This is a genomic window from Candidatus Accumulibacter sp. ACC005, from assembly GCF_907163215.1.
In the GTDB taxonomy this organism is placed as follows: Bacteria; Pseudomonadota; Gammaproteobacteria; order Burkholderiales; family Rhodocyclaceae; genus Accumulibacter; species Accumulibacter regalis.
On record NZ_CAJQUB010000001.1, the window covers coordinates 226,727 to 325,000 of the forward strand.

General features: G+C 64.9%; 87 protein-coding genes and 1 pseudogene (2 of these 88 only partly in view). 33 read left to right on the plus strand and 55 right to left on the minus strand.

Features of this window, described 5'->3' with window-relative positions; all coding sequences use genetic code 11:
* The 10 genes from QZ613_RS01085 to hyfB form a co-directional block, all read right to left on the minus strand.
* Positions 1-680 carry the 5' portion of an NADH-quinone oxidoreductase subunit M gene (locus tag QZ613_RS01085; protein ID WP_043565302.1) on the minus strand. 829 nt of this gene lie to the left of the window's left edge, so the window shows 680 of its 1,509 coding nt (coding positions 1-680); its start codon is at positions 678-680; its stop codon lies beyond the left edge, outside the window.
* Positions 677-2,221: a proton-conducting transporter membrane subunit gene (locus QZ613_RS01090; protein WP_043565301.1), complete on the minus strand. Its 1,545-nt coding sequence runs from the start codon at positions 2,219-2,221 to the stop codon at positions 677-679. The genes QZ613_RS01085 and QZ613_RS01090 overlap by 4 nt, the downstream gene beginning before the upstream one ends.
* The gene (locus tag QZ613_RS01095) at positions 2,218-5,493 is read right to left on the minus strand and encodes a DUF2309 domain-containing protein (protein WP_043565300.1); all 3,276 of its coding nucleotides are present in this window, start codon (positions 5,491-5,493) and stop codon (positions 2,218-2,220) included. Before QZ613_RS01095 ends, QZ613_RS01090 begins: the two co-directional genes overlap by 4 nt.
* 7 nt (positions 5,494-5,500) lie before the next feature.
* The gene (locus QZ613_RS01100) at positions 5,501-6,973 is read right to left on the minus strand and encodes an NADH-quinone oxidoreductase subunit M (protein ID WP_043565299.1); all 1,473 of its coding nucleotides are present in this window, start codon (positions 6,971-6,973) and stop codon (positions 5,501-5,503) included.
* A 201-nt stretch (positions 6,974-7,174) separates the two neighbouring features.
* On the minus strand, positions 7,175-7,696 hold the full coding sequence (locus QZ613_RS01105) for a formate hydrogenlyase (RefSeq protein ID WP_043565297.1): 522 nt from the start codon (positions 7,694-7,696) through the stop codon (positions 7,175-7,177).
* The gene (locus QZ613_RS01110; protein WP_043565296.1) at positions 7,696-9,258 is read right to left on the minus strand and encodes an NADH-quinone oxidoreductase subunit C; all 1,563 of its coding nucleotides are present in this window, start codon (positions 9,256-9,258) and stop codon (positions 7,696-7,698) included. The genes QZ613_RS01105 and QZ613_RS01110 overlap by 1 nt, the downstream gene beginning before the upstream one ends.
* A gap of 4 nt (positions 9,259-9,262) precedes the next feature.
* Positions 9,263-10,720 carry a hydrogenase 4 subunit F gene (locus QZ613_RS01115; RefSeq protein WP_043565295.1) on the minus strand — a complete coding sequence of 486 codons (1,458 nt, stop codon included), beginning with the start codon at positions 10,718-10,720 and terminating at the stop codon, positions 9,263-9,265.
* Between the two features lies 1 nt (position 10,721).
* Positions 10,722-11,381, minus strand: a complete 660-nt coding sequence (locus QZ613_RS01120) for a formate hydrogenlyase (protein ID WP_043565294.1) — start codon at positions 11,379-11,381, stop codon at positions 10,722-10,724.
* A gap of 1 nt (position 11,382) precedes the next feature.
* Entirely contained in the window at positions 11,383-12,330 is a 948-nt protein-coding gene (locus QZ613_RS01125; RefSeq protein ID WP_043565292.1) for an NADH-quinone oxidoreductase subunit H, read from the minus strand.
* The gene (gene hyfB, locus QZ613_RS01130; protein WP_291981269.1) at positions 12,327-14,375 is read right to left on the minus strand and encodes a hydrogenase 4 subunit B; all 2,049 of its coding nucleotides are present in this window, start codon (positions 14,373-14,375) and stop codon (positions 12,327-12,329) included. The genes QZ613_RS01125 and hyfB overlap by 4 nt, the downstream gene beginning before the upstream one ends.
* A gap of 289 nt (positions 14,376-14,664) precedes the next feature.
* On the opposite strand from hyfB, the gene QZ613_RS01135 reads away from it, so the two are divergent.
* Positions 14,665-14,865: a hypothetical protein gene (locus QZ613_RS01135; protein ID WP_043565289.1), complete on the plus strand. Its 201-nt coding sequence runs from the start codon at positions 14,665-14,667 to the stop codon at positions 14,863-14,865.
* 4 nt (positions 14,866-14,869) lie between these two features.
* Complete coding sequence (locus QZ613_RS01140) at positions 14,870-15,163, plus strand: acylphosphatase (RefSeq protein ID WP_043565287.1); 294 nt, start codon at positions 14,870-14,872, stop codon at positions 15,161-15,163.
* Between the two features lie 18 nt (positions 15,164-15,181).
* Here QZ613_RS01140 and pbpC read toward each other — a convergent pair whose 3' ends face one another.
* The 6 genes from pbpC to QZ613_RS01170 all read right to left on the minus strand — a co-directional run bounded on the left by pbpC (position 15,182) and on the right by QZ613_RS01170 (position 26,277).
* Positions 15,182-17,479, minus strand: a complete 2,298-nt coding sequence (pbpC, locus tag QZ613_RS01145) for a penicillin-binding protein 1C (RefSeq protein ID WP_043565286.1) — start codon at positions 17,477-17,479, stop codon at positions 15,182-15,184.
* Positions 17,476-22,653 carry an alpha-2-macroglobulin gene (locus QZ613_RS01150; RefSeq protein WP_291981272.1) on the minus strand — a complete coding sequence of 1,726 codons (5,178 nt, stop codon included), beginning with the start codon at positions 22,651-22,653 and terminating at the stop codon, positions 17,476-17,478. Before QZ613_RS01150 ends, pbpC begins: the two co-directional genes overlap by 4 nt.
* Before the next feature lie 125 nt (positions 22,654-22,778).
* Positions 22,779-23,597, minus strand: a complete 819-nt coding sequence (locus tag QZ613_RS01155) for a symmetrical bis(5'-nucleosyl)-tetraphosphatase (protein ID WP_043565284.1) — start codon at positions 23,595-23,597, stop codon at positions 22,779-22,781.
* A 9-nt stretch (positions 23,598-23,606) separates the two neighbouring features.
* Positions 23,607-24,611, minus strand: coding sequence for a UDP-glucose 4-epimerase GalE (gene galE, locus QZ613_RS01160; protein ID WP_043565282.1), 1,005 nt, complete (start codon positions 24,609-24,611; stop codon positions 23,607-23,609).
* A gap of 282 nt (positions 24,612-24,893) precedes the next feature.
* Positions 24,894-25,202 (minus strand): H-NS histone family protein, encoded by a 309-nt coding sequence (locus QZ613_RS01165; protein ID WP_043565280.1) that lies wholly within the window; start codon positions 25,200-25,202, stop codon positions 24,894-24,896.
* Between the two features lie 238 nt (positions 25,203-25,440).
* Positions 25,441-26,277 carry a flavin reductase family protein gene (locus QZ613_RS01170; protein WP_291863412.1) on the minus strand — a complete coding sequence of 279 codons (837 nt, stop codon included), beginning with the start codon at positions 26,275-26,277 and terminating at the stop codon, positions 25,441-25,443.
* 250 nt (positions 26,278-26,527) lie between these two features.
* Here QZ613_RS01170 and mutY point away from each other — a divergent pair, with 250 nt between their 5' ends.
* From mutY to gshA, 3 genes are all read left to right on the plus strand, one after another.
* Positions 26,528-27,583, plus strand: coding sequence for an A/G-specific adenine glycosylase (mutY, locus tag QZ613_RS01175; protein WP_291981275.1), 1,056 nt, complete (start codon positions 26,528-26,530; stop codon positions 27,581-27,583).
* A 97-nt stretch (positions 27,584-27,680) separates the two neighbouring features.
* Entirely contained in the window at positions 27,681-27,809 is a 129-nt protein-coding gene (locus QZ613_RS01180; protein WP_291863408.1) for a hypothetical protein, read from the plus strand.
* The gene (gene gshA / locus QZ613_RS01185) at positions 27,803-29,365 is read left to right on the plus strand and encodes a glutamate--cysteine ligase (RefSeq protein WP_291981277.1); all 1,563 of its coding nucleotides are present in this window, start codon (positions 27,803-27,805) and stop codon (positions 29,363-29,365) included. Before QZ613_RS01180 ends, gshA begins: the two co-directional genes overlap by 7 nt.
* Positions 29,366-29,431: 66 nt before the next feature.
* On the opposite strand, the gene QZ613_RS01190 is transcribed toward gshA, so the two are convergent.
* Positions 29,432-31,639, minus strand: coding sequence for a carboxy terminal-processing peptidase (locus QZ613_RS01190; RefSeq protein WP_291863452.1), 2,208 nt, complete (start codon positions 31,637-31,639; stop codon positions 29,432-29,434).
* Positions 31,640-32,100: 461 nt separating this feature from the next.
* Here QZ613_RS01190 and QZ613_RS01195 point away from each other — a divergent pair, with 461 nt between their 5' ends.
* The 6 genes from QZ613_RS01195 (at position 32,101) to QZ613_RS01220 (ending at position 39,217) form a co-directional block, all read left to right on the plus strand.
* Positions 32,101-32,442 carry a copper-binding protein gene (locus QZ613_RS01195; RefSeq protein WP_291863404.1) on the plus strand — a complete coding sequence of 114 codons (342 nt, stop codon included), beginning with the start codon at positions 32,101-32,103 and terminating at the stop codon, positions 32,440-32,442.
* An 80-nt stretch (positions 32,443-32,522) separates the two neighbouring features.
* A complete protein-coding gene (locus QZ613_RS01200; RefSeq protein ID WP_291863403.1) occupies positions 32,523-33,827 on the plus strand; it encodes a TolC family protein in 1,305 nt (434 codons plus the stop codon).
* Entirely contained in the window at positions 33,824-35,368 is a 1,545-nt protein-coding gene (locus QZ613_RS01205) for an efflux RND transporter periplasmic adaptor subunit (RefSeq protein WP_291981279.1), read from the plus strand. The genes QZ613_RS01200 and QZ613_RS01205 overlap by 4 nt, the downstream gene beginning before the upstream one ends.
* Position 35,369: 1 nt before the next feature.
* Positions 35,370-38,528 carry an efflux RND transporter permease subunit gene (locus QZ613_RS01210; RefSeq protein WP_291981280.1) on the plus strand — a complete coding sequence of 1,053 codons (3,159 nt, stop codon included), beginning with the start codon at positions 35,370-35,372 and terminating at the stop codon, positions 38,526-38,528.
* 157 nt (positions 38,529-38,685) lie between these two features.
* Complete coding sequence (locus tag QZ613_RS01215; RefSeq protein WP_291863397.1) at positions 38,686-38,949, plus strand: type II toxin-antitoxin system RelB/DinJ family antitoxin; 264 nt, start codon at positions 38,686-38,688, stop codon at positions 38,947-38,949.
* Entirely contained in the window at positions 38,936-39,217 is a 282-nt protein-coding gene (locus QZ613_RS01220; protein WP_012806066.1) for a type II toxin-antitoxin system YafQ family toxin, read from the plus strand. Before QZ613_RS01215 ends, QZ613_RS01220 begins: the two co-directional genes overlap by 14 nt.
* A 216-nt stretch (positions 39,218-39,433) precedes the next feature.
* On the opposite strand, the gene QZ613_RS01225 is transcribed toward QZ613_RS01220, so the two are convergent.
* The 7 genes from QZ613_RS01225 to QZ613_RS01255 all read right to left on the minus strand — a co-directional run bounded on the left by QZ613_RS01225 (position 39,434) and on the right by QZ613_RS01255 (position 46,798).
* Positions 39,434-39,685: a DsbA family protein gene (locus tag QZ613_RS01225; protein WP_291902221.1), complete on the minus strand. Its 252-nt coding sequence runs from the start codon at positions 39,683-39,685 to the stop codon at positions 39,434-39,436.
* Between the two features lie 372 nt (positions 39,686-40,057).
* A complete protein-coding gene (locus tag QZ613_RS01230) occupies positions 40,058-40,609 on the minus strand; it encodes a hypothetical protein (RefSeq protein WP_291981282.1) in 552 nt (183 codons plus the stop codon).
* Positions 40,610-40,885: 276 nt separating this feature from the next.
* Entirely contained in the window at positions 40,886-41,785 is a 900-nt protein-coding gene (locus QZ613_RS01235) for a hypothetical protein (RefSeq protein ID WP_043565270.1), read from the minus strand.
* Positions 41,782-42,834 carry an MlaD family protein gene (locus QZ613_RS01240; protein ID WP_291865862.1) on the minus strand — a complete coding sequence of 351 codons (1,053 nt, stop codon included), beginning with the start codon at positions 42,832-42,834 and terminating at the stop codon, positions 41,782-41,784. The genes QZ613_RS01235 and QZ613_RS01240 overlap by 4 nt, the downstream gene beginning before the upstream one ends.
* Positions 42,831-43,538, minus strand: a complete 708-nt coding sequence (locus QZ613_RS01245; RefSeq protein ID WP_291865865.1) for a hypothetical protein — start codon at positions 43,536-43,538, stop codon at positions 42,831-42,833. Before QZ613_RS01245 ends, QZ613_RS01240 begins: the two co-directional genes overlap by 4 nt.
* Positions 43,539-44,354, minus strand: a complete 816-nt coding sequence (locus tag QZ613_RS01250) for an ABC transporter permease (RefSeq protein ID WP_291865868.1) — start codon at positions 44,352-44,354, stop codon at positions 43,539-43,541. It lies immediately after the preceding gene.
* Between the two features lie 17 nt (positions 44,355-44,371).
* Positions 44,372-46,798, minus strand: a complete 2,427-nt coding sequence (locus QZ613_RS01255; protein ID WP_291981285.1) for a cache domain-containing protein — start codon at positions 46,796-46,798, stop codon at positions 44,372-44,374.
* A gap of 78 nt (positions 46,799-46,876) precedes the next feature.
* Here QZ613_RS01255 and QZ613_RS01260 point away from each other — a divergent pair, with 78 nt between their 5' ends.
* Positions 46,877-47,083 carry a hypothetical protein gene (locus tag QZ613_RS01260; RefSeq protein ID WP_291981287.1) on the plus strand — a complete coding sequence of 69 codons (207 nt, stop codon included), beginning with the start codon at positions 46,877-46,879 and terminating at the stop codon, positions 47,081-47,083.
* Positions 47,084-47,136: 53 nt separating this feature from the next.
* Here the strand turns inward: QZ613_RS01260 and QZ613_RS01265 are convergent, their stop codons facing one another.
* A complete protein-coding gene (locus QZ613_RS01265) occupies positions 47,137-47,574 on the minus strand; it encodes a cytochrome c (RefSeq protein ID WP_324593350.1) in 438 nt (145 codons plus the stop codon).
* A 154-nt stretch (positions 47,575-47,728) separates the two neighbouring features.
* A complete protein-coding gene (locus QZ613_RS01270) occupies positions 47,729-48,067 on the minus strand; it encodes a hypothetical protein (RefSeq protein WP_291981289.1) in 339 nt (112 codons plus the stop codon).
* 335 nt (positions 48,068-48,402) lie between these two features.
* On the opposite strand from QZ613_RS01270, the gene QZ613_RS01275 reads away from it, so the two are divergent.
* Complete coding sequence (locus QZ613_RS01275) at positions 48,403-50,838, plus strand: heavy metal translocating P-type ATPase (RefSeq protein ID WP_291867486.1); 2,436 nt, start codon at positions 48,403-48,405, stop codon at positions 50,836-50,838.
* A gap of 520 nt (positions 50,839-51,358) precedes the next feature.
* On the plus strand, positions 51,359-52,687 hold the full coding sequence (locus QZ613_RS01280; RefSeq protein WP_043565261.1) for an alpha-amylase family glycosyl hydrolase: 1,329 nt from the start codon (positions 51,359-51,361) through the stop codon (positions 52,685-52,687).
* Positions 52,688-52,818: 131 nt separating this feature from the next.
* On the opposite strand, the gene QZ613_RS01285 is transcribed toward QZ613_RS01280, so the two are convergent.
* The gene (locus QZ613_RS01285) at positions 52,819-53,736 is read right to left on the minus strand and encodes a carbon-nitrogen hydrolase family protein (protein WP_291867483.1); all 918 of its coding nucleotides are present in this window, start codon (positions 53,734-53,736) and stop codon (positions 52,819-52,821) included.
* 531 nt (positions 53,737-54,267) lie between these two features.
* Between QZ613_RS01285 and QZ613_RS01290 the strand changes: the two genes are divergently transcribed.
* The 4 genes from QZ613_RS01290 to QZ613_RS01305 are packed head-to-tail and all read left to right on the plus strand — an operon-like array spanning position 54,268 to position 60,328.
* A complete protein-coding gene (locus tag QZ613_RS01290; protein ID WP_291867480.1) occupies positions 54,268-55,530 on the plus strand; it encodes a TolC family protein in 1,263 nt (420 codons plus the stop codon).
* Between the two features lie 10 nt (positions 55,531-55,540).
* On the plus strand, positions 55,541-56,053 hold the full coding sequence (locus QZ613_RS01295; RefSeq protein WP_291867477.1) for an LPXTG cell wall anchor domain-containing protein: 513 nt from the start codon (positions 55,541-55,543) through the stop codon (positions 56,051-56,053).
* Positions 56,054-56,070: 17 nt separating this feature from the next.
* The gene (locus QZ613_RS01300) at positions 56,071-57,222 is read left to right on the plus strand and encodes an HlyD family efflux transporter periplasmic adaptor subunit (protein WP_291867474.1); all 1,152 of its coding nucleotides are present in this window, start codon (positions 56,071-56,073) and stop codon (positions 57,220-57,222) included.
* Between the two features lies 1 nt (position 57,223).
* Positions 57,224-60,328, plus strand: coding sequence for an efflux RND transporter permease subunit (locus tag QZ613_RS01305; protein ID WP_043565258.1), 3,105 nt, complete (start codon positions 57,224-57,226; stop codon positions 60,326-60,328).
* Positions 60,329-60,496: 168 nt separating this feature from the next.
* On the opposite strand, the gene QZ613_RS01310 is transcribed toward QZ613_RS01305, so the two are convergent.
* Genes QZ613_RS01310 through QZ613_RS01325 form a run of 4 tightly spaced genes read right to left on the minus strand, consistent with a single transcriptional unit; the run spans position 60,497 to position 63,171 of the window.
* Complete coding sequence (locus QZ613_RS01310; RefSeq protein ID WP_291867471.1) at positions 60,497-61,111, minus strand: flavin prenyltransferase UbiX; 615 nt, start codon at positions 61,109-61,111, stop codon at positions 60,497-60,499.
* Positions 61,104-61,676, minus strand: coding sequence for a Gx transporter family protein (locus QZ613_RS01315; RefSeq protein WP_043565256.1), 573 nt, complete (start codon positions 61,674-61,676; stop codon positions 61,104-61,106). Before QZ613_RS01315 ends, QZ613_RS01310 begins: the two co-directional genes overlap by 8 nt.
* A gap of 31 nt (positions 61,677-61,707) precedes the next feature.
* Entirely contained in the window at positions 61,708-62,400 is a 693-nt protein-coding gene (locus tag QZ613_RS01320; RefSeq protein ID WP_291867468.1) for a fumarylacetoacetate hydrolase family protein, read from the minus strand.
* 24 nt (positions 62,401-62,424) lie between these two features.
* A complete protein-coding gene (locus tag QZ613_RS01325) occupies positions 62,425-63,171 on the minus strand; it encodes a Nif3-like dinuclear metal center hexameric protein (protein WP_291867465.1) in 747 nt (248 codons plus the stop codon).
* 21 nt (positions 63,172-63,192) lie between these two features.
* Between QZ613_RS01325 and QZ613_RS01330 the strand changes: the two genes are divergently transcribed.
* Positions 63,193-64,371, plus strand: a complete 1,179-nt coding sequence (locus tag QZ613_RS01330) for a trypsin-like peptidase domain-containing protein (protein ID WP_291981291.1) — start codon at positions 63,193-63,195, stop codon at positions 64,369-64,371.
* A gap of 300 nt (positions 64,372-64,671) precedes the next feature.
* On the opposite strand, the gene QZ613_RS01335 is transcribed toward QZ613_RS01330, so the two are convergent.
* Together QZ613_RS01335 and QZ613_RS01340 are read right to left on the minus strand one after the other, a co-directional pair.
* Positions 64,672-65,400, minus strand: a complete 729-nt coding sequence (locus tag QZ613_RS01335; protein ID WP_291981293.1) for a PEP-CTERM sorting domain-containing protein — start codon at positions 65,398-65,400, stop codon at positions 64,672-64,674.
* 177 nt (positions 65,401-65,577) lie between these two features.
* Positions 65,578-65,961 (minus strand): hypothetical protein, encoded by a 384-nt coding sequence (locus QZ613_RS01340; RefSeq protein ID WP_291981295.1) that lies wholly within the window; start codon positions 65,959-65,961, stop codon positions 65,578-65,580.
* Between the two features lie 208 nt (positions 65,962-66,169).
* Here QZ613_RS01340 and QZ613_RS01345 point away from each other — a divergent pair, with 208 nt between their 5' ends.
* The gene (locus QZ613_RS01345; protein WP_291902264.1) at positions 66,170-66,976 is read left to right on the plus strand and encodes a class II glutamine amidotransferase; all 807 of its coding nucleotides are present in this window, start codon (positions 66,170-66,172) and stop codon (positions 66,974-66,976) included.
* Positions 66,977-67,028: 52 nt separating this feature from the next.
* Here QZ613_RS01345 and tatC read toward each other — a convergent pair whose 3' ends face one another.
* From tatC to hisB, 10 genes are all read right to left on the minus strand, one after another.
* Complete coding sequence (gene tatC / locus QZ613_RS01350; protein WP_291863330.1) at positions 67,029-67,886, minus strand: twin-arginine translocase subunit TatC; 858 nt, start codon at positions 67,884-67,886, stop codon at positions 67,029-67,031.
* 7 nt (positions 67,887-67,893) lie between these two features.
* Positions 67,894-68,325 (minus strand): Sec-independent protein translocase protein TatB, encoded by a 432-nt coding sequence (tatB, locus tag QZ613_RS01355; protein ID WP_043565247.1) that lies wholly within the window; start codon positions 68,323-68,325, stop codon positions 67,894-67,896.
* 93 nt (positions 68,326-68,418) lie between these two features.
* Positions 68,419-68,673 carry a Sec-independent protein translocase subunit TatA gene (gene tatA, locus QZ613_RS01360; protein ID WP_043565246.1) on the minus strand — a complete coding sequence of 85 codons (255 nt, stop codon included), beginning with the start codon at positions 68,671-68,673 and terminating at the stop codon, positions 68,419-68,421.
* 79 nt (positions 68,674-68,752) lie between these two features.
* Positions 68,753-69,103: a histidine triad nucleotide-binding protein gene (locus QZ613_RS01365; RefSeq protein ID WP_043565245.1), complete on the minus strand. Its 351-nt coding sequence runs from the start codon at positions 69,101-69,103 to the stop codon at positions 68,753-68,755.
* A 3-nt stretch (positions 69,104-69,106) separates the two neighbouring features.
* Positions 69,107-69,427, minus strand: coding sequence for a phosphoribosyl-ATP diphosphatase (locus tag QZ613_RS01370; protein ID WP_042335393.1), 321 nt, complete (start codon positions 69,425-69,427; stop codon positions 69,107-69,109).
* Positions 69,424-69,828: a phosphoribosyl-AMP cyclohydrolase gene (hisI, locus tag QZ613_RS01375; RefSeq protein WP_291863325.1), complete on the minus strand. Its 405-nt coding sequence runs from the start codon at positions 69,826-69,828 to the stop codon at positions 69,424-69,426. The genes QZ613_RS01370 and hisI overlap by 4 nt, the downstream gene beginning before the upstream one ends.
* On the minus strand, positions 69,825-70,586 hold the full coding sequence (gene hisF, locus QZ613_RS01380; RefSeq protein WP_043565240.1) for an imidazole glycerol phosphate synthase subunit HisF: 762 nt from the start codon (positions 70,584-70,586) through the stop codon (positions 69,825-69,827). Before hisF ends, hisI begins: the two co-directional genes overlap by 4 nt.
* A 42-nt stretch (positions 70,587-70,628) precedes the next feature.
* Complete coding sequence (hisA, locus tag QZ613_RS01385) at positions 70,629-71,372, minus strand: 1-(5-phosphoribosyl)-5-[(5-phosphoribosylamino)methylideneamino]imidazole-4-carboxamide isomerase (protein WP_043565238.1); 744 nt, start codon at positions 71,370-71,372, stop codon at positions 70,629-70,631.
* Positions 71,373-71,444: 72 nt separating this feature from the next.
* Positions 71,445-72,104 carry an imidazole glycerol phosphate synthase subunit HisH gene (gene hisH, locus QZ613_RS01390; protein ID WP_043565237.1) on the minus strand — a complete coding sequence of 220 codons (660 nt, stop codon included), beginning with the start codon at positions 72,102-72,104 and terminating at the stop codon, positions 71,445-71,447.
* Positions 72,104-72,691, minus strand: a complete 588-nt coding sequence (hisB, locus tag QZ613_RS01395) for an imidazoleglycerol-phosphate dehydratase HisB (RefSeq protein WP_043565235.1) — start codon at positions 72,689-72,691, stop codon at positions 72,104-72,106. The genes hisH and hisB overlap by 1 nt, the downstream gene beginning before the upstream one ends.
* A gap of 166 nt (positions 72,692-72,857) precedes the next feature.
* Here hisB and hisC point away from each other — a divergent pair, with 166 nt between their 5' ends.
* Positions 72,858-73,934 (plus strand): histidinol-phosphate transaminase, encoded by a 1,077-nt coding sequence (hisC, locus tag QZ613_RS01400; protein WP_043565234.1) that lies wholly within the window; start codon positions 72,858-72,860, stop codon positions 73,932-73,934.
* A gap of 39 nt (positions 73,935-73,973) precedes the next feature.
* Here hisC and hisD read toward each other — a convergent pair whose 3' ends face one another.
* Positions 73,974-75,287, minus strand: a complete 1,314-nt coding sequence (hisD, locus tag QZ613_RS01405) for a histidinol dehydrogenase (protein WP_043565233.1) — start codon at positions 75,285-75,287, stop codon at positions 73,974-73,976.
* The gene (hisG, locus tag QZ613_RS01410; protein ID WP_043565231.1) at positions 75,284-75,928 is read right to left on the minus strand and encodes an ATP phosphoribosyltransferase; all 645 of its coding nucleotides are present in this window, start codon (positions 75,926-75,928) and stop codon (positions 75,284-75,286) included. Before hisG ends, hisD begins: the two co-directional genes overlap by 4 nt.
* A 340-nt stretch (positions 75,929-76,268) precedes the next feature.
* Between hisG and QZ613_RS01415 the strand changes: the two genes are divergently transcribed.
* A complete protein-coding gene (locus QZ613_RS01415) occupies positions 76,269-77,699 on the plus strand; it encodes a hemolysin family protein (RefSeq protein WP_043565229.1) in 1,431 nt (476 codons plus the stop codon).
* 34 nt (positions 77,700-77,733) lie between these two features.
* Here the strand turns inward: QZ613_RS01415 and QZ613_RS01420 are convergent, their stop codons facing one another.
* The 3 genes from QZ613_RS01420 to apbC all read right to left on the minus strand — a co-directional run bounded on the left by QZ613_RS01420 (position 77,734) and on the right by apbC (position 81,897).
* On the minus strand, positions 77,734-79,971 hold the full coding sequence (locus tag QZ613_RS01420) for an arginine/lysine/ornithine decarboxylase (RefSeq protein ID WP_043565228.1): 2,238 nt from the start codon (positions 79,969-79,971) through the stop codon (positions 77,734-77,736).
* 108 nt (positions 79,972-80,079) lie between these two features.
* Complete coding sequence (gene dcd / locus QZ613_RS01425) at positions 80,080-80,646, minus strand: dCTP deaminase (RefSeq protein ID WP_043565226.1); 567 nt, start codon at positions 80,644-80,646, stop codon at positions 80,080-80,082.
* A 159-nt stretch (positions 80,647-80,805) separates the two neighbouring features.
* Entirely contained in the window at positions 80,806-81,897 is a 1,092-nt protein-coding gene (gene apbC / locus QZ613_RS01430) for an iron-sulfur cluster carrier protein ApbC (RefSeq protein WP_043565224.1), read from the minus strand.
* Positions 81,898-82,051: 154 nt separating this feature from the next.
* Between apbC and QZ613_RS01435 the strand changes: the two are divergent.
* A pseudogene (locus tag QZ613_RS01435) lies at positions 82,052-83,053 on the plus strand (PLP-dependent cysteine synthase family protein); the annotation flags it as partial.
* A gap of 160 nt (positions 83,054-83,213) precedes the next feature.
* Here QZ613_RS01435 and QZ613_RS01440 read toward each other — a convergent pair.
* Both QZ613_RS01440 and QZ613_RS01445 read right to left on the minus strand, forming a co-directional pair.
* The gene (locus QZ613_RS01440; RefSeq protein WP_043565320.1) at positions 83,214-84,029 is read right to left on the minus strand and encodes an inositol monophosphatase family protein; all 816 of its coding nucleotides are present in this window, start codon (positions 84,027-84,029) and stop codon (positions 83,214-83,216) included.
* 63 nt (positions 84,030-84,092) lie between these two features.
* The gene (locus QZ613_RS01445) at positions 84,093-84,644 is read right to left on the minus strand and encodes a thioredoxin family protein (protein ID WP_291863318.1); all 552 of its coding nucleotides are present in this window, start codon (positions 84,642-84,644) and stop codon (positions 84,093-84,095) included.
* Positions 84,645-84,697: 53 nt separating this feature from the next.
* On the opposite strand from QZ613_RS01445, the gene QZ613_RS01450 reads away from it, so the two are divergent.
* The 4 genes from QZ613_RS01450 to QZ613_RS01465 all read left to right on the plus strand — a co-directional run bounded on the left by QZ613_RS01450 (position 84,698) and on the right by QZ613_RS01465 (position 88,793).
* Complete coding sequence (locus tag QZ613_RS01450) at positions 84,698-85,450, plus strand: 16S rRNA (uracil(1498)-N(3))-methyltransferase (protein WP_043565218.1); 753 nt, start codon at positions 84,698-84,700, stop codon at positions 85,448-85,450.
* Between the two features lie 3 nt (positions 85,451-85,453).
* Positions 85,454-87,103, plus strand: a complete 1,650-nt coding sequence (pap, locus tag QZ613_RS01455) for a polyphosphate:AMP phosphotransferase (protein ID WP_043565217.1) — start codon at positions 85,454-85,456, stop codon at positions 87,101-87,103.
* A gap of 1 nt (position 87,104) precedes the next feature.
* A complete protein-coding gene (gene argA / locus QZ613_RS01460) occupies positions 87,105-88,424 on the plus strand; it encodes an amino-acid N-acetyltransferase (protein WP_043565216.1) in 1,320 nt (439 codons plus the stop codon).
* A gap of 96 nt (positions 88,425-88,520) precedes the next feature.
* Entirely contained in the window at positions 88,521-88,793 is a 273-nt protein-coding gene (locus QZ613_RS01465) for an oxidative damage protection protein (RefSeq protein ID WP_043565215.1), read from the plus strand.
* A 130-nt stretch (positions 88,794-88,923) separates the two neighbouring features.
* On the opposite strand, the gene rpiA is transcribed toward QZ613_RS01465, so the two are convergent.
* Complete coding sequence (rpiA, locus tag QZ613_RS01470; protein WP_291863314.1) at positions 88,924-89,586, minus strand: ribose-5-phosphate isomerase RpiA; 663 nt, start codon at positions 89,584-89,586, stop codon at positions 88,924-88,926.
* A 196-nt stretch (positions 89,587-89,782) separates the two neighbouring features.
* Here rpiA and QZ613_RS01475 point away from each other — a divergent pair, with 196 nt between their 5' ends.
* The gene (locus QZ613_RS01475) at positions 89,783-90,157 is read left to right on the plus strand and encodes a diacylglycerol kinase (RefSeq protein ID WP_043565212.1); all 375 of its coding nucleotides are present in this window, start codon (positions 89,783-89,785) and stop codon (positions 90,155-90,157) included.
* A gap of 48 nt (positions 90,158-90,205) precedes the next feature.
* On the opposite strand, the gene ftsX is transcribed toward QZ613_RS01475, so the two are convergent.
* Genes ftsX through ftsY form a run of 3 tightly spaced genes read right to left on the minus strand, consistent with a single transcriptional unit; the run spans position 90,206 to position 92,777 of the window.
* Positions 90,206-91,105, minus strand: coding sequence for a permease-like cell division protein FtsX (ftsX, locus tag QZ613_RS01480; protein ID WP_291863310.1), 900 nt, complete (start codon positions 91,103-91,105; stop codon positions 90,206-90,208).
* Positions 91,102-91,791, minus strand: a complete 690-nt coding sequence (gene ftsE, locus QZ613_RS01485; protein ID WP_043565209.1) for a cell division ATP-binding protein FtsE — start codon at positions 91,789-91,791, stop codon at positions 91,102-91,104. Before ftsE ends, ftsX begins: the two co-directional genes overlap by 4 nt.
* Positions 91,788-92,777, minus strand: coding sequence for a signal recognition particle-docking protein FtsY (ftsY, locus tag QZ613_RS01490; protein WP_043565207.1), 990 nt, complete (start codon positions 92,775-92,777; stop codon positions 91,788-91,790). Before ftsY ends, ftsE begins: the two co-directional genes overlap by 4 nt.
* Positions 92,778-92,874: 97 nt before the next feature.
* Here ftsY and QZ613_RS01495 point away from each other — a divergent pair, with 97 nt between their 5' ends.
* The 5 genes from QZ613_RS01495 to QZ613_RS01515 are packed head-to-tail and all read left to right on the plus strand — an operon-like array spanning position 92,875 to position 96,868.
* Entirely contained in the window at positions 92,875-94,239 is a 1,365-nt protein-coding gene (locus QZ613_RS01495; protein ID WP_291863307.1) for a pitrilysin family protein, read from the plus strand.
* 10 nt (positions 94,240-94,249) lie between these two features.
* A complete protein-coding gene (locus QZ613_RS01500) occupies positions 94,250-95,545 on the plus strand; it encodes a pitrilysin family protein (protein ID WP_291863305.1) in 1,296 nt (431 codons plus the stop codon).
* 4 nt (positions 95,546-95,549) lie between these two features.
* Complete coding sequence (rsmD, locus tag QZ613_RS01505) at positions 95,550-96,104, plus strand: 16S rRNA (guanine(966)-N(2))-methyltransferase RsmD (RefSeq protein ID WP_291863334.1); 555 nt, start codon at positions 95,550-95,552, stop codon at positions 96,102-96,104.
* Complete coding sequence (gene coaD, locus QZ613_RS01510; protein WP_043565317.1) at positions 96,097-96,594, plus strand: pantetheine-phosphate adenylyltransferase; 498 nt, start codon at positions 96,097-96,099, stop codon at positions 96,592-96,594. The genes rsmD and coaD overlap by 8 nt, the downstream gene beginning before the upstream one ends.
* A 13-nt stretch (positions 96,595-96,607) precedes the next feature.
* Positions 96,608-96,868 (plus strand): YfhL family 4Fe-4S dicluster ferredoxin, encoded by a 261-nt coding sequence (locus QZ613_RS01515; protein ID WP_043565200.1) that lies wholly within the window; start codon positions 96,608-96,610, stop codon positions 96,866-96,868.
* Between the two features lie 102 nt (positions 96,869-96,970).
* On the opposite strand, the gene QZ613_RS01520 is transcribed toward QZ613_RS01515, so the two are convergent.
* Positions 96,971-98,274, minus strand: the 3' portion of a protein-coding gene (locus QZ613_RS01520; RefSeq protein WP_291863303.1) for a peptidoglycan DD-metalloendopeptidase family protein. Its footprint extends 25 nt past the window's final position; 1,304 of the gene's 1,329 nt are visible here — the last part of the coding sequence; its start codon lies beyond the right edge, outside the window — the gene reads right to left on this strand; it ends in the stop codon at positions 96,971-96,973.

Below are 98,274 nucleotides of genomic sequence, written 5' to 3' on the forward strand. Positions count from 1 at the left end.
AAGAGCAGATAGAAGGCCGCCGACTGGTACTTGCCGATCTGGGGTGTCGCCAGCAGGTCGAAGAGATCGAAGCTCCAGCGTCCGCCGACCAGAGTGTTGGCATCGGCATGGCTCCAGACAAGGACGACGGCGCCGGCGACGAACAGGCACCAGCCGAAGAACTGATACTGCAGGAAGCGCGACAGCGCCAGCTTCTCCTCGCTTGCCGACGCCCAGCGCCAGAGCAGGTAGCCGATCAGCCCCAGCTGCAGCGCCGAGGCGGCGGCAAACCAGAGCAGGTTCATCGTCGTCAGCATGGTCATCAGCGAGGCCTCGATGAGCAGCAGGACGCCGAGCAGATGCACCGGCGTGACCTGCTGGCGTGCCATGCCGTAGAAGGCGAGCAGGACGCCGAGCAGCGCGGTAAGCAGGACGAAGAGCACGCTGATGCCGTCGGCGGCGGCATGGTAGGCGAGCAGGTCGAGTCTTTCGGCGAACTGCATGACGCTGTCCGAGACCTCGATGCGCGCGTAGAGCTCGAGCGCCACGACCAGCTCGGCGACCGCAAACAGGCGGCCGATGGCCACCGCCAGGCGAGCCTTGCGCAGGATCAGCAGGAACAGGGCGCCGAGCAGCGGCAGCAGTTGCAGCGTCGCCAGCAGGGGGTAGCCGGCCAGCGCCGCCCAGTGCACTTCGTTCATAGAATCACCACCAGAGTCGCCATCACCATCAGCATCAGGTAGCGCGGCTGTTCGAGCAGCAACTCGATGGCGTCGGCGTAGCGACCGATACGGCGCAGCGGTTTCATCATCGCATCGTCGCCGCTGAGCAGCAGTCGGTTCTCGATGCGCTGCAGCCATGCGGCAAAGGCGAACAGGGCGCGACCGGCGAAACCGTGGCCGCGAATCAGCGCGTCCGTGGCCGCGACGCCTGCGGCGACGTCGTGGTCGCCGCGCGGCGTGCCCAGCAGCGGGTCGATGACCTGCTCGTCGAGCGCGCGCACGTCCCGGCCCAGCGCCAGCGTCGGCCGTGTCAGCAGGGTGCTCGCCAGCGGCTCGATCCAGAAGCGCTGCAGCGCCGCCGTGTACAGCCAGCGTTGCCGGGCCAGCCAGCGCGGCACCGGGCGTGCGGGGCGCCGGACCAGATGCATGTAGGTCGGTGCGAGCAGGAACTGGTAGGCCCGCCAGGTGGCGTGCAGACCCGAGTAGACAGCGGCCAGCGCGAACAGGCCGAGGCCGCAGAGCATGAACATCAGACCGACCTGGGTCACCGTCGAGAAGATCAACGCCGACTTGACGTCACTCTGCACCAGCGCACAGAGGCCTCCGTACAAGGCTGTGGCCACCCCGACGACGACCAGCAGCGCCATCATGTCGGGCACCTGCAGCAGCAATCCCTGCAGGCGACAGAGCAGGAAGACGCCGGCGTGCACCATCAGCGAGCCATAGAACACCGCCGACGACGGCGTGGGCCCTTCGAGGGCGCGCGCGATCCACGGTGTGAACGGCAGCTGTGCCGACTTGACCAGCGCCGCGAGCACGAAACCGGACGCCAGCAGACGCGCACTGAGCGCGCTCAGCGTGCCGTCGCCGGCCAGCCCGGCCCACTCGACGCTACCCACCGACCACACGGCGAGGCCGATACCGAGCAGGAAACCGCCATCGCCGACGCGGTTGGCGACGAAGACGAAGACCGCGTTGCCGGTCGCCACCGGTCGCTCCCAGGCGTAGGCGATGAGCAGCCAAGAGCTGATTCCCGCCAGCTCCCAGCCGACGAAGGCGAGCACCGCGTTGCCGGAAAGGACGATCAGCAGCATGCCGGCGAGAAACAGGCACATGCCGAGGAAGAAGCGCTGGAAGCCGTTCTCGCGGTGCAGATAGGTCGCCGAGAAACGCAGCGCGATGCAGGCGATCAGCGTCACCAGCGTCGCTGCCGGCAGGCTGTAAGCGTCGAGCGCTAACGACAGTCCGACCGGCGTCAGGCCGATGGCCAGCCATTCGCCGGCGCGCAGGGTTTCCGGCACGCCGTTGACCAGCGCCGCGAGGTCGAAGAGCAGGAGCAGAAACAGCGCGCCGAGCGCGGCTGCGCTGGCCAGACCGGCGGTGAACGGTTCTTGCCGGTCGCCGTGCTCGCGGCAGAAGAGCATGCGCATGGCGATCGCCGCCGCAGCCAGTAGCGGCAACAGCGGCACCAGCCAGACCAGAGGTGTCGCTTCGCCGAGCTGGGTTGCGAGCGCGTTCATGCCGCCTCCAGTGGCTGCCGCAGCAGGGCGGGCGGCAGTGCTTCACGGCGGCCGGCGAAGCAGTCGAGCGAGCGCTCGACTTCGGCGATTCGCGGGGCCGCTTCATCGCCTCCGTCAGCCTGCCATGCCTGCCAACCGCTGGCCGGATCGAACAGGTGAATCGCTCCCGTCTGCGGGTGCTTGGCGGCCAGAACGACCCAGCCGTTGCCGATCAGCTCCTGCAGCGGCGCCTGCCGCTGGTAGATCGCGGTGAGCAGTTCGGTGCTTTGCTCGACGACGACCAGCAGCCGCATCGGTTCGTGGATTTCGATCATCTGCAACGGTAGGCCGGTACGCAGGTCCGAAGCGGTGCCCTGCATGACGGCAAACAGGCCGGCCAGGTTGTGCATCACCTTGCTGCCGCAGCCGAAGCCTTCGTTGTCCACCGTCGAGAAGTAGTACTCGAGATTGATGCCGGCGCCGACCGGGCCGGCGGCGAGCAGTGTCGCTTCGAGGATGCGGCCGTCTACGTCGGGTAGCGGATCGTAGGAGATGAGGAAGACGCGGCGGTCGAAAAAGGCGCGGCGGCTCATCGTCCGGCGCCCGATGAACGCCGTGGCGACGGTCGCATGCCCGAGTTCCGGTCGCGCCTGCGCGATATCCTGGCAGCGGTCGGCGAGATGTCGCCGCGCCTGAGCGGGCGACGGCGCGCGCGGCGCCGAGGCAAAGCGGCGGCAGCGTTCGACGGCGTGCAGGCTGGTCGCTTGCGCGCAATCGCGGCGCATGGCCGCGAAAGCGTCCTGGTGGCTGGCCGGCAGACGTTCGAGGTCGTACCAGAGGTAGCTCTCGTCGCAGGTATTGTGCTCGGCTCCGACGAAGTGGGTTGTTTCCGGGATGTGCAGGCCCTGTTCGGCGAGGCGGGTGCGAATCGCCGGGCGGTTGGCCAGCGCGGCAAAGACGCGCGCATTCGGCCCCCCGTGTCGGCCGGAGCACGCGCCGCAGTCGTAGGCCGCCAGATGCGAGTTGTTGCGACTGTCGGATCCGTGGCCGACGATCAGCACCAGTGGCGCGAAATGCTGGGTCAGACCGATGCTGCGCAGGAAGCCGCCGACGCGCGCGACCTGTTCTTCCTCGCTGAAGCCGAGACGAGGTTCCTCGGCGTTGGCGGCGCGAGTGGCCTCGCTGGCTTCGGCCGTCAGGTGCAGCGTACCCGCCAGGGGCTGGTCGAAGGCGTCGCGGCGGCGGGCGAGAAACGCGCCGAAGCGCCCCGGCGCGAGTGTTCTGGCGAGCAGGGCGAGCAAGGCCACAGGGCCGGCGGCGGCGGTCAGCAGCGCCGCTTGCAGCCAGCCACGCCGGCTGCCCTGATGCAGGCGCTCGCGCCAGGCGAGGCGCAGGCGGCGACGCCGCTGGTGCTTTTCCAGTGCGCCTTCGCCGCCGTTCGGCACTTCTTCGCGGATGGCGTTCGTCGGCCGCACGACGATCGGGCACAAGGCCGTCGGCGCCTCGTCGTCGAGGCCCTGCCAGAGCATCGGCACGCCAAAGAAGCCGGCGGCGCCGAAGGTTTCGAAAGCCGGATTGACTTCTTCCAGGTGGCGGCGCGAACCTTCCTCGCGGTCGTCCATGCAGAAGACGAACTGCGCTTCCGCCCTGCCGGCGAGCGCCGCTGCGCGGCCGTGATTGGCGGCCAGCGCGGCGAGAACCTGTTGCCGATAGTGGCGTTCGTAGGCCAGCAGCCAGACCTCGCCGCGCTGGTCGCGGCTCAGGGAAGCGGCGCAGTCGAGCAAGGCCTGCGCGCCTGCTGCAGCGATCTCGCGCAGTTGTCGCCCGCCCAGGCCGAGGCCCTGGGCGAGGACGAAAAGCGGCCAGGCGGCCAGTGCCGTCCGCTCGTCGTGTGAAGGCGCGGCGTCTAGCGCTGCAGCCGCGGCGGACCCGCCAGGCCTGGCAAGGAGCGTGGACAATTCCTGCCAGTCGCCGAGCGTGCTGGCCGACGGCGACGCCAGACAGGGGGCCACCGCTTCTAGCAGGTCTTCGCTCAGCTCCTGCCGGCCGAAAGCATGGCGCACCGACAGCTCGTCGGGATGGGCGACGAAGTAGCGGCCCAGTTCGGCGACACTGAGCGGCAGGCTCCAGATCCTGCCCATCAACTGCTCGGCGTACAGGCGTTCAAGAACCAGGCGAACGGCGACGAAATCAGCCAGCGAGACCGGCGCTTCGCCGGCGCGCGGGTGTGCTTCGCGCCAGCAGCACATGCCGGCCCAGCCCGGCAGTTCGAGCACCAGGCGCCGCAGGTAGGCGGCCCAGTTGGCTGCATCGACACCGAGGCGCACGAGTTCGCCAATGATGACCGACAGCGGGTCGTCGGGCAGCTGCGCGATGTCCTGCCGTGCGCCGACGAACTCGTCGAGCTCCCAGGTCCAGTCGCTGGCGGCGCTCAGCCGCCACGCGGCAAGGAAGCCCTGCGCGAGCGCGGCGTTCCGCCACCCGGCAAGGCCCTGGTCGAGGTGCGCACCGAGATGGCGAATCAGGCTGGCCTGCAGGACTGCGCGCGCATCTTCGCCGCTCAGGTGGGCGAGCAGGGCGAGCAGCGTCCAGCGCTCGCCCAGGCCTGCAATCAGTTCCTGCCAGAGCGACGCGGCGGCTTCGGGCGACGGACTCTCGTTCTTCGCGCCGGGCCACTTCGGCCATTCGTCCGTCGCCTCGCTGGCGACCGGCGGAGAAGCCGCCGACGATGCCTGCAGGGCACGTGCCGCGGCCCAGAGATCGGCCACCGCCGCCGCTTCGTCGAAGACTTCAACGCTGGCGGCGGCGAGCAGGGCCTGCCGCGCAGCCGGGTCGAGATCGATCTGCCAGCGCGCGAACGCGGCCTTTTCCTCCACCTGCCAGCGTATCTGCGCTGCCGACAGCCTGCCCGGCGCATGCCGTAGCGCCGCCTGCAGGACCTCGCCGCAGCGCAGCTCGCGCGCGCCGATGGCGAGAAGAATTTCATCGGCGCGCGCTGCCGGCAGTTGGCGCAGGGCGGCGTCGAGGTCGCTCGCGGTCACCCGTCCCTGTCGGTAGAGCTGGCGGCAGCGCTCCTCGTCGAGCCAGGTGTTGCCGCCGGTCAGGCGTGAAGCTGCGCTGAATGCTTCGGCGAAGGGCAGATGCTGAAAGGCGTGCAGGGTGTTGTGATGGACGAAGTCGCGCAGCGGGGCCTGCGCCGGCAACAGGTGTTCGAGATGTGCCAGGCAGGTCCTGATGCGCGTCAGCGGGTCAATCGTCGTCACCTGGGGATCGGCGGCCGTAGTCGTAGTCATCACGCGGTCAGCCTGCGAACTGCTGCGCCAGTCGGGCGACCGACGAGGACATCAGGCCGAGCAGCGGTGCCGGGTAGAAGCCGATGATGACGATGGCCGCGCTCAGTACGCCGGCGGTCGCCGTTTCGCTGCGGTTGAGGTCGGCAAAGGTTGCGACGCCCGGCGCAGCCCCGGCGAAGGGCCGTTCCGGACCGGTCGACAGGCGGCGAATGGCGCGCAGGGCGTAGGCGGCCGAGATCAGCACGCCGATCGACAGAATTGCCAGCCAGCCGCCCCAGCGGCCGTAGGCGCCGATCAGCACCTGCAGCTCGGCGATGAAGCCGGCGCTCCCCGGCAGGCCGACCGACGCCAGCAGGGTGAGGACGATGAACGCCGCGAAGCGTGGTGCCGTCCGGTTGAGCGAACCGTAGGCGGCGAGGTCGCGCCGGTGCGTGCGCTCGTAGAGCAGGCCGATGAGCATGAACAGCAGCCCCGCCGCCAGCCCGTGCGCAACCATCTGCGTCATCGCGCCGTTCAGCCCGGCCTCGTTGAGCGCGGCGATGCCGAGCAGCACGACGCCCATGTGCGAGATCGACGAGTAGGCGATCATTGCCTTGAGATCGGTCTGCCGCCAGGCGAGGACCGCGCCGTAGATCAGGCTGACGAGCGCCAGCAGGGCCAGCCAGTCCTGCAGCGCGAGCACCGCTCCCGGTAGCGTCCAGGCAGCGCGGATCAACCCGTAGGCGCCCATCTTGAGCAGGATCCCGGAGAGCAGGACCGAGATCGGGCTCGGTGCCTCGACGTGCGCCAGCGGTAGCCAGCCGTGCAGCGGAACGATCGGCATCTTGACGCCGAACCCGAGCAAGAGCCCGAGGAAGACGAGAATTTGCGTTTTCTGCGGCAGTTGCGCGCTGCCGGCGGCCATGTCGTCCATCGCGAAGCTGTGCCCGGGGGCGACGTCGTAGAGCAGCAGCAGCGCAATCAGCATGAACACCGAGCCGCCGAGGGTATACAGGACGAAGTTGAGCGCCGCCCGGTGGCGGTTGGCGCCGCCCAGGCGGTCGATGAGGAAGAACAGGGGAATCAGCGTCAGTTCCCAGAAGACGTAGAACAGCGACCAGTCGCGCGCGGCAAAAACGACCAGCATCGACGTCTCGAGGCCCAGGATCAGCGAGAAGTAAAGCTTTGCGCCGTTGCGCACGGCGGTGGATGTGACAATCGCGACGAAGCACAAGATCGTTGCCAGCAGCAGCATCGGCAGCGAAATCCCGTCGACGCCGAGCGCCAGGCTCGACCCGACGCGCGGGTTCCACGGGCGCGTCTCGAAGAACTGAATAGCGGCGCTGGCGGGGTCGAAATCGAGCAGCAGGACGCCGGCGCAGACCATCGTCGCCGCGGCGACGATGCTCGCCACATGGCGCAGCAGGTCGACCTTGCGACTCGGCAGCAGCAGTAGCAGACCGGCCCCGAGAAGCGGCAGCAGCAACAGCGCTTTCAGCATCGACACGCAGCGGCGCCGTGTGACGCGGCCGCTCCCCCCGGAATCGTTCTCCCCATGGGGCACGATTATGCCATCATCGACGCGAGTTACCGTTCCGTCAGCGCTCCCTGCCACGCCGCGAGGCGCCGTGCGAGCTCGCCCGGCGGCGTTGGCAGCGCACAGCTGGTGTTCGGGAATCGCCGACAGACGGCGGCGGAGCCTCTATCCTGGCGAGATTCGAGATCGCACCGCGGTCAGGATCCCGCGCAGGATTTCGAGTGGCGGCGGCGGGCAACCGGGCACCGCGACATCGACCGGAATGATGTTGGCGACGCGCCCGCAGCTGGCGTAGCTCTCGCCAAAAATGCCGCCGTCACAACCGCAATCGCCGACGGCAACGACCAGCTTGGGGTCCGGAGCGGCGTCGTAGGTGCGGCGCAGGGCCAGCTCCATGTGTCGTGAAACGGGTCCGGTCACCAGCAGCATGTCGGCATGGCGCGGGCTGGCGACGAACCTGATGCCGAGTCCTTCGATGTTGTGGTAGGGGTTGTTGAGGGCGTTGATTTCCAGCTCGCAGCCGTTGCAAGAACCGGCATCAACCTGGCGAATGCTCAGCGCCTGGCCGAGAATGTCGAGGAGTTCGCGCTGAATGCGCTCGCCGCCGACGCGCAGGGAATCACTGGGCTCGGGCGGCGCTTCGCTGCGGATACCGTTTCTTGCGATCTGTTTGAGAATGCGCCACATCAGAGGTCGTGTCCCGAGTAGCTGAGGTTGAAGGATTTGTTGATCAGCGGAAAGTCGGGAACGATGTCCGCCATGACTGCGTGTTCGAGTACCGGCCAGTTCTGCCACGAGGGATCGTGACAGTGACAGCGGCGGATACAGTGGGCGCCTTTATCTCCGTCGTATTCGAGGGCGACGAAGACCTCGCCGCGCCAGCCTTCAACCCAGCCGGCGCCGAACGCAAGCTTGCTTGGCAGCCGCAGTTCGCTGCGCGTCCGACCGTCGGGAAGCCGCGAAAGCAGCAGGCGAATCAGCCGCAGTGATTCAAGCAGTTCGTCGAAACGCACGCTGACGCGGGCGGCGACGTCGCCGCCGCGCTGCGTCGCGATCTTTACTTCGAGCTGGTCGTAGGGAATCCAGGCTCGGTCGCAGCGCAGGTCGGCGGCCTGGCCGCTGGCGCGCCCCGCCAGGCCGGTGAGGCCCAGTCGCGCGGCCAGCCCCGGCGACACCCGGCCGGTGGTCAGGAAGCGGTCCTGCAGGCCGGCGTGCTCGTCGTAAATCTGGCGCAGTTCCTGCACTTCACGCTCTATTCGGTCGCACTGGTCGGCCAAGCTGGCGGCAGTCGCTTGATCGACATCGGCTGTCACGCCACCCGGAACGACAACGTCCATCATCAGGCGGTGACCAAAGGCGTCCTTGGCGAGGCGAAGCCAGTCTTCCCTGAGCCTCGAGAACTGGGCCAGCCCGAAGGCGAACGCCGCATCGTTGCCGAGCGCCCCGAGGTCGCCGAGGTGGTTGGCCACCCGTTCGCGTTCGAGCAGCAGCGCCCGCAGCCAACTCGCACGTTCGCTAATCTCGCAGCCCGCCAGAGATTCCAGCGCCATACAGTAAGCCCAGCCGTAAGCGACAGTCGAATCACCCGACATCCGCCCGGCCAGCCGATGCGCCTGGAGTGCCGGCAGCTCGGTGAATCGTTTTTCGATCCCTTTGTGTTTGTAGCCCAGGCGTTGCTCAAGGCGCTGTACCTTCTCGCCGACGACCGAGAAGCGAAAGTGCCCCGGTTCGATGATTCCTGCATGGACCGGTCCGACCGGGATCTCATGCACGCCGTCGCCTTCGACGCGAACGAAGGCGTAGTCGGTGACTTCTCGATGTGGACCAGCGGCCCGGGGTGATTGATCACGGCGCAGCGGCCGGTAGTTTTCTGGCCAGGCGCCGTGGTCGAGCCACGGGCGCCGGTCGGAAACGCCTTCGGCGACGACACCGAGCAGATCGGCTGCCGCCCGCTGCAGGCGGCCTGCGCAGGGAAAGAATGGCACCAGGTCCGGATAGGTCGCAGCCCGCTCGGCAAGCGGCAAATCGAGCCATAGCAGACCTTCAGGAACGGCATAGGCCGCCGAGATCACCAGACCGCCGGACGCGCCGTGCGTGCGATCGGACGCCCAGAGGGTGAGTAGCCGTCCGCCGTTCTCGGACAGCGCCCGGGCGAGGACCTGCCAGGTTTCGCTGCGCACCGTAGCGCGCCAGATCGGCAGCGGTGCCGGCAGGCGTTCGCCATCGAGGCTGAACCCGGAAATCCGCATCGCCTCAACCGCCGATCATCGCCGCCGCCTGACGATACCAGTCGTGCAGGTACGGCGGGATATACAGGCCGAGCATCAAGCCCAGACCAAGATGCGCGAACACTGGGAACAGCGCCGGCGTGTGGCCTAGCGTCTTCTTGAGCGAGGTTTCGCCGAAGGCCATCGGCTGGACGCGGCTGAAGACGGCGGCGAAAGCGACGCCGAGGGCCAGCAGCAGGAATGGCGTGGCCCAGGAATGGTCGCGCATGGCCGTGGTGAGAATGAGAAATTCGCTGGCGAAGACCCCAAATGGTGGCATGCCGAGGATCGCCAGCGAGCCGAGCATCATCCCCCAGGCGAGCCGCGGACTGACCTTGATCAGACCGCGGATGTCGGCCATGTTCTGCGTCCCGGCCTTCTGCGTGGCATGCCCGACGGCAAAGAAAATCGCCGACTTGATCAGCGAATGCACCGTCATGTGCAGCAAGCCGGCATAGTTGGCGATCGCGCCGCCCATGCCGAAAGCGAAGGTGATCAGCCCCATGTGCTCGATCGACGAGTAGGCAAACATGCGCTTGACGTCCTTTTGCCGAGACAGAAAGAACGCCGCAACGACCACCGACAGGAGACCGAAGCCCATCATCAGCTCGCCGGCGAGCGGGTTGCCCAGGGCCCCGTCGGTGAGCACCTTGCAGCGCAAAAGGGCATACACGGCGACGTTCAACAGCAGGCCCGACAGCACCGCAGAAACCGGCGTCGGCCCCTCCGCATGTGCATCCGGCAGCCAATTGTGCATCGGCACCAGGCCAACCTTGGTGCCGTAGCCGATGAACAGGAAAGCGAAAGCCAGGGTAATGATGGTCGGATCGAGCTGTGTCTTGACCGCGTCGAGATTGGTCCACAACAATGCACCCGCCTCGGTGCCGATCACCTTTTCCGCCGCCATGTACAGCAATACCGTCCCGAACAGGGCCTGGGCGATGCCGACGCCGCAGAGAATGAAGTATTTCCACGCTGCTTCGAGACTGGCCGCTGTCCGGTACACGCTGACCAGCAGCACGGTGGTCAGCGTCGCCGCCTCCATGGCCACCCACAGGATGCCCATGTTGTTGGTGGTCAGCGCCAGCAACATCGTGAAACTGAACAATTGATACATGCTGTGGTAGAGGCGCTGCCGCTGCGGCGTCATTTTGCCGTGGTCCTGCTCGATGCGCATGTAAGGGCGCGAGAAGATGGCCGTGGTCAGGCCGACAAAGCTGGTCAGGGTGACCAGAAAAACGTTCAGCGGGTCAATGAAGAATTCGTGCTTCCAGAGCAGCTGCGGCCCACCCGAGACTATCTCGACGGTCAGCATGCAGGTGGCGACGAAGGTTGCGAGGCTGAACGCGACATTGATTTCGCGCGCGCTGTTTCGCTGCCCGGTAAACGCCAGAACCAGGCTGCCAAGCAGGGGGATGCCGAGGACGTAGAACAGCGTTTCCAGGTCAGTCCTCCTTGAGCTTTTCGAGGTGGCTGATGTCGAGGCTGTCGAACTGCTCGCGAATCTGGAACATGAAGACGCCGAGAATCAGAATGCCGACCAGCACGTCGAGAGCGATGCCAAGTTCAACGACCATCGGCATGCCGTAGGTGGCCGACGTGGCGGCGAAGAACAGGCTGTTTTCCATTGACAGGAAGCCGATCACCTGAGGCACCGCCTTGGCACGGGTAATCATCATCAGGAACGAGAGCAAGACGCAGGCGAGCGCGATGCCGAGTGTGCCGCGGGCGATACTGGCCGACAGCTTCGAGATCGGCAGCGCCAGGTCGAAGGCGAAAATGACGAGCACGATGCCAATGATCATCGTCGTCGGGATGTTGATCAGCGTTTCGATATCCCAGCGTACGTTGAGGCGATTGATCACCCGATGCAGCAACAAGGGAATCAGGATGACCTTGACCACCAGGGTGATGCCGGCCGACAGGTAGAGGTGCGGCTGATCCGTCGCGTAGCCGACCACCAGCGTCGCCGCGACCAGCGTGGCCCCCTGCGCGGTGAACAGGTGAATCAGCGACAGAATCCGCCGCTGCGAGATCATCGCAAAGGCGAGGATCAGCAGCGTTGACGCCAGCAGATTGATCAGTTGGGCGACGAATTCACTCATCTCACGGTCGTACCAGGATGTGGACCAACATGCCGATCACCGCCAGCAGGAACGCGGTGGCGAGGAATTCCGGAGCGCGGAAGATGCGCATCTTGGCGCTGAGCGTCTCGAGTAACGCCAGCAGGGCGCCGCCGATCGCCAGCTTCAGGACCAGCGCCGGCATCGCCAGCAGCAGCGCCAGCGGCGCCTGCGCCTCGGCGACGCCCCAGGGGAAGAACAGCGCCAGCCCGATGCACGAATAGGCGAAGAGCTTCAGGCTGGCGGCCCATTCGAGCAGCGCCAGATGACGGCCCGAATACTCGAGGATCAACGCTTCGTGAATCATCGTCAGTTCGAGGTGCGTCGCCGGGTTGTCCACCGGCACGCGGGCGTTTTCGGCCAGCGACACCATGGTGAAGGCGACGCCGGCGAAAGCCAGACTCGGATAGATGGCCAGCTCGCGATGCGCCAGCGTCTCGACGATGGTCGTCAGCGAGGTCGAGTTCGAGATCAGCGATGCCGAGAACAGGACCATCAGCAGCGCCGGTTCGGCGAGAAAGCCGATCAGCATTTCACGCCGCGCCCCCAGCGTGCCGAAAGAAGTGCCGACATCCATGGCCGCCAGGGAAATGAATACCCGCGCCACTCCGAGCAGGCCGACCAGGGCAATCGCATCTGCCGCTGGCGAAAGAGGCAGGTCGGTCGATAGCGTTGGGACGATTGCGCAGGCCAGCGCCATGCAGCCGAAAACGATGTACGGAGCGCCGCGAAACAGGGGCGAAGCGTGCTCGGCAAGCACCGACTCCTTGTTGAAGAGCTTGTGCAGCGTGCGGTACGGCTGCAGCAAGCCGGGCGCCGAGCGGTTCTGCAGCCAGGCGCGCCATTGATTGATCCAGCCGCCGAGCAGGGGCGCCAGAAGCAGCGCCAGGACGATCTCCAGCAGTTGCGAGAAGGCGCCGAGCCAGGTCATAGCTCGACCACCAGCAGCACGGTGATCAGGGTTACGAAGCTGTACAGCAGGTAGACCGCAATCCGTCCCTGCTGCAACAGACCGATGAGCCGTGCCAGACGCTCGACGGCGGCAGCCAGCGGCAGGTAGAGCCAATGCCAGAAGGGGTCGGTGACGCTGACGCGATAGCGCGGCTCGGCATCGAAAGCCGTCGGCAGCTCGCGCTCCCAGCGGAAGAAGGGTTCGAAGATTTGCCGAATCGGTTGTCCGAAACCTTCGGCGGTATCCTGCATGCGGGCGTTCTGCCAGGGGAAGCCGCAGTCCCAGGGCGCCGCGCGCCGCACGCGGCCGTGGTAGAAGAGGCGCACCAGCAGGAAGGCGAGCGCGAAGCTTGCAGCGACGCCGAGCAGGAAGATCGCCGGCCCGTAGCTCGCGCGCTCGATCGCCACCGGCGCCAGCAGCCAGCCGCTGCTGCCGACCGTCTTGGCAAGGCCAGAGCCGACCAGCAACTGCGTCACCGGATCGATGAGGGCGATGAACTGCACCGGAAACAGTCCGAGCGCAATGCATCCGGCGACCAGCCAGGCCATGCCGGCACGCTCCCAGCGGCCGGCATCATGCGCCTGCGCCAGCTTCTCCTCGCGTGGCTGGCCGAGGAAAATGACGCCGAAGAACTTGACCATGGTATAGCCGGCGAGCGCGGCGACCAGTGCGATCAGGGCGGCGACCACGGGAATCAGCATGTTGAGGAATGAACTCGGCAAATCCGGCGAGAACAGGAAGCTCTGCAGCAGCAGCCACTCGGAGACAAAGCCGCCAAAGGGCGGCAAGCCGGCGCTGGCCAGAACACCGATCAGCATGGCCCAGGCCACCCAGGGCATGCTGCGGATCAAACCACCGAGCTTGCCGAGGTTGCGTTCGAGGGTGGCGTGCAGGACCGCGCCGGTGCCGATAAAAAGCAGCCCTTTGAAGAAGGCATGGCTGGCCACATGGTAGAGCACGGCGGTCAACGCCAATGCCGCCATCACAGGCATGCCTTGGGTCGAGAACAACACCGCCAGGCCGATGCCGGTGAACAGCAAACCAATGTTCTCGATCGATGAATAGGCCAGCAGGCGTTTCATATCGACCTGCACTGCCGCGAAGACGACACCGAACAGCGCGGTCGCCAGGCCGAACGCCAGCAGCACCAGGCTCCACCACCACACGGGCGTGCCGAGCAGATCGAAAATGATCCGCAGCAAACCGTAGATGGCCGTCTTCAACATGACCCCGCTCATCAGCGCGGAGACGGGCGACGGCGCCGCCGGATGTGCCTCGGGAAGCCAGACGTGCAGCGGTACGATGCCCGCCTTGGCGCCGAAACCGAATAGCGCCAGCAGGAAAGCGATCGATGCCCGGTCCGGCAAAATCTCCTGCGAGCGCATGTTGGCAAACGTGTAGTCGCCGGTATCCGCCTGCAGGATGCCGAAGCACAACAGGATGCCGAGAGCGCCGACATGCGCGATCAGCAGGTAGAGGTAGCCTGCTCGCTGGATCTCGGCGATGCGGTGGTTGGCGGTGACCAGGAAAAAAGACGACAGGGCCATCGTTTCCCACATCACCATGAAGGCGTAGGCGTCGTCAGCGAGAACGACAAGGACCATGCTGGCCAGAAAGATGTGGTATTCGAGCGCCAACAAGCCGGGCGGCGTGCCTTCGCCCTTGCGGAAGTAGCCAGCCGCAAATGCGGACACACCGGCGGCAACGCCTCCGATGATCATCAGGAAGAACGCAGACAGGCTGTCGAGGCGAAAATGGAAGGGCAGACCTGGCAGCCCGAAGGGCAACACCGCCACCTCCGGCGAGCTGAGAATCGCGCTCAGAGCGACGCCGAACAAGAGCAGGCCGAAGGCCCCGCCGGCAGGAAACAGCACTCTGGCCACCAGGGCCAGGCGGTGCAAGGCGAACACCCCTGCGACGCCAATCAGCAGCCACGCAGCAACAACCAGCAGGATCCAGTCCAGATGTACCCAGCTGGTCGGATCCAGGAAAACGCCCGTGCTGATCAGTGGCAACTGGCGCACCGCAGATTTTCGCTGGCCGCGCTTGCGTCGCCTGGTTCACGAAAAATGGTTTCGCATGCGTGGGAAGTCAGCGCGTCTCGACCACCACGGATAGGGAACCACATACCGTCCGGAGTTCCAGAAAACGCCTTCGGAAGCGGCGAAAAGCGGGGTGCGCGAATACTGTTGCGGCCTTGGCCGGAGCAAACCGCATCAACGAGATTTTCTGGTATCGTGTGCATCAAGCGCCAATTATATGCGCTTCTGTTACCATTGCAACGACAATCAAACTCACATGAAATGTGCCGATATGGAAAACCGAACCGCTCGCTTGACCATTCTCGTCGACCCTGTCAAGAAGAGGATCTTCGAAGAAATCTGCACGGCTCACGATCTGACGCCGTCCCAGGTGGTCAGGAAACTGATCCGTCAATACATCATTGAAAACGCTGGCGATCGGGAACTTCCCGAGTGGCTGCAGGGACGGCCATCGTCCGACGCAAGCTCCTAGCCTGATGGGTGAAACAGTTTGCCGAAACCTGCGTATCCATGGCCGCGTCCAGGGGGTTGGCTATCGCTGGTCGCTAGCCGCCGAAGCCGCGAAACTCGGGCTGGCCGGCTGGGTGCGCAACCGACGCGATGGCAGCGTCGAAGCGCTGGTCAGCGGCTCGATCGAGGCGATCGACGCGCTGGTCGTGTGGGCTCACCGTGGACCGTCGATGGCCCGCGTCGACAGCGTCTTGTGCGCCGAAGGCAACGCCGGAGAACTCGGCACGCGCAGCGGTTTCGTCCAGATCGCCACGCGCTGAGAAGCTGTGTTCAGTCGCTCAGCGCACGCTGATCTCGACGCGGTCGTAGCGACCGGCGTCGTCCAGAACCGTGATCTGGTAGCGCCCGGCATCGCTGAAGCGCTGCTGCAGGGCGCGACCCGCTGGCACGCGGCCGATCTGGCGGCCGTTCAATAGCCAGATCAGCTCGTCCTGGCCGCCGCGTGCTTCAAGACGCAGCTCGGGGGCCGGGCCGTTGCCGGCGCGGCGGATCGTCGCTCCGTCGCTGATGCCGACGATGTGCAGGCCGCCTTCCGGCGAACGCGCGCCGACGCAGGCCGGCGCCCAGTCTGGCGGCAGCGCGCGTTCCCGCGTCGTCACGTCGAGCCAGGGTTCGAGGGCGGCGGGCCAGCGCGCCATGTCCACGGCGGTCATCTCGCCAGCGGCACAGGCGGCACGCACGCGCAGTCCGCTGACGCTGTCGCGGTAGTCGGTATAGCGTGCGCCGCCAGCGCGCAGTCGGTCTGCGAAGGTCGGCGGCGCGGCGTCGCTGAGAATCCAGGCCGTTCGTTCCTGATGGCAGAGCTCGGGCGGCGTGGTCTCGCTGCGCGTTCCGAGCGGCCAGCAGATGCGGGTGGCGGAGACGCTCGCTGGCGGTGTCCGCGCTGCCGGCGGCGAGTCGTCGATGACGGCAAAGGCGTCGACCAGCAGTGGTGCGGCGATGTTGGCGCCGAAGAAGCCGGGGTTCGGCGTGCCGTCGGGCCGGCCGATCCAGACGCCGACGGTGAAGCGGTCGCTGACGCCGACGGCCCAGGCGTCGCGAAAACCGAAGCTGGTGCCGGTCTTCCAGGCGATGCCGCGGCGTATGCCGACGCCGTCGTTGACCTGGCGGGCGACCGGGCCGCCTGCTTCGAGGACGTCGCGGATGATGAAGGCGGCACCTTCGCTGAGCATGCGCGCTTCCTCGATCGGCGCATCGGGGAAATAGCGCGGCCGGCCGCTGACGCCGGCGCGCGCCAGCGCCGTGTAGGCGCCGACCAGGCCTTCCAGGTTCACCGCCGTGCCACCGAGGATGACGCTGAGATTGGCCTCGGCGCCACGCGGCAGTTCGAGCTTCAGGCCGCCGCGGCGCAGCAGCGAAACGAAACGCTGCGCGCCGAGCCGCTCGAGTACTTCGACCGCCGGAACGTTGAGCGACCTGTGCAGCGCTTCGGAGACGCTGACCGGGCCGCTGAAATTGGCCTGGAAGTTGCCCGGCTGGTAACCGGAAAAAGACTGCGGCACGTCGGCGAGCAGCGACTCGGAATGGATCAGGCCTTCGTCGAGCGCCAACCCGTAGAGGAAGGGTTTCAACGTCGAACCCGGCGAGCGTGCCGCCTGCACCATGTCTACGTGCGCAAAGCGGGCGTTGTCGGTGAAATCGGCCGATCCGGCGTAGGCGAGCACTTCGAGGGTGCGGTTGTCGACGACCAGAGCGGCCATCGAGACGCGTGGCGGCAGCGACGGCAGCCGTGCCGCGAGCAGGTATTCGAGCGACTGCTGCATGCTCGCGTCGATGGTGCTGTCGATGCGCGCGGCGTGCGGCCGCAGCCGCCGCAGGCGCTCGGCGAGCAGCGGCGCGAGCAGTGGCTCGCGAATGCTCTGGGCGATCACCGGTTCCTGGCGGGCGTCGGCGATCGCCGCCGCGCCCCAGCGCGACTGCAGGCGATCGAGGACCTTGTCGCGCGCCTGCCGGGCACGTTCCGGGTAGCGGTCGGGGCGCAGCCGCGACGGCGCCTGCGGCAGCACGGTGAGCAACGCCGCCTCGGATTCGCTCAGCCGTTGCGCGGTTTTGCCGAGGTAGGCGCGGCTGGCTGCCTCGACGCCTTCGACGACGCCGCCCATCGGTGCGAAGCTCAGGTAGATCTCGAGAATCTCGCGTTTCGACAGGTGTAGTTCGAGCTGCAGCGCGCGCACGATCTGCTGCAGTTTGCCGCCCACACTGCGCGGCGTCGGTTCGAGCAGGCGCGCGACCTGCATGCTCAGCGTCGACCCGCCCGAGACGACGTCGCCATGGCGCAGCCATTGCCAGCCCGCGCGCAGCAGCGCCCACGGATTGACGCCGGGATGCCACCAGAAGCTGCGGTCCTCGTAGGCGACCAGCGCTTCGATGTAGCGCGGCGAGACGTCTTCGATGCCTATCGGGTGGCGCCAGATGTGTTCGCCGTCGGGAAAGGCGCGCAAGGGTGTACCGTCACGGGCGACGACCAGCTGCGCCTGTGGCGCCGACCGCCCCGGCAGGGGCGGCGGCCAGAGCTGGTCGGCCAACAGCAGGAGACTCAGGGCCGCGCCCAGCGCCAGCTCCAGCCAGCGCGTCATTTGCCGGGGGCAGCCTTTTCTTCGCTGCCGTCGGCGATCAGCATGGTCTGCTGAGCGCCCGACAGCCCGTAGACCTGCGGCTGGTACATGTCTTCGGCGTAGCTTGGCGGGACGACGAAGCGCCCCGGAGTAACCACGCGCACGCGGTAGAAGAATTGCATCTCGCCGGCGAGCCTGGCGGCAACGACGAAACGGTCGTCGCGGAACTCTACGTGCTCGATGTTGCTGTTCTGCATCGCCTGCCGTGGATCGACGCCGTCGATGGTGACCACCGACTGCTCGCCCTGGACGAGGTGGGTGTTTTCGATTTCGACGCCCGCCGGGATGTAGTCGACGACCAGACCGTTGGCGTAACGGCCGGCGCTTTTCACCCGCAGGCGAACGATCGCCGTTTCTCCGACGCGCAGCGGCCGATCGCCGAGCGGCTTGCCTTCGGCGGTGAACCAGTCGCGTTTCAGATCGAAGTCATCGCGGCGCTCGGCAGGCGTGCTCGCCGGGTTGCCGGCAAGGTTGAGCTCGGCAAAGAGGCGTTCGCTGCCGGCGTTCCTGATCGTCACTCCCGCCGCCAGCTGCTCTGCCGACAGGGGCAGGTACTGCGTTCCCTGGCCGCCGATGGCCTGCGTTTTTCCCGCCGACAGCCATTCGCCTCGCCATTCCCTGGCCGTTTCGGTGGCGAAACTTCGTCCGAGGAGGAACAGTGCCAGTTTCTCCTGCGTGCTGAAGTAGCGTCTGCCGACCATTTCCGCCGCCACCTGATTGACCAGGTTCGCGCGTCCGGCCGGCGTCAGCTGGTGCCTGTCGAGCAGCACCTCGATCAGCGCCCAGTCGCGCAGGTTGCTGCCATAGTCACCCCACCAGGCGTAGAGCGGGCCTGCACGCCGCTTGATGAGCCCGGCTGCGATGGCCTCATTGGCGCGCGCTTCGTCGCCCATCAGCTTGAGCGCCAGGCCAAGATGGACCAGCGCCAGCCCGGACGGTGCGGCAGCCTGCGACTCCGCCAGCTGGCGCAGCGTCGACAGCGGTGCCTTGCCCTGGCGCGCGAGGACGTAGGCGCCGTAGGCGAGCACCGCGAAACGCCCCGATCCGGCATAACGGTGGTCGTTCCAGACCGAGTTCTCGTTGTACTTGACTTCCCCTGTCGGCAAGCCGGCGACGCCCTCCTGCAGCCCCTTGAGCAGGAATTCGAAGGCGCGTTTCTCGACCGCGGGCGGGACGTTGAAACCCTGTTCGCGCGCATCAAGGAGGAAATTGCTGACGTAGGCCGACAGCCAGTACTGGTATTCGGAGAGGTTTCCCCACAGGCTGAAGCCGCCGTTGGGCGCCTGCATGCCCGCCAGCCGGGCGATCGCCTTGTCGAGCATCTCCGCACGCTCTGCCTGGGTGAAGGGCTTGAGCCCGAATTTCTGTGCGGACGTCTGGTCGATGAAGACGTGCGGATAGGCGCTGCTGGTCGTCTGCTCGGCGCAGCCGTAGGGGTAGCGTAACAAACCCTGCACGGCACTGCGCACGTCGATCGGTGTCTGGTTCGAGAGCGCCAGCGTTGCCGCGACGCTGCCGCGCAGGAAGCCGCCCAGCTCGGCAGCGCGGACTTCGACGCTTGCGCCGGGAGCGATCGCCAGTCGCTCGAGCACCGACTGGCGCGGCGTCGGCGCCTGCACCTGCAGCGCGAAGCGGCGATCGATCCTGACGCGCGGGCTGTCGACGCGCACCCGTATCTCGGTCAGGCCGAGCGCGCTGCCGGCGTCGATCGGGATGCGCAGGGTACGCTTCTGCTGATCCTGCAGCCGGAACCGTTGTTCGCCATCCTGGATCTGCAGGCCGTCGGCGTTGCTGACCGCGACGCTGATCTGCTGTGCGCTGCCGGCCAGATTCTGCACGTCGAGCGCCAGCACGGCGCGGTCGCCGACGGCGAGAAAGCGTGGCGTCGCCAGTTCGACGATCAGGGGTGCGGCGACGGTGACCTCGGCTTCCTGCCAGCCGAAGCGCTCGCCGCTGGCAGCGACGGCCATCAGGCGCAGGCTGCCGTTGAAGTCGGGGACAGCCAGCGAGACCTCGGCCTGGCCGTTTTCGTCGAGCATCACCGGGCCACTGAAGAGGTCGACCAGGCGCACTTTCTTCGGCATGCTGCGCGTCGGCTGGGGGCCGGCGTCGCCGCCGAACTTGAGCTTGCCCTGGTCGCCGGCCATCTTCTCGATCACCCGGCCGTAGATGTCGTAGGCGTCGGCGCCGTAGCGCAGCTTGGCAAAGAAGAAGGCGAAGGGATCGGGGCTCGCGAAACGGGTGATGTTGAGGATGCCGGTATCGACCGCCGAAAGCGTCAGCAGGGTCTTCTGCCCCTTGGCCTCGGGGACGCTGACCTTCACCTTCAGTGGCTGCTCGGGTTCGATTTTCTGCGCCGCTTCCAGGCTCACCGCCAGCTTGCGATTGCTGCGTTCGAGGGGCAGGTGGACCAGGCCCAGCGCCCGCGCAGGGGTCACCTTTTCGTCCTTGCCGCCGGGACGCAGGACCATCACCGCGACGTAGAGATCGTGCCTTTGCCAGGACTTGTCGATGGGGATGTCGATGCTCGTTCCGTCGGCGCCGATGGACAGCCGGCGCGCCCACAGTCCGCGTTCGCCCTCGACCGTGACCAGTGCTTCGCCGGCGTGCGGCGGGGTGATCGTCAGGCGCGCCGTGTCGCCGGCCTTGTAGGCCGGCTTGTCGAGCTTGAGCGCCACCCGGTCGGGGCGTACGCCCTGCGTTTCGTCGTCCTTGGCCGACCAGCCGGCGTAGAAGCGGAAGCGTGTCGTCTGGCCGGTTTCCGGGTCGAAGACTTCGACCCGGTAGCGGCCGTAGGTCACCGGCAGGCTGAGCCTGCCACGCCCGCCCGCAGGCACCGAGACCTGCGTCGTCGCGACCAGTTCGTTACCCTCGGTGAATCCCGAATGCCAGCCACGCTGGTCGTCGAAGCGCCAGTAGTACTGGCGATCCTCGCGGAAAAGGCGTACCGGCAGCGCCGTTCCGGCGTGCAGGGCGGCGTCGGCAGTGGCGCGAACGACCTCGAACTCGGCCGGCGTATTTTCGCGTGCATAGGCGCCGACGAACATCGGGCGCAGGCCGACGAGGACCGGCGCCGGCCAGAAGACGCGTTCGATGCTGCGTACGACCGGCCGGCCGCCGCTTTCGAGCAGGCTCAGCGTCGCGCGCACGGTGAACGGTGAGCGCCGCTCGACGACCGTCTCCAGGGCGACGTCGACGGCTGCCTGGCCCTGGTCGTCGAGGGTCGTTGCCGGCAGTTCGCGGCGTGCCTTGACGCTCTCCTCGTCGGCGTCACCGAAGACGAAGCCGGGAAGCTTCTGCGCCAGCGGGTTGCGGTTGCGTTCGCTGGTCACCACCCCGATCAGGCTGTTGCCGGCTGCCGCCGCGCCGTACAGGTAACGCCCGCTGACGTCGACCTGCCAGGTTGACGAGGTCCTGCTCAGGCGCTCGCTGGCGGTGCTCAGTTCGAGCTTCATTCGTTCAGGCAGGAACTCCTCGACGGCGAAAGCCATGCTCGTGCTGGCCATTCTGGCCGCCGGGTCGGCGCGCAGTTCGAGTTGCCAGGAGCCGGTGGCGGCGTCGACCGGAAGTTCGATGGCCCGCTGGTAGTAGCCGGCGAAGGCCGGATCGGGTTGCCAGCTTGCCGTCCACTGCGCCCTGCCGTCGGGACGGCGAAGAATCGCCTGGATCGGCTGTGGCGGTACGGGGTGGCCGTCGGCATCGCGGGCCAGCACCGAGACGGCAAAGTGCTCGCCCGGCCGGTAGAGGTTGCGACCGCTGTAGGCAAAGAGGCGCAGCGGCACGTAGGGCATGCCGGCGATATCGAACTCGGCGAGGTCGAGCGCCGCTTCGCGCAGCGTGATCAGCGACATCTGCTCGCCCTTCCTGGCCATCAGCACGCGCGCGCCCGCCGGTTTCTCGGCAAAGCTGACGCGACCGTCGCCGTTGCTCTCACTGCGCGCCAGGGTCTTGCCGTGTTTATCGACCCAGCTGACCTCGACGCCCGAGCGCGCCTTGCCGTCGGTCAGCGAGCTGACGTAGGCGTCCGCGCCGCCAGCGGCGTACTGGCGCAGGTGCAGGCCAAGATCGCTGACGTAGAAGTAGGTCGTCTGGTAGTCGCCGCGGAAACGATTCGGCTGCGACATCACCGCTACGTAGACGCCGGGTTCGCGTAACGCCGGGATGGTCTCGACCGGGATGAAGGTTACCCGGCGCCGATCGGCCTGCTGTTCGGTCAGAAAGCGGCCGATGAAGGCGCTGGTCGTCAGCTCGTGCAGCTGATCGAGATCCCAGTCGCTGACCGCTCCCTTGAGACGTGTGCCGCGGTTGTAATAGGGGTCGCCGCCATCGTCGCCGTCGCCATAGCCATCGTCGCCATTCGGTTGCTTGCTCGTTGTCGGGCCGCGGGCGACGACCTTTTCGAGAAAGCGGGTCAGCTGATCGGGCTTGACCCTGAGGAACTGGATGTCCACCTCCGGCACATTGACCGTCGTCACCGGCAGGCCGCCGTTCTGCGTCGCCGGCAGAACCATGCCGCGGCTGGCGAAGTAGAAAGCAGGCGGAACGGCCGCGCTGGTGATCGAGAAGCGGGATTCCTGCGCCAGCTGGCTGCCGTTCCTGGCCGTCAGGCCGGGCTGGACGCGCACCACGTAGCGCACCTGGGGCTTGATGCGCGGGAAGAACAGCAGGTGTGGATTCTCGCCGACGACCCAGGCGCCGGCAACCGGCTTGCCGCCTTCGAGCACGGTGTCCTGCGGCGAACGGCTGCTGCGCGTCGCTGCAGTCGGGTTGTCGTCCTCGGCGTGGGCGGCGCTGTCGTCGGGGCTGCCGTCCTTGCTCGCGCGGGTGGCCTTGGCCGCGGCCGGCATTTCCACGACCTGGACGAACCTGTCGTAGTTGCTCCGGCTGTCGAGGGGCAGGCTGAACGAGAGCGCCAGCGCCGGTGAGCCGTCGAATTCCCGATGCGCGCCGTCGACCACCTCGAAGGCGACTCCCGCCGTCGCCGCCGCATGCTCATCGTTGCCGGGCAAGTGGCCGATGGCCAGCAGACCGGCAAGGGCCAGAATCACGGCTGCGACAATGGCCAGCAGCGACGCTTGTCCGCCTTGTTTCCCGCCCTCTCCGCGCGGGTCTCGCGCTCGTTCCGCGATCTGCATGGCTCCCTCCCGAAGCAAGTTCTCGCGGAATTCTAGCAGGCAGTGGCTGGCCGGCGGCGATGGTCAGGGGAGAGCGGTGAGAGCGCGGGTCCGTTTTCCCCGAACGCGGCGCGGATTGGCTCGGCTCAGCCGGGATCCTCGCAAAGCGCGCAGTTGATCTGGAAGATCTCGCGGTCCTCGAGACGAATGGCGGTCAGATGGCGGCCCCAGAGGCAACCCGAATCGAGGGCCAGCAGATTGGGCTCGATTTTCAGCCCCAGCGCCGACCAATGGCCGGTGACCAGCACGTCCGCGGCGCTGCGCCGGTTGGGAAGTTCGAACCACGGCACCAGGTCGGGCGGGGCGCTGTTGAGCTCGCCCTTGGTCTTGAAGTCCATGGCGCCGTCGGGTGTGCAAAAGCGCATGCGGGTCATGGCATTGACGATTACCCGCAAGCGTGGCCAGCCTTCAAGGTCATCACTCCACGCTGCCGGTTCGCTGCCCCACATGTTGGCCATGAAGTCGAGATAGGTGGGGCCGGTCAGCACCGCCTCGACCTCGGCGGCGAGCTCGCGAGCGCGGTCCACCGTCCACTGTGGAAGCAGTCCGGCATGCACCAGGCAAAACTCGCGCTCGCGGTGGCACAGCGGGCGATGACGCAGCCAGCCCATCAATTCCTCGCAGTCGGGCGCGTCGAGGATGTCGTCGAGCGTATCGCCCTTGCTGCGCCGGTCGAAGCCCGCCGCGGCCATCAACAGGTAGAGGTCGTGATTGCCGAGAACGGTGATCGCGGACGCGCCAAGGTCACGCACGAAGCGCAGGGTTTCCAACGAGTGCGGGCCACGGTTGACCAGGTCGCCGACGAACCAGACGCGGTCGCTGGCAGGGTCGAAGCGGCACTTTTCCAGCAGCTGCTGCAAGGAGTCGAAGCAGCCCTGAATGTCGCCGATCGCGTAAGTCGCCATGATTGCCGCTCAGGTGCTTGCGCACTGCTGCTGCCAGCGCCAGGCATCGCTGCACATCTCTTCGATGCCGCGCCGTGCCTGCCATCCGAGCAGCGCTTCGGCGAGCGCCGGGTCGGCGTAGCAGGCGGCGATGTCGCCAGGCCGCCGCGGCACCAGTGCGTAGGGTACCGGGCAACCACTGGCGGTTTCGAAGGCACGCACCATGTCCAGTACCGAATAGCCGCAACCGGTACCCAGATTGACCGTCAGCAGTCCGCCCTTGTCGAGCAGGTAGTCGAGTGCCGCGAGATGGCCTTCGACGAGATCCATGACGTGGATATAGTCGCGGACGCCGGTGCCGTCGGGCGTCGGATAGTCGTTGCCGAAAACGCTCAGCTGCTGGCGTTTTCCTGCCGCCACCTGCGCCACGTAAGGTAACAGGTTGTTCGGGATGCCATTCGGCTCCTCACCGATCAGGCCGCTGGCGTGCGCGCCGACGGGATTGAAGTAACGCAGGCGGGCGATTCGCCATTCCCGGTCGGCCTGCGCCAGGTCGGCCAGGATGTCTTCGATCATCAGCTTGCTGGCGCCGTAGGGGTTGGTCGCCGAGCGCGGGAAATCTTCCCGGATGGGGACCGAAGCCGGGTCGCCATAGACGGTCGCCGACGAACTGAAGATCAACGTCTTTACGGCGCACTCGGACATCACTTCGCAGAGGACAATCGCGCCGCCGACGTTGCAGTCGTAGTAACGCAAGGGTTGCGCGACCGATTCGCCGACCGCTTTCAGCCCAGCGAAATGGATGACCGCATCGATCGGCGACGCGGCAAAGACCCGCCGCAAGAGCGCACGATCGCGGACGTCGCCTTCGAAAAAGACCGGCCGCCGGCCAGCGATCCGGGCCACGCGGTCGAGGACCTCGGGTCGACTGTTCGAGAGGTCGTCGACCACGGTCACGGCGTGGCCGGCGGCCAGCAGTGCGACGCAGGCGTGCGAGCCGATATAGCCGCTACCTCCCGTTACCAGGATATTCATTCTCGTTCTCTCATGGATGCGCGCTGCTGCGCGCTTCGAGCGAGCAGCATCGCACTGTGCCAGGATCATCGTGCCGCTTGCGGCGGGCTTTCCCAATCACGCCGGACCGCCATCGCCGCAGATTCTCCGGCAGCGCTATTGGCGTTCTTCCGGCGCGATCAGACTCCGTCTGGCTCGCTTGCCGCGCAAATTCGCGAGCGGGGCGGCGCAGCCTGCCGGTTGGCAACTCCTTCCCCAAGCGGGGGCGTAGCGCCGCAGCCAGGCGACGCTGAGCGCGCGCCTCTAGCGGGAAACGAGGAACTCGTCGCGGTGCCGACCCTGGGCTTCAAGGCTGGTCAGCCAGTTCGGCGCCTTGCCGCGCCCGGACCAACCTTCGCCGTTCGGACCGCGATACTTTACGGCGACGGTTGTCCGCGTTTTGCCGGCCAGGGCGCCGAGGCCCCTGAAGCCACAATCGGCCGCCGTCAAACCATATTCGGCAATCAGCTGCTTGGCCTGGACGATAGCCGCCGCCACTTCCGAGCGCCGCGCCTCGGCGATCTGCTGTTCCAAGGAATCGCGTTGCTCCAATAACTCTCTGTAAGTCGCCATACTAATCTCCTGGGGTAAAATGTCTTATGAAAATAAAAAACCAATTGAAACAGTCAGTAAGCCACCCGTCAAGGGAGAATCTCACGAACCCGAGGTTTCTCTTTGTCGGTCGGTGGACCGGCAATAGAGGAAATCGCGCAGGCGAATAATCTGCCCGCCGCGTTGTCCTGCCAGGGACGCCGGCGCCGGCAGCCGCGTTGCGCGCCGACCTGCGCGGCCGGGGATTGCCGTCCGTTGTTCACCGTGATTCCCGTGCAGTGGCGCGCAGCTGGCGATAGCAGCCGCCATGAAAGATCAGTGGCTCGTTGGCCTCGCCGCGGGCAAATCGCTGTACGCGGCCAAGGAAGACGAGATGGTCGCCGCCCGGGTATTGCACCTCGTTGGCGCATTCGAACCACGCCGAGCAACCTTCGATGAGCGGTATGCCGCCGATTCCGCGGCTCGTCGCCACCCCTTCGAAACGATCGCTATTGTCTGTCGCCGCGAAGCAGTCCGAGATACCCTGCTGACTGGCGGTCAGCACGTTTACCGCGTAGAAGCTTGCGCGGCGGAACGCCTCAAGCCGTGGCGAGTGAGCCGACAGGCTCCAGATAATCAGTGGGGGGTCCAGCGAAACCGAGTTGAACGAGCTGATGGTCACGCCCATTGGCTGTCCGTCCTGGTCCACGGCCGTAAGTACGGTAACCCCGGTCGCAAAGCTGCCCAGTGCGTCGCGGAAGTCACGGCAGACAAGATCTCGGGAAGCCAGTGCGTGGCCCGTGTCACAAGTCTCGCACGGCGGCTCGGCAAGCGCTGCAGCGGACGTGGGACATGCCTGTGAGGGGAGGCGCCGGGACATCAGGCGCTCCTGATGCGTGCTCGAGGCATGCTGATATATTGAGTCGGCAGGAAGATTCGTGAGGTCCTCTATGGCCAATAAACACTTGGCATTGGCGGTAATGGCATCGCTAGATTTGACACTCTCGCGATTATGGTTGTTGAACTCGCCCACTCGTCGGGCGCCGGCAATAATACCAAAGGCGGGATTATCCTCGTGTGGCGTTTCTGTGTCGACATTATTCTGGCGTTGGCGCATAAGAAAGGTCTACGGCATCGTGCGCGCCGAACTTAATAGCTTGTCATTGTTAACCGTGGGGCGGTGTTCGCCAGCCCGGACTCGCTGCACGCGGCAAGCGACCGCGAAAAGGGGGAGAATTGCCTGCTTTCCGTGCGGAGTTTCATGTTGATCGCTGCCGCTCATCTTCGCGTCAGCCGGGAACGCGGCCTGGCGCTGCCAGCCACGCGCGCGGCTGTCAAATTCTTGCGCGTTCTGCCACAGGTGGCACATGGCTGACGCCGGCGATTGCGCGCATGGATTTGCCAGCCGCGTCATCGCCTGGCAGGCAGCGAACGGCCGCCACGATCTGCCCTGGCAGAAAACGCGCGACCCGTACCGCATCTGGATCTCTGAAATCATGCTGCAGCAAACGCAGGTGCAGACGGTGCTTCCCTACTACGCGCGTTTCCTGGCCTGTTTTCCGACACTCGAAGCCCTCGCCGGCGCGCCGCTTGAGCGCGTCCTCGAACTGTGGTCGGGGCTCGGCTACTACGCGCGCGCGCGTCATCTCCATCGATGCGCACAAGCCGTCGCCGCTGGCGCAGGCAAGCTGTCGGCAGATCCCGAAGAAAACGCACGCTTGCCGGGGGTTGGCCGCTCGACGGCCGCGGCGATCAGCGTTTTTGCCTTTGGCCGCCGGGCGGCGATCCTCGACGGCAATGTGAAACGCGTGCTGGCGCGCTGTTTTGCTGCCGAATCGGCGGCCACCGCCACGCAGGAGGAACGCCGGATGTGGGCGCTCGCCGAAGCGCTCTTGCCGGGCAGCGGCATCGAAAGCTACAGCCAGGGCATGATGGACCTCGGGGCGACCGTGTGCACCCGCCACCAGCCGCGTTGCGCTGTCTGCCCACTGCACGAGATCTGTATCGCTTGCCGCGACGGCCGCCAGGCCGAGCTGCCGCGGCGGCGTACGAAGCGCGCGCCAGCGCAGCGCTTGACCAGCATGTTGCTGCTCACAGACGGTCGGCGCGTGTTGCTCGAGCGGCGGCCGCCTGTCGGACTCTGGGGGGGCTTGCTGAGCCTGCCTGAAGCCAGCGCCGACGGCGCCGAGGTTTTTGCCGAGCGTCACGGCTGTCGGCTGCTGACCAGTCGCGCACTGGCGCCAATCGAACACAGCTTCACCCATTTCCGCTTGACCATGCAGGTGCTGCGGTGCCAGGTCGAGGTTCTCGGCCAGCAGGCGAATCAAGCCTCGCTGGAATGGCTGCCGGTCGATGCGGTCGCCGCCGCCGCTCTGCCGGCGCCGATCAAGAAGCTGCTGCTGGCGCTGCCTGGTGTCGGCTGACCCGTGCGGCCTTCGACGCCTGGCCCTGGTATGGCAAACTGGCGCGTGAAGGCGCCGTGTGAGACGCTTGTCCGCTTGTCCAAAAGGGGAGGAAACCATGCCGCGCTTGCACGACCACCCGAACTCAAACCTGATGCAGCTTGCCCTGTTCGGCGAAGCGGCCGACGCTGGCGGCAGCGGTGCATTGGACAGTAACGCCATCGTGCTCTATCTTGCCCCATGCTGACGTTCACATGTTGCGATGAAATCCGGCACTTTTTCTCTGCCGGTTGCGCGCAGGCCCTGCGCGGTATCACGCGCGGCTACGAGCGCGAATGCTTGCGCGTGGATGCCAGCGGCCATCTGGCCCAGACGCCTCATCCCCTGACGCTCGGCTCCAAACTCACCCACCCCTGGATTACCACCGACTACGGCGAGGCGCTGCTGGAGTTCATCACCCCTCCGTCACAGGACCCGGCGTTTCCGTTGGACTTCCTGCGCGACATCCACCGTTTCGCGGCCCGGCAACTGCAGGAGGAAACCATGTGGGCCGGCTCGATGCCCTGCGTCGTCGGTGACGACAAGACCATTGCCATTGCCAACTACGGCACGTCCAACTCCGCCAGGATGAAGGCTGCCTACCGCGAAGGCCTGGGCCTTCGCTATGGGCGCCACATGCAGGCGATTGCCGGGGCCCACTACAACTGGTCGCTGCCCGACGAGTTCTGGGCGATCCTGGAAGGCTGCTGCTCGGTAAGCGGCAGCAGGCAGGACTTTGTCAGCGAGCGCTATTTCGGATTGATTCGCAATTTTCTGCGCTTTGGCTGGTTGATCCCCTACCTGTTCGGTGCCTCGCCAGCGATCTGTCAATCATTCCTGCAAGGCCGCAGTTCAGACCTCCAGGAACTCGTTCCAGGGACCCTGTTCCGCCCCTACGCGACCAGCCTGCGCATGAGCGACCTGGGCTATCAGAACCGGGCGCAGGATCAGCTGCACGTCAGTTTCAATTCACTCGCCGAGTACACCCAGGCACTGGAGATTGCGATTCGCACCCCTGATCCGTTCTACCAGGAACTGGGCGTGCGCGACGGCGACCACTGGAGACAGCTCAATGCGAACCTGCTGCAAATCGAGAACGAATTCTATGCCGGCATCCGGCCCAAGCGTGTCGGCAAGGCGGGCGAGCGTCCGGCGATGGCCTTGAAGAAGTACGGCGTCGAATATCTGGAGGTGCGCCTGTTTGACCTGAACCCGTTTGTGGACGTCGGTATTGCCCCCGAGCAAGCGACCTTTGCCGACATCCTGTTGCTGATGTGCCTCTTTCGTCAGAGTCCGCCGATTACGGCCCGCGAGCAGGGCGAGAACGATGAAAACCTGGCGCGTATCGTCAACCGGGGCCGCCAGCCGGGCCTGAACCTGCTGGTGCACAACCGCAAACAAGCGTTCCGACCGATCGCCCACGCCCTGTTCGACGACATGCAGCCTTTTGCCCAGATGCTGGATGCGGCCTACGCTGGCAATCACTACAGCACGACGCTGGCCAGCCTGCGCACGCGCATTGATCACCCGGAGAGCACGCCGTCGGCGCAGGTGCTGGCGGCCGCGAGGGAGCACAAGGGCTACTTCAAATACGCCATGCAGCAGTCCCAAAAGCACCACGAGGGCTTGCTCGCCCAGCCACTCGACGCGGCTACTCTGGCAAAGTTCGAGGCCAGCGTGCAAGCCTCGCTGGCCGAGCAACAGCGATTGGAGGCGCTGCCGCAGGGGCGGTTTGAGGACTACGTGGCGAGTTACTACGCATGAGGTTCGCGCGCACCGGAAATGCCCTGGTCGGAGGATAGGGCGCAGTTTGCGGTGAAATAGGCTTGCCTACGCACCGGGTTGCTTCGCCGGTGCGTGCTCAGACCGGCCCGGCGCTGGTTGGCCGGGAATCGTCGGCGCAGCCGGCTTGGTGCGCGCAGCCACTCTGGTTTCGCGCTTGAGCAAGCCGACCTGATCGCTGAGAATATGGGCGGCCTCTTCGAGCAAGATATCTTTCGCGTTTTTCCGCGCCGTTTCGGCCGCCAGTTCATTGCTGAGATCACGTTCGTCCGCCTGCAGGCCATCGTCCTGCGCTGGCGGCGTATTCTTCGTATCGACTTTCTCGCCGGCGTCCCGCAATTTTTTCCGCGCGGCAAGTTTGGCCTCCTGGTCCGCACGTTCCCGACGCCTTTCCACTTCGTTCAGGGAGATTGAAGTTTTCTTGCGCAAGCGGTTCACTTCGGCCACATCCTCCTTCAGGAACTGGAACTCCTGAACCGACTTGACCCGGGCTTCGTGACGCTTTTGCAGGGTGGGCAGGAGCGCTTTTGTATTGCCTTGGGGCGAATAGTCCGCAGCCTGGACGCCTGCCCAGGGGAGCGCGTTGTCAAAGCTCGACTCCCCGGAGTTCTCCTCGTCGGCAAACGAGGGGAAGTTGATGTCCGGCTCTACGCCCCTGAGTTGCGTGGTGCCTCCATTGACACGGAAGAACTGGGCAATGGTCATTTTCAGGTCGCCAAGGGACGGGGTCTCGTTTTTGACGAGCTGATCGAGATTGATCATCGTCTGCACCGTGCCTTTTCCGAAACTGCGCTCGCCGATCACCAGGCCACGGCCATAGTCCTGAATTGCCGCGGCAAAGATCTCCGAAGCGGATGCCGAACTCCGGTTGATGAGTACGGCCAGCGGTCCGTCCCATGCAGCGGTGGCGTTGGCAGACTTGGCCACGGTGACGTTGCCCTGAGCGTCGCGCTGTTGTACCACCGGTCCCGCGCCGATGAACAGGCCGGTGAGCTGGATCGCTTCGGACAGGGAGCCGCCGCCGTTATTGCGCAAATCCATCACCACACCGTCGACCTTGTCGGCCTTCAATTCATCCAGCAGCCGGGAGACATCGCGGCTCGCGCTCTTGAAGGCGGGGTCACCTCTGCCTTGCGCCTCAAAATCGGCATAGAACGCGGGGAGGGATATCACCCCGATGCGGCGTGTCGTCTTGCCCTCGGCCACGGAAATGAGCGACTTCTTCGCCGCCTGCCGGTCCAGCGTTATCTTCTTCCGCGTCAGCGAGACGCGCTTGTGCTTGCCGTCAGGGCCGGCATCGACGGGCAGTATGTCGAGCAGCACAATAGTGTCCGGTTCGCCGCGAATTATCGCCACGGTGTCGTCCAGGCGCCAGCCCAGGATATCGGCTATGGCTCCGTTCTTACCCTGACCAACGCCCATGATGCGATCGCCGGGCTTCAATTGCTCGGAGAGCTGGGCGGGGCCGCCGGGCACCAGTTCGCGAATGAGCGTGTAATCGTCTTTCTGGGTCAGCACGGCTCCGATCCCGACGAGCGACAGGCGCATTGAAATCTCGAACTCCTCCGCTGCCCTAGACCCCATGTAGTTGGTATGCGGCTCGATGGCCGTGGCGTAGGCATTCATGAACAGCTGGAAGGCGTCCTCACTCTTGGTCCGGGCAACTCGCTGCACGGAATTTTCGTAGCGGTTGTCGAGCGTTTCGACAATGGTCTTGTCGTCCTTGCCGGCGAGCTTGAGTCGCAACCAGTCGTTCTTGACCCGTGTACGCCACAGCTCGCGAATTTCCGATTCGGATTTTGCCCAGGCTGCCTTTTCTCGATTGTATTGATAACGGTCCTGCTGGCGAAAATCGAAACCGGCCTTGAGCAGGCTGCGGGCGTAGGTGAAACGTTCGACGACGCGTTGCGTGTAGAGGTTGAAAATGGCAAAGGGAAGGCCGAGGTATTCGCCGTAGATTGCGTCATCGAAACCGGTGCGTGCAGCCTCGAGCCGGTCGATGTCGTGTTGCACAAAGAAGCGCTTCTCCCCGTCGAGCAATTCCAGGTAACGATCGAAGATCTTCGCCGACAGCGCGTCATCCAGGGGGACTGGCTTGTAGTGGTGCCGGGTGAGCAATTCTGCCGCCAGGCGTGCCGCTTTCGGTTGTTCGGCGAGGGGCTTCAAGGGCGGGACGACCGTCGTCGCCAGGTCCGGCGAGGCGGCCTGCACGCCAATGGCTGCCAGAAGCACTATCCACAACAGTATTTTTTTCATCGATGTCCAGCCTCGTCGAGCCGCCGAGCCCTGCGACCCGGTGCAAAATCGGTATCTCTGTTTTCGCTTTCCGGAACCTTCCCGGCTAACCACAACCCTTGTTGAGTGCGCGCAATATTAGTGACTTTGTCGGGCGACCGATAGGCACGAACTGTAACCGGATGTGCGGCGTGAGATGTTCGCCACCGCATCCTGGGCCTGTTCGGGGCAGCTTCGCGTGTCGGGCGAGGGTCGCCGACCGTGGATCATCGAGTGTCGCGGCCGGACCGCCGCTCGGTGGCCGAACAAGATTACGTGAATGTAATCTTTACGTCAGCTTGCTGAGCGGGTGGAGCAGGCATCATCTGCGACCTTGGTCACCGTTGGTGCGGCGCTCGTGACGTGTTTGTGCAAGAAGAAGCCTTCGTTGCGAGACGCAAACCCGGAGCCCATCGACCCCCCATCTACCACCAGGATCCGCCATGAAATCCTTGTTCCCCGCCGTTTCCCTGCTTGCCCTGCTCGTTGCCAATCCGGTGCTTGCCGCCGGCGAGCACGACTCCCACCATCCGGCGGGCAGCAGCGCCGCCAGCGTCAAGGCAGCAGCGTCCGAAGGCACGGTGAAGAAAGTTGACAAGGCCGCTGGCAAGATCACCATCAAGCATGGTCCGCTGGCCAATCTCGGGATGCCGCCGATGACCATGGCCTTCCGTGTCAGCGACCCGGCGATGCTCGATCAGGTCAAGGCGGGCGAGAAAGTGAGCTTCACCGCGGAGAACGTCGGCGACGCCTTGACGGTCACCGCACTCGAAGCGCTGAAGTAGCTTTCCGCGCCGTCTAGCGCCATCACGCCGCGTCCGTGCGTTTCGGACGCACCTTGTCCTGCTTGCCGGATTCCCGACCGATGATGCTTTTCACGTCGCGCGCCGCGACCTTACGCCTTGCCGTCGCCGGCAGTGTGCTGCTGGCGCTCGTCTTGCCCACTGTGCCGGCCTACGCGCAAGGCCCGGCCGCTGCCCCGCTGGGTGCTTCGCTCAGTGGCCTGCTGAGCTACGCTCGCGAGCACAACCCCGAGCTGGGGGTCCGCAAGTTCGAGGCGCAAGCGGCACGGGAACGGGTGGAGCCGGCTGCGGCGCTGCCCGATCCGCGCTTCGAACTCGAACTGATGGACTTCACCAACACCGTGAACTCCGGACGCGCGCCTTCGCTGCTGCCCGGGCAGGTGGGCAACACCCGTTACCGGGTGGTCCAGCCGCTGCCGTTCTGGGGCAAGCGCGAGTTGCGCGGTGAAGTCGCCGAGGCGCTCGCCGAGCAGGTCGAGACCCTGCAGGATGGCACCGTGCTTGAGGTCGAGAACCGCATCAAGACCGCCTACGCCCGGCAGTTCCAGGCCTCCGGCCAGATCCGCATCCTCCGTGAGACCCTGTCGCTGCTCGACGCCATCGAGCAGCTGGTGCTGACCCGCTACGGCGTCGGTCTGGTACCGCAGCAGGACGCCCTGCGGGCCCAGAGCGAACTGACCAGCGTCAAGATCGATCTCGTGGAAGCCGAACGGCGCAGACGCGACAACGCTGCCAAGCTCAACGCCCTTCTGGCACGTGACGGCGATGCGCCGCTGGCCGAGCCCGCGCAACTGCCGCCAGCCCCCGCCAGAATTTCCTACCAGAGCTTGCTCGAACAGATCCGCACGCGCTCACCAGAGGTCTCACGCGAACGTTTCGGCGTTGTTGCCGCGCAAAAGAGTCGCGAACTGACCTGGCTGAACCGTTATCCGGACTTCGCCGTCGGCCTGACCAACAACCGCCCCTACAACGCGCCCGACAACTGGGAAGTGATGGTCGGGGTGACCATTCCGCTGCAGCAATCGTCCCGGCGCGCCCAGGAGCGAGAGGCCGAGCGCCGCCTGGATGCCGCACAGACGCGCGTGCTGGCCGCTGAAACCCGTCTCGCCGGCCGGCTTGGCGAAACGCTCGCCGCTTTCGAGGCCAGCCGCGACAAGGCGCGCCTGCTGAAGCACACCTTGTTGCCGCAGGCCAGCGCCACTTTTGAAGCCGCCCAGTCCGGTTACGAAAGCGGCCGGGTCAACTTCAACACCCTGATCGACGCCGAGCGGCAGATTCTGCGCGCTCGTCTGGCCTTGCTCGACGCCGATGTGGACACCGCCGTTCGCCTGGCCGAACTCGAACTTCTCGTGGGAGCACCGCTGTGAACCGCACTCTGACGCTCGTCCTGGCGCTGGTCGCCGTCGGCGCGGCGCTGGCGGCCGGCTACTGGGCCGGCAGTCGGCAGCCGGCAACCCGCGGCGAAACCGTCGCCAGTGCCGGTGCGCAAGGCGCCGCGCCCGGCGAGTCCGCCGGCAAGAACGAGCGCAAGGTCCTCTACTACCGCAACCCGATGGGTTTGCCGGACACCTCGCCGGAGCCGAAGAAGGATTCGATGGGCATGGATTACATCGCCGTTTACGCGGACGACGAACCCGACGGCAGCGGCGTCGTCAAGGTCAGCCCGGCGCGCGTCCAGACGCTCGGCGTCAAGACGGCGCGCGCCGAAGAACGGACGCTGGACTCGGCGTTGCGCACGGTTGGCCGGGTGGAGGTCGACGAGCGCCGGATTCACGATGTCGCGCCGCGTTTCGAAGGCTGGATCGAACGGCTGCAGGTGAGCGCCACCGGTGACCCGGTGAGCAAGGGACAGCCGCTGTTCTCCGTCTACAGCCCCGAGCTGGTCTCCGCGCAGAAGGAGTTGCGCATTGCCGAGGGACTTGAGGAGAGTGCCGGCAATGCCGATCCGGCGGCCCGCGACGGCGCCCGACGTCTTGCGCAGGCCGCTCGCGAACGCTTGCGCAACTGGAAGGTTGCCGGCGCGGCCGGCGCGCAGAACGCGCTGGTCACCTTTTCGTCGCCGGCCACCGGCGTGGTGCTTGAGAAGAAGGCCGTCGAGGGAATGCGTTTCATGGCCGGAGCGGTCATCTACCGCATCGCCGACCTGTCCACCGTCTGGGTGATCGCCGACGTCTACGAACGTGATCTGGCCCAGGTTAGGCCTGGAGACGCCGCGCGGGTGATCATCGACGCCTTTCCCGGACACCTCTTCGAAGCCAGGGTCACCTACCTCTATCCGACCCTCAACACCGCGACACGCACGACGCCGGTCAGGCTCGAACTGAAGAATCACGACGGCATGCTGCGTCCGGGAATGTTCGCGCACGTCGAGATCGCCACCGCGGGCAAGGCCGCGCGCCTGACCGTGCCGCCGTCAGCGGTGATCGACACCGGCGACCGCCAGGTGGTCCTGCTCGTGCTGGGCGAGGGCAGGTACAAACCGCAAGCCGTCAAGATCGGTTTGCGCGGGCGTGACGCGGTCGAAATTCTCGCAGGAATTCAGGTCGGCGACGAAGTGGTCACTGCGGCCAACTTCCTGATCGACGCCGAAAGCAACCTCAAGGCGGCGTTGTCGACCTTCACTGCGCCCACGGCGGCAACGACGGAAAAAGCGGCGGCGAAGCGGTACCAGGCGCAGGGTTCGATCGATTCACTGGATATCGCGTCGAACACCGCGTCGGTCACGCACGAGCCGATTCCGGCGCTGCAGTGGCCGGCGATGACCATGGAGTTCGGGCTGGCGAGTCCCGCGGTGGCCAAGGGCATCCCGCCCGGCGCACCGATCCGTTTCGAGTTCGAGGACCGCGGCGATGGCGAGTTCGTGATCACCCGCATCGAGAAGGCCGCCGCCAGGCACGAGGGTCACTGAGATGCTCGATCGGCTGATCGAATGGTCGGCGCGCAACGTCTTCCTGGTCCTGCTGGCCACCCTGGCGGTCGTCGCCGGTGGAATCTACGCGGTCAAGAAAACGCCGCTCGACGCCTTGCCGGATCTTTCCGACGTGCAGGTGATCGTGTTCACCCCTTACGCCGGGCAGGCGCCGAAGGTCGTCGAGGATCAGGTCACCTATCCGCTGACCACGGCCATGCTGGCGGTGCCGAAAGCCAAGGTGGTGCGGGGCTTCTCGATGTTCGGCGCCTCCTACGTCTATGTGATCTTCGAGGATGGCACCGACATCTACTGGGCGCGTTCGCGGGTCCTGGAGTACCTGAGCTCGGTGCAGGGCAATCTGCCGCAAGGCGTTTCAACGCAGATCGGGCCCGACGCCACCGGCGTCGGCTGGGTCTTCCAGTACGCGCTGACCGGCAAGGATCAGTCGCTGGCCGACCTGCGCAGCGTGCAGGACTGGTACGTCCGTTACCAGCTGACCAAGGCCGGTGGCGTCGCCGAAGTGGCCAGCGTCGGTGGCTTCGTCAAGGAGTATCAGGTCATCGTCGACCCGCACCGGCTGGCCAGCTATGGCGTTTCGCTGGCGCGTCTGGCGCAGGTGATTCGCGAATCGAACCGCGACGTCGGCGGGCGCGTCGTCGAGCTGGCCGAGAAGGAATACATGGTGCGCGGGCTCGGCTACCTCAAGGGCGTCGGCGACATCGAGACGCTGGTGCTGAAGAGCGATGGCGGAACGCCGGTGCTGGTGCGCGACGTCGCACGCGTCGAGATCGTCCCCGCCGGGCGGCGCGGGATCACCGAACTCAACGGCGAGGGCGAGGTCGTTTCGGGGATCGTCATGGCGCGCTTCGGCCAGAACGCACTCGACGTGATCGCCAACGTCAAGGCCAAGATCGAGGAGTTGCTGCCGGGGCTGCCCGAAGGGACCGAAATCGTTCCCGTCTATGACCGTTCGCAGCTGATCGAGCGCGCCATTGACAACCTGAAATGGACCTTGCTCGAAGAGAGCCTGATCGTCGGCGCCGTCTGCGTGATCTTCCTGATGCACGTGCGCAGCGCACTGGTCGCCATCCTGACGCTGCCGATCGGCATCCTGATTGCCTTCATCGCCATGCGCACGATGGGCATGGGTTCGAACATCATGAGCCTGGGGGGTATCGCGATTGCCATCGGGGCGATGGTCGATGCGGCGATCGTGATGATCGAGAACGCCCACAAGCGACTCGAACACCTGCCGCCGAACGCGACCAGACACGACCGCGCGGCGACGATGATCCGCGCCTGCAAGGAGGTCGGGCCGGCACTCTTCTACTCGCTGCTGATCATCACCGTTTCCTTCCTGCCGGTGTTCACCCTCGAGGGCCAGGAAGGGCGGTTGTTCAGCCCGCTGGCCTTCACCAAGACCTTCGCCATGGCCGGCGCAGCGGTACTGTCGGTGACGCTGGTGCCGGTGCTGATGATGTTCTTCATTCGCGGGCGGATCATGCCCGAGCAGAAGAACCCGGTGAACCGCTTCCTGATCTGGGTCTACCGGCCGATCATCCAGGCCGTGATGCGCCACAAGATCGTCACCCTGCTGCTCGCGGGCGTCGTGATGGCGGTCACCGTCGTGCCGGCCAGCCGCATCGGTTCGGAGTTCATGCCGACGCTCAACGAAGGCTCGCTGTTCTACATGCCGGCCTCGCTGCCGGGTATGTCGGTGACCGAGGCGGCGCGCCTGCTGCAAACGACCAACCGGGTGATCAAGACCTTCCCCGAGGTCGAGTCGGTCTATGGCAAGGCCGGTCGTGCCGCCAGCGCCACCGACCCGGCGCCGATCGAGATGTTCGAGACGGTGATCAACCTCAAGCCGGAGAAGGAGTGGCGCGCGGGCATGAACGTCGACAAGCTGATCGCCGAGATGGACGCCGCGCTCAAGTTCCCCGGCCTGGCCAATTCCTGGACGATGCCGATCAAGGCGCGCATCGACATGCTGTCTACCGGCATCCGCACGCCGGTCGGCGTCAAGGTCTTCGGCAAGGAACTGGCGGTGATCGAGAAGGTCGCCCGCGAGATCGAGCAGGCGGTGAAGGACGTACCGGGCACCTCGAGCGCCTACGCCGAGCGGGTCACCGGCGGCTACTACCTGGACATCACGCCGAAACGCGAGCAACTGGCGCGCTACGGGATCACCGTCGGCGACTTCCAGCAGGTGATCGCCAGCGCGCTCGGCGGCGCGACGGTGACCACCGCCGTCGAAGGTCTCGAGCGCTACAACGTCACCGTGCGCTACCCACGCGCGCTGCGCGACGATCCGCAGCGCATCGCCAACGAGGTCTTCGTGCCGAGCCAGGCGGGGATGATCCCGCTCGGCCAACTGGCGAGCATCGAGCTGCGCAACGGCCCGCCGGGCATCAAGACCGAGAACGCGCTGCTCGCCGCCTACGTTTTCGTCGACATCCGCGATCGCGACGTCGGTTCCTACGTCAAGGATGCTCAGAAAGCCGTCGCCGACAAGGTCACTTTTCCGCCCGGCTACTACGCCACCTGGTCGGGCCAGTTCGAGTACATGGAGCGCGCCAAGGCCAAGCTCGCCCTCGTCGTGCCGCTGACGCTGGCGATCATCTTCGTGCTGCTCTACCTCAACTTCCGGCGCCTGACCGAGACGCTGATCGTCATGCTGTCGGTGCCGTTTGCGCTGGTCGGCGGTATCTGGCTGATGTGGTGGTTGGGCTACAACATGAGCGTCGCAGTGGCTGTCGGATTCATCGCCCTGGCCGGCGTCGCCGCCGAAACCGGCGTGGTGATGCTGATCTATCTCGATCAGTCGTGGCAGGAAATCACCGCCAGGCGCCGCGCCGAAGGCGTCGATCCGAGCGCCGCCGACCTCTACCACGCGATCATGGAAGGCGCCGTCGAACGCGTGCGGCCGAAGATGATGACCGTCGTTGCGATCATGGCCGGCCTGCTGCCGATCATGTGGTCGACCGGCACCGGCTCGGAAGTGATGAGCCGCATCGCCGCGCCGATGGTCGGCGGCATGGTTTCGTCGACGGTGCTGACGCTATGCGTGATTCCGGCGCTGTATGCGCTGGTCAAGCAGTGGCAGTTGCGGCGGAGTCTGGCGCGGCCGGCGGCGCAAGTGCTGAGCGCGGACTGACTCACGGCCGTCGCTTCGCCCTGTCGAGACCATTGTTTGCGACGCTTTGCCGTTCGTGTGGCAAACAGATGTTTTCCGACATCCGGCCAACACGCAAGGGATGTGTCATGGCGTCTCGTGGGCTACAATGTAGCTCACCAAACTGGAGGATCAGAACATGTCCGAAAACGCTGTTGTCCGTGCCAGGATCAACGAGCACATTAAGGAAGAGGCGACCGCCGTGCTTGCGGCGATGGGGCTGACCGTGTCGGACGCCTTCCGCATCATGCTGACCCGCGTCGCACGCGAGAAGGCACTGCCGTTCGAGCCACTGGTTCCCAACGTCGATACTATCGAAGCGATGAAGGAGGCGCGCAATGGTGGCCTGAAGTCGTTCGCCACCGTCGAGGACCTGATGGCGGACCTGAATGCGGAAGATTGAGCACACTGGCCAGTTCAAGCGTGACTACAAGCGCGAAACCAAGGGACCGCACCGGCAAACGCTGCAAAGTGACTTCGTCGCCATCGTCACGGCCTTGGCCCATGATCAGGTTCTGGCCGACAAGCACCATGATCATTCGCTCAGTGGGGATTGGAAGGACCACCGGGATTGTCACGTCAAGCCCGACTTGGTCTTGATCTACAGAAAACCGGACGACAACGTACTCCAGCTCGTTCGTCTCGGTTCGCACAGCGAACTTGGCCTGTGAGCAGCCGGGCTCCGGGGCAAGGAAATCAAGGATACGGCGAGCGGAATCACCGATGTGGAACGAGCACTACACGTTCCAAAGCGACGCCAAGGTGATCGACCTGGAGCTGGATGCGCTCGTGGCAGGGCCAGCGTGGGGATGATGGAATTTTCGGCGGTTCCGGCTTACAACCCCAGTCACATGACGACCTCAATAGAGAGGCCTCTGCCAGATTGCTTACCGTGCTTTATTTTCCGTTTTCTGAGACGACCCCTTCTTGAGCTCTTGCTCGACGAGCGCCTTCAATGGCGCCTCGCCGAAGTCACGCAAGGGCGTGCCATTGACGAAGAAGCCCGGCGTGCGATTCACCCGCAGCGCCCTCATGTCGGCGATGTCCTGCCGCAGCACCTGGTCGACGGCCGGCCCATCGGCATCCGCTCTCGCCTTCGCCATGTCCAGGCCGATGTCGCCAATGACGTCCCAGATCAACAGCGGCTGGGGCCGGTCATGCGCGGCCCACTGCGGCTGCGCAGCCAGCGCCCGCTCGAGCGCCTCCCAGCGACCCGACGACGGGGTCCCGACGACGGGGCGACGACGGCAGCGCCGACGGGGTCACAGCGCCGACGGCAGCGCCGACGGGGTGAGGTCTTGACTTTTGCCCAAGGCACGGGGAAAGACCTGACCCGAAGGAGTGAGACCCCAAGGAGTGCCAGACGTCCCCAGGCGAAAGGCCGCTTACGGCTGGTCGCGAGCCTGGCCGTCAACGGTTGGTTTGAGCACCGTATCCGTTCATGCGTCGTCTCGATGGTGCGTCGAATACCCGTGCGCGCGAACGCGATGCGAGCCATTCACCGCTCCTGATCAGCGGGGCGCTTCGGCAGGGGGCAGGATGGCTTTCGCCTCGCGTACCAGCGCCGTGTCGCCGCTGCGCGCTGCGCCGTTGATCGCGCGGCGCAGCCAGTCCCGGGCCTGCGGGTCGTTGCGCTGTGCTGCGCTGCGACCGGCGCGATACAGGTAGTTGCCCGCGGCCTGCAGGCGGCCGGCCTGCTCGGCGATGCCACCGGCGCTGGCCAGGGCGCGGGTCATGCCGCGATAGTCGCGCTCGACGCGACGCAGATCGGCCACTTGATCGAACAGGCGCAGGGCGCCGTCGATGTCGCTCTCGAGGCCGAGCAGGCTGGCCTGCAGTTCCAGGTAGTCGGCACGGGAAGCGACGGCCGTACCCTCCCGCAAGGCCGCGATGTGGTCGCGAAGTGCCGGCAGTGCCGCGAGGTCGGCGGCGATCAGGCCGGCGATGAAGTGCGCCCTGGCGCGGGTGGCCGGGCTTGTGTCGCCCGCCTGCAGCACGGCGGACAGCGTGGCCTGTGCCCTATCGAGACGGCCTGCCCGGTAGTGAATCGTGCCGGCAAGCAATTGCAGTTCCGGGTCGACAGGCAGTCCGCGTCGCCTGGGTCACAGCGACGACGGGGTCAGGTCTTGACTTTTGCCCAAGGCACGGGGAAAGACCTGGCCCGAAGGAGTGAGACCCCAAGGAGTGCCAGACGTCCCCAGGCGAAAGGCCGCTTACGGCTGGTCGCGAGCCTGGCCGTCAACGGTTGGTTTGAGCACCGTATCCGTTCATGCGTCGTCTCGATGGTGCGTCGAATACCCGTGCACGCAAAAGCCATGCGAGCCATTCACCGCTCCTGATCAGCGGGGCGCCTCGGCAGGGGGCAGGACGGCCTCCGCCTCGCGCACCAGCGCCGTGTCGCCGCTGCGCGCTCCGGCGTTGATCGCGCGGCGCAGCCAGTCCCGGGCCTGCGGGTCGTTGCGCTGTGCTGCGCTGCGACCGGCGCGATACAGGTAGTTGCCCGCGGCCTGCAGGCGGCCGGCCTGCTCGGCGATGCCACCGGCGCTGGCCAGGGCGCGGGTCATGCCGCGATAGTCGCGCTCGACGCGACGCAGATCGGCCACCTGATCGAGCAGGCGCAGGGCGCCGTCGATGTCGCTCTCGAGGCGGAGCAGGCTGGCCTGCAGTTCCAGGTAGTCGGCACGGGAAGCGACGGCCGTACCCTCCCGCAAGGCCGCGATGTGGTCGCGAAGTGCCGGCAGTGCCGCGAGGTCGGCGGCGATCAGGCCGGCGATGAAGTGCGCCCTGGCGCGGGTGGCCGGGCTTGTGTCGCCCGCCTGCAGCACGGCGGATAGCGTGGCCTGTGCCCTATCGAGACGGCCTGCCCGGTAGTGAATCGTGCCGGCAAGCAATTGCAGTTCCGGGTCGACAGGCAGTCCGCGTCGCCTGCGCTCGGCGTCCGCCCACTCGGTCTGCGTCAGCGCCGCGTCGTAATCGCCGAGATAGGTCTGGCAGAGCGCCAGATTGAAGCGCGCATCGATGATGCTGGCTGGCGAATCTTCCGCCAGGGCTGCCTGCACGACCGCTGCGTAGAGCGTCACGGCCTGGCTGTACTGAGCCTGATCGAAGGCCAGACGGGCCGAGCGATCGAGCGTTTCGCGCTTGCTGGTCGCTGCCTGTTGCGGCTCCGCCGTACCCGCGCAGCCGCCGAGCGCCAGGCCGACGGCCAGCAGGCCGAGCAGAATTGAAAACCGGCTCATGGGCGAACCTCGCCCGGTGGCAGCCGACCGCCCGTCTCGGGCGGCGCGCCGCCGCCGAGCAACCAGCTGTTGCGCAGCTGGCGCAGCAGCGCCTCCAATTCCGCCAGCGTCTGCTGGGTCATGCCGAGCAGGACCGGGATGTTGGCTGTCGTTTCGCCGATGTCGCGGCTGATCGCCGGCAGCTGAGGTGAGGTCTTGCGCAGGTCCAGCATGACCGCGTCGAGCGATGTCAGGACCGACTTCACGCGGCCCGTGATCTCCGGCAGCTCCTTGCTCTGGGCGTTGATTGATCCGGACAGCAGCTTCGCCTGTGCGGCCGTCGCCTGCAGTTCGTCGAGGATCGGTGCCAGACGTGCGACGGCGGCGTTGGCTCCCTTGATCAACTGATCGAGTTCGATGGCGGTACGCTCGTCACTGAGCAGGCGGCCCACCGCTCCCTTGCCGCGCTCGATGCGCCCGGTCATGGTCCTGAAATCTGCCAGCGTCTTCTGCAGGTCGCCCTCCGGGTTGGCGAAGCCTGCGGTGATATCGCCCAGCGCGGTCATCGTCCGTTCGGTCTGCTCGAGGATCGGTATGACCCGGCCGCGCACGTCCTCCAGGATCTCGCCGATGCTTTCCGTCTGCGCCCGGTCCGGAGCCGCCTGCAGCACGGCATAGTCCCAATCCATCTCTTCGCCGCGGCCCCTGGTGATCTCGACGTAGCTCTCGCCCGCGACGCCGAAGGTCTTGCGGATGACCGCCTGCGAATCTCGGCGCACGAAGGGCGCCATCGAGCCATTCAGGCGCGCCAGCGCATGGATCTTCTGGTCCGGGTCGATGACGATCTTCAGGATCTTGCCGGACGGCGTGCCGAGCACCTCGATCTTGGCGCCTTCGGCGAGGCCAAAAAGACCCTCGTCGGGCAGCACCAGGCGTACCGTCTTGCCGGGATCGAACAGCTCGCGCAGGGCCTCGGCCTTGATCAGAGTCAACAGGAAGAGCACGAGCACTGCCAGCACGGTCGCGCCGAGCAGGCTGCGGTAACGGCGGTTGTCGTTCGATTTGTTCACGGGGCAGCCTCCAGCAGAAGCAGCCGGCTGCCGGCGATCCGGTAGCGTCGGTCGGCAGAAATCCCGGGCTCTTCGAGCAGGCTGCGCTGGTGGGTGAACCAGATGATGGCGCCGCGGCGGCGGCGCACCTGCTGCACGGCATTGATCAGCGGCGCGAAGGTTCTGCTTTCGGTGGCTTCGATTGGCTGCTCGAGAACGACCAGCTTCGGGCGTCCCAGGAAGGCCCGAACGCACGCTGCGCGTTCGAGATCGGACTCCGAGCACTGATGCGGCAGCAGGGTCGGGATCCCCGGCAGGCCAAAGCTCAGGGCGAGCTCGCTGGCCCGCTGGCGGATGATTTCTTCGGCCAGCACGGTCTGATGGCGCAGCGGAAGAAGCAGGTTTTCCATCACCGATCGGTTCTCCAGCCAGTTCCCACCGCTCATCACCCTGCCGATACGGCTGCGCAAGCGGCAGGCTTCGGCTGCATCGAGGTCGGCCCACGCGACGCCCAGGAAGCGCACCTCGCCGGCACCGGCCAAGCCGAGCAAGGCATCGGCCAGCGCCGCGCTCTGCCCCGTCGTCGGCGAATGCACCAGGTGCAGTTCGCCGGCTTGCAGGCACAGGTCGTCGGCCAGTATCGAACCACCCCGGGGCGACACGACGGACAGACCGGCGGTCTCCAGGATCGGGGGGGCTGCGGCCAGGTCGTCGGACGCGCGCATCTACAATACCGTCGACACGGCTATCCCGATCAGCAGCGTCGCCAGCAGAGAGTACATGAAGGCCTTCGGCAAGGCCCGGCGCACGCCGAGGGCACTCGCTTCGACCCTCAGTCCATGCCAGATGGCCACGTAGCCGATCACGAAACCGGTGAGGGTCGGTTTGACGACCAGCAGCAGATGATCGCCCAGAGTCATCCTCGACAAGACCGCATCGGCAAACTCGACCAGGGATAGCGCGGTGAGACCGGCCAAGGAAGCGGCGAGATAGCCGGACCAAAGTGCGGTATGGAGGAAGATCGTGGTCAGCGCGAACAACGCGAGTGCCGAGGCGAAGCAGCGCGGAATGGCGAGAAAGTCGGTGGCGTCAATGCCGAAGGACTCGAGCATGCGGATCTGCCCGTTGACCTTGAGATGGCCCACCTCGTCGAGCATCACCGAACCACTGCGGCCGATCACGATCAACGCCGTGACGATGGGTGAGAGCTCGCGGATCAGCACCAGCACCAGAAAGTCGCCGATCGACCCCTGCTGTCCCGTCACCCGCAGCCAATAGATGATCTGCAATACCAGACCCAGACCTACCAGCAGGGCGGTGATCATGACTGCGGGTATGGCGCACACCCCCGTGAAGTAGAAGAAACGCTCGAACTCCGTCCACATCGTCCGGCGCCAGTTGCCCGGTGCCAGGCCACGTGTCAGGGTCGCGGTCAGGTCCCCGGTGAACAGAAAGACGTCCGTCGTCGTGTCGATGATTCCCTGCCCGAAGCGGCCGAGCAGATTTGGCCGCTCTGCCGTGGGCGCTGCGAGCGTGGGCAAGCCATTGGCCGGCGGCTTCACAGGCGCCCCCCCAGGAGGTAGGTGGAGAATTCCCCGACGTCTTCGAGATAATGATGACCGCGCAGTTGAAACAGATAGCGGTCGTGCAGCGCCTCGTAGACCGACTCCGTCGTATGGATCGTTCCCGGTGGGGCGGAATCGGCCATCGCGTAGGCCATGCGTGCGGCCTCACCCCAGAGGTTGAACGAGCTTTCCTTGCGGTCGATCAGGCTGCCGATCGCCGGTCCCAGGTCCATGCCCAAATGAAAGGCCGAGGGGGCATGCTGTTCAGCGAACAGGCGCTCGCAGGCGGCCTGCGCGGCCAACGCAAATTCGGCCAGGCAGACGGTTGCGTGCTGGACGTCCGCGGAAGGATCGGCGGCAGCGACCACCCGATCAGTGAGAAATTTGAGGTAGGCCACGCCGTGTTGCGAGGCTGCCGCGTCGATTTGCGCGAGCAGGCGGGCTATCGTCGATTCGCCGGAGCGGTCGTCGGCCGATCGGGCCAGGGCCAGCGCGTCGCTGAAGCGCAGCGATACGAAAGCCAGCTGATCAATGCGCTGCACATCGTCAGCTCGCACGGGGTGCGCACCGTCCGGGAGCTTCGCGGCAAAGGCGGCAGTACGGCGTGCGCCCAGCCTCGCATCGATGTTCAATTCCTGAACGGGCGCTTCGGCGTGCGGCGCCGCTTCGCTGTCATGTGCCTTCGCCTTGCCGGCCGGCGGCATGGCCACCACCGCGCCAGCCGTAGCGCTGGCTGCCTGGCGGATGGCCATCAGATTGCCGATCGCCCGGGCAAACCGCTGCACCTGGTTTGGCCACTCGCTGCGACGGCCGTCCTCGAGCCAAAGGACGCCGGTCACCTGGCCGTCTATCTTGACGGGTACCGACAGCAGGGCCTGGCAGCCGAGCGGGGCGAGGTAGCTTCGGTACAGCGATACGAGGCGTGCGTCGTCGCTGCTGGCGACGTCGCCGACCGCGTTTTCGCTCTGCAGCCATTCGAAGAGACCGGGATGTTCCGATCGATCCAGCGTTGCGCCATCCGTATGGCCCTCGGTCTGCTGGTCAAAGCTGTCGAGACAGACCAGCGCATCGCCAGCCGGTGCGAGCTGCCACAGGCTGGCGCGGCGCACGCGAGACGAACGCGCGACAGCCTCGGTCACCAGTGCGAGGCCATTGCTCCCATTGTCCTCGAACAGCGTCGACTGCGCCGCCAGCATGCCGAAGGCCTCACCCTGCGCGTCGAGCTGCGCCTGACGCTCGAGGATGGAAATTGCCTCCTGGTCGGCGCGCAGCCCCTGGCGGACCACGAGCCCGGCGAGACCGCCTGCCAGGGCGATGACCGCCAGGCCCATGCCCAGCGTGTCGCGTACATTCTCTGCAACGAAGCCGACGAAATCGTCCTCGGGGACGATCATCAGGATCGACCAGTCGTGCGGCAGCAATTGGTTGAGCGACGACGTCGAGCTGATGTAGCGGCGGCCGGCCATCTCGAAATCGTGGCGGCCGTGCCCTTCGACGCGGTAGCGGTCAAAGGCGCGGCTCACCACCGGGTCGCCGATGTCATCGACCCGCAGCAGTCGCAATTCGCCGCCGCCATCCTTGCTCACCAGCGGCTTGCGCGGGTGCGCCATCACCCGCCCCTGGTCGTCGACGATCAGCGCGAGGCCGCTCTTGCCGATGGCGAGTGTGGCGAGAAAGCGACTGAGGCTTGCCAGTTCGACGTCGGTACCTACCACCGCAACCAGATCCCCGTCCGTATTCAGATAGGGCAGCGACGCCGTGATGCCCGCGGCACTGGTGGTGAAGAAGAGGTAGACATCGGTCCAGAACAGGTCCTTGCTTTTCGCGGCACCGACGAACCAGGGCCGCGCGCGCGGATCGTAGCCATCCCAGGGGGCTTGCTCGTCGGACAACACCTCGCCTTTGGCGCCATGGCGCGTCAGTTGCATCACGGGGGCGTCCTGCGCTCCATGCGGGCGGCGGATGGTCTTGGTTTCCAGTCCGCGCTGTTCACCATCCTGATAGCGCCGCACCATGAAGAACTCGCCAGCCGGGCTACCGATGAAGACGCTGGTGAGCTGCGGCGTGTTGTCAAGGATCCCGCTCGCCACCTTCTCGGCGAGTTCGCGCCGCACGCTCAAGAGGTCCTCGTCGGCGAGCAGGTCGCGGGTAAAACGGACGACCCCCGGGATGGGTCCCAGGTAGGCGCCAACCTCTGTTTCGATGCGGCTTTGCAGGTTGCCGATGACGCCCTCGGACAGAGCCAGGGCATCGGCACGCATGACCCTGAACTCGTGGATCGCGTTGCCGATCAGTGCGGCCAGCAGAATGGCGACCACGGCGACCGGCAGCCAGATGCGAAGGCGCCGGCGTCGGGTGACCGCCTGGACCTCCTCGAAGGCAATTGCCTGGTTCGTTGTTGTCGTGCGCCAACCCGCCAAGAAACCCTCCACAGTGGAAATGCCCTGTCGTTTCCCGCCACTGATCCGCGGGATCTGAAGCGATCAGTCACGCGGCAATTGCCGCGCAACGACCAAGGCTTCCCGTTCGACGCCAAGCTTACCCGCAAAATACCGCATTTCCGCCCCTTCGCGCTGGTCGGCGGCATGGTCTCGTCGACGGTGCTGACGCTGTGCGTCATTCCGGCACTGTATGCGCTGGTCAAGCAGTGGCAGCTGCGCCGCGAGTTGGCGAAAGTGCCAGTGCTGCCGTTGAGCGAAAGCTGATCTGTGCGGCCGCCTTCGCTCCGTGCCGCACGCGCACCCGCGGGCGGATGGCCTTATTGAATACCGGCCTTGCGCTGCTCGAGCCGCACATAGGCGGTGATCTGGGCGACGTCGTCGGGGCTCAGGCCGGGAACGGGCGCCATGTCGCCGAACTTCCAGTGATGGGCACGACTCCCGTTCTTCACCGCCAGCTGGAAAGCGGCGTCGCCGTGATGCGAGGGCTCGTAGATTTTGCTCAGCATCGGCGGCCCCTTGTCGCTGCCTTGCAGATTGGCGCCGTGGCAGGAAGCGCAGTTTTTCTCGAACAGGGTCTTGCCGGCTGCCGGGTTGGGCATCAGCCCGGGGCTCGGCTGTGGCACTGGCATGCCTTGCGCCGCGACCGGCAGGCTGATCGCCGCCGCGACGATCAGCAGCGCGAGCAGACAAAGCTGCAGGCGGGTGTCGCGACGGGGCGCAGGAATTGCCAGGGATCGATTTGGTGTCTTTTTCACTTATGCGCTTCCTCGCGGGTCGTCATGGCTGCCGGCACGCGGCGGCGGGGCCGAACAGCACGAAGGGGGTTTCGCCCTGGCGTGCGCTTCGGCATTGGCTTGTCGCCAGGCGCGAAAGCTGGCCAGGAGTCGTTTCAGCCAGGGAATCATGAGCTTACTTCGCCTGGCTGCCGTGCATTCCCGGCGTCATCGGCATCCCTTGCTGACCCTGCATGCCCATGTTGCCTTGGCCAGCGGCCATCGGGCAGCCGGCGCCGAAGTCCTTCATCATCGCCTGCATGTCGTCCATTTGCGCCGCCATCATCGGCATGCGCGCTTCACCTTCAGTCTGCTGCAGGGCGTGCATACGAGCCTGCATGGCTTGCATGCGGGCCTGCATCTGAGCGGGTGGCGGCTGCGTTGGCGCAGCTTTTTCGGCAGCCAGCAAGGCGACCGGCGCGCTCAGCACGGCGGACAAGGTGATCATCAGGATATTGCCGGACAGTGTTTTCATGGTCATTCCTTTGCTGGGTGAGTGCTTCGTCGTGGGAACTTCATCACGTTCGCCAGTATCGACGATCGATACCGACGACAATCTGACGCGGGAATGACATTCTTGTCATGCTGTTTCCGCCAGCCCCGCCAATGCTTGCGCGGTCGGCTTGTTTCGTCAGGACTGGCTGCCCGCCACCAAGCGCCGGTGGCACCGGCCAGCGCAGGTGACTGAACCGTAATCCTGCGGTCATCTCCTCGTGGGGTGGCGACCGGCACCATGGGCGACGTCGAAGGCTGCCGCCAAGCGAGAGAAGCCGTGCGTCAGCCAACAGGGGTACCCTGGAAAGGATTGCCATGGACACGAAAACACGGTCGGGCGGGCACGACCATCATCATCACCAGCCCGAGCGTTCGCATGCGGCACACAGCCAGCACGGCTCACACAGCTCAAACGGCGATCACACGGTGGCGGAGTCCGCGACGGTGAAGGACCCGGTCTGCGGCATGTCGGTCACGCTTGGCGCGGGAAAGCCGAGCTTCGCGCACGACGGGAGGACCTGGCATTTCTGCTCGCAGAAGTGCCACGACAGGTTTGCGGCGGACCCGGCGCACTACCTGAGCGGCGCGCACAAGAGGCAAGCGCCCCCGGTACCCGCCGGCACGCAATACACCTGTCCGATGCACCCCGAAATCGTCCGCGATGCCCCGGGCGATTGCCCGAAATGCGGCATGGCGCTCGAACCGATGGGCGTCCCTAGCGGAGACGAAGGTCCCAACCCCGAGCTGGTCGACTTCCGGCGCCGTTTCTGGATCGGTGCCGTGTTGGCCGTTCCCCTGCTGCTGCTGAGCATGGGGCCCTTTCTCGGTCTGGGCTTCGCACGCGATTTGCTCGGTGAGCGCGCGGCGCAATGGGTCGAACTGGCCCTGAGCACGCCGGTGGTCCTTTGGGCCGGCTGGCCGTTCTTCGTTCGCGGCGTGAAATCGGTCGTCAATCGCAGCCTCAACATGTTCACGCTGATCGGCCTGGGTGTTGGCTCGGCGTATCTCTTCAGCATCGTCGCGGTCCTCTTCCCGGGCTTGTTCCCGGACGGCTTCCGCGACGCGCAGGGGCACGTGGGCGTCTATTTCGAAGCCGGCGCAGTCATCGTCGTCCTGGTCCTGCTCGGTCAGGTGATGGAGCTCGGTGCGCGCGAGCGCACCGGCTCGGCGATCCGCGCGCTCCTCGACCTTGCCGCCAAGACGGCGCACGTGATCCGTGCCGATGGACGCGAGGAGGAAATCCCGCTCGAGGAAGTCGTCGTCGGCGACCATGTACGCGTGCGGCCGGGCGACAAGGTGCCGGTGGACGGCGTGGTGATCGATGGCCGATCTTCGATCGACGAGTCGATGCTCTCGGGCGAAGCGGTAGCGGTGGAAAAGGTCGCCGGTGACCCGGTCACCGGGGCGACGATCAACGGCACTGGTTCACTGATCGTCGAGGTCAAGCGGGTCGGCGGCGACACCGTGCTCAGCCAGATCGTCGCCATGGTCGCCAACGCGCAACGCTCGCGCGCGCCGATCCAGAAGCTCGCCGATTCGGTCGCCGGCATGTTCGTTCCGGCGGTGATCGGCGTCGCCATTCTGGCGTTCATCGCCTGGGCGGCCTGGGGACCGGCGCCGGCGCTTTCCTATGGACTGGTCGCGGCGGTGGCCGTGCTGATCATCGCCTGCCCCTGCGCGCTCGGCCTGGCGACGCCGATGTCGATCATGACCGCCACCGGACGCGGCGCACAGGCCGGCGTGCTGATCAAGAACGCCGAAGCGCTGGAGCGCTTTGCCAAGGTCGATACGCTGATCGTCGACAAGACCGGAACGCTGACCGTCGGCAAGCCGAAGCTGGTGGCGGTGCTGCCCGCTGCCGGACACGAGGAAGACGAGGTATTGCGCCTGGCCGCCAGCCTCGAACGCGGCTCGGAACATCCACTGGCCGAGGCGATCGTCAGCGGCGCCGAAGAACGTGGCGTGGAACTGGCCAAGGCCGACGAGTTCGAGGCGATCACCGGCAAGGGCGTCAAGGGTGTGGTCGATGGCCAGGCTGTTGCCCTGGGCAATGCGGCGCTGCTCACCGAACTGGGGCTGGATGGCGGTGCCTCCGGTGCGTTGGTCGAGGCAGCAAACGCTCGCCGCGACGAGGGCGAAACGGTGATGTTCGTCCTCATCGGCAGCGAAATCGCCGGCCTGGTGAGCGTCGCCGATCCGCTCAAGGAGACGACGCTCGAAGCGCTCAAGGCGCTGCACGCAGAAGGCCTGAAGATCATCATGGCCACCGGCGACAACGAACGTACGGCGCGTGCCGTTGCCGGGCGTCTGGGGATCGACGAAATCCGTGCCGACGTACTGCCCGCGGATAAGGCGCGGATCATCAAGGAATTGCAGGCCAAAGGCCACAAGGTGGCGATGGCCGGTGACGGCGTCAACGATGCGCCGGCACTGGCGCAGGCCGACGTCGGCATTGCCATGGGCACCGGCGCCGACGTGGCCATCGAGAGTGCCGGCTTCACGCTGGTCAAGGGTGACCTCAACGGTATCGTGCGTGCACGCCGGCTGGCCCGGGCGACCATGCGCAACATCAAACAGAACCTGTTCTTCGCCCTGGTCTACAACGCCGCTGGCGTGCCGGTGGCTGCGGGCATTCTGTATCCCTTCCTGGGCATCCTGGTGTCGCCAATGCTTGCCGCCGCGGCGATGAGTCTGTCGTCGATCTCGGTGATCAGCAACGCCTTGCGGCTGCGCAGCGTGCGCCTTGAGTAGTGGTCGCTTCGACAGGCTCTGAAACCCGGGGCGATGGTGAGGTGCAGAGGTGGCACCCCATACGTACAAGCCGACGGTGTCGACGCTGTGCGTCATCGCGGCGCGGGATGCGCCGGTCAAACAGTGGCAGTTGCGCCGCGACCTGGCCAAGGCACCGGCACTGCCATTGAGCGAAAGCCGATCAGTGCGACCTTAGGCGCTCGGCAGGCCGCGGCCACTGTGCAAACGCGGGCGCTAATGGTCGTCACGTGTCGATGACACACCTGACGATGAATGTCATGATCGTTCCCCTCTACTGGCAGTGCGCATTCCGGGTTGCACGCCGGAATCGTTCGACGGGCAGCGAGCATGCTCCCTGAATTCCCGGTCTCGGCCTCGGCCCTTCTCGCGCCAGGGGAGAGGGGAGGTTCGTGAGTCGCGGACGCGACTGTGGCGGTAGCACTTGCCCATCTGGCAGCCGCAAGCGGGGGCTGGGCGAGGACGAGACGGATGAGCAAGTTTGCGAAATGCAGGATCAACCATGGAACGGCAGCTCATGAAACGCAGTGAAATCTGGTATCACCTTTATCCACTCGGCTTTCTCGGCGCGGAGGAGCGGAATCCGGCCCCGGGTGCGGTGGATGGCCCCATTTCCCATCGCCTGGCGGACCTGGTGGGCTGGCTGGACCATCTCGTGGAACTCGGGGTGACAGGATTGCTGTTGGGTCCGGTCTTCGAATCGGGATCGCACGGCTACGATGTCGTTGATCCTTTTCGCATCGACCGCCGACTGGGCAACGAAGCGGATCTCGTGGGTCTCATCGACGAGTGCCGTCAACGTTCCCTTCGCGTGGGGCTCGATGTCGTCTTTCACCACGTCGGACGCGACCATCCTTTCTTTGTCGACGTCCTGGCGCATGGTCGTGGGTCTTCCCGCGCGGACTGGTTCCACATAGATTTCGATCGACCGGGAGACGACGGATTCCGTTACGCCAAATTCGAGGGACACGGCCAACTGGTGAAACTCAATCATGGCAATGACCAGGTTCTCGACTGGGCCGTGGAGGTCGCTCGTTACTGGCTGGATCGTGGTGTCGATGCCCTGCGACTGGACGCGGCCTACGCGATCCCGGCAGGTTTTCTGGCGACTTTCGAGAGTCGCGTGCGTGCCCTGCGGCCCGATCTCCTGCGCATCGGCGAAGTGATCCATGGCGACTACGTGGCCATCGCCAAGGCGTCACGGCTGACCTCGGTAACACAATACGAACTATGGAAAGCCATCTGGAGTTCGCTCAACGAACGCAACTTCTACGAGTTGGCCCATGCGCTGGAGCGCCACATCGATTTCTGCCGTCATTTTGTGCCGTGGAATTTCGTCGGCAACCACGACACGACGCGTATTGCCAGCACGCTCAGCGACCGGCGCCATCTGCCACATGCGCTGGCGATTCTGTTTACGCTACCTGGCCTCCCTGCCGTCTACGCTGGAGACGAGCAGGGAGCAGAAGGTCGCAAGTACGATCGAGAGGGAGGCGACGCGGAGATTCGCAAGCCGTTACCGTATCGGCCCGGCGAGTTGGCCGGCGACAGTCTGCTCATCTGGCAACTCCACCGTGAATTGATCGCCGTCCGTCGCGCTCGGCCTTGGCTTGCCGATGGCGCGTTAAAAGTTACGCAGCTGAGTAACCGCTCGATGGCCTTCGAGGTGCGCTCACAGACAAATCTGCTGGTCACGGTGTTGAACACCGATGACCGCTCTGTTTCGTGTTCCCTTCCACCCGGTCTTGTTCTGGTCGCCGGGCACGCAGTGGCCAAGCTTAAGGCGACCGAGTTGCCAGCGCAGGGATGGGGGATCTGGTCGTCGGCGTGATACCTGCCGCGCTTCGCGCCAGTCGCGTGGGGGTGACCGGGGACAGAGCACGGTTCAGCTACGTGAGACAAGCGTAGGCCGCCGTCGGCAGTCCAGGGCTGGATCGCCGCCGTTTGCCAGCGGCTACCCTCTCAGGAGTGACCGCTATCGTGCCGCTGGTGCAAGGCGCTCTCGATCTTCTTGAGCTCGGCGATGCGTTCCATGCGTCCCGGCTTGATCAGGGGGCCGAGCGAATCGAGATAGGGATGCTCAGTGTCGCGCCAGTAGATGCTGAAATCACCGAGGTGGTCGCGAAAGCTCTTCAGCGGCTGGCCGAGGCGCAGGACACCGAGTTCGCGGCTGCGACGAACGCGATGTATGTCGAGTTCGATGGGGATGATCTCCTCGTTGTTCTGCGCCTGGTAGAGCACACGACCGTCCGGTCCGCAGATGATCGAGCGACCGCTGCCGCCGGTATCCAGTCCATTGACGTCAAACAGGAAGCATTGGTTGATCGTCGCCATGGCGCGGGCGATGGCCAATTCGTTGTCGCGGTCGATGGTGCCGGTGAGCGTCGGGTGGAGAATCACCTCGGCGCCCATGCACGCCAGCGTGCGAATGGTTTCCGGAAACCACATGTCGTAGCAGATCGAGACGCCAAAGCGGCCGACGTCCGGGACGTCGAAGACGCAGTATTCCAGGCCCGGTGTGACGCCTTCTTCGTAGGGATAAAAAGGGAACATCTTGCGATAGCGGGTCACCACCTCGCCCTGCGGGTTGATCACCGAGGCGGTGTTGTAGATCTTGTCGTCTGCTTTTTCAAAGATCGATCCCGGCAGCAGCCAGATCCCGTACTTGTGCGCCATCTCCTGCATTTGCACTTCGAAATCGCAGGGGAACTCCTGTGCTGAGTACGTCAGGGGGCCGTAGGCGCACAGCTCGCTGAAGACCACCATCTGCACCCACGGATAGAGGTTCATGGTGATGTCGAGCTTGAGCTTCATTTCTTCGACGTTCGAGTCGACTGCCGACACGTTCATCTGAATACCGGCGACTGCAAAGTTGTTCAAAAGGGTTTCTCCGAGAAAAAGGGGGGGCTGATGGACAGGGAGGCTGTCGTGCCGCGTCCCGCCGGCTGCGCGCTGGGTCTGTTCCCTGGATGCGCGACGAAAGCGGAGCACGCTGGTCAGGAGCGCAGGCGCGCGGCCAAGGTCCTGGGGCGGCCGGTCCTGCTGAGATCGGGCATTGTAACAGGCAGGGCCATTGGCGCCAGGAGCGCCCGCTTTCCCGACAGGAACTGCCGCTCGCCAACAATGACAGGAATGTAATGCGGGCGTCAGCCTGCTGTGCGGCGGATCGCTGCAGAATGCGCCACCAGACGCTACTTGCCAGCTCGATCCATTTCCCGGAACTGAAACCGCTCATGAAGCCATTTCGACCCTTCCTTGCGCTTGCTCAAGCAAGCACCGCGGGCCCCGAGACTCGCCGGGGAGGGGCAGCGTCCGTCGTCGCTGCGAGCGCTGGCGCTGGTCGTCCCCGGCAAGGGTCCCAGCCTCTGAGTCATGGCCGTCGCTGAGCCGCCGCTCTCGCGGTGCCCTCCGATGAGCGCTGCGCGCTGGTCGCTGCGCCTGGTCACGTTCCTCGCCGGCGTGATGCTGGGCTTGCCCGGACTGGCCGCTCTGCCGCCTTCTCCCCCGCCGACGCGGGAAGGGGGGCTTGGCTTCTGGCTGGAACAGGCATGGCTGCGGAATCCCCAAGCCAAAGCGCTGGACGCCCGCGAGGGCGAAGCGCGTGCGGCGCAGGAACTGGCGTCCGGACTGACGCCGGAGCCGGGGTCGGTCAGCGTCGGCACGCTCAACGACCAGCTGAACAGCAACCGCGGCAAACGCGAGATCGCCGTCGAGCTGAACGCCTACCTGTGGCTGCCGGGACAGAAAGCCGCGCGCGAGGCCGAGGCCGAGAGCCGCTTCGCTGAAGTGGGCGCCAGGCGCGCTGCCCTGCGCCTGGCGCTTGCCGGCGAACTGCGCGAAGCGTGGTGGACGCTGGCCGCGGCGCGCAATACGGCCAGCCTGGCGGCGCGTCGCCTGGAGACCGCGCGCACCCTGGCAGGCGAAGTCCAGCGCCGCCACCGGGCCGGCGATCTGTCGCGCATCGACGCCAATCTGGCAGAAATGGAAACACAGGCCGCGGAAGCCGAGTGGATCGACGCCGACGGAGCGCTGCTGCAGGCCGAACACGCCTTTCGCGCCCTTACCGGCGCACCTGCTCCATCCTCGGTTGCTGCCGAACAAGTGGCCACCGCGGAGCGTGGCAACGCGAATCCGTCGGCGCCGCAGACGCACCCGCAGCTGGGCGCTGCTGCCGCCGCCTCGCGAAGTGCCCGCGCCAAGGTGAAGGTCGCCGAGGAGTCGCGCCGCACGGCGCCCGAACTGAGCCTGCTCGCGCTTCGCGAGCGCGCCGACTTCAGCGAAGCCTATACCGACAGCGTCGGCATCCGCCTGAAGATTCCCTTTTCTTCGAGTGCGCTGGTACGCCGCGAAAGCTCCGCGGCGCAGGCGGAGGCCGACCAGAGCGACGCTGAAATGCAGCGTGTCGAAAACCGCGTCGAGCTTGATGTCGCCCGCGCCCGCCAAGCCCTGCAGGCCGCCGAGCGCCAGTACGTGCTCGCCGAGCAACGGCGGGCGCTGAGCACAGACAGTCTGCGCCTGGCTGAAAAGAGCTTTGCCCTGGGCGAATCCGACCTGGCGACGCTGCTGCGCATCCGTGCTGCCGCTTACGACGCCGACACGTTTCTTGCCCGCCAGCGGATTGCCCGTGCGGCGGCCATTTCACGCCTGAACCAGACCCTGGGAGTGTTGCCGTGAGAGTGCTGTCATGAAACAGCTTCTGGCCACCGCCCTGCTGGCGGTCGCCTTTTCGGCCTTCGGCCACGGCGGCGAAGATCATGGCGCGCCGCCGCCAGCGCTCAGCCAGAGCGTCGCGCCACGGGCGAGTGCCGCCAGCGAGGAGTTCGAAGTCGTTGCCGCTCTCGAAGACCGGAAACTGGTGATCTATGTCGATCGCTTCGCCAGCAACGAGCCGGTGGCGGACGCCAGGGTCGAGGTCGAGGCGAGCAGCGTGCAGGGTCTGGCCAGCGAGACTTCGCCCGGCACCTACGTCATCGAGCTCGCCGCTGGCCTTCCCGCGGCCAGGCATCCGCTGACCATCAGCATCGAGACCGGCGACAGTGCGGATCTGTTGTCGTTGCTGCTCGACACGTCACGGCCGGCGAGCACCGTTGCGGCACACAGCCATGAGTGGAGCGAGTGGGCGGTGTGGGTCCTGGCCGCCGTGCTGCTGCTTGCCGGCGCCGCCTTGCTCCTGCGCCGCCGCCGGCAACGCAGATGATTGCGAAGAGGAAAACGATGCCCTTGCACAGAATTCTCGCTGCCGCCGCGCTGGCTTGTTCTGCCAGTGCGGTGCTGGCGCATGGCGACGAGGATCATGGCCAGGACAGCAAAGCGGTCACACCGGTGCCGGTCAGCGCGCCACGCGACGGCGCCACGACGAGCATGCGCCCTGCCGCGTCGCCACAGCGCCTGCCCGATGGCAGCCTGTTCGTGCCCAAGCCGTTGCAGCGGCAGATCGGCCTGCGCAGCCAACGAGTCGAGATCGGACCGCTCTCCGCGACGATCGAACTCAATGGTCAGGTGATCGCCGACCCGGAGACCGGCGGCCGCGTGCAGGCGACGTTCGCCGGGAGCGTCGAACCGGGGCCCAAGGGCATGCCGGTACCTGGGCGGGTGGTCGCCAGGGGCGAGGTCCTGGCCTACCTGCGCCCGGTCGGTAGTGCCATCGAGCGCGCCAACCAGAAAGCGCAGCAGGCCGAATTGGCGGGCCAGTTGGCCATTGCCGACGCCCGCGTGCGGCGGCTGGAAGCGCTTGAAGGGGCGGTGGCACACAAGGAAATCGAAGCGGCGCGCATTGAACGCGGCGCGCTGCGCAAGCGTCTGGCCGCCACCAGCGCCAGCATCGACAGCGCCGAGCCGCTGCGCGCGCCGGTAGCGGGCGTGATCAGCGCCAGCCGCCTGGTCGCCGGCCAGGTCGTCGATGGCAAGGAAGTCCTCTTCGAGATCATCGACCCGGCGCGCCTGGCGGTGGAGGCGCTGGCCTATCGGGCGGGCATCGGCGCAACGCTGATTTCTGCCAGTGCCGTCTCCGAGCAAGGCGCGCTGGAGCTTCTCTTCGTCGGCGGCGGACGGCAGATGCGCGAACAGGCGCTGCCGCTTCTGTTCCGCATCGTCACGCCGAATGCCATGGTCGCCGTCGGGCAACCCGTCAAGGTGATCGTTCGCACGGCGCACGAGATCGAGGGCGCGGCCGTGCCGCGTTCGGCGCTGACCCGCGTCGGTGCCGGCGAGACGGCGGTCTGGGTGCGCACCGACGCCGAACGCTTTGTAGCCCGCCGGGTGCACCCGCAAGCGCTCGACGCGAACCACGTCGCGATCAGCGACGGCCTGCACCACGGTGATCGCGTGGTCATCGAGGGCGCCGGCCTGCTGTCGCAGGTACGCTGAGATGTTCGAACTGATTATCCGCGCCAGCCTCAGGCAGCGGCTGATCGTCGTCGGCGTCTCGCTGCTGCTGGTCATCTATGGCGCGATCACGCTGCGCCAGATGCCGGTCGATGTCTTTCCCGACCTCAACAAGCCAACGGTGACGCTGATGACCGAAGCCGGCGGTATGGCGCCGGAAGAAGTCGAGCAGCTGGTGACCTTTCCGATCGAATCCGGGATGAACGGCATGCCGGGCGTGACGCGCGTGCGCTCGGTCTCGGGAATCGGCCTGTCGATCATCTACGTCGAGTTCGAGTGGGGTTCCGACATCTACCGCAACCGGCAGCAGATCGCCGAACGCCTCAATCTGGTGCGCGATCAGTTGCCGCCGGGGATCGTCCCGCAGCTCGGACCGATCTCGTCGATCATGGGCGAGATCCTGCTGATCGCCATCCCCGCCGACCCCGCCAGGATCAGTCCGATGCTCGTTCGCGAATACGCCGACTGGGTGATGCGGCCACGCCTGCTGACCATCCCGGGCGTCGCGCAGGTGATTCCGATCGGCGGCGAAGTGCGTCAGTACCGAGTCGAGCTGCGCCCCGCACAGCTGCAGGCGCTGGGCGTCGAGCGCGAGAAACTGGAAGCCGCGCTGCGTGATTTCGGGGCCAACACCAGCGGCGGCTTCCTGGACGTGCACGGCCGCGAATACCTGATCCGCCAGATCGGTCGCAGCTCGCGCATCGAGGATCTGCAGAACCTGGTGGTCACCGTCAGGAACGGCCAGCCGATCGTCCTCAAACAGTTGGCCGACGTCAAGGTGGCGCCGGCGATCAAACGCGGTGACGGCAGCTTCCAGGGCAAGCCGGCGGTGATTCTGTCGGTGCAGAAGCAGCCGGCCGCGGACAGCGTGCTGCTCACTCGCGAGGTCGAGAGCGCCGTCGCCGAACTCGCCAGGAGCCTGCCCGAAGGGTTCGAAGCGCCGTCGTTCCTGTTCAAGCAGGCCGATTTCATCGAGCACTCGGTGAATAACGTCGAGGAGGCGCTGCGCGATGGCGCGATCCTCGTCGCCGTCATCCTCTTCCTGTTCCTGCTCAACGTGCGCACGACGATCATTTCGCTGATGGCCATCCCGGTGTCGCTGCTCGCCACGGCGCTGGTCTTTCGCTACTTCGGCCTGTCGATCAACACCATGACCCTTGGTGGCCTGGCGATTGCCATCGGCGAACTGGTCGACGACGCCGTGGTCGGCGTCGAGAACGTCCTGCGTCGCCTGAGGCTCAACCGCGTGGCCGGCACGCCGCGCCCGGTGATCGAGGTGATCGCCGCGGCCACCCTGGAAGTGCGCTCGGCAATCGTCTACGCAACCGTGATCATCGTCCTGGTCTTCGTGCCCCTGTTCGTCCTGCCCGGTATCGAGGGGCGCCTGTTCACGCCGCTCGGCGTCGCCTACATCGTTTCCATTCTGGCCAGCATGATCGTCTCGGTGACGCTGACGCCGGTGATGGCCTACTACCTGCTGCCGCGCATGAAGCAGCTGCACGCCGGTGACAGTCCACTGGTGATCTGGCTCAAGCGTGTCGACGCGCGCCTGCTGCACTGGTCCTTCCCGCGTGTGCGCGGCCTGTTGATCGGCACGCTGCTGCTGGTGCTGGTCGTCGCTGCCAGCGTACCGTTTTTCCCGCGCTCCTTTCTGCCGCCTTTCAACGAAGGTACGCTGACCGTCAATGTGCTGCTCAACCCGGGTACCGCGCTCAGCGAATCGAACCGCATCGGCACTCTCGCCGAGCAGGTGGTCGCCGAGGTTCCCGAGGTGACCAAGGTCGGCCGACGGACCGGGCGGGCCGAACTCGACGAACACGCCGAGGGCGTGCACTACACCGAGATGGACGTCGACCTCAAGGCGTCCGATCGTGGCCGGGCAGAGATCATTGCCGACATTCGCCAACGTCTCGCCGCGCTGCCCGCGGTCTCCAACGTCGGGCAGCCGATCTCGCACCGGCTCGATCACCTGCTCTCGGGTGTGCGTGCCCAGATCGCGCTGAAGATCTACGGCGACGACCTCGACACCTTGCGCGCCCTGGCCGCCGACTTGCGCGGGCGGCTGGCGCAGATTGCCGGAGTGACCGACCTGCAGATCGAGAAACAGGTGCTCATCCCGCAAGTGAAAATCCACCTCGACTACGAGCAGGCGGCGCGCTACGGCGTCGCGCCCGGCAATCTCCTGCGCAGTCTCCAACAGATGATCGAAGGCGAGCGGATCACCGAGATAATCGAGGGCAACCGTCGCTTCGACCTGCTGGTTCGCCTGCCGGAAAGCGCGCGCGGGCCGCAGGCGCTGGCCAATCTGTTGATCGAAACGCCGACTGGCCACGTGCCGTTGTCGAAAGTCGCCAGCGTCGAGGAAAGCGATGGCCCGAATCAGGTCAGCCGCGAGAATTCGCGGCGCCGCATCGTGCTTTCGGCCAACACCGACGGCCGCGACATGTCGCAGGTCATCGCCGACATCCGCAGCGAGCTTGCCGCCAGACCCCTGCCGGAGGGCTATTTCACCGCGCTCGAAGGGCAATTCCAGGCGCAGGAGCAGGCCGCACGACTGATCGCTCTGCTGGCCACGATCTCGCTGACGATGATTTTCATGGTTCTCTACAGCCGCTATCGCTCAGCCGCGCTGACCCTGATCATCATGGGCAACATCCCCCTGGCGCTGATCGGCAGTGTCGTCGCGCTGTGGATTTCCGGGCAGCCGCTGTCGGTCGCCGCACTGGTGGGCTTCATCACGCTGACCGGAATCGCCACCCGCAACGGCATTCTGAAGATCAGCCACTACATCAACCTGTGCGTCTTCGAAGGCGAGACCTTCGGCCAGCACATGATCGTCCGCGGTTCTCTGGAGCGTCTGACGCCGGTGCTGATGACCGCGCTGGTGGCGGCGTTCGCGCTGCTGCCGCTGTTGCTCTCGGCCGATGCACCGGGCAAGGAAGTGCTGCACCCGGTGGCGGTGGTGATCTTCGGCGGGCTGATCAGTTCGACACTGCTCGATACGCTGCTGACGCCGCTGATGTTCTGGCGGTGGGGAAAACCGGCGCTGGAGCGCCTGCTGGCCGCCGCTGAAAGCGAAAGTTTCTGAACCTCTTGCAGGCAAACTCACCCGGGGCCGGCCGGGTGGCCGAGCGGGCGCGCTTCACGCCGCTGGCGGCGAGCCAGCAGGAGTGCAGATTTCCGCCACAACCATTACCGGCGCGAGCAGGCAAAGCCGCAGACGGCCGTCGCCCTGGCTTGCGAGAATCGTCAGCGATCACCCGCCGGCGACGTTTCCCCAGCGCTCGAGCAGCGCATGCGGGACGCGCAGTTGATCGAGGATGCGGGCAACGACGAAGTCCACCATGTCCTCGACCCGCTGCGGGTGGTGATAGAAGCCGGGGTTGGGCGGCAGGACGACCGCTCCCGCCCGCACCAGGCGCAGCATGTTCTCGAGATGGATGGCGGAGAGCGGCGTTTCACGCGGGACCAGAATCAGCTTGCGGTTTTCCTTGAGGACCACGTCGGCCGCCCGCTCGATCAGCTTGCTGGCCAGTCCCTGGGCAATCGCCGCCAGGGTGCCCATCGAGCACGGGCAGACGACCATCGCGTCGGGCGGGTTGGAACCGCTGGCGACCGGCGCAAACCATTCTTCGCGCCCATACACTTCGAGCCTGCCGGGGAGGGCCCGATAGCGTTCGCGCAATGCGGCCTGGGCATCGCTGGCACGGGCTGGCAGGTCCAGCGCCATTTCCTGCCTGGCGACGATCTGCGCGACCTGCGAGTAGAGCAGCTGGACGCGGCAATCGGCGGCCAGCAGGCATTCGAGCAAACGCACGCCGTAGGGCATTCCGGAGGCGCCGGTAAAGGCCAGGCAGATGGTTTCAGGCATTTTCGACCTCGGTTTCATTCGCCGACAGTTCGGCGAGCAGGCGCGTCGCAAGCAGGCCGTTGATGATACCGAAGACGAGCGCGGCGACGGCGAAAAACGGGACCATCAGAAACAGGCCATTGTGCGGAATCAGCCACAGTCGAGCGAGCACGAGCTGGCCGCCGATGTGCGCGAATGCCGCCAGGATGCTCCAGCTGACCGGGCCGAACCAGCGGCTCGGCAGGCGATGGGCCGCGGCCAGCGTGAGCAGGCTGAAGAGCGCGCCGGTGAGGCTCATGAAGAAGCCGGGAGAAAGAAAGTAGCCGAGCAGCAGGCCGCCGGCAAAGACGCGCAGGCCGGTGACCCAGGCGGCAGCCGTCCAGCCGTAACGTGCCAGGACAATCAGCGTGACGATGTTCGCCAGCCCGGGCTTGACCCCCGGCAGGGGCAGCGGGATCGCCGCGTCGATTAGCGACAGCCCGATCGCCGCCGCCGCCAGTTGTGCGATGCGGTGATCCTCCGGCGTGGCGATCAGGCGTATCAGCTGCCGCTCCTCGCACCGCTGCGGCGGCAAAGCGGCGGCCATGCCGGCGCGCCCGGCAAGCTCACTGTGGCTTTCAGACGAGCTTCACCGAGAGCTCGCCGACACCGGCTATTCCCGCCTCGAGAAAATCGCCGCGTTGCACCTTCGATACGCCGGCCGGTGTGCCGGTGAAGATCAGGTCGCCTGGCGCCAGCGCGACATAGGTCGACAGATTGGCGATCACTTCGGCGACCTTCCACGACATCTGTTCGAGGTCGCCGCTTTGCCGCAACTGTCCATTGACCGTGAGCCAGATCGCGCCGCGTTCCGGATGGCCAATGCTGGCCAGTGGCTGGATCGCCCCAATCGGTGCGCTTTGATCGAAACCCTTGGCCATATCCCACGGATGCCCTTTCTCCTTGGCTGCGCGCTGCAGGTCGCGGCGGGTCAGATCGAGACCGACAGCGTAGCCGAAGACCCACTCGAGGGCCTTTGCCGGCGAGATCGCTGCACCGCCACCGGACAGCGCGACCACCAGTTCGACCTCGTGCTGGAGATCGCTGGTTGCCGGTGGATAGTGGACCTCGCGGACCTCGCTGCCGCCGGACACCAGCGCGTCGGCGGGCTTGCTGAAGAAGAAAGGCGGCTGGCGACCGTCGGCGCCCATTTCGGCGGCGTGAGCGGCGTAATTCTGCCCGACGCAGTAGATGCGGCGAACCGGGAAGAGGGCGTCACTCCCCGTGACGGGGACGCTCACCTGTGCGGCGGGCGGAAAAACGTAAGCCATGTTTGCTCCTTGTGGTTGAGGGTTTCAGACCGGGTTGTCGAGGTCGACGAAATGGCAGTCGAGGCCGAAACGTTCGGCCAGGTGTGCGGCCAGCGCCTGTACGCCGTAGCGTTCGCTGGCATGGTGACCGGCAGCCAGGTAGGCAACGCCGGACTCGCGCGCCAGATGCACCGTCTGCTCGGAGATTTCGCCGCTCAGGTAGAGGTCGACGCCGAGCGCGATGGCTTCTTCGAAGAGCCCCTGCGCGCCGCCGGAACACCAGGCGACGCGTCTGACCAGGCGCTCGCCGTCGCCGATGAGCAAGGGCGTGCGCTGCAGCTCGTTGCCGATTCGCTGGGCGATCGCGGCAACGCTGTCCGGCTTTTCGAGGCGTCCGTGCCAGCCGATGTCCTGCTCGCCGAAGCGGCCTTCGGGCAACCAACCGAAGCGCCGGCCAAGCTGCGCGTTGTTGCCGAACTGCGGATGGCTGTCGAGCGGCAGGTGATAGGCGATCAGGTTGATGTCATTGTGAAGCAGGGTGCGCAGGCGGGTTCTGCGCAGGCCGGTGACGCGACCGTCTTCGCCGCGCCAGAACCAGCCGTGATGGACCAGGATGGCGTCGGCGGCACGCGCGACGGCGACGTCGAGCAGCGCCTGGCTGGCGGTGACGCCGGCGACCAGGGTCCGGATCTCAGGCCGTCCTTCCACTTGCAGTCCGTTTGGGCAATAATCCCTGAAGCGCCCTGCGTCCAGGATCTCGTCCAGGTAGCGTGTCAATTCCTCGCGTTTCATTCACTGGCTCCGGTTTCGCCCATGCGCAGGCTCTGGCTGATTTTTGCACAAACGGTGACCTTTGGTGTCGCCGTTCTCTTCGTGGTCAGTACCTTGAAGCCGGAATGGCTGGGCAAGGCGCCGGTTTTCGGTACCAGTATCGTTGCCCTGCGGGAGTCGGCCACGGCGGGGGATGCGCCGCCGCTGGTGGCGCCTTCGTATCGTCAGGCGGCGAAGAAGGCACTGCCGTCGGTGGTGCATATCTTTACCTCGCAGAAGATCACGGCACGCCGTCATCCGCTGTTCGACGACCCGGCGTTCCGGCACTTCTTTGGTGAAGCCCCGGAAGGGGATGGACCGAGCAGTTCGGGCCTGGGCTCGGGAGTGATTGTCAGCGCCAACGGCTATGTTCTCACCAACTACCACGTCGTCGAAGCGGCCGACCAGATCGAGATCGCGCTCAGCGACGGCCGCAACCTTAGCGCGCGCATCGTCGGCAGCGATCCCGAGTCCGACCTTGCGGTGTTGCAGATCACGCCGGCGAACGGACAGGCGCTGGTCTTGCCGGCGATCACCTTCGGGCAGATGGACGATGTCGTGGTCGGCGACGTGACCCTGGCCATCGGCAACCCCTTCGGCGTCGGCCAGACCGTGACCATGGGCATCATCTCGGCCCTCGGACGCTCGCACCTGGGGATCAATACCTTCGAGAATTTCATTCAGACCGATGCCGCAATCAATCCCGGCAATTCGGGTGGCGCGCTGGTGGACAGTCGGGGCAACCTGATCGGAATCAACACGGCCATCTACTCGCGCTCCGGTGGCTCGCTCGGGATCGGCTTTGCGATTCCGATCTCGATTGCGCGCAGCGTCATGGAGCAGATCATCGAGACGGGTACCGTCACGCGGGGCTGGATCGGCGTCGAGGCGCAGGAAATCACCGTCGATCTCGCCGAGTCCTTCGGCCTGCCCGATACTCGCGGCGCACTGATCGCCGGCGTCCTGCGGGGTGGGCCAGCCGATGCCGGGGGGATAAAGCCGGGAGATATCCTGCTCGCCGTAGCCGGTCGAGCGGTCGAGGACCCGCATGGGATGCTCGACCTGATCGCCGGCCAGAAGCCTGGCGAAACGGTCCGCTTCCAGTTGCGTCGCCAGAACAAGCTGTTCGATACCATGGTCAAGATCGGCAAGCGCGCGCCGCAGAGCCGCGAGCGCGAGTAGCGGGGGACGCGCTGCTGGCCCGCGTCATGCACCCACGCCGTCGGTCATTGCGAGGAGGCGAAGCCGACGCGGCAATCCAGCGCCACCCTCTGATTTGTTCCTGGCCGCGGCGTCGCCAACCGCAGGACCAAGATCTCCGAATTGCCACGTCGACCGCCGCCTGGCATCCGACAACATTTACATGAACGGCTTGGCGGATGCCGTTTGTCATCAGGCGGGAGTCGGCCAATTGCGGCCGGTCGCCTATCCCCCAAAGCAGCCATCTGAACGGCCGCTTGGCTCTGAAACCTGCCGGAAAGCCTACGAAGCGCCCAAGGGCCGACGCCGCCGTCCGAGCGCCGAGCCAGCCAATCCCGCCCCGAGGAGGGCAAGCGACATCGGCTCTGGCACCGCCCCAGCGGCGGCGACATCGCCGGGGCGAACCGCCCAGGCAACGAACTCATTGCCCCGGCTGAAGCTGCGCTGGAGGCCAATGCCGGTGTCGAAGACCCAGGCGTAGATGGCCGGATCAGGCGCGTACACCGTACCGGACCAGAAAGGGTAGGACTGCCAATTGTCAAAGGGACCGATGTTAGTGACGCGAAAGCCAGGCGGCCTGTGGCAGGACGTCGGGTCGCCGCTATCCGGCGTGCAGGACCCCAGATTGCCGAGGTTAACGTAGTACATGTACGCCATCTCGGAATTCGGGCTGGTATTGCCATAGCCGACATCCGTTGTCCCGTTATTGCTGAAGGCGTAATTGAAAGCGGCGCCCACCGGGGCTACCGTCGGCAAGCGCCAGTCGCTCCAGGTGACGTTGCGTACGCTGTCGAAGTAACTGAGGCCGGCTGCCCAGGCGTTGGCCGCACTCCACTCCATCCGGCCGTTGGCGTCGTAGCCGCTGGTCTGGGCGTAATTGGCATCCTGCAGCCAGGTAATGTTCAGCACGTCGTCGTAAATCAGGCCGCCGCCGCAGTCGGTCAGCGTGGCCTGCGCCGCGCCGGAGATTCCAAGCCCCGCCAGCAAGGCCAGGGTCAGCAGCTTTTTCATATTCTCAGTCCAGTAGCACCGTGGTTGTACTGGGGACATCCCAGGATAAGCCAAGCCTGCAATTACCATGCCAAAACCCCACACCAATTGTTTTTATGCTGTTTATTCAACGAATTGCGATCGCAGAGAAAGAGAAAGCACGCGAGTGTAAAAAATTCCGACAGTTTGCTGCCCGAATCATGCCGCCATCACGTGATCCAACGCCGTTGCCTTACGGGCTGAACCGGCTTGCAACAAGTCGCCCGTGATGAGTATGGCCGCGCCATTTGACGGCCATTGCGCTGGCTTGCGCACGCCAATAGAACTGACATTGGCACCAAGGTTGCGACTGATTCTGGGAGGTCGAATCCTGTCGTAGTGGTAAGGGCAAATCAGCAGTTCGGCGTAATTTTCGCTTTGCGTCCGGTAAACGGGCCATGCCGGTCGTCCGCGCAGGGTGGCGCCAACGGCCGCTGGATCCGGAAACCTGCCGCTGACGTCGTGGAAGGTTGGATGAGCGCTTCGGGTCAAGAGGGTGAGTTCGCGTGGTGGCAAAGTGCGGCTCAGAGCGATGCCGATCACGATCTTGTTCTGGACCCCCGGATACCGAGATCGAGAAGGTCAACGTTCCATCCCGGACCCACCCGTTTTCAGTAACATGACGCGGTGAGGCGGCCAGCTGCCTTCGAAGTGAATCACCCTTGCGTTGCTGAGGGGTGGGAAAGCGTACAGACGAACAAGCGCTGGCAGGCATGGCGTTCCTGCTGTCGCGTAACGATGAGAATGCAAAATGTGCCAATTGCTGGGCATGAACTGCAATGTGCCGACCGACATCTGCTTTTCGTTTGCCGGATTCCAGGCGCGTGGTGGTGCCACCGACGTGCATTCGGACGGCTGGGGGATCGCTTTCTTTGAAGGTCGCGGCACGCGGGTCTTCCTCGAGCCGCTGGCGTCGTGTTCCTCGCCGCTGGCCGGCGTGGTGCGCAGCTATCCGATTCATTCGGAAAACGTCATCGCGCACATCCGCAAGGCGACGCAGGGCGTCGTCGCGCTCGAAAACACGCATCCCTTCATGCGTGAACTCTGGGGTCGCTACTGGATTTTTGCGCACAACGGCCACCTGCCCGACTTCGCTCCCGAACTCGACGGGAGTTTCACGCCGGTTGGCGATACCGACAGCGAGCGCGCCTTCTGCTGGTTGCTGCAGAATCTGCGGCGGCGTTTTGCCAGTCGTCCGCCGAGTCAGGCGCAGTTGTTCGAGACCCTGCATCAGCTGACCCTGGAAGTCGGCGCGCTGGGCGCGTTCAACTTCCTGCTGTCGAACGGCGACTGCCTGTTTGCGCACTGCTCGACCAGGCTGACCTACATCATTCGCCAGGCACCGTTTGCCGTCGCGCACCTGAGCGACCAGGATTTGAGCATCGACTTCAGCGACGTCACGACGCCCGATGACCGCGTGGCCGTGATCGCCACCGTGCCGCTGACCGACAATGAATCGTGGACGACGATGCCCAGCGGCAGTCTTTGGCTGTTCGAGGAGGGCGCTCCGGTCACCCATCGCTTGACCGTCGCCGGGCCGCAGCCGCCGGACGCCTGAATCGCCGATGCTCAGGCGTTGGTGATGCAGGTGGCCGTGGCGGCGTTGCGTTTCAGGCGTCGGGTTTCTGGTCTTGCGGTCGCGCTCCGAGGTCGGCGACAGCCTTGTTCATCTCGTCGCGGTTCAGTGCTGTCCATTCGGCGCTGCTTGTGGGGTCAGCTTCCTGCTCGTCCGGCGCCTCCTGACGCGCTGCTCGTCGGGTGACGAAGCGTGCCAGCATCAGCCCGAGTTCGAACAGCAGGCACATCGGGATGGCCATCATCAACTGCGAAATGACATCCGGCGGCGTAAAGACTGCGGCGACGACGAACGAGCCGACAATCACGTAGGGACGCCATTCCTTCAGTTTGGCGAGGTCGACGATGCCGGCATAAACGAGGACGACAACCAGCACCGGGACCTCGAAGGTGACGCCAAAGGCGATGAAGGTGGTCATGACGAAGGACAGGTACTTCTCGATGTCGGTCATCCAGGCGACGCCCTCCGGCGCCACCTTGGCCATGAAGCCGAAAACGGTCGGAAAAACCAGGAAATAGGCGAAGGCCATGCCGACGAAGAACAGGAAGACGCTCACCCCGACCAGTGGCAGGGCCAGCTTCTTCTCGTGGGCGTAGAGACCCGGGGCGATGAAGGCCCAGATCTGATAGAGGACGTAGGGCAGGGCGATCAGGAAAGCGACCATCAGCGCCACTTTCATGGGCACCAGGAAGACGCCGATCACGTCGGTGGCAATCATCTGCCCACCCAGTGGCAGTTTCGCCAGCAAGGGTTGTGCGAGCAGCGAATAGAGTTCCTTGGCCCAGGGGAAGAGACCTACGAAGACGATGCCGATGGCGATCAGCGCGCGGATCAGGCGGCCACGCAGCTCGACCAGATGCGAGAGGAACGAGTCTCCGGTTTCTTCGTTCATCGTTTGATCAGACCGTTGCCGCCGGCTTGTCGGGGCCGCCGGCTGCGTTCGTCGCCGGGGTCGCGGTGCCGGCCATGGCCGGCTGCGTCGGCTCGGGCGACGGGGCCAGGCTCGGCTGAGGGGGGCTCGCGGCTGGGGGGCTCGCGTCGCCGCTGACCGCCTGCGCGGTATGGGTCATGGCCTGGCGCGCGGCCTGCATTTCGCCGCTCAGCGACTGCTCGACGCTGCGCGCGGAATCCTGGATCTCGGTGCGCAGTTTTTTCAGTTCGTCGAGCTGGATTTCGCGATTGATGTCCGATTTCACGTCACTGACGTAACGCTGTGCGCGTCCGAGCAGGTGCCCGGCCGTACGCGCCACTTTCGGGAGCCGCTCTGGACCGATCACCACCAGGGCGACAACCCCTATGACGATCATCTCGGTAAAGCTGATATCAAACATTGGCCGCCGGTGATTGAGTAAGCGATGAGAAATGCCCCGTGCAGGTGGCCGTCAGGTGACCCTTGGCTGACGCGCTCACGCCGCCGGCCTCGGCTAGCTCTTGGTTTTTTCGCGCACCTCGCCCTCGATGGTTTGCGCGTCGTTGACCTGTTGAGTGGCTTGCTGCTGGGGTGGTGCTGCGCTATCGGCAGTGGCCTGATCCTCGCCGGTCGCTTCCTTGATGCCTTCCTTGAAACCCTTGACCGCACCGCCGAGATCGGAGCCCAGTCCGCGTAGCTTCTTGGTCCCGAAAACCAGCAGGACGATGACCAGAACGATCAACCAGTGCCAGATGCTGAAAGAACCCATGTCAGGTCTCCATTAAGATGAAATACGGCGGGGAGTCGTCCACTGCCGCCGACGCGGAAGCGGCGTTCGCGGCTCGCCGTCAGGCTCGCTTGAGCATCGGCCCGACCGGTTCCGGCCCGCCAACGATATGTGCGTGCAGGTGCTGGACTTCCTGGTGACCGATAGGTCCGGTGTTGATGATCAGCCGGAAACCATCCGGGCTACCCTGTTCGCAGGCCAGGCGGTTGGCGATGGCCAGAATTCTGCCGAGGACGGGCAGATCGGTCTCGGTGGTGCTCGCCAGCGACGTGATGTGCCGCTTCGGAATCACCAGAACATGCACCGGACGAGCCGGCTTGATGTCGTGGAAGGCAAGGACCTCGTCGTCTTCGTAGACCTTGCGCGCCGGGATCTTGCCGGCGACGATCTTGCAGAACAGGCAGTCTTCCATGGCTCAGCTCTTCCTCGACTTCTTCTCGTCGATTCCCGAGACGCCTTCGCGGCGCCGCATTTCCTGCAGCACATCTTCGATCGACAGACCGTAGAAGGCGAGCAACACCATCGTGTGGTAGAGCACGTCGGTCGACTCCCAGACCACGTGCAAGCGGTTGCCTTCCTTGCCGGCCATGATCAACTCGGCGGTTTCTTCGCCGATCTTCTTGAGGATCGCATCCGGTCCCTTGGCCATCAATTGTGCCGTGTAAGAGGTTTCCGGGTCTGCCTTGCGGCGTGCAAGCAGCGTCTCTGAGATCCGGTGCAGCATGTCCATGTTCATTTACCGTAGATTTCCCTGGGATCCTTGAGCACCGGGTCGACCGCCGCCCACATTTCCCCCTGCAGTTGATAGAAAAAACAGCTCTCGCGACCGGTGTGGCAGGCGATTCCCCCCGTCTGGTCGATCGCCAGCAGCAGCACGTCGCCGTCGCAGTCGGTACGAATCGAGCGTACGCGTTGCGCATGACCGGATTCTTCGCCCTTGCGCCACAGCCGCTTCCGAGAACGCGACCAGTATACAGCGCTACCGCTGTTTACCGTCTCCTGCAGCGATTGCCGATTCATGAAGGCGAACATCAGCACCCGACCACTGCCAGCGTCCTGGGCGATCACCGGAAGCATTCCCTGCTCGTCCCACTTGAGGGCGTCCAGCCAGTCTTGAGCGGGGTTCAGATCACTCACAGGCGGACCTCGATCCCCCGCTCGCGCATGTACGTCTTGGCCTCATGAACGGTGAACTCGCCAAAGTGGAAGATGCTCGCTGCCAGAACGGCATCGGCACGACCGTCGGTGACGCCGTCTGCGAGATGCTGCAGATTGCCGACACCGCCACTGGCGATTACCGGGATGTCGACGGCGTCGGAGACGGCGCGCGTCAAGGGCAGGTCGAAACCGTTGCGCGTGCCATCACGATCCATGCTGGTGAGCAGGATTTCGCCGGCGCCGAGTTGCTGAACGCGGCGCGCCCAGGCGATGGCGTCGATACCGGTGTTCCTGCGCCCGCCATGGGTGAACACCTGCCATTCTCCCGGTGCCACCTGTTTGGCGTCGATGGCCACGACGATGCACTGATTTCCGACTTTCGCCGAAGCGTCGGCGACCAGGTCCGGGTTTTCGACGGCCGCGGTATTCATGCTCACCTTGTCTGCGCCCGCATTCAGCAAGCGGCGGACGTCGGCCACCGAGCGTACGCCTCCTCCGACGGTCAGCGGAATGAAGACCTCCGCTGCGCAGGCCTCGACGACGTGCAGGATGATGTCGCGTTGATCCGATGAGGCCGTGATGTCGAGGAAAGTGATTTCGTCGGCACCCTGCTGGTCGTAGCGGCGAGCAATTTCGACCGGGTCACCGGCATCGCGCAGTTCGACGAAATTGGTGCCCTTGACGACGCGGCCGGCGGTCACGTCAAGGCAGGGAATGATGCGTTTGGCCAGGCCCACGGTCAGTCAGCGCCTTGAGCTTGCCAGATGGCGGCGGCAAGCTCAGGCATTCGCCGCCCGATCTGCTTCCGCCTGCGCCACGGCAAAATCGAGCGAGCCGTCGTAGATGGCGCGGCCGGCGATAGCGGCGCTGATCCCTTCCTGCTCGACCGCGCAAAGCCGCCGGATGTCGTCGATGTTCGACAGGCCGCCGCTGGCGATGACCGGGATCAGGAGCGCCTGGGCAAGCTTTACCGTGGCCTCGATATTGATTCCGGAGAGCATGCCATCGCGACCGATATCGGTGTAGATGATCGCCTCGACGCCGTAATCCTCGTACTTCTTGGCCAGGTCGATGACGTCGTGCCCGGTCATCTTGGACCAGCCCTCAACGGCCACCTTGCCCTCGCGGGCGTCGATACCGACGATGATATGACCGGGGAAAGCGCCACAGGCGTCATGCAGGAAGCCCGGATTCTTGACCGCCGCGGTACCAATGATCACGTAGCTGACGCCATCGTCGAGGCAGCGCTCGATGGTGTCGAGATCGCGAATGCCGCCGCCAAGCTGGATGGGAATATCGTCGCCGACGGCCTGAACGATTTCCTTGATCGCACTCTCGTTTTTTGGCTTGCCGGCAAACGCGCCGTCGAGGTCGACCACGTGCAGGCGTCGGGCGCCTTGTGCCAGCCACTCCCGAGCCTGCTCGCCGGGCGAACTGGAGAAGACAGTCACCTGGTCCATAAGGCCCTGTTTGAGCCGGACGCACTGTCCGCCTTTGAGGTCAATCGCGGGGATAATCAACATGTCGAAAGAATCTGTGAAGTGAGTTGAGAGGAGGGTGGGCAGGGCGCCGGAAGGAGGGAGAGCGAGCCTCGGTCAAGGCTTCCAGGCGACGAAGTTGGCCAGCAGGGTGAGCCCGTCAACGGCGCTCTTTTCCGGGTGGCACTGAATGGCAAAGATATTATCCCGAGCCACCGCACTGGTAAAGGGTATGCCGTAGGTGGTGGTGCCGACGACATAGTCCTCGTCGAGGGGTTCGACGAAGTAGCTGTGCACAAAATAGAAGCGTGCGCCGTCGTCGATTCCTTTCCACAACGCGTGCTGTCTGGCCTGCCTGACCTCGTTCCAGCCCATGTGCGGCACCTTGAGCTTGCTGCCCGTCGCGTCGAACATTTTTTCGGCGGGAAAATGGTGCACGCCGCCGGCGATCAGGCCCAGGCCTGGCACATCGCCTTCGTCGCTATGGTCGAAGAGCATTTGCTGGCCGATGCAGATGCCCAGGAAAGGCTTGTTGCGGGCGGCTTCGAGCACCGCTGCGCGCAAGCCGCGGGTCTCAATCTCGCGCATGCAGTCCGGCATCGCGCCTTGGCCGGGGAAAACCACGCGTTCGGCGGCAGTGACTTCGGCCGGATCCGACGAAACCAGCACCTGGCGGCCATCGGCGACGTGGGCCAGCGCCTGCCAGACCGAACGCAGGTTGCCCATTCCGTAATCGACAACGACGATCTTTTCCTTGGCTGCGCCGACCGCGATCATCAGAGCGTGCCCTTGGTCGACGGGATGCTGGCGCCGGCGCGAGGATCGCTCTCGACGGCTGCGCGCAGCGCACGACCGAAGGCCTTGAATACCGTTTCCGCCTGGTGGTGCGCATTGTCGCCACGCAAATTGTCGATATGCAGGCTGAGCAAGGCATGATTGACCAGGCCCTGGAAGAACTCATGTATCAGATCGACGTCAAAGGCGCCAATCATCGCGCGCTTGAAATCGACATGAAACTCGAGGCCTGGCCGGCCGGAGAGGTCGATCACCACGCGCGAAAGTGCTTCGTCGAGAGGCACATAGGCGTGTCCGTAGCGGCGCAGCCCTTTCTTGTCGCCCAGCGCCCTGGCCAGCGCCTGGCCGAAGGTGATACCGATATCCTCGACGGTGTGGTGCGCGTCGATGTGCAGGTCGCCTTCGGCTTTCACTTCGAGGTCGATCAGGCCGTGCCGCGCAATCTGCTCGAGCATGTGATCGAGAAAGGGGACGCCGGTGGCGAAGCTGCTCTGGCCGCTGCCATCGAGATTCAGTCGAACGGTGATCCGGGTTTCGAGTGTATTCCTGGAAACTTCTGCTTGCCGCATCGGGAGACCATCGCAGGGTGGCAAAAAACGTCGGGTCTGAAGAAAAATCTTCGTGCTTCGTGTGTCGGCACTGAAACGGTGCCTGTGATCGGCAAACGCAGCTTGACCGACAGAGGCGCATGATACCATTTCATGCTTCCCTTGCATCCGACCCGAGCCGCCTTTCATGAGCCGCTACTGGAGTTCCCTCGTTCATCGCCTGACGCCCTACGTTCCCGGCGAGCAGCCGAAGCTGGCCAGGCTGGTCAAGCTGAACACCAACGAGAATCCCTACCCGCCATCGCCACGTGTTGTCGAGGCGATCAGCGAAGAGCTGCGCAACGGCGGCGAGTTGTTGCGACTGTACCCGGATCCGGCTGCGGATCGCCTCAAGGAAGCCGTCGCCGCCCGCTTTGCAGATTTCGCTATCACCGCCCAGCAGGTCTTCGTCGGTAACGGCTCGGACGAAGTGCTGGCGCATGTGTTCATGGCGCTGCTAAAGCACGAGTTGCCGATCCTTTTCCCCGACATCACCTACAGCTTCTATCCGGTCTATTGCGGCTTGCACGACGTCGCCTATGCGACCGTGCCGCTGGATGAGGATTTCGCGATCCGTATCGACGACTATGTTGCGCCCAATGGCGGCATCATTTTTCCGAACCCGAATGCGCCAACCGGCTGCCTGCTGCCGCTACCAGCGATCGCCTCGCTGCTGGCCCGGCATCGGCAATCGGTGGTCGTCGTCGACGAAGCCTACGTGGACTTCGGCGGCGAGTCGGCGATGGCGCTGGTCAGTGAACACCCGAACCTGCTGGTCGTGCGCACGCTGTCCAAGGCGCATTCGCTGGCCGGCCTGCGCGTCGGCTACGCGGTCGGCCAGTGCGCGCTGATCGAGGCGCTGGATCGTGTCAAGAACAGTTTCAACTCGTATCCGCTCGATCGTCTGGCGATTGCCGGCGCCGTTGCCGCGATCAGCGATCAGGCGTATCTCGAAGCGACGCGGCAAGCCGTCATGCGCAGCCGCGAGGCGCTGTGCAGCGACTTGCGGGGGCTGGGTTTCGAGGTCTTGCCGTCGGCGGCCAACTTTGTCTTTGTCCGCCACCGGCTGCACGATGCGGGCGAACTCGCCGCCGCACTGCGGCAGCGCGGGGTCATCGTCCGCCACTTCAAGTTGCCGCGTATCGACCAGCACCTGCGCATCACGATTGGTACCGACGTGCAGGGCGAACTCCTGGTCGAGGCCTTGCGCGAAATCCTCGCTTGAGCGCTGCGCCGCGGCGCTGAGCGTCGCCAGGCGTCGCGCTCAGCTTTCGATGCGATACTCGGCTGATCTGGCGTGTGCCGGCAGGCCTTCGCCGTAGGCCAGCGTCGCCGCAATGCGCCCCAGCGTTTTCGACGCCGCCTGCGATACGCGGATCAGGCTGGTCCGCTTCTGAAAGTCATAGACCCCCAGCGGCGACGAGAAGCGCGCGCTGCCCGAGGTCGGCAGAACGTGGTTCGGACCCGCGCAGTAGTCGCCCAGCGACTCGGAGCTGTAGCGGCCGATGAAAATCGCACCGGCGTGGTCGATTTTCGCCACCCAGGCTTCCGCGTCCTCGAGCGACAGTTCGAGGTGTTCGGGAGCGATGCGGTTGGCGATCCGGCAAGCCTCGTCCAGATCGCGCACCTCGATCAGTGCGCCGCGATTTTCCAGCGCGGCACGGATGACCTGCCGGCGTGGCATGGTCGGCAGGAGTCTTTCCAGTGCCGCCGCGACGCGCTCGATATACGCGGCGTCCGGACAGAGCAGCAGCGATTGCGCCAGTTCGTCGTGCTCGGCTTGCGAAAACAGATCCATCGCCACCCAGTCGGGGTCGGTATGGCCATCGCAGATCACCAGGATCTCCGATGGGCCGGCGACCATGTCGATGCCGACGACGCCGAAGACGCGGCGCTTGGCCGCGGCGACGTAGGCGTTGCCAGGGCCGACGATCTTGTCTACCGGCGGAACCGTTTGCGTGCCATAGGCCAGCGCCGCAACCGCCTGCGCGCCGCCGATGGTGAACACGCGATCGACGCCGACCAGCGCCGCGGCAGCGAGGACCAGCGGGTTCTGCTCGCCGGCAGGTGTCGGTACGACCATGATCAACTCGCCGACACCGGCGACGCGCGCCGGAATGGCGTTCATCAGTACCGATGACGGGTACGACGCCTTGCCGCCAGGCACATAGAGACCGACGCGGTCGAGCGGCGTGATCTTCTGGCCAAGCATGGTGCCGCGTGTTCCTGCGCCGTCATCTTCGTATTGCCAGCTCTGCAGGGTCTGCCGTTGATGGTAGCTGCGTACACGGCTCGCCGCTGCTTCGAGCGCCTGGCGCTGCGCAACCGGAAGGCCGTGCAGCGCTTCCTGCAGCGCTTTCTGAGGAATCTCCAGTGCCGTCATCGAGCTCGCCTGCAGGCCGTCGAAACGCTGCGTGTACTCGATCACCGCTGCGTCGCCGCGGGCTCTGACATCGGCCAGAATGTCGGCGACCGTTCTCTCTATGCCCTCGTCCTGTGTCGCCTCGAAAGCGAGCAGGGCGTCGAGTCTGGTCGCGAAATCGGCGTCGGCGCTGTTCAGGCGCTTGATCGCGATCATCGGTCGACGACCGCGGCGATGGCGTCGAGAATCGGCTCCAGTGCCTCGCGCTTCAGTTTGAGCGCCGCCTGATTGACGATCAGGCTCGACGAGATATCCATGACGTGCTCGACGGCGATGAGATTGTTCGCTTTCAGCGTGCTGCCGGTGGATACCAGATCAACGATGGCGTCGGCGAGACCGGCCAGCGGCGCCAACTCCATCGAGCCGTAGAGCTTGATCAGGTCAACATGCACTCCCTTGGCGGCGAAGTGCTGGCGAGCGATGTTCACGTACTTGCTGGCGACCTTGAGTCGCGCACCCTGGCGGACGGCGTTGCCGTAATCGAAGCCGGCAGGAATGGCGACCATCATTCGACACTTGGCGATTCTCAGGTCGATCGGTTGGTACAGCCCCTCGCTGCCGTGTTCGAGCAGGACATCCTTGCCCGCGACGCCGAGGTCGGCGGCTCCGTACTGCACGTACGTCGGCGCGTCGGTGGCGCGGACGATGACCAGGCGCACGTCAGCCCGGCTGGTCGGGATGATCAGCTTGCGCGAGGTCTCGGGATCCTCGAGCGGCTCGATGCCGGCGGCGGCCAACAGCGGCAGCGTCTCTTCAAAAATTCTGCCCTTCGAGAGGGCGATGGTGATGCCATTCACGGCGCGTTTCCTGCTCGACAACGAAGCGCGCATTCTACCGCAATGCTGCTGGGCTGCCTGCCCTGAACCGGGTGCCATGCTTTCGCCCGGGAGAGCGGCGGGGTTGGTGCGCGTGGCGCGAGGTTTTGGCGCGGCTGACGGCACGCCAAGATAGCTGTCTGCGCGCACAAATAGCGTATTATTCGCGCGCAATTGCAAATGACAGCCGGAAGCGGACGAAAAACGCAAAAAACATGCATGACCAGGCCGCACGCTGGCGAGCCGCCAAATCGGTGCCATCGGTCGCACCAGGACCCCCAATGGGTCTTTCGGTTACTGCAGATATCGGAGGAGTGATGGCATGGAACAAATGACTATCTATATCAATCTCGTACTTATTCTGGTCTTCATCGCCGGCAACGCCTTTTTCGTGGGCTCGGAGATCGCCATCTCGTCGGCCCGTCGTAGCCGGATCAAGCAGTTGTCCGAGATGGGTGACAAGCGCGCGGCAAGGGTCGAGATGCTGCACAATGAACCGGAGCGCTTCTACTCGGTGACCCAGGTGGGTATCACCCTGGTTTCCCTGGGCCTGGGCGCGGTCGGTATGGAGACGATAAGCACGCTGACCGATTCGACCTTCGTCGCCCTTTTCATGCTCTTCGGCGACAGCGCAGCTCTGACCAAGGCTGCGCATACCATGTCCTACGTTTTCGCCTTCATCGCCATTTCCTTTCTGCACGTGGTCGCTGGCGAACTGGCGCCCAAGGTCCTCGCTTTCCACAAGGCCGAACAACTGAGCATGGCCGTCGGCGGGACGATCAACGTCCTGTATCTGACTTTCAAACCACTGATACACGTCATGAAGATGTCCTCGAACGCTCTACTCAGGCTCTTCGGGCAGCGGAATCTGGAAGGCCATGGGGAAAGTCACTTCACGATGTCAGTCGAGGAGATTCGCATGATTCTCTCGGCCAGCGAGAAGGACGGCACGCTCGCCCCCGAGGAGACGCAGATGATCCGCGGGGTTTTCAAGCTCGACGAACACACGGTACGCGAGGCAATGATTCCGCGTACGGCCATTCGCGCCTTGACGCAGGATGACACGCTTGCCGATGCCTTGCGGGTCTTCCGTGACGTGCCGCACGCGCGCTTTCCGATCTGCGACAAGAGCCTCGACCGGATTACGGGCGTCGTGGCGATCAAGGAGTTGCTGACGGTGATGGCGGAAAGCAGCGGCCAGACACTCGAAGAGGTCAGCAGGCGACCGGTCGGCGATTTTGCGCAGGCGCCGTTTATCGTTCCGAACAGCAAGTCGCTGAGCGACCTGCTCAAGGAGTTCAAGCGCACCCGTCAGCAGATGGCGATCGTGATCGACGAATACGGTGGCACCGAAGGGATCATCACCCTCGAAGATATTCTCGAAGAAATCGTCGGCGAGTACGAGGACGAATTCACGCGTCAGGGGAGGCGGCTGAAGAAGCTGGTCGGCAGTCAGTACGAGATCGACGCATCGATGCGGGTAACCGATCTGGAAAACCTGCTCGATTTCCCGTTCCCGCTGGACGATGACTACGTTACTCTCGCCGGGCTGTTTTACAAGAAGCTGGGCAACGTGCCGAAAATTGGCGACTCCGTCGAGCTCGAAGGTGGCCGTCTGACGGTGCTGGAAATGGACAACCACCGGATCACGCTCTTGAAGTTCGAAGATACTGCCGTCGGCGCTGACGGAGTCGTGCGCCTCGTTGAAGACTCTTCAGCGGCAGATGCCGCTACCATCAGTTCGGCATCCTGACAAAAGAGTGGGCGGAAGGGGCGGCAGCACGTTCTCAGCGAACGCAATCCACCGAGTAGACCGGCTTGCCATTGACCACTGCCTTGACCAGGCCGTGGACGTCGGTTTCGAAGCCCGGGAAGCGCTCATTGAAATCGCGCGCGAAGCGAAGGTAACGGACGATGGTGGCGTTGAAGCGCTCGCCGGGAATGAGTAGCGGAATTCCCGGTGGGTAGGGCGTCAGCAAGGTGCTGGTGATCCGCCCTTCGAGTTGGTCGATCGGCACACGGTCGATCTCGCGGTGCGCCATGCGCGCGAAAGCGTCGGTCGGTTTCATCGCCGGCTCCATGTCCGAGAGGTACATCTCGGTGGTCAGGTGGGCGACGTCGTTGGCCGCGTAGATGCCGTGAATCTGCTTGCACAGGTCCTTCAGCCCGTAGCCGGCATAACGGGCGTTCTTGGCCAGGAACTCGGGCATCACTTTCCACAGTGGCAGGTTCTGATCGTAGCCGTCCTTGAACTGCTGCAGTTCGGTGACCATCGTGTTCCAACGGCCCTTGGTAATGCCGATGGTGAACATGATGAAGAAGGAATACAGGCCGCACTTCTCGACGATGATGCCGTGTTCGGCCAGATACTTGGTGACGATTGCCGCCGGAATTCCCCAGTCGGCGAAGTCGCCATCGACATCCAGTCCCGGCGTGATGATCGTCGCCTTGATCGGATCGAGCATGTTGAAGCCTTCGGCGAGCATGCCAAAGCCATGCCAGCGTTCGCCGGGCTTGAGGATCCATGCGGCGCGTTCTTCGATGCCTTCTTCGGAAAGATCGTCCGGTCCCCAGACCTTGAACCACCAGTCGGCGCCCCACTCCTGTTCGACCTTGCGCATCGCGCGCCGGAAGTTGAGCGCTTCGGCAATCGATTCTTCGACCAGCGCCGTTCCGCCCGGTGCCTCCATCATCGCCGCGGCGACGTCGCAGGAAGCGATGATTGCGTACTGCGGCGACGTCGAGGTGTGCATCAGATAGGCCTCGTTGAAGATGTCGCGGTCGAGTTTGCGCTCTTGCGAATCCTGTACCAGGATTTGTGACGCCTGCGACAGGCCGGCGAGCAACTTGTGCGTCGATTGCGTCGAGAAGATCATGGTGTCCTTGCAGCGCGGCCGGTCAGCCCCGATCGCATGGTAGTCGCCATAAAAATCATGGAACGCGGCATGCGGCAGCCAGGCCTCGTCGAAGTGCAGCGTGTCGATCGCGCCGTCGAGCATCTCCTTGATTTCCTCGACGTTGTAGAGGATGCCGTCGTAAGTGCTCTGGGTAATGGTCAGCACGCGCGGCTTGGCCTTGACGTCGCGGGCGAAGGGATGCGACTCGATCTTCTTGCGGATGTTTTCCCAGCGGAACTGTTCCTTGGGAATCGGTCCGATGATTCCGTAGTGGTTCCTGGTCGGCATCAGGAATACCGGTATCGCGCCGGTCATGATGATCGAGTGAAGCACCGATTTGTGGCAGTTGCGATCGACGATGACCACGTCGCCTGGCGCGACGGTCGAGTGCCAGACGATCTTGTTCGACGTCGAAGTGCCATTGGTCACGAAAAAAAGGTGATCGGAACAGAAGATGCGCGCCGCATTGCGCTCCGAGGCGGCGACCGGGCCGGTATGGTCGAGCAATTGGCCGAGTTCCTCGACCGCGTTGCAGACATCGGCGCGCAGCATGTTCTCGCCGAAGAACTGATGGAACATGCGCCCAACCGGGCTCTTCAGGAAGGCTACGCCGCCCGAGTGGCCCGGGCAATGCCACGAATATGAACCGTCCTCCGCATAGTGCGTCAGTGCGCGGAAGAACGGCGGCGCCAGGCTATCAAGGTAGGCCTTGGCCTCGCGTATGACGTAACGGCCGATGAATTCGGCCGTATCTTCGAACATGTGGATGAAGCCGTGCAGTTCGCGCAGGACGTCGTTGGGAATGTGCACCGAGGTGCGTGTTTCGCCATACAGGAAGATCGGGATGTCCTCGTTGCGGCAGCGGATTTCCTTGACGAAGGCGCGCAGGCTGGCGACGGTCGGTTCGGCCCTGCCTTCCCTGAAGTCTTCGTCGTCGATGGTCAGGATGAACGCCGAGGCGCGACTTTGCTGCTGGGCAAACGAGGTCAGGTCGCCATAGCTGGTGACGCCAAGCGCCTCAAAGCCCTTCTTCTCGATGGCCTTGGCCAGCGCCCGGATGCTCAGACCGCCGGTGCTTTCCGAACGGTAGTCCTTGTCGATGATGATTACCGGGAAATCGAGGTGCATGGCCAGTCCAGTACGAAATCAAGAGTGGTACGACCCGGGTCCGGCGAGCCAGGCTGCGTTGGCGACGCTTGTTGCCCGGCGACGATACGGCTGGCGTTCATGCAGGGGTCACATTTTCGGCAGTGTCACGCCGGTCTGGCCCTGGTATTTCCCGGCCCGATCCTTGTACGAGGTTTCGCATTCCTCGTCGGATTCGAAGAACAGGACCTGAGCGATGCCCTCGTTGGCGTAAATCTTTGCCGGCAGCGGTGTCGTATTCGAAAACTCCAGCGTCACGTGGCCTTCCCACTCGGGTTCGAACGGCGTCACATTGACGATGATCCCGCAGCGCGCGTAGGTGCTCTTGCCGAGACAGACGGTGAGCACGCTGCGTGGGATGCGGAAGTATTCGACCGTGCGGGCCAGGGCAAACGAGTTCGGAGGGATGATGCAGAAGTCGTTCTTGACCTCGACGAATGAATTCGGATCGAAGTTCTTCGGGTCTACGATCGTCGAGTTGAGGTTGGTGAAGAGCTTGAATTCGTTCGAGCAGCGAATGTCATAACCGTAGCTCGAAGTGCCGTAGGAGACGATCCGGCGACCGTCGATCTCGCGCACCTGGTTCGGCTCGAAAGGTTCGATCATGCCGTGCTCTACCGCCATGCGGCGGATCCACCTGTCCGACTTGATCGACATCGCTGCTCACCCTACCGTGCTAACCCTGGAAAGGTGCCCATTCTACGGCGTCCAGCCGGGAGAAGGAACCGCTTCTCGTCGGGCTGCCAGGCGACCCGGCGCACGGCCGGGTGCAATGTGGCAGCGCCAATGGCGCCGGCACGCCTCTTTCTCCAGCGCTCAGGTGTTCTGGACGACGATGCTCGGAAACTTGGCGCTCATGTCGCGGCTGCGCTCGGCCACCTTGAGCGCGAGCCGACGAGCAATCGTGCGGTAGATCTCGGCCGCCCGCGAGTCCGGCGCGCCGACCACGGTTGGCGTGCCCGCATCGGTCAACTCGCGGATCGAAAGCTCCAGTGGCAGGGCGCCGAGGAACTCGGTGCCGTAGTCCTGGCACATCTGCTGACCGCCGCCGTGGCCGAAGATGTGTTCTTCGTGGCCGCACTGCGAGCAGATGTGGATGCTCATGTTCTCGACCAGTCCGAGAATCGGGATGCCCACCTTCTCGAACATCTTGAGGCCCTTGCGGGCGTCGATCAGCGCGATGTCCTGCGGCGTGGTGACGATCACCGCGCCCGTCACGGGAACCTTCTGCGCCAGCGTCAGCTGCGTGTCGCCGGTTCCCGGCGGCATGTCGACAATGAGGTAATCGACGTCGTCCCAGCTGGTCTGCTTGAGCAGCTGTTCGAGGGCTTGTGTGACCATGGGTCCGCGCCAGACCATCGGCGAATCGATATCGATCATGAAGCCGATCGACATCGCCTGCAGGCCGTGCGCACGCAGCGGATCCATCGTCTTGCCATCCTCGGACTCCGGCTTCTGGCCCGCCAGACCGAGCATCTGCGGCTGCGAAGGGCCGTAGATGTCGGCGTCGAGCAAACCCACTGTGGCGCCTTCCTGCGCCAGCGCCAGGGCCAGGTTCACGGCCGTCGTGCTCTTGCCGACGCCGCCCTTGCCGGAGGCCACGGCGATGATGTTCTTGACGCCGGGGAGTGGCTTCAGTCCGCGCTGTACGGTATGGGCGACGATCTTGACGCTGACGTTGACGCTGACATTGCCAATTCCGGCGATTGTTCTCAGTTTCTCGATCACCGCCCGCCGGATTTCGTCGAGCTGTGTTTTCGCCGGGTAACCGAGTTCGATCTCCAGCGAGACGTCGGCCCCCTCGACCTTGATGTTCTTCGCCGAACGCGTCGACAGGTAATCTTTTTCGGTGTTCGGATCGATCAGATCCTTCAGCGCCGCCTGTACGGCTTCAATCGTTACAGCCATGGTTGCCAAAACTCCTTTGATGTATACCTGAGTGATTTAGTAAAGTTTACCCGAAAAAGCGCTGCAGCACACGTGCAGCGGCGCATAAGCCACGCGCCGTGGCGCCGTGAGGGATGCCTTTGTCTCCCGCCGGCTGCCCTGTTAAGCTCGCTGCATGAAGACGACTTCCGGACTCTCTCGCGGCGCCGACAAGAGCTGGGTGCTGGCTGCCATTCGCCGCATCGAAGCCGACTTCCAGCGCTCCAGCGATACCCACCTCATCCCTTTGCCGCTACCCGGTTTCCCGGGCGTCGATCTCTATCTGAAGGACGAATCGAGTCACCCCACGGGCAGTCTCAAACACCGTCTGGCGCGCTCGCTGTTTCTCTATGCGCTGTGCAACGGCTGGTTACGCGAGGGGAGTACGGTGGTCGAGGCGTCGAGCGGTTCGACGGCCATCTCCGAGGCCTATTTTGCCCGCCTCGTCGGCCTGCCTTTTCTCGCCGTGATGCCGGAGTCGACGTCGCAGGAGAAGGTTGCGGCGATCGAATTCCAGGGCGGCCGCTGCCACTTCATTGACGACCCGATGAGCATCTACAGCGAAGCACAGCGCCTGGCCGACAAGTTCGGTGGTTACTACATGGATCAGTTCACCTACGCCGAGCGAGCAACCGACTGACGTTCCAACAACAACATCGCCGAGTCGATTTTCGACCAGATGCGGCTCGAAAAGTACCCCGTTCCGAGCTGGTTGGTCTCGAGTGCCGGTACCGGCGGTACCGTCGCTACCCTCGGCCGTTACGTGCGCTACCGTGCGCGGCCAACGCGCGTCTGCGCCGCGGACGCCGAGTACTCGGTCTTTTTCGACCACTATCGCCACCGGGACCCGGAGCTACGTGTGCACAAAGGCTCACGCATCGAGGGTATTGGCCGGCCACGCGTCGAGGCGTCGTTCCTGCCCGAGGTGATCGACGCCATGGTCAAGGTGCCGGACGTCTGGTCGGTGGCGGCGATGTACGAGCTCTCCACGCGTCTGGGACGCAGCGTCGGCCCGTCGACGGGCACCAATCTGATCGCCGCGCTGGCGTGCATGGACGAGATGCGCGCGAGTGGCGAAAGCGGCTCGGTGGTGACCCTGCTTTGTGACGCCGGGCAGCGCTACGCGGATACCTACTTCAGCCACGACTGGTTGCAGCGCGCCGGCCTCCATTGCGCCAGCGAGCGAGTCGCGGTGGCGGCCTCGCTCGATTCCGGTGAGATTGCCACGTCGCTGGCTGCCAGTTGGCAGACCGCGGGGGAACTGCCCAGCGATCCCGGCCGCTAGGCGCCGCTGCCGCTCAGCTTTGGGTCGTTGCCGGCAGGCTGTTCTGTCGCACCCAGTTGCGCCAGGTGGCAAAGACCGTTGGGTTGAGTGCGGCGATCACGGAGCGACGCCAGACGTCTTCGGCGTCATAGTCATCGTTGCTCAGGGTGCACACCTGTCCGCCGGTTTCGCGCAGGATGAGGCTGCCAGCGGCGTAGTCCCAGAGTTTCTGGCCGCCGTGCAGGTAGAGGTCGAGACGGCCGGCGGCGAGGTTACACCAGTCGAGTGTCGAGCTGCCGAAGTTGCGCTGTGAATAGAACGGCGGGCTGACGGCAATGCGATCAGCGAGTTGCTTGGGGATGCGCTTGAAGTCCACGCCGCCGACGGCGCGCCCGATGTCGGCCGTTACCGCGCGCAGCGGCAGGCGGCGGCCATTGAGGTAGGCGCCGTTGCCTTCGCGAGCATAGAACATTTCGTCGGTGATCGGGTTGTAGGTCACCGCCAGCCGCGTCCGCCGCGCGCGTATCCAGGCCACCGAAACGGCGAAGAAGGGGAGGCCGTTGATGAAGTTGGTCGTGCCGTCGATCGGGTCGATGCACCACAGCCCGTCGTTGTCGTTGCTGCCGCCATGCCAGGCAGCACGTTGCGTCTCCGGCGTCATCTCTTCGCCGATGATCGGGCACTTGCGGATCTTCAGCAGACGTCCATGCAGGAAATTTTCGGCAGCCACATCCGCTTCCGAGCAGAAGGACCCGTCGTCCTTGCGCTGATCGTGAATGACGCGCAGGAAGCGCGGCATTATCTCGCGCTGCGCCACCTCGCGGACCAGCGCGACAACGCCGTCGAGCATGCGTTTGAGTTCGCTGTCAGCGGCCGCCAGTCTGGCCGCACTATCGATACCGTTCATCGTGAATCAGGCGCGCCATTTGATCGAACAACCGATGCTGGCGACCTGTTCGCGAGGACCCTGTCCGGTCTCGGCGACCATGCGCATGGCTTCCAGCAACTCGCGACGAGCGTCCGTCGCCGCGGGCAGGCGGCCGCTGGCGTCGAGACGGCCGCGGTACTGCAGCTCCAGTCGGCCGTTGAACCCGAAGAAGTCGGGTGTGCAAACGGCCGCGTAGCTGCGCGCGACGTTCTGTGTCGTGTCGCAGAGGTAGGGGAAGGAAAAGTTGCGCTGGCGGGCCAGTTGCTGCATGTTTTCAAGAGAATCCTCGGGATATTCGCTGGGGTCGTTGCTCATGATCGCGGCGACGCCGATGCCCAGTGCCTGCACTTCGCGTGCGTCGCGACAGATGCGGTCGATGATTGCCTTGACGTACGGGCAGTGGTTGCAAATGAACATCAGCAGCAGCCCGTTCGGGCCACGGAGCGAATCCAGCGTATGTCGTGAGCCCGTGGTGTCCTCGAGTTCGAAGTCTACGGCTTGCCAGCCGAAGTCACACACCGGTGTATTGAGCGCCATGACAGGGCTGCCTCCAAAGAACGACCATCCAGTAGCTAAGCTTTTATAATAACATGGTGAATGATCCCCGTTTTCATTGCCCGATCCCGCTGCTGGTCGGCGCGCGCGTCGAATTGCCCGAACGCGTTGCGCATCATGCGCTGAAGGTCTTGCGCCTGCGCAGCGGCGCTGCCTTGACGCTGTTCACCGGCAGCGGGGGGGAATATTCCGCGCGAATAGCACTTGTCGAGCGTTCGCGAGTCAGCGTCGAGGTCCTCGGCTGGTCGCCCATCGAGCGTGAATCGCCGCTTGCGATCACCCTGGTGCAGGCGCTGCAGGCGGGTGAAAAAATGGACTTGACGGTGCAGAAGGCGGTCGAACTTGGCGTCCAGCGTATCGTGCCGGTGGTTTCGCGGCGCAGTGTGGTGCGTCTCGCCGACGAGCGCGCCCTGCGTCGGCTCGAGCACTGGCGAGGTGTCGTCGCCGCCGCCGGCGAACAGTGCGGCAGAAACCGTCTGCCGGAGGTCGCCGCACCGGAGAGCATTGGCGACTGGTTGGCGCGCCGGCCCGGGTCGGATGTCCTGCGCTTGCTGCTCGCGCCGACTGCCGGATGCTCGTTGATGGGCGTGCCGGCGCCTGTCCCCGGCACGCGTGTAGAACTGCTGATCGGCGCCGAGGGTGGACTGGCGCCAGAGGAAATGCAACTGGCGTCGCAGTGCGGTTTTTTGTCGGTGCGTCTCGGCCCGCGTATCCTGCGCACCGAGACCGCCGGTCTGGCTGCGCTCGCGGCGATCCAGTTTTTGTGGGGTGACCTGAAAGAGGAGTAAGGAATGTTTGAATCGGCCGAGCTGGGACACAAGATCGACAAGGCAACCTACCGTGAAGAGGTCCCCAAGTTGCGCGCGGCGCTGCTTGAGGTGCAAGGACAGTTGAGCGAGAACGGCAGCTTTCCGGTGATCGTTCTGATCAGCGGTGTCGATGGATCGGGCAAGGGCGAAACCATCAATGTCCTGTACGAGTGGATGGACCCGCGCTTCCTGTCGACCCATGCCTTCTACGCTCCCACCGCCGAAGAGAAGGCGCGCCCGTCGATGTGGCGTTACTGGCGGGCACTGCCGCCGAAAGGTCGGGTCGGAATTTTCTCCGGCTCCTGGTATTCGGCGCCGATCGCCGAACGCATCAGCGGCGAAATGCCGCGCTCCGCTTTCGATCAGCGCATGGACGAACTCAACCGCTTCGAGGCGATGCTGGTCAATGAGGGCGCGCTGGTGCTCAAGTTCTGGATTCACCTGTCCAAGGACGCACAACGGCAGCGCTTGACCGACATCGAAGCCAACCCCTTGACCAAGTGGCGAGTCACCAAGGCCAGTTGGGATCGTCTGAAGACCTACGACAAACTGCAGGAAGTGGCCGGTCATCTGCTGCGTACCACCAGTACGCCCGGGGCGCCGTGGATTATCGTCGAAGGGACCGACGACCGCTATCGTTCGCTGACCGTTGGCAAGACGATTCTCGACGCCGTCCAGCAGCGTTTGGCGGACAAGCGGCCGCCGCAGAGCACGCCGGTCGCGCCAGCCTTGTCGCCACGCATCGACGGTCTTGACGTGCTCAGTGCGCTGGACATGTCGCAAAGCCTGCCGAAGAGCGTTTACTCACCCGAGCTGGCGAAGTGGCAGGGGCGCCTGGCGGAGCTGACGCGTCACCCGGAGTTCAAGAAACGCGCCTTGATTCTCGCTTTCGAGGGCTCCGATGCGGCCGGCAAGGGGGGCGCCATCCGGCGCATCATTTCGGCCATGGACGCCCGCCAGTATCAGATCGTTCCGATCGCTGCACCGACCGAGGAGGAGCGCGCGCAGCCGTATCTCTGGCGCTTCTGGCGGCATATGCCGCGTCTCGGACGGGTGGTGATCTTCGACCGCACCTGGTACGGCCGAGTGCTGGTCGAGCGAGTCGAAGGCTTCTGCAGCGAAGCCGACTGGCAGCGCGCTTACGCCGAAATCAACGATTTCGAACACGATATCTTCCACGCTGGCGGTATCGTCATCAAGTTCTGGCTGCAGATCACTGACGAGGAACAGTTGCAGCGCTTCGAGCAGCGCGCGGAGGTTGAGCACAAGCGTTTCAAGATAACCGAGGAAGACTGGCGTAACCGCGACAAGGCCGGGCCCTACCATGAGGCTGTCTGCGACATGATGGATCGCACCAGTTCCGGAACCGCTCCGTGGACCATCGTCGAGGCCAACGACAAGTATTTCGCGCGCGTCAAGGTCCTGCAGACCATCTGCGAGCGGATCGAGAAGGAGCTGAAGCTCGCGCCGATGAAGGAACCCAAGGTCCCGAAGGCGGCAAAAGCAGCCAAGGCCGCAAAAGCCGAGAAGGCGAAAGACGTCAAAGAGGCCAAGGAGGTCAAGGAGGCCAAGGAGGCCAGCAAGGGCGGCGAATCCGAGGCGCTCGACGCAAAGGCCGAAGCTGCCGAGTGACATGTCGGACGACTTCAGCTCTGCCCACTTCGTTACCTGGTTCCGTTCGGTTGCGCCGTACGTCAATCTGTTTCGTGGCAAGACTTTTCTGATCGCTTTTGGCGGCAAGGCAATTGCCGGGCCGCTGGCGCGTACGCTGGCCTACGACGTTAACCTTCTGGCGGCGCTTGGCGTTCGCCTGATCCTGGTTCACGGCGCGCGGCCGCAGATCGAGGAGTTGCTGCGCCAGAAGGGGCTGGAGTCGGTCTATCACGGCAACTATCGTGTCACCGATGCCAGCGCCCTCGATTGTGCGATCGACGCGGTGGGCAGCATCTACGTCAGGATCGAGGCCCTGTTGTCACAGGGTCTCGCCGATACGCCAATGGCCAATAGCACGATCAGGGTCGTCGGCGGCAATTTCGTGACCGCGCGGCCGCTCGGTGTCGTCGATGGCGTCGACCTGCAGTATTCGGGTCAGGTGCGCAAGGTCGACAGCGAGGGGATTCGCGCGCAGCTGGGCCTCGGCAACATCGTTCTGCTGTCCTGCCTGGGGTCGAGCCCGACCGGAGAGATCTTCAATCTCGCCGTGGAGGAGGTGGCCGAGGCGGTCGCCTCGTCGCTGCCGGTAGACAAGCTCATCTTCCTGACCGACAGCCGCGGCGCCACCGACATCGATGGCGCGCTGCTCGACGAGTTGACGGTGGACGCGGCCGAGCGGCTGGTCAGCCTGGGTGACTGGCTGTCGAGCGATCTGAAGCGTTATCTCCCCTGCGCGGTGCGCGCCGGCCGTGCCGGTGTCGGACGAGTGCACATGATCGGTTACGACGAGGACGGTACGCTATTGCGCGAGCTGTTTACGCGTGACGGCGTGGGCACGGTCATCAGCCGCGAGTCGCTTGAAATCCTGCGCGACGCTCGCCCCGACGATATCGGCGGCCTGGTGGCGCTGATCGAACCGCTCGAAGCAGAAGGTTCCCTGGTTCGCCGGTCACGAGAGTTGCTGGAGCGCGAGATATCGCGCTTCTCGGTCGTTGAACACGATCGGGTGATCGTCGCCTGCGCGGCACTTTACCCTTATGGCGCCGAGGAGGCCGAGCTGGCTTGTGTGGCCGTGCACCCGCATTATCGTCGTTGGGGTTATGGCGCATTGCTGATGAAGCGCATCGAGGCCAAGGCGCGTGCTTCGGGAGTCAAGCGCCTGTTCGTGCTGACGACCGTGACCTCGCAGTGGTTCAGGGAGCGCGGCTTCGTCGTGCGCCAGGTCGATCAGCTGCCGGCCGAAAAGCGGCTGGTCTATAACCTGCAGCGTCGTTCCAAGGTGCTGATCAAGTATCTCTAGGTTTTTCCCGTGTTTTCCGCTCGGTCCGTGCGGCCGGCGGGGACGCATAACGTTTGGCTCTGCGGGCTGTCCGCAGCGTTTCAAGGAGTGGGTTGCATGGCAAGAATGGTTAACTGCATCAAGCTGGGGCGTGAGGCTGAAGGTCTTGATTTTCCCCCCTATCCGGGTGAGTTGGGCAAGCGCATTTATGAAGAAGTCTCCAAGGAGGCGTGGCAGCAATGGGTTCGCATGCAGACCATGATCATCAACGAGAATCGCCTCAACCTTGCCGATGCCGCACACCGCAAGTACCTGGCCGAGCAGCTGGAGAGGCATTTCTTTGGGAGCGGCGCCGACGCCGTGCAGGGTTACGTACCCCCCAAGCCGTAGCCGCCGCTGGATTCCGCTCAGCGCGCGGTTGGTGATCCAGGGCGTGGCTTGCTCGCTTGCCGTGATGCTGGCCAGTGCCGGACGCTGGCGCAAGGGCCGGCGTCCGCCTTGAGCGACCCGGCGCGATGGTTCATTTCGCGCTCAGCGTCTGCACGCCACCCTGCGTGGCGAGCAGACAGACATCGGCCGGCCGGTGGGCGAACAGGCCATTGGTCACCACGCCGACGATCTGGTTGATCCGCGTTTCCAGGGCGCTGGCGTCGAGGATGGCGAGTCCGCTGACGTCCACGATCAGATTGCCGTTATCGGTCACGAAACCCTCGCGCAGCCTCGGCGTGCCGCCAATTGCCGCCAGTTGGCGGCAGACGTGGCCGATGGCCATGGGAATGACTTCGACGGGCAGCGGGAAGTGACCCAGTACCGTGACCAGTTTGCTGCCGTCGGCGATGCAGACGAACTTCGCGGCCACCGCGGCGACGATCTTTTCACGGGTCAGGGCGCCGCCGCCGCCCTTGATCATCTGCAGCGTGGCGTTGATCTCGTCGGCACCGTCGACGTATACCGGGATGACGTCCACCGTGTCGAGATCGAAGACCGTGATGCCGTGGCCTTCGAGTCGCTTGCGGGTGGTTTCGGAACTGGCCACGGCTCCGCGGATCCGGTGGCGAATTCCGGCCAGCTCGTCAATGAAGCAGTTGGCGGTCGATCCCGTTCCGACGCCGACGATTTCCCCGTCGACCAGGTAGGCAAGGGCTGCACGGGCTACGGCTTTCTTCTGTTCGTCCTGGGTCATTGCGGCGCTCTGTTTGTTGGGGTGTGACCAGCGGAATCGTTGCTGACCGATTGAATAGGGCGGCATTGTAGCGAAGCCCGGCAAGTGACGACAGTCTCGGCCGCTGGCTGGCCGCAGCAAGCGTCGCAGCGTCACCGCCAGGGATCGCCGGCGACGCCGGTATACTTGCCGCTCATCGCCTTAGCAGGGGAGTACCGTGACTGACGAAAGCCCGTTCAAGGGGAAGACCGGTTGGCAAAGGGTCTGGAATGCGTTTCACTATTCGCTGGCGGGGCTGCGCGCTGCCTACCTTGCCGAAGACGCTTTTCGCCAGGAGGTGCTGCTCGCCGTGCTGCTCGTACCGCTGGCGTTTTTTTTGGCCCCGGACGGCGTCGGCCGGGCGTTGATGATCGCGAGCGTATTGCTGGTCCTGATCGTCGAACTGCTAAACTCGGCGATCGAGGCGACCGTAGACCGGATATCGCTCGACAGCCACCCCTTGGCCAAGCGCGCCAAGGATATCGGCAGCGCCGCGGTATTGCTGGCCTTGCTCAACGTGCCCTTGGTCTGGGCTTGCGTGCTGATCGGCTGAGCCGCTCGTCGGGGCCTGCCGTTTCCCGGCCTGGCGCCGGCGCGGCCCTCAGCTGATGCGACGCAGATGGATCAGCGCCGAGATCTTGGCCCCCAGCCAGCCCAGGCCACCGCCGATGGCCGTGAGCGCGACAATGTCGTTGCCTGCCAAGCCCTGCAGGGTGAAGGAGCCGCCATAGAGGCGTGCCAGTTCCGCGACCGGAGGGGTCAGCAGATGGCTGCCGGTGCTGACCAGGGCCGCTGCGCAGAGGCCGCCGAGGGCCCCTTGCAGCATGCCGAAGTAGTGCAGCGGGCGCTGAATGTAGCTATCCGTTGCACCGATCAGCTTGGCGACTTCGATCTCCGCCGCCTGGGCCAGGATCTGCAAGCGAATGGTGTTGAAAGTGATGGCCACCAGCGCACCGGAAAAGAGCACGGCGAGCAGAACGACGATCAGTTTCCCGAGCCGGAGCAGCGCGTCGAGTCGTTTGACCCATGCCGAGTCGAGCTGAACGTGCGCCACCTTCGGCCAGCTGGCAAAGGTTTTCGCGAGCAGTTCGAGCGACTCTGGCTGCGCATCTGCCGGCGTGACGACAAAGGCGTCGGGCAGTGGGTTCTTGGGCAGGCTGCCTATGATCTCCGCCATTCCCGCGGACTCCCGCAGGCGCTTCAGCGCCTGGTCGCGAGGGACGTAGTGCCAGCTTCCCGGGCTCGCCTGCTGCAGCAGCGACTCGATTCTGGCGACCTCGGGCGGGCCGGCCTCGAGGGCCAGGAAAATGCTGATCTGCTGGACGCCAGGGGTGTCGCCGGTGACCGCTCGCAGGTTTTCTATCGCCAGCCAGCCGGCGGTCGGCAGGGTCAGCGCGACACCGATCACCAGCAATGACAGCAGCGTGTTCAGTGGTGCGCCCAGCAGGCGACGCAGCGCGTCGCGCAGCGCGGTGAGGTGTTGTACCAGCCAGGTCGTCATGGCGCGACTCCGTCTGCGGAGGGCGTACTTGCCGGCTCACTCATCTGGCCCTGGTCGAGGCGCAGAATCCGGGGATTCACCCGTGCCATGATCAGCGGGTCGTGAGTGGCAATGACTACGGTTACCCCGACCTGTTGAAAGGCGCGAAAGATGTCGATGATTTCGATCGCCGAAGCGGCGTCGAGGTTGGCCGTCGGTTCGTCGGCGAGAATGATCGCCGGCCGATTGACCACCGCTCGGGCGATCGCCAGGCGCTGCTGCTCGCCCCCGGAGAGGGTGATCGGAAAGGCTTTGGCGCGGTTCGGCAGGCCGACCTTGGCGAGCGCGGCCTGCGCGCGACGTGGCGCGTCCTTGACCGGGTGGCCGACGATCGACAGTGGCAGGAGCACGTTGTCGAGAACGCTGCGGTCGAAGAGCAGTTTCTGGTCCTGAAAGATGAGCCCCAGCTTACGGCGCAGGTAGGGAATGGCGCTCTTGCGCAGCGCCGCGAGATTCTGGCCGTTGATCACGATGCTGCCCGACGTTGGCCGCTCGATGGCGGCCAGCAGCTTGAACAGCGTCGATTTCCCGGCGCCCGAGTGCCCGGTCAGGAAGACCATTTCCCCGGCGGTGATCTCGAAGCTCACGTTCTTGAGCGCTTCGTGACCTTCAGGGTAGCGTTTGGTGACAGCGTTGGCAGTAATCACTCGAATAGCGCATCGACAAAGTCACGGGCGTGGAAGGGTCGCAGGTCGTCGATGCCTTCGCCGACGCCGATGTAGCGAACGGGTTTCGGACACTGGCGCGCGATCGCGGCGACGACACCGCCCTTGGCCGTGCCATCCAGTTTGGTCAGCACCAGGCCACTGACCTTGATCGCCTTGTCGAAGGCCATGACCTGCTGCAGTGAATTCTGGCCAAAACTGGCGTCGATGACCAGCAGGGTCTCGTGCGGTGCGGAGGGGTCGGCTTTCTGGATCACTCGCCGCACTTTGGCGATTTCGTCCATCAGATGCAACTGCGTCGGCAGGCGACCGGCCGTGTCGGCGAGCACGACGTCGATGCCGCGCGCCCTGGCGGCAGCGATGGCGTCGAAAATCACCGCCGCCGAGTCGCCGGACTGCTGGGCAATGACCGTCACCTTGTTGCGCTCGCCCCAGGTCTGCAACTGCTCACGCGCTGCGGCGCGGAAGGTGTCGCCTGCAGCGAGGAGAACCGACAGGCCCTGCGCCTGGAAGTGCTTGGCGAGTTTGCCGATCGAGGTCGTCTTGCCGGCACCGTTGACGCCGGCAATCATGATTACGAAAGGCTTGTGCGATTGCACATCAAGCGCCTCCTCGAGCGGCTGCAACAGTTCGTACATGGCGTCGGAAAGCGCCTTCTGGATCGCCTCCGGGGTGGCCAGCTTGTCGCGTTTGGCGCGCGCCTTCAGCTGGTAGAGAAGATGCTGGGTGGCGTCCAGGCCGACGTCGCTGGTCAGCAGCACGGCTTCCAGCTCTTCCAGCAGTTGCTCATCGACCGTGCCGCGGGAGAACAGCGATTTCAGCCTGCCGCCAAACTGCGCACGCGTGCGCGACAGGCCGCTCTTCAGCCGGTAGCGCCACGAGGCTGCCGCCACCTCCGCGTCTTCGCCGACGCTTGGCGTGCTGCTGGCGGGAGTAGGCTTGGGAGCCTTCTTCTGGAAACCAAACATGGTGCTTTCGTGTCTCCAAGGCGGCCGGGAAGCGGGCCGGTGGTAAGATGCCGGCGCAAGTACCGGACACATCCGGCAATTTTATCAGAAGCGATTCATGCTCATGCGCCACGCGAGACTGATTCCTCTATTGCTGCTCCTGGCCGCGCCTCCGCCCGCGCTGGCCGAAACCTTCGAGCAGCAGCTGCCGAACGGCCTGCGAGTCATCGTCAGGGAGGACAAGCGTGCGCCGACGGTCGTGCACATGGTCTGGTATCGCGCCGGCAGCATGGACGAAACGAATGGCCGAACCGGCGTCGCGCATGTCCTCGAACACATGATGTTCAAGGGCACCCCGAGCGCCGGGCCAGGCGAGTTCAACCGCCGCGTCGCCGCTGCCGGCGGCCGTGACAATGCCTTCACCAGCCGCGACTACACGGCGTATTTCCAGCAGGTGCCGAGGCACCAGCTCGCCGAGATGATGCAGCTGGAGGCCGACCGCATGCGCCATCTCACCCTCGACCGCGACGAGTTCGCGCAGGAACTCAGGGTGGTCATGGAGGAACGCCGTCTGCGCACCGATGATCAGCCGCAGTCATTGCTCTTCGAGCAGCTGACTGCCATTGCTTTTCAGGCGCACCCGTATCGCGTACCGATCATCGGCTGGATGAACGACCTCGAGAATCTGGCCCCTGCCGATGCGCGTGCCTGGTATGACAATTGGTATGCGCCGAACAATGCCTATGTGGTGGTGGTCGGCGATATCGATCATCAGGCGGTGTTCGCGCTTGCCGCGCAGCACTACGGTCCCCTGCCGGCGCGCCCGTTGCCGGTCAGAAAGCCTCAGGACGAACCCCCTCAGCTCGGCACGCGTCGGCTGACGGTCAAGGCGCCGGCAGAACTGCCGCTGCTGATGATGGCCTACAAGGTGCCGGTCATCCGCAATGTCGACCAGGATGTCGATCCCTATGCGCTGGAAATTCTCGCCGCCGTACTCGCCGGCCACGACGGCGCGCGCTTGTCGACGAACCTGGTGCGCAGGCAACGCCTGGCTGTCGAGGCCGAGGTCAGTTACGACGCGACCGCTCGCGGCCCGGGCCTCTTCTACCTGCAGGGCTCGCCCAGCGAGGGAAGGACCGTCAGCGAACTCGAGGCCGGGTTGCGTGCCGAAATCGCTGCCGTGCGGCAGAACGCTGTCACGGTGGATGAGCTTGCGCGCGCCAAGGCGCAACTGATTGCGGGCCAGATCTACAAGCTTGATTCGATGTTTGAGCAGGCCATGGAGATCGGCCAGCTGGAAGCGGTGGGTATTCCTTACACGCAGAACCGGCGCCTGATCGAAAAATTGCAGGAGGTGACCGCCGAGCAGGTTCAGGCGGTCGCCCGCAAGTACTTCGACGACCAGCAGCTGACGGTTGGCGAGCTCGATCCGCAGCCCTTGCCATCGGCGGTGCGCGCGCCGGCCGCAGCTGCTCAGCGATGAGTGCCCGGCGATGAATCCCTGCCAGCTTCTGTTCCTGCTGTTGCTTGCTCTGGGCATGCAAACGACGCACGCCGCGCCCCAAATCGAGCGCTGGCAGACGACAGCCGGCGCGCGCGTGCTGTTCGTCGAGACCCATGCGCTGCCGATTGTCGACATTCAGGTCGATTTCGCCGCCGGCACGGCCTATGAAGGCGCCGGGCAGGCGGGCGTCGCTTCCCTGACCCGCGAACTCGTCGAGCTCGGCGTCGCCGGAATGGACGAGGCGCAGCTAGCCGACCGGATGGCGGATGTCGGCGCCGAGCTGGCCGGTGGCGTCGACCGGGATCGCGCTTCGATTGCTCTGCGTACGCTGTCGATGGCCGACAAGCGCGCCGTTGCGCTTGATCTGCTCCGCGCCGTCCTGAGCACGCCCCAGTTTCCCGCCGCCGTTTTCGAGCGTGAGAAGGCGCGCTCCGTGGCTTCCCTCAAGGAAGCGCTCACCCGTCCAGAGACGCTCGCCGAGAGGGCGTTGTGGACCGCCATGTATCCGTCGCATCCGTACGGACGACAGGCGACGGCGGAGTCGGTGGCGGCGCTGGAACGGCCGCAGGTGCTCGCTTTCCATGCCGCCAATTACACCGCGCCGCGAGCGACGCTGACCATCGTTGGCGATCTGTCGCGTGCGCAAGCCGAGGCAGCGGCCGAGAAGCTGACTGCGGCATTGCCGGCAACGCCAGGCATGACCGCGATTGCCGTTCCGGAATTGCCGCGCTCCGGCGAGCAGCGGATTGCGCATCCGGCTCTGCAGGCGCACCTGCTGCTCGGATTGCCGGCGCTCAAACGCGGTGATCCTGATTTCTTCCCCCTGCTGGTTGGCAATTACTCGCTTGGCGGCGGAGGCTTTGTCTCCCGCCTGATGAAGGCGGTGCGCGATCAGCGAGGTCTGGCGTACAGCGTGCATAGTTATTTTCAGCCGCTGGCGCAGTTGGGGCCCTTCGAGATCGGTCTGCAGACCAAGAAGGAGCAGGCCCAGGAGGCGCTGAAGTTGACTCGCGAAGTACTCGCCGGCTTCCTGGCGCAAGGCCCGAGCGAAGAGGAGTTGCTGGCGGCGAAGCAGAATCTGATGGGCAGTTTTCCGCTGCGCCTCGACAGCAATCGCGGGATTCTGAACAGCGTCGCGGTCATCGGTTTCTATGAGCTGCCGCTTGATTACCTCGACCGCTACCCGGACAACATCGAAAAAGTGACTCTCGCCGACATCAAGGCTGCGTTCGCGCGTCGTGTGCGCCCGCAACACCTGGTGACGGTGATCGTCGCCGGGGAGTGAGGCGCTGAATACGGTGCGCATCATCGGCGGGGAGTGGCGGCGGCGTGTCTTGCGCTTTCCCGATTCCCCAGGTCTGCGGCCGACGCCGGATCGTGTGCGCGAGACCCTGTTCAACTGGCTGGGCAACGACCTGAGCGGCCTTTCCTGCCTCGATCTGTTCGCTGGCAGCGGCGCGCTCGGCTTCGAGGCGGCGTCGCGCGGCGCGGCCAGAGTGACGCTGGTCGACAGCTCGCCGAAGGTGGTGGCCGCGCTTGAGCTCAACGCGAGAACGCTGGGCATGGCTGGGCGCCTGGAGATTGTGCGCTCGGATGCGGTAAGATTCGCAGCTTCCGCACGCTCGCGCTTTGACGTGCTGTTTCTCGATCCGCCTTTCAATGAGGGCTGGATCGAGCGTCTGGCGACGAACGTGCCGGCCATTCTAGCCGCGGATGGCGTGATTTACGTGGAGGCTGAAAGGGCTCTGGACGGTTGCGGCGACCGGCGCACGGTGCGTCGTGGGCGGGCAGGCCAGGTTTACTATCACTTGATGAGGCGAGGCGAAGCGGATGGCGCTGAATAGGCGGATGGCAATCTATGCAGGTACCTTCGACCCGATGACCCGGGGTCACGAGGATCTCGTGCGGCGCGCGAGCTGCCTTTTCGACCGGGTAATCGTGGGGATCGCCGAGAGCCAGCCGAAGCGGCCGTTTTTCTCTCTTGAAGAGAGGGTCGAGATGGCTCGCGAGTTGTTGGTGCCCTACCCGAACGCCGAAGTCTGCGGTTTCAACGGCCTGCTGATGGATTTTTTGCACGACAAGGGTGCCAAGGTGATCATCCGCGGCCTGCGCGCGGTGTCCGATTTCGACTATGAGTTCCAGATGGCGGGGATGAACAGAAACCTGTTCCCGGAGGTCGAAACACTGTTTCTGACCCCCGGTGAGCAGTACATGTTCATTTCGGCGACCATGGTGCGGGAAGTCGCCGTGCTCGGTGGCGATGTCAGCAAGTTCGTACACCCGGCCATCTGTGAGCGGCTGGCCAAACGAGTACGAGAAATTTCAACGATCTGAAGGAACAGCAAGAATGTCTCTGATTATTACCGACGAATGCATCAACTGCGACGTGTGCGAGCCCGAATGCCCGAACGAGGCAATTACGCAGGGGGAGGAGATCTACGAGATCGACCCCAACAAGTGCACTGAATGTGTCGGGCACTACGATACACCGCAGTGCGTCGAAGTGTGCCCGGTCGATTGCATTCCCAAGGACCCCGGCAATCAGGAAAGCGAAGACCAGTTGTGGGTCAAATACGCGAAGCTGACCGGCAATCCCGGCCGGCCCTGACCGCCGAAAGTCGAACGCCGGCGTCGTATGCTTTCCGGCGAGCCGTCCCCGGTGGCAGGGACGGCTTTTTTTCGCCCGCGCCGCGCTCGTCGCTGCTGACGGCTATTCGGCGGAGGCCAGGGATATTTCCCGGGCCATCGCCAGTTGTCGCCGCTGCTTCTCGCTCGACGCCCTGAAGCTGGCCAGATGCGCCTTGTCGAGCGGAACCGCAGTTGGCAAGGCAATGGCCAGTGGATCGACCGGCTTGTCCTTGACCCGGAACTCGTAGTGCAGATGTGGGCCGGTCGCCAAGCCCGTTTGGCCGACGTAGCCAATGGTGTCGCCCTGGCGTACGCGCGCCCCTTTGCGAATTCCCGGGGCGAAGTTCTTGAGGTGGCCGTAAGCCGTCGAGTAGCTGCCTTGATGCTTGAGCACGATCAGGTTTCCGTAACCCCTCTCGCGCGCCGCCGTTTCGACGACACCGTCGGCAACCGCAAGAATGCCGGTCCCTGCGCGCGCTGCATAGTCCACGCCTTTGTGAGCTCGCCAGGTGCGCAGTATGGGATGGAAACGCGCGCCGGAAAAGCCCGACGAGATGCGGGAGAATTCTATCGGTGAGCGTAGAAACGCCTTGCGCAGGCTGCTGCCGTCGGCCGCGTGGTAAGCGCCCTCGCCCTGCTCGGGCTGAAACCAGTAGGCCTGCAGGACCTTCTGGTCATTGACCAGCTCGGCAGCCAGGATGCGCCCGCTGCGTACGGCCTGGCCGCGGTAGGTGAGAGCCTCGTAAACCAGCGAGAAGCGGTCTCCCTTGCGCAGGTCGCGATGGAAATCGACCTCGCTGCCAAAAATCGCCACCATTTGCATGGCGATGGCGTCGGGAATGTCGGCGTCGTCGGTGGCGCCGAACAGCGAGTGGTGGATTTCACCGGACTTGACGACCGTCCGGCTCTCCAGTTGCAGCGCTTGTTCATGAGCGACGAAGCCGTCACCGCTGCGTTCGACGACCAGCAGCGCGTCCTTGCCGGGTAGCTCGACGTAGAGGCTGTGCAGCTCACCCCAGGCGCCGGCCCTGGCGCTGACGGTACTGCCTGGCTGCAAGTGCCGAGCCATATCCCGTGCTTGCGGGTCGCTGCGAATGAAATTTAGCGCTTCCCCATCATAGATGCCCAGGCGGTGCATCAGGCTGGCGATCGTGTCGCTGCGGCGGACACGCTCCTCGCGCAGAAATACCGTGCTGCCGGTATCAAGCAGCGTGATGGATGGCGCCGGCAGTTTTTCGAGAACTGCGGTCAGCTTGACGGTAGCGTCCTTGGCCGACGGGGCGATGGCGAATGCGGCGACCATGCCGAGCAGTGAAAAGCCACCGATGGCGGCTGCTGCCCAGCGGTGACGACGCCGTCGGTCGTTCGTTGGGTGTGAATGCGTTA

What these genes read in the sequence shown, in the direction of transcription:
- hisA (WP_043565238.1), bottom strand. Translation starts at nt 71,372, where the DNA reads ATGTTGATTATCCCCGCGATTGACCTCAAAGGCGGACAGTGCGTCCGG.
- QZ613_RS01110 (WP_043565296.1), bottom strand. Translation starts at nt 9,258, where the DNA reads ATGCGGATTTCCGGGTTCAGCCTCGATGGCGAACGCCTGCCGGCACCG.
- QZ613_RS01415 (WP_043565229.1), top strand. Translation starts at nt 76,269, where the DNA reads ATGGAACAAATGACTATCTATATCAATCTCGTACTTATTCTGGTCTTC.
- tatA (WP_043565246.1), bottom strand. Translation starts at nt 68,673, where the DNA reads ATGGGTTCTTTCAGCATCTGGCACTGGTTGATCGTTCTGGTCATCGTC.
- QZ613_RS01220 (WP_012806066.1), top strand. Translation starts at nt 38,936, where the DNA reads ATGCGGAAGATTGAGCACACTGGCCAGTTCAAGCGTGACTACAAGCGC.
- QZ613_RS01500 (WP_291863305.1), top strand. Translation starts at nt 94,250, where the DNA reads ATGAATCCCTGCCAGCTTCTGTTCCTGCTGTTGCTTGCTCTGGGCATG.
- QZ613_RS01180 (WP_291863408.1), top strand. Translation starts at nt 27,681, where the DNA reads ATGCCGCGCTTGCACGACCACCCGAACTCAAACCTGATGCAGCTTGCC.
- QZ613_RS01150 (WP_291981272.1), bottom strand. Translation starts at nt 22,653, where the DNA reads ATGCAGATCGCGGAACGAGCGCGAGACCCGCGCGGAGAGGGCGGGAAA.
- QZ613_RS01170 (WP_291863412.1), bottom strand. Translation starts at nt 26,277, where the DNA reads ATGCGCCAACGCCAGAATAATGTCGACACAGAAACGCCACACGAGGAT.
- hisH (WP_043565237.1), bottom strand. Translation starts at nt 72,104, where the DNA reads ATGATCGCGGTCGGCGCAGCCAAGGAAAAGATCGTCGTTGTCGATTAC.
- QZ613_RS01275 (WP_291867486.1), top strand. Translation starts at nt 48,403, where the DNA reads ATGGACACGAAAACACGGTCGGGCGGGCACGACCATCATCATCACCAG.
- QZ613_RS01300 (WP_291867474.1), top strand. Translation starts at nt 56,071, where the DNA reads ATGCCCTTGCACAGAATTCTCGCTGCCGCCGCGCTGGCTTGTTCTGCC.
- QZ613_RS01095 (WP_043565300.1), bottom strand. Translation starts at nt 5,493, where the DNA reads ATGACTACGACTACGGCCGCCGATCCCCAGGTGACGACGATTGACCCG.
- QZ613_RS01450 (WP_043565218.1), top strand. Translation starts at nt 84,698, where the DNA reads ATGGTGAATGATCCCCGTTTTCATTGCCCGATCCCGCTGCTGGTCGGC.
- galE (WP_043565282.1), bottom strand. Translation starts at nt 24,611, where the DNA reads ATGAATATCCTGGTAACGGGAGGTAGCGGCTATATCGGCTCGCACGCC.
- QZ613_RS01215 (WP_291863397.1), top strand. Translation starts at nt 38,686, where the DNA reads ATGTCCGAAAACGCTGTTGTCCGTGCCAGGATCAACGAGCACATTAAG.
- QZ613_RS01315 (WP_043565256.1), bottom strand. Translation starts at nt 61,676, where the DNA reads ATGGCCGCCGCTTTGCCGCCGCAGCGGTGCGAGGAGCGGCAGCTGATA.
- hisB (WP_043565235.1), bottom strand. Translation starts at nt 72,691, where the DNA reads ATGCGGCAAGCAGAAGTTTCCAGGAATACACTCGAAACCCGGATCACC.
- QZ613_RS01270 (WP_291981289.1), bottom strand. Translation starts at nt 48,067, where the DNA reads ATGAAAACACTGTCCGGCAATATCCTGATGATCACCTTGTCCGCCGTG.
- QZ613_RS01420 (WP_043565228.1), bottom strand. Translation starts at nt 79,971, where the DNA reads ATGCACCTCGATTTCCCGGTAATCATCATCGACAAGGACTACCGTTCG.
- argA (WP_043565216.1), top strand. Translation starts at nt 87,105, where the DNA reads ATGTCGGACGACTTCAGCTCTGCCCACTTCGTTACCTGGTTCCGTTCG.
- QZ613_RS01135 (WP_043565289.1), top strand. Translation starts at nt 14,665, where the DNA reads ATGGAAAACCGAACCGCTCGCTTGACCATTCTCGTCGACCCTGTCAAG.
- QZ613_RS01495 (WP_291863307.1), top strand. Translation starts at nt 92,875, where the DNA reads ATGCTCATGCGCCACGCGAGACTGATTCCTCTATTGCTGCTCCTGGCC.
- ftsX (WP_291863310.1), bottom strand. Translation starts at nt 91,105, where the DNA reads ATGACGACCTGGCTGGTACAACACCTCACCGCGCTGCGCGACGCGCTG.
- tatC (WP_291863330.1), bottom strand. Translation starts at nt 67,886, where the DNA reads ATGAACGAAGAAACCGGAGACTCGTTCCTCTCGCATCTGGTCGAGCTG.
- QZ613_RS01330 (WP_291981291.1), top strand. Translation starts at nt 63,193, where the DNA reads ATGCGCAGGCTCTGGCTGATTTTTGCACAAACGGTGACCTTTGGTGTC.
- QZ613_RS01335 (WP_291981293.1), bottom strand. Translation starts at nt 65,400, where the DNA reads ATGAAAAAGCTGCTGACCCTGGCCTTGCTGGCGGGGCTTGGAATCTCC.
- QZ613_RS01325 (WP_291867465.1), bottom strand. Translation starts at nt 63,171, where the DNA reads ATGAAACGCGAGGAATTGACACGCTACCTGGACGAGATCCTGGACGCA.
- gshA (WP_291981277.1), top strand. Translation starts at nt 27,803, where the DNA reads ATGCTGACGTTCACATGTTGCGATGAAATCCGGCACTTTTTCTCTGCC.
- QZ613_RS01280 (WP_043565261.1), top strand. Translation starts at nt 51,359, where the DNA reads ATGGAACGGCAGCTCATGAAACGCAGTGAAATCTGGTATCACCTTTAT.
- QZ613_RS01445 (WP_291863318.1), bottom strand. Translation starts at nt 84,644, where the DNA reads ATGGCGCTCAATACACCGGTGTGTGACTTCGGCTGGCAAGCCGTAGAC.
- QZ613_RS01345 (WP_291902264.1), top strand. Translation starts at nt 66,170, where the DNA reads ATGTGCCAATTGCTGGGCATGAACTGCAATGTGCCGACCGACATCTGC.
- QZ613_RS01140 (WP_043565287.1), top strand. Translation starts at nt 14,870, where the DNA reads ATGGGTGAAACAGTTTGCCGAAACCTGCGTATCCATGGCCGCGTCCAG.
- mutY (WP_291981275.1), top strand. Translation starts at nt 26,528, where the DNA reads ATGGCTGACGCCGGCGATTGCGCGCATGGATTTGCCAGCCGCGTCATC.
- QZ613_RS01235 (WP_043565270.1), bottom strand. Translation starts at nt 41,785, where the DNA reads ATGAGCCGGTTTTCAATTCTGCTCGGCCTGCTGGCCGTCGGCCTGGCG.
- pap (WP_043565217.1), top strand. Translation starts at nt 85,454, where the DNA reads ATGTTTGAATCGGCCGAGCTGGGACACAAGATCGACAAGGCAACCTAC.
- QZ613_RS01310 (WP_291867471.1), bottom strand. Translation starts at nt 61,111, where the DNA reads ATGCCTGAAACCATCTGCCTGGCCTTTACCGGCGCCTCCGGAATGCCC.
- QZ613_RS01370 (WP_042335393.1), bottom strand. Translation starts at nt 69,427, where the DNA reads ATGAACATGGACATGCTGCACCGGATCTCAGAGACGCTGCTTGCACGC.
- QZ613_RS01125 (WP_043565292.1), bottom strand. Translation starts at nt 12,330, where the DNA reads ATGACCTGGCTCGGCGCCTTCTCGCAACTGCTGGAGATCGTCCTGGCG.
- QZ613_RS01365 (WP_043565245.1), bottom strand. Translation starts at nt 69,103, where the DNA reads ATGGAAGACTGCCTGTTCTGCAAGATCGTCGCCGGCAAGATCCCGGCG.
- apbC (WP_043565224.1), bottom strand. Translation starts at nt 81,897, where the DNA reads ATGGCTGTAACGATTGAAGCCGTACAGGCGGCGCTGAAGGATCTGATC.
- QZ613_RS01195 (WP_291863404.1), top strand. Translation starts at nt 32,101, where the DNA reads ATGAAATCCTTGTTCCCCGCCGTTTCCCTGCTTGCCCTGCTCGTTGCC.
- QZ613_RS01210 (WP_291981280.1), top strand. Translation starts at nt 35,370, where the DNA reads ATGCTCGATCGGCTGATCGAATGGTCGGCGCGCAACGTCTTCCTGGTC.
- QZ613_RS01305 (WP_043565258.1), top strand. Translation starts at nt 57,224, where the DNA reads ATGTTCGAACTGATTATCCGCGCCAGCCTCAGGCAGCGGCTGATCGTC.
- QZ613_RS01295 (WP_291867477.1), top strand. Translation starts at nt 55,541, where the DNA reads ATGAAACAGCTTCTGGCCACCGCCCTGCTGGCGGTCGCCTTTTCGGCC.
- QZ613_RS01155 (WP_043565284.1), bottom strand. Translation starts at nt 23,597, where the DNA reads ATGGCGACTTACGCGATCGGCGACATTCAGGGCTGCTTCGACTCCTTG.
- QZ613_RS01120 (WP_043565294.1), bottom strand. Translation starts at nt 11,381, where the DNA reads ATGAGTGAATTCGTCGCCCAACTGATCAATCTGCTGGCGTCAACGCTG.
- ftsY (WP_043565207.1), bottom strand. Translation starts at nt 92,777, where the DNA reads ATGTTTGGTTTCCAGAAGAAGGCTCCCAAGCCTACTCCCGCCAGCAGC.
- QZ613_RS01200 (WP_291863403.1), top strand. Translation starts at nt 32,523, where the DNA reads ATGATGCTTTTCACGTCGCGCGCCGCGACCTTACGCCTTGCCGTCGCC.
- hisD (WP_043565233.1), bottom strand. Translation starts at nt 75,287, where the DNA reads ATGATCGCGATCAAGCGCCTGAACAGCGCCGACGCCGATTTCGCGACC.
- QZ613_RS01165 (WP_043565280.1), bottom strand. Translation starts at nt 25,202, where the DNA reads ATGGCGACTTACAGAGAGTTATTGGAGCAACGCGATTCCTTGGAACAG.
- rpiA (WP_291863314.1), bottom strand. Translation starts at nt 89,586, where the DNA reads ATGACCCAGGACGAACAGAAGAAAGCCGTAGCCCGTGCAGCCCTTGCC.
- dcd (WP_043565226.1), bottom strand. Translation starts at nt 80,646, where the DNA reads ATGTCGATCAAGTCGGACAGGTGGATCCGCCGCATGGCGGTAGAGCAC.
- QZ613_RS01190 (WP_291863452.1), bottom strand. Translation starts at nt 31,639, where the DNA reads ATGAAAAAAATACTGTTGTGGATAGTGCTTCTGGCAGCCATTGGCGTG.
- QZ613_RS01465 (WP_043565215.1), top strand. Translation starts at nt 88,521, where the DNA reads ATGGCAAGAATGGTTAACTGCATCAAGCTGGGGCGTGAGGCTGAAGGT.
- QZ613_RS01105 (WP_043565297.1), bottom strand. Translation starts at nt 7,696, where the DNA reads ATGTGGCGCATTCTCAAACAGATCGCAAGAAACGGTATCCGCAGCGAA.
- QZ613_RS01245 (WP_291865865.1), bottom strand. Translation starts at nt 43,538, where the DNA reads ATGCGCGCGTCCGACGACCTGGCCGCAGCCCCCCCGATCCTGGAGACC.
- hisC (WP_043565234.1), top strand. Translation starts at nt 72,858, where the DNA reads ATGAGCCGCTACTGGAGTTCCCTCGTTCATCGCCTGACGCCCTACGTT.
- QZ613_RS01320 (WP_291867468.1), bottom strand. Translation starts at nt 62,400, where the DNA reads ATGGCTTACGTTTTTCCGCCCGCCGCACAGGTGAGCGTCCCCGTCACG.
- QZ613_RS01290 (WP_291867480.1), top strand. Translation starts at nt 54,268, where the DNA reads ATGAGCGCTGCGCGCTGGTCGCTGCGCCTGGTCACGTTCCTCGCCGGC.
- QZ613_RS01440 (WP_043565320.1), bottom strand. Translation starts at nt 84,029, where the DNA reads ATGCTCGACGGCGTTGTCGCGCTGGTCCGCGAGGTGGCGCAGCGCGAG.
- QZ613_RS01100 (WP_043565299.1), bottom strand. Translation starts at nt 6,973, where the DNA reads ATGCTGAAAGCGCTGTTGCTGCTGCCGCTTCTCGGGGCCGGTCTGCTA.
- tatB (WP_043565247.1), bottom strand. Translation starts at nt 68,325, where the DNA reads ATGTTTGATATCAGCTTTACCGAGATGATCGTCATAGGGGTTGTCGCC.
- pbpC (WP_043565286.1), bottom strand. Translation starts at nt 17,479, where the DNA reads ATGACGCGCTGGCTGGAGCTGGCGCTGGGCGCGGCCCTGAGTCTCCTG.
- QZ613_RS01090 (WP_043565301.1), bottom strand. Translation starts at nt 2,221, where the DNA reads ATGAACGCGCTCGCAACCCAGCTCGGCGAAGCGACACCTCTGGTCTGG.
- QZ613_RS01515 (WP_043565200.1), top strand. Translation starts at nt 96,608, where the DNA reads ATGTCTCTGATTATTACCGACGAATGCATCAACTGCGACGTGTGCGAG.